At 48.5% G+C, this 115,343-nt stretch carries 87 protein-coding genes and 2 tRNA genes; 51 read left to right on the plus strand and 38 right to left on the minus strand.

What is annotated here, in order from left to right; genetic code table 11:
* The first annotated feature begins 259 nt into the window (after positions 1-259).
* The 4 genes from WC980_06350 to WC980_06365 all read left to right on the plus strand — a co-directional run bounded on the left by WC980_06350 (position 260) and on the right by WC980_06365 (position 7,130).
* Positions 260-1,357, plus strand: coding sequence for a hypothetical protein (locus WC980_06350; protein ID MFA5794669.1), 1,098 nt, complete (start codon positions 260-262; stop codon positions 1,355-1,357).
* A 665-nt stretch (positions 1,358-2,022) separates the two neighbouring features.
* Positions 2,023-3,918, plus strand: a complete 1,896-nt coding sequence (locus WC980_06355) for a GNAT family N-acetyltransferase (GenBank protein MFA5794670.1) — start codon at positions 2,023-2,025, stop codon at positions 3,916-3,918.
* A 47-nt stretch (positions 3,919-3,965) separates the two neighbouring features.
* On the plus strand, positions 3,966-6,080 hold the full coding sequence (locus WC980_06360; protein ID MFA5794671.1) for an acetate--CoA ligase family protein: 2,115 nt from the start codon (positions 3,966-3,968) through the stop codon (positions 6,078-6,080).
* A 15-nt stretch (positions 6,081-6,095) separates the two neighbouring features.
* A complete protein-coding gene (locus WC980_06365) occupies positions 6,096-7,130 on the plus strand; it encodes a DRTGG domain-containing protein (protein MFA5794672.1) in 1,035 nt (344 codons plus the stop codon).
* A 28-nt stretch (positions 7,131-7,158) separates the two neighbouring features.
* Here the strand turns inward: WC980_06365 and gyrA are convergent, their stop codons facing one another.
* Positions 7,159-9,714 carry a DNA gyrase subunit A gene (gene gyrA / locus WC980_06370; protein ID MFA5794673.1) on the minus strand — a complete coding sequence of 852 codons (2,556 nt, stop codon included), beginning with the start codon at positions 9,712-9,714 and terminating at the stop codon, positions 7,159-7,161.
* 392 nt (positions 9,715-10,106) lie between these two features.
* On the opposite strand from gyrA, the gene WC980_06375 reads away from it, so the two are divergent.
* Entirely contained in the window at positions 10,107-11,504 is a 1,398-nt protein-coding gene (locus WC980_06375; protein ID MFA5794674.1) for an MBL fold metallo-hydrolase, read from the plus strand.
* A gap of 20 nt (positions 11,505-11,524) precedes the next feature.
* On the opposite strand, the gene WC980_06380 is transcribed toward WC980_06375, so the two are convergent.
* Positions 11,525-12,229, minus strand: coding sequence for a gamma-glutamyl-gamma-aminobutyrate hydrolase family protein (locus tag WC980_06380; protein ID MFA5794675.1), 705 nt, complete (start codon positions 12,227-12,229; stop codon positions 11,525-11,527).
* 65 nt (positions 12,230-12,294) lie between these two features.
* Here WC980_06380 and WC980_06385 point away from each other — a divergent pair.
* Positions 12,295-12,368: transfer RNA gene (locus WC980_06385), tRNA-Gln, on the plus strand.
* A 1-nt stretch (position 12,369) separates the two neighbouring features.
* A tRNA-Glu gene (locus WC980_06390) sits at positions 12,370-12,445 on the plus strand.
* 1,445 nt (positions 12,446-13,890) lie between these two features.
* Here WC980_06390 and WC980_06395 read toward each other — a convergent pair.
* From WC980_06395 to WC980_06425, 7 genes are all read right to left on the minus strand, one after another.
* Positions 13,891-16,287: a DEAD/DEAH box helicase family protein gene (locus WC980_06395; GenBank protein ID MFA5794676.1), complete on the minus strand. Its 2,397-nt coding sequence runs from the start codon at positions 16,285-16,287 to the stop codon at positions 13,891-13,893.
* Between the two features lie 2 nt (positions 16,288-16,289).
* Positions 16,290-18,128, minus strand: a complete 1,839-nt coding sequence (locus tag WC980_06400) for a site-specific DNA-methyltransferase (protein ID MFA5794677.1) — start codon at positions 18,126-18,128, stop codon at positions 16,290-16,292.
* A 1-nt stretch (position 18,129) separates the two neighbouring features.
* A complete protein-coding gene (locus WC980_06405; protein MFA5794678.1) occupies positions 18,130-18,306 on the minus strand; it encodes a helix-turn-helix transcriptional regulator in 177 nt (58 codons plus the stop codon).
* A 31-nt stretch (positions 18,307-18,337) separates the two neighbouring features.
* Positions 18,338-19,426 carry a site-specific integrase gene (locus tag WC980_06410; GenBank protein MFA5794679.1) on the minus strand — a complete coding sequence of 363 codons (1,089 nt, stop codon included), beginning with the start codon at positions 19,424-19,426 and terminating at the stop codon, positions 18,338-18,340.
* A complete protein-coding gene (locus WC980_06415; protein MFA5794680.1) occupies positions 19,423-19,908 on the minus strand; it encodes a helix-turn-helix domain-containing protein in 486 nt (161 codons plus the stop codon). The genes WC980_06410 and WC980_06415 overlap by 4 nt, the downstream gene beginning before the upstream one ends.
* Positions 19,886-20,056, minus strand: coding sequence for a hypothetical protein (locus tag WC980_06420; protein ID MFA5794681.1), 171 nt, complete (start codon positions 20,054-20,056; stop codon positions 19,886-19,888). The genes WC980_06415 and WC980_06420 overlap by 23 nt, the downstream gene beginning before the upstream one ends.
* Before the next feature lie 112 nt (positions 20,057-20,168).
* Positions 20,169-21,338, minus strand: a complete 1,170-nt coding sequence (locus tag WC980_06425; GenBank protein MFA5794682.1) for a hypothetical protein — start codon at positions 21,336-21,338, stop codon at positions 20,169-20,171.
* An 884-nt stretch (positions 21,339-22,222) separates the two neighbouring features.
* Between WC980_06425 and WC980_06430 the strand changes: the two genes are divergently transcribed.
* From WC980_06430 to WC980_06440, 3 genes are read left to right on the plus strand one after another with little or no spacing between them, the layout of a single operon-like run.
* Positions 22,223-28,105: an RHS repeat-associated core domain-containing protein gene (locus WC980_06430; GenBank protein ID MFA5794683.1), complete on the plus strand. Its 5,883-nt coding sequence runs from the start codon at positions 22,223-22,225 to the stop codon at positions 28,103-28,105.
* A gap of 18 nt (positions 28,106-28,123) precedes the next feature.
* Complete coding sequence (locus WC980_06435) at positions 28,124-29,239, plus strand: transglutaminase family protein (protein ID MFA5794684.1); 1,116 nt, start codon at positions 28,124-28,126, stop codon at positions 29,237-29,239.
* Entirely contained in the window at positions 29,200-29,541 is a 342-nt protein-coding gene (locus WC980_06440) for a hypothetical protein (GenBank protein ID MFA5794685.1), read from the plus strand. The genes WC980_06435 and WC980_06440 overlap by 40 nt, the downstream gene beginning before the upstream one ends.
* Positions 29,542-29,675: 134 nt before the next feature.
* Here the strand turns inward: WC980_06440 and WC980_06445 are convergent, their stop codons facing one another.
* From WC980_06445 to WC980_06455, 3 genes are read right to left on the minus strand one after another with little or no spacing between them, the layout of a single operon-like run.
* On the minus strand, positions 29,676-30,848 hold the full coding sequence (locus WC980_06445) for a hypothetical protein (protein ID MFA5794686.1): 1,173 nt from the start codon (positions 30,846-30,848) through the stop codon (positions 29,676-29,678).
* The gene (locus WC980_06450) at positions 30,832-32,034 is read right to left on the minus strand and encodes a hypothetical protein (GenBank protein ID MFA5794687.1); all 1,203 of its coding nucleotides are present in this window, start codon (positions 32,032-32,034) and stop codon (positions 30,832-30,834) included. Before WC980_06450 ends, WC980_06445 begins: the two co-directional genes overlap by 17 nt.
* 1 nt (position 32,035) lies before the next feature.
* Positions 32,036-35,062 (minus strand): hypothetical protein, encoded by a 3,027-nt coding sequence (locus tag WC980_06455; GenBank protein MFA5794688.1) that lies wholly within the window; start codon positions 35,060-35,062, stop codon positions 32,036-32,038.
* Positions 35,063-35,226: 164 nt separating this feature from the next.
* Between WC980_06455 and folD the strand changes: the two genes are divergently transcribed.
* The 6 genes from folD to WC980_06485 all read left to right on the plus strand — a co-directional run bounded on the left by folD (position 35,227) and on the right by WC980_06485 (position 44,088).
* Entirely contained in the window at positions 35,227-36,099 is an 873-nt protein-coding gene (gene folD / locus WC980_06460; protein MFA5794689.1) for a bifunctional methylenetetrahydrofolate dehydrogenase/methenyltetrahydrofolate cyclohydrolase FolD, read from the plus strand.
* Positions 36,100-36,104: 5 nt separating this feature from the next.
* Positions 36,105-36,875, plus strand: coding sequence for an AAA family ATPase (locus WC980_06465; GenBank protein ID MFA5794690.1), 771 nt, complete (start codon positions 36,105-36,107; stop codon positions 36,873-36,875).
* Complete coding sequence (gene cooS, locus WC980_06470; protein ID MFA5794691.1) at positions 36,872-38,833, plus strand: anaerobic carbon-monoxide dehydrogenase catalytic subunit; 1,962 nt, start codon at positions 36,872-36,874, stop codon at positions 38,831-38,833. The genes WC980_06465 and cooS overlap by 4 nt, the downstream gene beginning before the upstream one ends.
* A gap of 14 nt (positions 38,834-38,847) precedes the next feature.
* Positions 38,848-41,055, plus strand: a complete 2,208-nt coding sequence (acsB, locus tag WC980_06475; protein MFA5794692.1) for an acetyl-CoA decarbonylase/synthase complex subunit alpha/beta — start codon at positions 38,848-38,850, stop codon at positions 41,053-41,055.
* 23 nt (positions 41,056-41,078) lie between these two features.
* Positions 41,079-42,635, plus strand: a complete 1,557-nt coding sequence (locus tag WC980_06480) for a hypothetical protein (protein MFA5794693.1) — start codon at positions 41,079-41,081, stop codon at positions 42,633-42,635.
* A gap of 124 nt (positions 42,636-42,759) precedes the next feature.
* Positions 42,760-44,088, plus strand: coding sequence for an MFS transporter (locus tag WC980_06485; GenBank protein ID MFA5794694.1), 1,329 nt, complete (start codon positions 42,760-42,762; stop codon positions 44,086-44,088).
* An 89-nt stretch (positions 44,089-44,177) separates the two neighbouring features.
* Here the strand turns inward: WC980_06485 and WC980_06490 are convergent, their stop codons facing one another.
* From WC980_06490 to WC980_06505, 4 genes are all read right to left on the minus strand, one after another.
* On the minus strand, positions 44,178-45,536 hold the full coding sequence (locus WC980_06490) for a TrpB-like pyridoxal phosphate-dependent enzyme (GenBank protein ID MFA5794695.1): 1,359 nt from the start codon (positions 45,534-45,536) through the stop codon (positions 44,178-44,180).
* 123 nt (positions 45,537-45,659) lie between these two features.
* Positions 45,660-45,782 (minus strand): hypothetical protein, encoded by a 123-nt coding sequence (locus WC980_06495; protein MFA5794696.1) that lies wholly within the window; start codon positions 45,780-45,782, stop codon positions 45,660-45,662.
* 56 nt (positions 45,783-45,838) lie between these two features.
* Positions 45,839-46,360: a helix-turn-helix domain-containing protein gene (locus WC980_06500; protein MFA5794697.1), complete on the minus strand. Its 522-nt coding sequence runs from the start codon at positions 46,358-46,360 to the stop codon at positions 45,839-45,841.
* A gap of 818 nt (positions 46,361-47,178) precedes the next feature.
* Entirely contained in the window at positions 47,179-47,376 is a 198-nt protein-coding gene (locus tag WC980_06505) for a DUF5668 domain-containing protein (protein ID MFA5794698.1), read from the minus strand.
* Between the two features lie 241 nt (positions 47,377-47,617).
* Here WC980_06505 and amrB point away from each other — a divergent pair, with 241 nt between their 5' ends.
* The 15 genes from amrB (at position 47,618) to ruvB (ending at position 67,491) form a co-directional block, all read left to right on the plus strand.
* Positions 47,618-49,042 (plus strand): AmmeMemoRadiSam system protein B, encoded by a 1,425-nt coding sequence (gene amrB / locus WC980_06510; GenBank protein MFA5794699.1) that lies wholly within the window; start codon positions 47,618-47,620, stop codon positions 49,040-49,042.
* Between the two features lie 38 nt (positions 49,043-49,080).
* Positions 49,081-50,376 (plus strand): HEAT repeat domain-containing protein, encoded by a 1,296-nt coding sequence (locus WC980_06515; protein MFA5794700.1) that lies wholly within the window; start codon positions 49,081-49,083, stop codon positions 50,374-50,376.
* A 35-nt stretch (positions 50,377-50,411) separates the two neighbouring features.
* On the plus strand, positions 50,412-51,536 hold the full coding sequence (amrS, locus tag WC980_06520) for an AmmeMemoRadiSam system radical SAM enzyme (GenBank protein MFA5794701.1): 1,125 nt from the start codon (positions 50,412-50,414) through the stop codon (positions 51,534-51,536).
* Positions 51,537-51,683: 147 nt separating this feature from the next.
* Positions 51,684-52,118 carry a 50S ribosomal protein L7/L12 gene (gene rplL, locus WC980_06525; GenBank protein ID MFA5794702.1) on the plus strand — a complete coding sequence of 145 codons (435 nt, stop codon included), beginning with the start codon at positions 51,684-51,686 and terminating at the stop codon, positions 52,116-52,118.
* Positions 52,119-52,200: 82 nt separating this feature from the next.
* On the plus strand, positions 52,201-56,028 hold the full coding sequence (gene rpoB / locus WC980_06530) for a DNA-directed RNA polymerase subunit beta (GenBank protein ID MFA5794703.1): 3,828 nt from the start codon (positions 52,201-52,203) through the stop codon (positions 56,026-56,028).
* A 7-nt stretch (positions 56,029-56,035) separates the two neighbouring features.
* Complete coding sequence (rpoC, locus tag WC980_06535; protein ID MFA5794704.1) at positions 56,036-60,121, plus strand: DNA-directed RNA polymerase subunit beta'; 4,086 nt, start codon at positions 56,036-56,038, stop codon at positions 60,119-60,121.
* Positions 60,108-60,479: a 30S ribosomal protein S12 gene (rpsL, locus tag WC980_06540; GenBank protein MFA5794705.1), complete on the plus strand. Its 372-nt coding sequence runs from the start codon at positions 60,108-60,110 to the stop codon at positions 60,477-60,479. Before rpoC ends, rpsL begins: the two co-directional genes overlap by 14 nt.
* Before the next feature lie 18 nt (positions 60,480-60,497).
* Positions 60,498-60,983 carry a 30S ribosomal protein S7 gene (rpsG, locus tag WC980_06545; GenBank protein ID MFA5794706.1) on the plus strand — a complete coding sequence of 162 codons (486 nt, stop codon included), beginning with the start codon at positions 60,498-60,500 and terminating at the stop codon, positions 60,981-60,983.
* A 138-nt stretch (positions 60,984-61,121) separates the two neighbouring features.
* Entirely contained in the window at positions 61,122-63,191 is a 2,070-nt protein-coding gene (fusA, locus tag WC980_06550) for an elongation factor G (GenBank protein ID MFA5794707.1), read from the plus strand.
* 257 nt (positions 63,192-63,448) lie between these two features.
* On the plus strand, positions 63,449-63,889 hold the full coding sequence (locus tag WC980_06555) for a flavodoxin family protein (protein ID MFA5794708.1): 441 nt from the start codon (positions 63,449-63,451) through the stop codon (positions 63,887-63,889).
* A complete protein-coding gene (locus WC980_06560; GenBank protein MFA5794709.1) occupies positions 63,890-64,177 on the plus strand; it encodes a hypothetical protein in 288 nt (95 codons plus the stop codon). It abuts the gene before it with no gap.
* 439 nt (positions 64,178-64,616) lie between these two features.
* Complete coding sequence (locus WC980_06565; protein MFA5794710.1) at positions 64,617-65,120, plus strand: lytic transglycosylase domain-containing protein; 504 nt, start codon at positions 64,617-64,619, stop codon at positions 65,118-65,120.
* Positions 65,121-65,191: 71 nt separating this feature from the next.
* Positions 65,192-65,860 carry a tRNA (guanosine(37)-N1)-methyltransferase TrmD gene (gene trmD, locus WC980_06570; GenBank protein MFA5794711.1) on the plus strand — a complete coding sequence of 223 codons (669 nt, stop codon included), beginning with the start codon at positions 65,192-65,194 and terminating at the stop codon, positions 65,858-65,860.
* A gap of 28 nt (positions 65,861-65,888) precedes the next feature.
* Positions 65,889-66,359, plus strand: a complete 471-nt coding sequence (gene rplS, locus WC980_06575) for a 50S ribosomal protein L19 (protein ID MFA5794712.1) — start codon at positions 65,889-65,891, stop codon at positions 66,357-66,359.
* 124 nt (positions 66,360-66,483) lie between these two features.
* On the plus strand, positions 66,484-67,491 hold the full coding sequence (gene ruvB, locus WC980_06580) for a Holliday junction branch migration DNA helicase RuvB (GenBank protein MFA5794713.1): 1,008 nt from the start codon (positions 66,484-66,486) through the stop codon (positions 67,489-67,491).
* A gap of 67 nt (positions 67,492-67,558) precedes the next feature.
* Here ruvB and WC980_06585 read toward each other — a convergent pair whose 3' ends face one another.
* Positions 67,559-67,840 (minus strand): septum formation initiator family protein, encoded by a 282-nt coding sequence (locus WC980_06585; GenBank protein ID MFA5794714.1) that lies wholly within the window; start codon positions 67,838-67,840, stop codon positions 67,559-67,561.
* Between the two features lie 87 nt (positions 67,841-67,927).
* Here WC980_06585 and WC980_06590 point away from each other — a divergent pair, with 87 nt between their 5' ends.
* Genes WC980_06590 through panC form a run of 4 tightly spaced genes read left to right on the plus strand, consistent with a single transcriptional unit; the run spans position 67,928 to position 70,721 of the window.
* On the plus strand, positions 67,928-68,587 hold the full coding sequence (locus WC980_06590; GenBank protein ID MFA5794715.1) for a phosphatidylserine decarboxylase family protein: 660 nt from the start codon (positions 67,928-67,930) through the stop codon (positions 68,585-68,587).
* A gap of 7 nt (positions 68,588-68,594) precedes the next feature.
* Positions 68,595-69,425 (plus strand): CDP-diacylglycerol--serine O-phosphatidyltransferase, encoded by an 831-nt coding sequence (gene pssA / locus WC980_06595; protein MFA5794716.1) that lies wholly within the window; start codon positions 68,595-68,597, stop codon positions 69,423-69,425.
* Positions 69,397-69,885, plus strand: a complete 489-nt coding sequence (gene folK / locus WC980_06600; GenBank protein MFA5794717.1) for a 2-amino-4-hydroxy-6-hydroxymethyldihydropteridine diphosphokinase — start codon at positions 69,397-69,399, stop codon at positions 69,883-69,885. The genes pssA and folK overlap by 29 nt, the downstream gene beginning before the upstream one ends.
* The gene (panC, locus tag WC980_06605; protein ID MFA5794718.1) at positions 69,876-70,721 is read left to right on the plus strand and encodes a pantoate--beta-alanine ligase; all 846 of its coding nucleotides are present in this window, start codon (positions 69,876-69,878) and stop codon (positions 70,719-70,721) included. Before folK ends, panC begins: the two co-directional genes overlap by 10 nt.
* On the opposite strand, the gene hpt is transcribed toward panC, so the two are convergent.
* Together hpt and WC980_06615 are read right to left on the minus strand one after the other, a co-directional pair.
* The gene (gene hpt, locus WC980_06610; GenBank protein ID MFA5794719.1) at positions 70,699-71,235 is read right to left on the minus strand and encodes a hypoxanthine phosphoribosyltransferase; all 537 of its coding nucleotides are present in this window, start codon (positions 71,233-71,235) and stop codon (positions 70,699-70,701) included. The two genes, panC and hpt, sit on opposite strands and share 23 nt — an antisense overlap.
* Before the next feature lie 7 nt (positions 71,236-71,242).
* Positions 71,243-72,085, minus strand: coding sequence for an RNA polymerase sigma factor RpoD/SigA (locus WC980_06615; GenBank protein MFA5794720.1), 843 nt, complete (start codon positions 72,083-72,085; stop codon positions 71,243-71,245).
* Between the two features lie 205 nt (positions 72,086-72,290).
* Here WC980_06615 and WC980_06620 point away from each other — a divergent pair, with 205 nt between their 5' ends.
* The 8 genes from WC980_06620 to WC980_06655 all read left to right on the plus strand — a co-directional run bounded on the left by WC980_06620 (position 72,291) and on the right by WC980_06655 (position 79,080).
* Positions 72,291-73,145 carry an NAD(+)/NADH kinase gene (locus WC980_06620; GenBank protein ID MFA5794721.1) on the plus strand — a complete coding sequence of 285 codons (855 nt, stop codon included), beginning with the start codon at positions 72,291-72,293 and terminating at the stop codon, positions 73,143-73,145.
* 34 nt (positions 73,146-73,179) lie between these two features.
* Positions 73,180-73,656 carry a nucleoside-diphosphate kinase gene (gene ndk / locus WC980_06625; GenBank protein ID MFA5794722.1) on the plus strand — a complete coding sequence of 159 codons (477 nt, stop codon included), beginning with the start codon at positions 73,180-73,182 and terminating at the stop codon, positions 73,654-73,656.
* Positions 73,657-73,717: 61 nt separating this feature from the next.
* Positions 73,718-74,182: a 6,7-dimethyl-8-ribityllumazine synthase gene (gene ribE, locus WC980_06630; GenBank protein ID MFA5794723.1), complete on the plus strand. Its 465-nt coding sequence runs from the start codon at positions 73,718-73,720 to the stop codon at positions 74,180-74,182.
* Between the two features lie 46 nt (positions 74,183-74,228).
* The gene (nusB, locus tag WC980_06635; protein MFA5794724.1) at positions 74,229-74,657 is read left to right on the plus strand and encodes a transcription antitermination factor NusB; all 429 of its coding nucleotides are present in this window, start codon (positions 74,229-74,231) and stop codon (positions 74,655-74,657) included.
* A 2-nt stretch (positions 74,658-74,659) separates the two neighbouring features.
* Positions 74,660-75,574, plus strand: a complete 915-nt coding sequence (ftsY, locus tag WC980_06640; protein ID MFA5794725.1) for a signal recognition particle-docking protein FtsY — start codon at positions 74,660-74,662, stop codon at positions 75,572-75,574.
* Positions 75,575-75,576: 2 nt separating this feature from the next.
* Complete coding sequence (locus tag WC980_06645; protein ID MFA5794726.1) at positions 75,577-76,125, plus strand: HAD family hydrolase; 549 nt, start codon at positions 75,577-75,579, stop codon at positions 76,123-76,125.
* On the plus strand, positions 76,118-77,641 hold the full coding sequence (gpmI, locus tag WC980_06650) for a 2,3-bisphosphoglycerate-independent phosphoglycerate mutase (GenBank protein MFA5794727.1): 1,524 nt from the start codon (positions 76,118-76,120) through the stop codon (positions 77,639-77,641). The genes WC980_06645 and gpmI overlap by 8 nt, the downstream gene beginning before the upstream one ends.
* A complete protein-coding gene (locus WC980_06655; GenBank protein MFA5794728.1) occupies positions 77,638-79,080 on the plus strand; it encodes a VCBS repeat-containing protein in 1,443 nt (480 codons plus the stop codon). Before gpmI ends, WC980_06655 begins: the two co-directional genes overlap by 4 nt.
* Positions 79,081-79,220: 140 nt before the next feature.
* Here the strand turns inward: WC980_06655 and purQ are convergent, their stop codons facing one another.
* The 4 genes from purQ to WC980_06675 form a co-directional block, all read right to left on the minus strand.
* The gene (purQ, locus tag WC980_06660; protein MFA5794729.1) at positions 79,221-80,021 is read right to left on the minus strand and encodes a phosphoribosylformylglycinamidine synthase I; all 801 of its coding nucleotides are present in this window, start codon (positions 80,019-80,021) and stop codon (positions 79,221-79,223) included.
* A gap of 385 nt (positions 80,022-80,406) precedes the next feature.
* On the minus strand, positions 80,407-80,823 hold the full coding sequence (locus WC980_06665; GenBank protein MFA5794730.1) for a peptide chain release factor-like protein: 417 nt from the start codon (positions 80,821-80,823) through the stop codon (positions 80,407-80,409).
* Positions 80,824-80,862: 39 nt separating this feature from the next.
* A complete protein-coding gene (locus WC980_06670; protein ID MFA5794731.1) occupies positions 80,863-81,456 on the minus strand; it encodes a HEAT repeat domain-containing protein in 594 nt (197 codons plus the stop codon).
* Between the two features lie 123 nt (positions 81,457-81,579).
* Positions 81,580-83,406, minus strand: a complete 1,827-nt coding sequence (locus tag WC980_06675; GenBank protein ID MFA5794732.1) for a TIGR03960 family B12-binding radical SAM protein — start codon at positions 83,404-83,406, stop codon at positions 81,580-81,582.
* Between the two features lie 226 nt (positions 83,407-83,632).
* On the opposite strand from WC980_06675, the gene WC980_06680 reads away from it, so the two are divergent.
* Positions 83,633-84,676, plus strand: a complete 1,044-nt coding sequence (locus WC980_06680) for a Fic family protein (GenBank protein ID MFA5794733.1) — start codon at positions 83,633-83,635, stop codon at positions 84,674-84,676.
* A 599-nt stretch (positions 84,677-85,275) separates the two neighbouring features.
* Here WC980_06680 and oadA read toward each other — a convergent pair.
* From oadA to rpsO, 8 genes are all read right to left on the minus strand, one after another.
* Positions 85,276-87,174, minus strand: a complete 1,899-nt coding sequence (gene oadA / locus WC980_06685) for a sodium-extruding oxaloacetate decarboxylase subunit alpha (GenBank protein ID MFA5794734.1) — start codon at positions 87,172-87,174, stop codon at positions 85,276-85,278.
* Positions 87,175-87,213: 39 nt separating this feature from the next.
* Entirely contained in the window at positions 87,214-87,435 is a 222-nt protein-coding gene (locus tag WC980_06690) for a hypothetical protein (GenBank protein ID MFA5794735.1), read from the minus strand.
* Positions 87,436-87,438: 3 nt separating this feature from the next.
* The gene (locus WC980_06695; protein ID MFA5794736.1) at positions 87,439-88,983 is read right to left on the minus strand and encodes an acyl-CoA carboxylase subunit beta; all 1,545 of its coding nucleotides are present in this window, start codon (positions 88,981-88,983) and stop codon (positions 87,439-87,441) included.
* A gap of 4 nt (positions 88,984-88,987) precedes the next feature.
* On the minus strand, positions 88,988-89,734 hold the full coding sequence (fabG, locus tag WC980_06700; GenBank protein MFA5794737.1) for a 3-oxoacyl-[acyl-carrier-protein] reductase: 747 nt from the start codon (positions 89,732-89,734) through the stop codon (positions 88,988-88,990).
* 10 nt (positions 89,735-89,744) lie between these two features.
* Positions 89,745-90,641, minus strand: a complete 897-nt coding sequence (gene fabD, locus WC980_06705; GenBank protein ID MFA5794738.1) for an ACP S-malonyltransferase — start codon at positions 90,639-90,641, stop codon at positions 89,745-89,747.
* A gap of 169 nt (positions 90,642-90,810) precedes the next feature.
* Positions 90,811-91,767, minus strand: a complete 957-nt coding sequence (locus WC980_06710; protein MFA5794739.1) for an HD domain-containing protein — start codon at positions 91,765-91,767, stop codon at positions 90,811-90,813.
* Between the two features lie 27 nt (positions 91,768-91,794).
* The gene (pnp, locus tag WC980_06715; protein ID MFA5794740.1) at positions 91,795-93,999 is read right to left on the minus strand and encodes a polyribonucleotide nucleotidyltransferase; all 2,205 of its coding nucleotides are present in this window, start codon (positions 93,997-93,999) and stop codon (positions 91,795-91,797) included.
* A 161-nt stretch (positions 94,000-94,160) separates the two neighbouring features.
* Positions 94,161-94,430, minus strand: coding sequence for a 30S ribosomal protein S15 (gene rpsO / locus WC980_06720; protein MFA5794741.1), 270 nt, complete (start codon positions 94,428-94,430; stop codon positions 94,161-94,163).
* A gap of 146 nt (positions 94,431-94,576) precedes the next feature.
* On the opposite strand from rpsO, the gene WC980_06725 reads away from it, so the two are divergent.
* From WC980_06725 to WC980_06755, 7 genes are read left to right on the plus strand one after another with little or no spacing between them, the layout of a single operon-like run.
* Positions 94,577-95,458 (plus strand): DUF58 domain-containing protein, encoded by an 882-nt coding sequence (locus WC980_06725; protein MFA5794742.1) that lies wholly within the window; start codon positions 94,577-94,579, stop codon positions 95,456-95,458.
* Between the two features lie 20 nt (positions 95,459-95,478).
* A complete protein-coding gene (locus WC980_06730; protein ID MFA5794743.1) occupies positions 95,479-97,146 on the plus strand; it encodes a BatA domain-containing protein in 1,668 nt (555 codons plus the stop codon).
* 5 nt (positions 97,147-97,151) lie between these two features.
* Positions 97,152-98,273, plus strand: coding sequence for a glycosyltransferase family 9 protein (locus tag WC980_06735; GenBank protein MFA5794744.1), 1,122 nt, complete (start codon positions 97,152-97,154; stop codon positions 98,271-98,273).
* On the plus strand, positions 98,251-99,402 hold the full coding sequence (locus WC980_06740; GenBank protein MFA5794745.1) for a glycosyltransferase family 4 protein: 1,152 nt from the start codon (positions 98,251-98,253) through the stop codon (positions 99,400-99,402). Before WC980_06735 ends, WC980_06740 begins: the two co-directional genes overlap by 23 nt.
* On the plus strand, positions 99,392-100,681 hold the full coding sequence (locus tag WC980_06745) for a GIY-YIG nuclease family protein (GenBank protein MFA5794746.1): 1,290 nt from the start codon (positions 99,392-99,394) through the stop codon (positions 100,679-100,681). The genes WC980_06740 and WC980_06745 overlap by 11 nt, the downstream gene beginning before the upstream one ends.
* Positions 100,678-101,250: a 16S rRNA (guanine(966)-N(2))-methyltransferase RsmD gene (gene rsmD / locus WC980_06750; protein ID MFA5794747.1), complete on the plus strand. Its 573-nt coding sequence runs from the start codon at positions 100,678-100,680 to the stop codon at positions 101,248-101,250. The genes WC980_06745 and rsmD overlap by 4 nt, the downstream gene beginning before the upstream one ends.
* The gene (locus tag WC980_06755) at positions 101,195-103,267 is read left to right on the plus strand and encodes a PQQ-binding-like beta-propeller repeat protein (GenBank protein MFA5794748.1); all 2,073 of its coding nucleotides are present in this window, start codon (positions 101,195-101,197) and stop codon (positions 103,265-103,267) included. Before rsmD ends, WC980_06755 begins: the two co-directional genes overlap by 56 nt.
* A gap of 14 nt (positions 103,268-103,281) precedes the next feature.
* On the opposite strand, the gene WC980_06760 is transcribed toward WC980_06755, so the two are convergent.
* From WC980_06760 to WC980_06790, 7 genes are all read right to left on the minus strand, one after another.
* Positions 103,282-104,406, minus strand: a complete 1,125-nt coding sequence (locus WC980_06760) for an N-acetyltransferase (GenBank protein MFA5794749.1) — start codon at positions 104,404-104,406, stop codon at positions 103,282-103,284.
* Between the two features lie 2 nt (positions 104,407-104,408).
* Positions 104,409-105,590 carry a pyridoxal phosphate-dependent aminotransferase family protein gene (locus WC980_06765; GenBank protein ID MFA5794750.1) on the minus strand — a complete coding sequence of 394 codons (1,182 nt, stop codon included), beginning with the start codon at positions 105,588-105,590 and terminating at the stop codon, positions 104,409-104,411.
* Between the two features lie 61 nt (positions 105,591-105,651).
* Positions 105,652-106,449, minus strand: coding sequence for a dihydroorotate dehydrogenase electron transfer subunit (locus WC980_06770; GenBank protein MFA5794751.1), 798 nt, complete (start codon positions 106,447-106,449; stop codon positions 105,652-105,654).
* 3 nt (positions 106,450-106,452) lie between these two features.
* Positions 106,453-107,385 (minus strand): HEAT repeat domain-containing protein, encoded by a 933-nt coding sequence (locus WC980_06775; protein ID MFA5794752.1) that lies wholly within the window; start codon positions 107,383-107,385, stop codon positions 106,453-106,455.
* A complete protein-coding gene (gene purM, locus WC980_06780; protein ID MFA5794753.1) occupies positions 107,386-108,447 on the minus strand; it encodes a phosphoribosylformylglycinamidine cyclo-ligase in 1,062 nt (353 codons plus the stop codon). It lies immediately after the preceding gene.
* A 556-nt stretch (positions 108,448-109,003) separates the two neighbouring features.
* Positions 109,004-112,831 carry a kelch repeat-containing protein gene (locus tag WC980_06785; GenBank protein ID MFA5794754.1) on the minus strand — a complete coding sequence of 1,276 codons (3,828 nt, stop codon included), beginning with the start codon at positions 112,829-112,831 and terminating at the stop codon, positions 109,004-109,006.
* A 40-nt stretch (positions 112,832-112,871) separates the two neighbouring features.
* Entirely contained in the window at positions 112,872-114,836 is a 1,965-nt protein-coding gene (locus tag WC980_06790) for an SBBP repeat-containing protein (GenBank protein ID MFA5794755.1), read from the minus strand.
* Positions 114,837-115,343 lie beyond the last annotated feature (507 nt).

The following is a 115,343-nucleotide window of genomic DNA, read 5'->3' on the forward strand; positions in this document are numbered from 1 at the left end:
TCCTTCCGTAAAAGATATTATCGGAGTCGAGTCGATTTTTCAAGGAGTTTTCTCCCCCCAAAACTCCTTGATATCTGCAACTTATTCCCCTTCATTCCTTTGTCTCAAATGCGCTGACGTTGAACAGGGATAGTGCTGATCTAGTAGGGTAAGGAAAACAGGGCGAGTGCACCGCCCTCGTTTTCCTGTTAAAATGTTACAGCGTTAAAATGTTTCTACGTTGTAATAGTATAACAATGAAACATTGAAACGAGGTTTTATGTCATTCAGACACAGATACGCAAATGGCGAGGTGACCTCGCCCCAGATCTCGGAGCAAGCAGTAACCGAGGAGAAGATTGCGGACAATGCAGTAACATCTCAGAAGATTAAGGATGAGACCATTACCGGAGCCGATATCGGGGCCGGGCAGGTCCAGACCGATGACATCGCCGACGGCGCCGTTACATTAGCTAAACTGGGCTCAAACGTTTCGCTGGTGCCGTTGCAGGACAATGCCGTGACTACGCCCAAGATTGCTGATAACGCAGTAGTCGCAGAAAAGATCGCAGGAGGCGCAGTAACCGCTGACAAGATTGATACCCACGCGGTTACATCCACCAAGCTTAACGAGGGAGCAGTTACCGCATCCAAGATTGGCATAGGCGAAGTCACGCCAACTAAACTGGCGGCAGTTGATTCCCCGGCAGACGGCGAAGTACCGACTTACAATCAGGCTCAGGCCAAGCTGGAATGGAAACCGATGGCGAGCGGAGTTACTCGTCCCCTGACCCCAGCAATCGCTACCGATGAAATCGGCGATGCGCAGGTTACCAATCCCAAGATAGTGGACCGGGCCGTGGATTGGGTCAAGATTGCGCTGAGCTCCATCAACCACGAACTGCTCTATAACGTCGCTCCGCCTACGGATGGCCAAATACTGTCTTTCGACGCAGCTACCGGCAAGTTTAATTGGATTGCCCCGCCAACAGGCGGTGCGGGCGGGATGCAGTTGACGCTTTTGTCCGGACAGCCTCTGGTGTTCTCCGAGAACTCGATGGCGGACATTAACCAACTGATAGACCTGTCAACTTTTATACCGGCTACTGCAACAGCGGTGCTGGTGGAGATGCAGTTCAATGCCATGTCCGTTCCGGCCAGTATGGAGCAGATACTGACCGTCCTCGGTCGAAGGGCCGGTATGGATTATGGTACTTCAACTATACACTTTATATGGCAAAACGTGGCCAACCTAAACCAGAATATTTACAAGGAGGCGACATTAGCCACGGATGAGACACGGATGATTAAAGTATTAGCTACGAAAGGAGGACAATTCTGTTCAATAAATATTTGGCTAAAAGGCTGGATAGAATAGCCACTGAGGCACAGAGTACACAGAGAATGCTTATCCCGCTTCCCTGCGTTCGGGGATAAGTGCCTCTAACTCACTTTCGTTCGAAGTGGCACTAAACAGTAACTTTAAGAGATTTGTATTAGACTATTTTAGTCTTTTACCAGTCTCGTCCAGTCCCTGTTTGATTGTTCTTTGTGCCCCCGCCTGAACGAGACAGCCGGGCAGGTTTGTGGTGAATGGTAGGTTCAAACTGTCCCTAATCCCACTCCGCACAGTTTACCCCGCCTTTGGGCGGGGCTTCGGGGATCTCCCGTCAGAATAGCCGGGATAAGAGCCAGTACGTCACTGCGTTCCTACTGGCACTAGCCCAGTGCAAATATTACTAAGCCTGTTTTTTGCACTGGATAAGAGCCAGTACGTCGTTACACTCCTACTGGCTCTAAATCTATTTAGTCGGATTTCTCTTGATTATTGCGAAATATCAGCATATTATAATATAGAGGGAATTTGCGAATCGGGTTGTACTCTGGCAGTTTGAGCGGTAGCGAATTATCCCTAGACCCTTAGGGGTCTTGGGACAAGAACCCTAACGGGCTGCCAGGTATACTGGGCTAATAACGACTAAAGTCTAACAGCCCAAGTATGTACGCAAAGCGCCATGGCGACGCAGTGCCTACGGTTTAGTTATGAGCAATAATTCTTATCTCGATGAACTGAAGTCGAAATACCCGGAGAAGTTCGCCTCCGAGGAAGCCATATTCAGCCATATTCACGCCGGCGACCATATCTTCGTGGGCACGGCCTGCGGCGAGCCGCAGTACCTGGTTCAGGCCATGATTAAATACGTCGAGTCCAACCCCAAGGCGTTCTTCGACGCCGAGGTGTTGCAGGTCTGGACTCTGGGCGTGGCGCCTTACGCCGACGAGAAGTTCAAGGATAATTTCCGGCATAATTCGTTCTTCATCGGCCGGAGCACCCGGGCGGCCGTGGCCGAGGGCGCGGCTGATTACACCCCGATTTTCCTGTCGGCCGTGCCGGACCTGTTCCGTCAGCGGCTCCAGCCCATTGACATCGCCCTTATCCAGACCTCTTTGCCGGACGAGCACGGTTTTATGAGCCTGGGCGTCAGCGTTGACATCGTCAAGTCGGCGGTCGAGGCGGCCGAGCTGGTGATTGTCCAGGCCAATAGCCAGATGCCCCGGGTGCATGGCGAGACGTTCATCAATATCCACGATGTGGATTTCATCATCCAACACGACGAACCGCTCCTGGAATTCGAAACCCAGGTGTCCAAGGACACGCCGTTTAAAATAGGCAAGTACGTGGCTAAGATAATCGAGGACGGCGACACCATCCAGGTCGGTTACGGCAGCATCCCCAACGCCATCCTGGCCAGCCTGAAGGACAAGAAGCACCTGGGGGTGCATACGGAGCTCATCAGCGACGGCATCGTCGAGCTGATGAAGTCCGGCGTGATTGATAACTCCAAGAAGTCGCTTAACCGGGGCAAGACGGTGGCGGCCTTCTGCATGGGCAAGAAGGCGACTTATGAATACCTCAACGACAACCCCAGCTTTGAGTTCCGGCCGGTGGATTACACCAACAACCCGCTGGTGATTTCACGGATAAGCAATATGGCGGCCATAAATAGCGGTTTGGAGATAGACCTGACCGGCGAGGCCACGGCCGAGTCCATCGGCAAGACCTTTTACAGCGGCATCGGCGGCCAGGCCGATTTCATGCGCGGGGCGATACTTTCGCCCGGCGGCAAGACCATCCTGACCATCGAGTCCACGGCCGATAACGGCAACGTCTCGCGCATCGTGCCATTCATAAAGGAAGGCGCCGGCGTGACCCTGAATCGGGGCGACGTCCATTACGTGGTCAGCGAATACGGCATCGCTTACCTGCACGGCAAGAACATCCGCGAGCGGGCCATGGAGTTAATCGCCATCGCACATCCCAAGTTTCGGCCCTGGCTGGTACAGGAAGCCAAGAAGCTTAATATGATTTACGCCGACCAAGCCTTTATACCGGGCAAGAAGGGCGAATACCCGGAACATCTGGAGACCTACCGGACTTCGGAGTCGGGCCTGACCCTGTTTTTCAGGCCGGTCCGGATAAGCGACGAGCCGCTTCTGAAGGATTTCTTTTATTCGATTTCGGACCAGAGCATGTACCGGCGGTTCATTTCCCGGCGCAAGGATATGCCCCACGAACGCCTGCAGGAATTCGTCATCATAGATTATACCAGGGAACTGGTCATCCTGGCCGTATTGCAGAAGGACGAGCAGGAACTGATAGTCGGCGTCGGCCAGTACGGCATAGACGAGAATACCCACACGGCCGAGGTGGCCTTTGTGGTCAGGGACGACCAGCAGAATAAGGGCATCGGGCACGAACTGCTGTCCTACCTGACCTTGCTGGCCAAGAAACAGGGCTTGCTGGGGTTCACGGCGCAGGTGGTCCAGGAAAACCAGCCGATGCTGCACTTGTTCGAGTCGATGGGATTTGACATCCAGCGCCGGAATGATTCGGGCGTCTACGAGATGCGAATGGCATTCAGGGATAGGCCCATTTAGTGATATTTTTTGATTGAAGCTATCCGCCCCCAGTGGGGCAAGGTTGGATGATGAAGAACAACAACGCCGATATAAAATACTTGTTCGAGCCGCGCTCCATCGCCGTCATCGGCGCGTCGCAGCAGCCGGGCAAAATCGGTTATAAGATAGTCGAGAATATCGTGGCCAGCGGATATAAGGGAAAGATATACCCGGTCAACCCCAAGGGCGGGCAGCTACTGGGCGTTGATTCGTATGAACGCATCGAGGATATCAAAGGCGACGTCGACGTGGCTACTATCGTCATCCCGGCCGAGATGGTTTTGGAATCTCTAAAAGGCTGCGCCGAGAAGAACGTCAAGTTCCTGTCCATCATCACCTCGGGCTTTTCCGAAATCGGCAACATCGAGCTGGAGAATAAGATAACGGCTTACGCCCTGGAGCACGATATGCGCCTGTTGGGGCCGAACATATTCGGTTTTTATTCGGCAGCCAGTTCGCTGAACGCCACCTTCGGGCCGAAGAACATCAAGCCGGGCAATGTGGCTATCATCACCCAGAGCGGCGCTTTGGGCGTGGCTATGATAGGCAAGACGGCGGTGGAGAACATCGGGCTGTCCTCGATTATCTCGGTCGGCAACAAGGCCGACCTGGACGAGACCGACCTGCTCGAGTACCTGACTGAGCACGACGGCACCAAGGTGATATTTATGTATATCGAAGGCGTCAAGAACGGGGCCAAGCTGGTCAAGGCGCTCAAGGCCACGGCTCGGGCCAAGCCGGTGGTGGTGGTCAAGTCCGGCCGGTCCAAGCGCGGCGCCATCGCGGCCGCGTCGCATACCGGCTCGCTGGCCGGCTCGGACGAGATATTCGATGACATCATGCGCCAGTGCAACGTGCTCCGGGCCGAGAGCATCAAGGAGGCGCTGGAATGGTGCAAGTTTTTCGCCAATACGGCCATACCGGCCGGTGAAAACACGGTAATAATCACCAACGGCGGCGGCATCGGCGTTATGGCCACCGACGCCTGCGAGAAGTACGGCGTCAAGCTCTATGATAATTACGAAACGTTAAAATCGACATTCTCCAAAGTGATGCCTTATTTCGGTTCGGCCAAGAACCCGGTTGACCTGACCGGCCAGGCCGGGCCGTCGCATTATAACACGGCCTTCGCGGCTTCGCTCAAGCATAAGGACATCGACGCGCTCATTTCGCTTTATTGCGAAACGGCCGTGTTCGACATCGATAATTTCTCGGGCATAATCGAGGCGACATACAAGAATTACCGGGCGGCGCAAAAGCCCATCGTTTTTTGCCTGCTGGGCGGCGAGAAGTCGGACGTGTGCATCCGGATGCTCCGCCAGCGGGACGTGCCGGTTTTCAGCGACCCGTACGAGGCGGTATCGTGCATGGGCGCGATGTATTCGTACTACCGCGCCTTAGCCGTCAAAACGGAGCCGGCGTCCAAATGCCGGATAGACAGTCCGGTCATAGACGGCATCATAAAGAAAGCCCGGGCTGACAACCGGAGCTTCCTGCTCTCCAACGAAGGCCAGGCGGTCATCAAGTCGGCGGATATCTCGGTGCCGCAGAGCCATATCGCGCATAGTATCCAGGAAGCCGTAAAGTTCAGCGAGCAGGTCGGGTATCCGGTGGTGATGAAGGTCGTTTCCAAGGATATCCTACACAAGAGCGACGTGGGCGGCGTGGCGCTGGACCTGGCCAACAAGAACGAGGTGATAGAGGCATATGAAGCCATTATCCATAACTGCCGGAGCCATAATCCGCACGCCTTAATTGAGGGCGTGTCGGTGGACGAGATGGTCAAGCCCGGGACGGAGCTGATTATCGGGGCCCGGCGCGACCCGTCGTTCGGACCCATCGTCATGTTCGGGCTGGGCGGCATATATGTCGAAGTGATGAAAGACGTGGCCTTCCGGGCTTGGCCGGCCGGACGCAGGGAGATAACGGATATGCTGAAAGAAATCAAGTCTTATCCGCTGCTGCTGGGTGTTCGGGGCGAAGCCCGCAAGGACATTGACAGCGTGGTCGACACCATCATCAAGGTCGGCGCCATAATAAGCGAATCCAAAGGCATCTCGGATATCGAAATAAATCCGTTGGTCGCCTATGAACAGGGAGTAAAAGCGGTTGACGTAAGGATACTGCTGACAAAGAATTAAACGGAGGTGAACAAAATGAATAAATTAGTGATTGCATCTATGGAAAAGAGCGCCGGCAAGACCAATTTCATCATCGGGCTGGCCCGGGCGCTGGGCACTAAAATCGGCTATATGAAACCGTTTGGGGAGCGGCTGGTCTACCAGAAAAAACGGCTCTGGGATTACGATTCGGCCCTGATTGCCGGGGTGATGGAGCTTAAGGAAAGCCCGGATGAAATGACCATAGGATTCGAGTATGCCAAGCTCAAGTATATGTACGATGACGAACGGCGCAGCAAGAAATTACTGGCAATGGTTGAGACCATGGGCAAGGGCAAAGATGTCCTGCTGGTTGAAGGCGGCAGCAACCTGAAATGCGGCGGCGGGGCCGGACTGGACCCCATATCAGTTGCCAAATACATTAACGGCAGGCTTTATATCATTATCAGCGGCAATGAGGATACTATCATCGATAACGCCACTTTTCTGAAAAATCATGTTAACCTCAAAGGCGTTGATTTCGGCGGCGTGATTATCAACAAGGTGAAGAATGTCGACGACTTTAACGAGAACTACCTGAGCAGCATTACCGAATTAGGATTGAAAGTGCTGGGCGTATTGCCTTACAAGCCGGAGCTGACGCACCTGACGGTGAATAACCTGAATTACCGGTTGTTTGCCAAGGTTCTTACCGGCGAAAACCTGTTGAACCGCACGGTGAAGCATATTTTCATCGGGGCCGGCTCGGCCGAGATGGCGCTGAAGAGCACGCTTTTCCAGAAGGAAGACAAGTTGATTATTACCAGCGGCGACCGTTCGGATATGATTATCGCGGCCATAGAAACTAACAGCGCCGGGATAATCCTGACAAACAATATCATGCCCCAGTCGAACATTATTTCCAAGGCGTCCGAGAAGAACACGCCTCTTTTGCTGGTCAGCCAGGACACCTACCAGGTTGCCAAACAGATAGAATCTATCGAGCCGTTGCTGGCCAAGGAAGATTCGGTCCGGATAGATATTCTGACCAAGCTGGTCAAGGAACACGTGGACATAAAGAAAGTAATTTAGAACCGGATTTGCTTCTAGAACGCCTGTTTTAACCTTTGGGGGTGGGGAGATTGGGCGTCTTTTCTTCGTCTTCGACTTCTTCGGGGCAGACGCGTGCCACGGAGACGACCTTGTCGCTGGGTTGCATGGAAATCAACCGCACGCCCTGTGTGTTGCGCCCGATACTTCTCAGCCCGCTGACCGGCATGCGCACGGCCATACCTTTTTGGGTCATCAGCATTATCTCGTCCTTGTCGGTGACCTCTTTTAGCCCGATGAGTTTGCCGTTGCGGTCCGAGGTCTTTATGTTGCGGATGCCCGAGCCGCCCCGGCGCTGGATGCGGTATTCGTCGAAGCTGGTGCGTTTGCCGTAGCCCTTTTCGCAGACGGACAGGAGTGATGCGTTCTTGTCCATTATGACCATATCGCGGACCAGGTCGCCTTTCTTGAGGCGGATGCCGGTGACGCCGTAAGTGGCCCGGCCCATCGGGCGGGCGTTTTCTTCCGGGAACCTGATGGACATACCGTCCTGGGTGCCCAGGATGATGTGGTCCTTGCCGGAAGTGGTTCGCACTCCAATAAGCCGGTCGTCGGCTTCCAGTTTTAGTGCGATGATGCCGCCCTTTTGCGGGTTGCCGTATTCGGACAGGGTGGTTTTCTTGACCAGCCCCTTGGCCGTGGCCATCAGCAGGAAGCCTTTGTCGAAGGTGCCCACCGGGATGGCTTCGGTAATCTTTTCCTTCTGGTTGAAGCGGATGAGGTTGATGAGCGCCCGGCCCTTGGCAGTGCGCGACATTTCAGGGATGTCGTAGACCTTGACCCAGTGTACCTTTCCGATGTCGGTGAAGAATAATATGTAATCGTGGGTCGAGGCGACGAAGAGGTGCTCGACGAAGTCGCCTTCCTTGGTTTCGGTGCCGATGACGCCCTTGCCGCCGCGCTGTTGTTTGCGGTAGCTGGTCAGCGGTACGCGCTTGATGTAGCCCTCGTGGGTGATGACCACGACGGTTTCTTCCTCGGTAATCAATTCTTCTATGGAAAAATCCTTGAGCGCCCGCTTCATTATTTCGGTCCGGCGTTTGTCGCCGTATTTTTCTTTCATCTCGTAGAGATCTTCTTTTATGATGTCCAGGACCAGGTTCTCGTCGGCCAGGATGGCCTTGAAGTCGCGTATTTTTTCCTTAAGCGCCTTGAGGTCGGTTTCGAGCTTCTCGCGTTCCAGCCCGGTCAGCCGTGATAATTGCATGCGCAGGATGGCGTCGGCCTGAATCTCGGACAGGGAATATTTCTTTATCAGCTTTCCCCGGGCTTCTTCGATGCTCTTGGATTTCTTTATCAGGTGGACGATGTCGTCGATGTTGTCGACGGCGATGACCAGGCCTTCGAGGATGTGCGCTTCGGCTTCGGCTTTGTCCAGCAGGAACTTGGTCCGGCGGCGGATGACCTCGATGCGGTGGTCCTTGTAGGCGACCAGCATCTGTTTTAGGTTTAGTGTTTCCGGCCGGCCGTTGACCAGCGAAATCATTACGATGCTGAAGTTGTCCTGGAGCGAGGTGTTCTCGAAGAGCTGGTTGACGACGATTTGGTCTTCCTCGCCGCGTTTGAGCTCGACCACGATGCGCATGCCGTCGCGGTCCGATTCGTCCCGGATGTCGGACACGCCCTGGATGCGGCCTTCTTTGACCAGCGTGGCGATGCGTTCGATAATCTTGGCTTTTTCCTGGTTATACGGGATTTCGGTGATGATGATGCTGTTCTTGCCCTGCTTGCCTTCCTCGGTGGTGACCTTGGATCGGACGGTAATGATGCCCCGGCCGGTCAGATAGGCGTCGCGGATGCCCTGGGCGCCGCAGATGATGCCGCCGGTGGGGAAGTCCGGGCCTTTTACTATTTCCATCAGTTCTTCTATGGTTGCGGTCGGCTTGTCGATGATTTTGATGATTCCGTCGGCCACTTCGATTATGTTGTGGGGCGGGATGCTGGTGGCCATACCGACGGCGATGCCGGATGCGCCGTTGCATAATAAATTGGGAAAGGCCGAGGGCAGGACCTTGGGTTCATCGCGCGTCTCGTCGTAGTTGGGCTGGAAGTCAACCGTGCCCATATCCAGGTCTTTCATGAGCAGCGAGGCGAAGTCGGACATGCGCGCCTCGGTATAACGCATGGCGGCCGGCGGGTCACCGTCTACGGAGCCGAAGTTGCCCTGGCCGTCCACTAATATGTAACGGCAGGAGAAATCCTGGGCCATCCGGACCAGCGTTGGGTAAACCACCTGCTCGCCGTGCGGGTGGTAGTTACCTGAAGTGTCGCCGCAGATCTTGGCGCATTTACGGAACTTAGAGCGCGGTCCGAGGTTGAGGTCGTTCATAGCTACCAGTATGCGCCGTTGCGAGGGTTTGAGACCGTCCCGGACGTCCGGTAGGGCGCGCGAGACGATTACGCTCATAGCGTAGTTGAGATACGAGTCCTTCATCTCGTTCTCGATGGCTAGTTCCTGGATATTGCCGTTTTGTTCAACGGAGATGGCTAATTGCCCTTTTTCGTTGGAACTGGGCTTCTCCGGCGCGGGCTGTTTTTGTTCCTTGGGGTCTTTATTCTCTTTCATCGCTCTAAAAATCCTGTTCTAATGTAAGCTGATTAAGCGGATAAAACGGATTTATATATCAATAATTCCTATAAAATAAACTTTGTCAGTATACCCCCAATAAAGAGGTTTGTCAAGAGATTAGAGACAGTTAGAACTTTTGACAAAAGGTGGCAAAAGGGCGTTACTGTCTCTTACCCAGTGCGAATATTACTAATATTGAGATTTACATTAGTCCTGTTAAGCTTCACTTACGTGATCTAAGGGACACTACGGCACTTTGTTTCTAGTGGTCCCTAAGAGATAAAAACCAGTCCTTAAAGGGAGGCAGTAGCTCTAATTCCCTTCGGTCAAACTGGTTCTAATTACTTTGACATACGATTAATAATTGTTATCAATATTACAATTACAAGATGAGTATAAAACTGAAATTTTGCGGCGGGGCCCGGACGGTGACCGGTTCGATGCATCTGGTTAAGACTCCTTCAAGCCAGGTCCTGATTGACGGTGGTCTGTTCCAGGGCCGGCGCGATGATTTCTATAAGATTAATTCGACCTTTTCGTTTTCGCTGGGAGAGGTGACGGCACTGGCGCTTTCGCACGCCCATATCGACCACAGCGGTAATATTCCCAACCTGGTCAAGCACGGGTTGAGCTGTCCTATCCACGCCACTTCGGCTACGGTTGACCTGTGTTCCTTGATGCTGCCGGACAGCGGCCATATCCAGGAGGAAGATATTAAGTTCGTTAATAAGATAAACAAGAGGAAGGGCCAGCCCCAGCGCGAGCCTCTTTATACATCGAACGACGCCATAGCCTGCTTGGGTAATTTTAAGAGCAATTACTACCGCCAGCCGTTCAAGATTACGCCGGATATCACGGCGACCTTTTTCGAGGCCGGGCACGTTTTGGGTGCCGGGCTGATTCTGCTGGAGATACAAAACGGCGCGGGCATTGTCCGCCTGCTTTACGCGGTGGATTTAGGCCGCAAGAACCTGCCGTTGCTGCGCGATCCGGACATCATTCAAAACATTGATTACCTAATTATCGAAAGTACCTACGGTAACCGGCCGCACGATCTGGTGGAAAGCGCCAAGCAGAAGCTGGTTGATGTGGTCACGCGTACAATCAATCGGGGCGGCAAGCTTATCATCCCGTCGTTTGCGTTCGAACGGACGCAGGAGGTGGTTTATTTCTTGTCCGAGCTGATTCGCCAGGGTAAACTGCCGATGATTCCGATTTTTGTGGACAGCCCGCTAGCCACGAATATCACCATGCTTTTCCAGAAACACATCGGCTACATGGACGCCGAGACCCAAAAGCTGATGGCCAAGCATCTGGACCCGTTCGGGCTGAATCATATCCGTTATATCCGCGATTCGGCCGAGTCTAAAGAGCTCAATTTTGATAAGAGACCAATGGTGATTATCTCTGCTTCGGGTATGTGCGAAGCTGGCCGGATACTGCATCACCTGAAGAACAATATCGAAAACCCGGCTAATACGATATTGGTGGTGGGTTATATGGCTCAGAACACTCTGGGAAAGAAGATTGTCGACCGCCAGCCGATAGTCAAGATTTTCGGCGAGGAGTATAAGCTCAACGCCGAGGTGGTTAAGATTAATTCGTTCAGCGCGCACGCGGACAAGGACGAGCTGTTTTGGTATATCCAGCAGTTGGGTAAATCAGTCAAGCGGATATTCGTGGTTCACGGTGATGAAGAACAGTCAGAACCCTTTACCCAGCGGCTGATTGATGCGGGTTACAAGGCATATCTGCCCCAGAAGAATGAGGAAGTGGTGTTGGGATAACGCAGAATGCTGATTTATAATTAGTTACACGCCGATATCAGCGCTTTAAACAATTTAAGGTGGTCCGGCTCTTTTATAGTCATTTCCGGGTGCCATTGCACGCCTAAACAGAACGGATGAATTTTCCGGGGAAGTTCCACGCCTTCTATTACCGTGTCCGCGGCCCGGGCGTTGATTATCAGCCCTGCGCCCGGTGTCTTGATTGCCTGGTGGTGCGAGGAATAGACCTTTATCATTTGTTTGCCAGTGATTTTATGGAGCAGGCCGGTATCGCAGACGTAGACCTGATGCCGGGCCCAGAGGTGTTTGACGGTTGTTTTGACCTGGTGCTCGATATCCTGAAAGAGCCGGCCCTTGAGGGCGACGTTGAGCAGTTGGGCGCCGTAGCAGATGGCCAGGAGTGGTATTTTATTCCTGAGGGCTGATTTCATCAGGGCCATATCGGAGTTGAATTTTTCATCTATAATGATTTTGGCGATGCCGTGTTTGTCTTTTATTTCCAGGGGGCGCTCGCCGTAAACAGACGGGTTGATATCGGCGCCGCCGGTAAAAACGATGCCGTTGAGTTTCTTTATGTATAAATCCGGGTCATTGCCGGCGATGGGCGGGATGATTACCGGCGCGCCGCCGGCTTGGAGTACCGCTTGGCAATAAGTCCGGGTTACCCGTACGTATTTATTGTTGTATGCGAACGAGGCGTTGATGCCGATTAATGGTTTAGTCATATCAGAATTTTCTTGATTTAATTCCAGCTATAGTTATAGTGCCTATCCGTTATACTGATAATTATTGCCGGGTCGTCTAACGGTAGGACGCAAGACTCTGAATCTTGTTGTTTAGGTTCGAATCCTAACCCGGCAACCATGCCCCCATCGTCTAGCGGCCTAGGATATGAGATTCTCAGTCTCAGGACCAGGGTTCGAATCCCTGTGGGGGTACCAACTTAGACGACCTCCTTTTTCAGCCATAAAATTAAATGGTTTTCTATATACAGGATAAAGAGTTACATCATTTAAGGTATAGTTCGAGGCTACAAACTTCAAAATCTTAGCCTTATCCTCATAGTTCGCCTTAACGTATAGAGAATACAAGCGATTCGCCAGTTCGAGGGTTTTACAGCCATCCTCATAGAAATTTTGGTTAATCGCTTTAACAGACTCCTTCTGCGCCCTAACCTCAAAAAGCTGGCCTTTATACTCCTGTTCTTTAGCCTTAAATACATCCTTGTCCATATCCCCATCAAGCTTTAAATCGAATAACCTGCTAAGGCGGGTAGTTATCCTTTCCTCTTGTGTTCTAAGCGCATTAAGGCGGGTTTCCTGCGATTCTACGGTGCTTCTACTGCGTTCCCTAAGCCCTTCCTTAAGCCAATCAACTATATCACTGCTCAAGGTAATCTTCTTTATTGGTTCTTCAAACATAGATGCTAACCTATCTTCAGGAATATAACCGATTCCGTTATGCCTGCCTTTAGAAAATGTGCAATGATAATAAGTATATCGGTTCTTCTTCCGCTCGCCCAAAATCTTGCAATCGCAAATACCGCAGGTAATAAGGTTATTGAACGAGAAATTTCTTTTTGAAATATGATTATGCGCCTTCCCGTTCAACACAGACTGCACCTTATCAAATACATCTTTGGAAATAAGCGCGGTATGACTGCCCTGATGCATAGACCCATCCCACGTAAACACCCCATAATAAATAGGATTCTTAAGTATATGCCACAGAGTGCCCTTGTTCAACCTGTTGCCTTGGGCCGTTCTTAATCCTTCCTCATAAAGAATATTTGCCAGCATCTTTACAGAATAACTGCCCGAAGCCATCAGAGAAAACGCCCTTTGAACATAAGGAGTATTCTTTTTATCCACATCAAGCAATCGTGTTACTGGATTATTATAATAACCAAAAGGAGCCCTCGAAGGATAAAACCCCTGCTCGGCTTTCTCCTGCATACCCATCTTAGATTTGCGGGAAATGTCATTAGACATCTTCTTCGCCACCGCCACCTCTATATCCAGCATAAACTCATCCTCAGAGCCGGAGTTCTTGTCTATCTTTTTATTGCTTCTTGAGAAATGTATAGTCTTGTCGTGATATTTTACCAAAGACCATATTTTGATTTTATCCATATCGTTACGGGTCATCCTATCCGTAACGTCAAAAATGATGTGTTTTACATCTTCATGCCTTTTAGCGTAATCCAGCATCTCGTTAAAAGCGTCTCGTTCATCTTTCCAGGCGGACTCTGAGACTTTCCAGCGTTTTATGATATTAAGACTATTCCGGCGTGCGTATTCATCGCCCAGTTTCTCTTGAGCGTCAAGGGAATAGCCTTCCCTTTCTTGCTCTTTGCTTGATACCCTAACGTATAATAAAGCGGAGTTCATTTTTTATCTTTAAATAAATCCTCAAATGGCTTCCAATTTTTATCTTGGCTTATTTTACCCTTTTGATACAAGTAATCTTCCGAGTCATTATAATACCAAACCCCATTTTCAAAAACTGCAATTCCTCCTATATGATTCTTACTTAATTCTTTTAGTTTGATAGCTAAATACTTTGCCTTATCTTTGGTTTCTTGCTCAGTAGCTGTTTGCCCCTTTTTAGTGTCAAAAATACCTATTTTACCACTCTTAAAACGGATAATCCAGTCAGGGTAGAATAAATCATCTTTGTTATCTATATTGTTGAAATATTTTATCGCAAAATAGTCTTTGCCCTGATTTCCATTTTTAAACCACCAGTCAATGTGTTTGCTCTTTTCATCAAAATAATTTATAAAGTTTATTTCGTTCTCCTTGCCTTTATAAGATTTTAGAACAAACAACTTATCTAATACATAAAGTTTCTGGGATACTTCTTCGTAATCATCAGTAAAATCATACCTTTCTTTAACTTCAAAAATAGGTGTCTCTTTTTCTTCTTGTCGTTTCTTCTTTTCTTTCAATATCTGCTGTGCAATTGGTTTAAAGTCAATTAAAGATTTAGTTATTTCTGGTCTGAATTTACTACTTGCCCCTTTTAGGATGTCTTTCACAAAAATACGGTAGTAGTAATTACTGTCATCATTTAAAGCTGATTTAAACCATATTCTAATAGCCGATTTTAATACACTCCAAGAACGGGCAATATTTGTATATTTTGCTTCCTCATCTGTTTGTTCTTTTAGAAGTTGATAGCAAAGATAGTTAAAGGTTTTCTCCACATCGTTGGTGGACATTTCTAATTCTACATCAATACCCTTTTTCCTAAAGTCAAAAGCTAATTGGTCAAAATCTTCAAACTTAGCATTGGCAATAATAAAGTTGGTTAATTTGTCATCTAAATCAACCCCTGCTTTTTCTAATTTCTTTCTTGCTCTTCCTAAAATATCATCTTTTGTAATACCAAAAGATTTATTCATAGAATTACTAAAACTTTCCTGAAATTTAAAAGACGCTGGGATATCGCCATAATCAATGCGAGATATATAAGCAGATTCCAATTTAATATTTTTTATATTTTCCCTTATATATGCGTGCTGAGTATAAGGCTTGTTATTACTTGACTGGTCTGGTATTTGCACCTGATTCCTGCGGTAATTCGTAAACAAATACCCGATTCTTAAATTAGGATTATTTTTATAATCTTCCTTTAAGTTTGGCTCCGGCATTCTTAAAATCCTGCCAACCGTTTGGGTGTAGAATTTATCTGATTTTATTTCTCTAAACATCACTAAAACGCAAGCGCGTGGGCAATCCCAGCCAGTTCCAGCCGCTTCTTTAAATAGCATAAAATCGACGTCATTATCGTTATCAGAAATGAAATCTAAATTTTCTTTTTTGCCATCAAACCATTTGGCAATCTGTGGTCTTTTTATACCTTGTTCGGTTAAATACTGGCAAACCACCTCTTCTTTTGTTTGATCACCGATGGTAATAAGCTCCTTATCATCGTTGGGTAACTGAATTAACATTAGTGGATTTATATTTTTACCTAAAACTTTCAGCTCTTTTTTAATTTGCTCTCGTTTTTTTATCCCTAACTGTAAAAGCCCCTTATCTAAATCCTTGCCCTTTAACTTCAGTAAGTCTTCTTCTGTCTGAACGATTATTTTTTCTTTAATTAATCCTTCCTTAACAACTCCTTGTCTATCTACTTGCACAAAACTTTCAAGAGTAGCCGCATTGACAACATCTTTATCTGATGGCGTAGCGGTAATATGAACAATGATTTTAGGGTCAATATAATCAATAATGTTTTGTGCTAATTCTGTTCCCTTATAAGCATGTGCCTCATCTACTACTAAAATAATTTCCCTTTTGTCTTCTTTTGTGCCATCAATAACATCCTCAAAATAACTTCCGCTTTCTTTGTGCATATCGTGCATATCGTCTTCGTCTGGCCTTCTTAAAACTCTGCTTTCCGCTGATTTTGAAACAATTTTTTGCCAATTCAGGAATAAAATGTCGTTCCCGTAAAGCTTACCTCTGTTTATGTCATTTACGGTTAGAAGATTATTCTCTAAGTTATTTTCAAAATATTCTTTAAATTTATCTTTACTCTGCATTGCCAAATCGTCGCTAAAAGTAATCCAAATAAAAGCCTTATCTTCGTTCCATTGTGGTAAATGGTTAAGCCCTCGAATAAAATGGGCGATTGTTAGGGTTTTGCCGCTTCCAGTAGGCGATTTAAAAACGAGAGGGAGTTGCCTTTCTGTTTTTTTACAAAGCCTCAAGAATGCTTCATTTAAGATGTCAATCGCTATTTTTTGAAATTTTAACGGATTATAAGTTGGCATATTTAAGTAAGGTTATATATTTGTTTATATATTTCTAAAATTGGTTGAGGTATCGTTTTTACAGCTATGTTTTTATTATTCTCAAACTCGCTAAATTCAAGTTCTTTCTCCCAACTAAAAACATATATCACAACCGGTTTTTTAAGTTCACTTACCTTTGTTACAAAGAAATCAAATTTATCAAGTTCCTCCCTAAAATATACTGCTGTATATCGCTCTTCGTTTTCGAATAATTGGTAGTATCCATTTTTTTCAACTTCTTCAAGTGTATTTTCGGCAATTGCAAGCATTGCACCAGCGTTATAAGCTAACTCTATTTTGTCTTTATCATTAGCACTAAGAATATTGTTTTTACCGACAAAATTTGTTTTGTAGTATTTTATTGAATTGCCCAAAGCCTTCTTGTTATTGTAACCATTAATAACATTCTTAATTCGAGGATAACATACGTCAGTCATTATTCTGTGCCTGTTGCCATTTATAACCTCATCATTGTTATTTACTAAAATAAACTGTCTTCGACCTTTATCTATTTCATTTAATTCCATAACAGCTTCACCAGTTGTTCCTGAACCAGCAAAAAAATCCAATATGATAGCATTCTTATTTTTGTTGGCGGCAATTATTCTTTTTAATAACTGAAGAGGTTTTTTACCGTTCTTAAAATCAATACCACCCTCAGCTTCTAATCCCGTAGTTTTAATATCTGTCCATAAATCACCAGGGTGAACATTAAGATAGTCATCAGCAAAAAGTATTTGAACACGAGGTTTTTTACTATTTTCAGGATAATCGGCTTTTACTATATATAATACTTTATCTCGTTTTGAAATAACTGAGAAGATAGTTTGTTTTACTGTTCTCCTTTTTTTGTCGGCTAATTGTTTTACGGAATCTCCTGCGGCAGTTCTACAAATACGCCAAGCATTTTGAAGACGCCAAAATTCAACTTCTTTCTTATTTTTTATTCCAATTTCATCTATTTTAGCTGATAGAGTTTTTAGTTCTATTTCTGCTAAAATTTTGTCAACCATCTTAATGTCAGCATCAATAATATTAACTTTAGTTGATATTTCAGCTATTATATCTCTTTTTTCTTTTGAAAAATTGTCTATAAAAATATTATATTCATTATCCCATTTCTCTTTGGCAATCGGTTCGAAAGATAAATTCTTAACTCCAAATGGCTTAGCAATCAGTAAATACTCTTTATATTTTGGAATGCTCCCAGCTTTTTTTATTGAAGCCATTTTTAGTCCAGAAGCTTCGCTCATTTTAACGACTATAGTTTTTACATTTTCTTGAAAAATCGAGTCAAGCAATAATTTAAGTTGAGCATATTCATTATCATCAATTGAAACTGACAAGAAACCATCTTTCGAAAGTAATGTTTTAGATAACTCAAGTCTTTTCCTAATAAAAGAAAGCCAATAGCTGTGTCTTAATGGATGGTCAATAGGCACTTCTGTGCCATCAGGGTATTTGTCTAAAATTCTTTTATCTTTATATTTAAAGCCATCAGAACCAGTATTATAAGGCGGGTCAATGTATATAACATCTATTTTTCCTTTATGCGTATAGTTCAGGCAAGTTAGGACGTGATAATTATCACCATCAATTAAAATATGGGTAGGTTTATCATCCTTACTTTTTATGGCTAATTTTGGCACTTCTTCTAAAATCGGAAGCTTATTTTCAATATCATCTTCAAAAGCCTCTGGCACGTCAAACCAAAATAAGCCATATATTTCTTTCGAAAATTTAGTCAGCTGTTTTTTTAGCCTTTCATTTTCTTTTTGGAGTTTTAATATTTGATTGTCTTTCGGGTCTGTGTGGGACATATTATTTTTTTTCTTTCATTAATTTCTCTATATGATAACTCTGTATTTTATTAGGTTTTGTTTTTACGTTTAACCAGCGGTTAACCGTAGCAAACGATACCCCCAGTTTTTTTGCCAATGCCTGTTGGGATATCTTGCGTTCTAAACGATATGTTTCTAGTCTTTCTATTAAATCCATATATAACAAATTATAACATTATATCCATAAGTCAAGCTTTTTGTTCATTTTTATTTAATAGGTTTTCAAGTCTGTTTAAAATATCATCTTTTTTGTTGTCTCTATTAAGAGGAATATTCCTTATTATCTCACCTTGTCTGTATTCATCAATCTGGCCATAACTATTAAATGTCGTTAAAACCTGCTCATGCCCTAAATTCTGGCTCCAAGCCTTAAATTCTTCTGGTGTCTTGCATATCTGCTCGCCTAATCTAACTAAAGTATTTCTAAAAGAGTGCGGGTTAAAATACTCGATTCCAGCATTTTTAAACGCTTCTTTGAAAATGTTTCTTATCTTATTAGCTGTTTTCCAATGGATGGGCTCAACTCCATCAGCCGTAAAAGCATTATTTTTGTCTAAAACTAATTTTGTTCGAGGGAACAAGGGAGCATCCTCGCCAAACAGCTTAGTTTTATAAAGGTAATCAACCCAATCAATCACTATTTTCTTAATATCATCTCCAACAGGAAAAAAATAGGTATAGATGGTCTTGCTATTCTTGGTGTTTACCTCTGCCGATAACTGCTCTACAAGTTCCTCACTGAGTTTAATATGCTTTAGTTTTAATGAAGCAATTGCGCTATCTCTCATGCCAGTTAATAGAGTAAAGGCGATTATAGTCCTGTTTCTACGGCCAATCTCTGTATCTAAAGGCATTAAACTAATGACCTTCCCGATTTGTTCAATCGTAGGCACTTTTGGGCGTTTTTTCGCCTGAGCAATCCGGCTCTCCTTCCCAGATAGGTTAAAATATTCAATCTCTCGGACATCAAGCCGTTTATATCCGTTTTGCAAGATTAACCACCTGAAAAAATCCTTCAGATTATTCAGCGTTGATAAAACCGTTGATTTACTGAGATTATTCCTTAATTTTGTTCTTGTTTGAATAAGGTCTTTTTTAAAGCCAACTGCTTTATGCTTATTAAATGTTTTAAAATCCTGATATTTAGTATAGAATTCGTATCTTGTTAACGCCTTTCTCATATTATCTATTGTGGCTGAACCCCTCTGATTTGCTTCCCTTTGCCACTCATAATAAAGCCGTTTAATGCGTTCATTATTAGAATTACACTTAATCATGTTAAATTGACCCCTTTCTTGTCAGTATTTACGATAGAAGAATTAAACCCTATTAAGTCTTGATTAAGTATCGTTTGTATTTCAAAGATTTTCCCGATTTCATCTAATTTATCGGTAGATGATACCCTGTTTAATTTCGTATTGCACTGGCAACATTTACCCATAATCAAAAGCCGTTTTTCATTCAAAAATCTTATATTAACGAAATTATTCAGGCTTTGACGAGGCTCCCTGCATTTACAGCAGTAAAGTTCATCTGGTTTGCATTGTTTTTTTCGTTTATGTTGGCGGTCTTTTATGAACTCTTTTAATATCTCACCTAATACGAGATATGGTTTTCGGTCATCTATACGAGGAAGCCCTTCATCATACCATAGCTGGACTGTTCTTTTATGGATATTAAAAAGCTCTGCTATTTCATTAGTAGAATAACTTAATGTTGTTTTAATTAGACTAGTGTTATAGTTTTTCTTCTTCGCCATATTTCTTTTCCAGTTCAGACAAAAGAGCGCATAGGCCGAGCATATTCTCGGCAATCTCTCTTGCGTCTTCCAAAGACAACGGAGCCGCGCTGTAAGGTTGCCAGACCTTAATGGTCTTCTCCAAAAACTCTTTTGAATATTCCGCCATAAATAAAAAAAGGGTATAAGCGCCTTTCTATCACGCTTATACCCTAGTAAAAGTGAAAATAAGCAAGTATCTTATTTTCGTAATGGGTTTTATACGGTATTATCCTGAAATTTTATTCTTCATCATATTTATTCTTGTCTCTTCTACGCAGACGTTGTATTTTATCATGCATTCTTCCTGTTTTAATTTGATTTTCTGGGCTGATGCCTACAATAAGATGTTTTTGAGAAACTTTATCTTGGTCAATGTACACCGCAACTTGAGGGCACAATTCCTTGCAATTTTTTTGCTCCGGGCAATGATTACACTCCTTGATTAAATCGCTCCTTGTCATTTTTGGCATAGACCTAGCTACATATTTTTTTCTGTAAATAAGCTCGTAAGCCCTGGCAAATTCCTTTTTAACAAGATTTTCAGATTGAACTGCCGGCTTGCTAGGATAAATAATTGTACCTATTTCCTTGAATGATTTCTTTTGGAATCTGAGGTCGTATACACGCAAATAATTATCATATTTTTTTATATGCATTCGACTTGCTTTAATAACATCATTTATAATCCCATATTTTTTTAGTCGCCGGTTTATTTTAGGATTATTTTTAATAAACCTCAAAACAATTTTCCTAAGCTCCTTCATCCCCTTTATTGCATCTTTAATTTCAGCCAAAATTATGTTACTTGATTGTGTTATATCAACGTTAATTGCAACCCAATTATTTTTTAGTGTAAAAGACCAGTAATGCTTAAAAAAATAATCTATATCTTTCCTTAACGCCGGATTATCATTTGTTTTTAGAGCCCTTTCAAACATAACTAATTTAAGTCTGAAAGACTCTAACACTTTTCTGGGAGTTTCCCCTTTGCTGCCAAAACCCATGCCAATTAAAGCGCTTCGTCCGTAAGTAGTTTCATCTACATAAGGAGCTAATTTTCCCATGATTTTCTCTCTGTCATCTGTATAATTTCTTTTTTGCTCTTCAATAAGCCTGTCAAATAATTTGGGTATATCTTCTCTATTAGATTTATTAAATACTGACCAGGGGAATTCGCCACCACATTCCTCTATTAATTTAGCCCATATCTCGCTGGCTTCATTATGATATTGTAACCATAGAGACGATTCTCCTGCCGATGTTAGAGGCCATATAGGTTTTTCTTTATCCAACTGGTCTATTTTGCTTTTGACGGAATCATGTTCTTCTAATAATAACTTAATTTTGTGATTTCTTAGTATAAATTCCTGTCGGTATTCATACGGCATTTTTGCAGTTGTTTTATTCATTCCATCCTCCTTACATCTTCTAAAAATGATTGGCTGCTAATCTAATGGGTTATACCTTATGCCTATTTTAAGGCAACAAAAGACCGGGTTTGACAAAACAATGAATAAAAACAGGCTATAGAAGAATGGTCAAAATTATATGGCAGACCCATTTCAGAAGAAGAATACCGGCAAATTTGCGCTAACCTTAATGGCTTTTCCTCGGTCTTGAAAGAATGGGAGGATAAGCAACTCAAGGCGGAAAAATCAAAAAGAAGTTGTGCTAAAGGCGGTATTTCTTAAAGCATCAATAATAGTATTTTCCTGTCTCAAATGCGCTGACGTTGAACAGTTTAAGTGATGTGGTGGAGTAAATAAAATCACCGGAAAACAATGTAATTTCTTGACAGGAATCCACCCAGTGCTATCTTTACTCCCAAATTAAAATATGCAGCTATCGATTAACAGCACTTATCATTACAACATAATATTTCAAGACAGCAGTTTCGTAGCTATGAGTAGTTTAAAATCTTAAAGAAAGGGGTATTATGATAAAGTCTAAAAATATTTATATATGGGTATCTAAGGCCTTTCTATTCCTGACGGTTGCATTTTCTTCGTTGGTTGGGACAAATCTATGGGCGGAGGAGGGAATCCGTTATGTGGAAGTAAGTGCCTCTTATTGGGGGCCAACCAGAATCACCAAAATAACGACATATTCTAATAGCGAAGGGGAAAGTTGGGATAAGTTGTTGGGTAGCGAGGTTAAGGATACCATACAGCATCAAGGCAGAACTACTGGATTGGATACAATGGTATGGGATTATATTACTGGTAATCATTACTGGGAGAGAATAACAACCAGTTGCGATGTTCTTGCAAATATTACCTCAACCGCAACCTATATGTTTTCTGTGCCTGGCTCTTATAGGTATGATTTCCGGGATTCATATTACGAGGTGCGGACATATAAATCACCTGAAGGGAAAGAGGCGTCTTGGGCACGTAATACAAACAAGCGGAATACCGCATTTACCTTTGAAGTGGGTTCCTTGGCGCAGGATGAAGAAGTGATCACTGCCACCATTAAAGGGACATCTTTTGCCATCTCGGCACAGAATAATTCAGCGATTTTTAACCTCCAGCAGTCTATAAACCCTGATAGTTTAACTTGGGTTCCTGTTTGGTGGCCGCCTTATTACGGTTTTGAACGAAAAGGAGACATATGGTTTACCCAAACAACTCCCAATCTTATTCTGACCATCGGCAAGAAAAAACTCGATAACACTCGTCCGGTAACTAATGCTGTTATCAGCCCTGAGCCGGTTAACGGCTTGAATGACGATGATGTAACCGTGACTCTGACCGCGACCGACCCTGAGCCGAATCCTTCCGGCGTGAAGGAGTTGCACTATAATATTAATAACACAGGCGATAACACAGTGCTCGGAGGTTCTGCGGCAATATCTATTAATAGCCCAGGGACATTCGTAATAACCTATTATGCGATAGATAATGCCGGTAATACGGAATCACCCAATACAAAAACTATTAATATCAGATATTATGATACGGTAATTATAGTTCTGGTTGATCAACCACCGATTAATAATCCTAATCCTGTTTGCGAACCTCTTTTTAGCCATAACGGCGAGATAAACTCAACCACTACCGACCTGACCATTCCGGGGCAGGGGATACCTTTTAGTTTTATCCGCACATATCGCAGTCAGATAATGTTTAAAGGCCCTCTGGGTTATGGCTGGGACTTCAACTATAATGAGCGTTTATTGGAAAATACGGTTGATAACAAGGTTCTTTATTTCAACGGTTCAAGCCGCCGAGATGAATTCACTATCCAGCCTGATGGTTCGTATACCGCGCCGACCGGATTTTATGTTGCATTGGAAAAACTGCCGGACAACTCATTTAAACTCTTAGAACGTGACGGCACGGTTAAACTCTTTAATCAGGCTGCTTTGACTGCTAACCTTTTTCAGCTGGCATCTATTACGGACAGGAACGGTAACCGGATTACCTGCGGCTATAACGCTCAGGACCAGCTTACCCAAATCACCGACACTTTGAATCGGTCTATTATTGTCCGCTGGGGAAATAAGAGCAGAATAAGCGAGATAGAGGATTTTATGGGCCGTAAGGTTATATATACCATAGATGATAATTCTGATTTGACAAGCGTAACCACGCCGTCATCGGCTGAATATCCTAACGGTAATACCGCCAACTATACCTACTCCAGCGGATTTGCTGATGCCGGACTGAATCATAACCTCTTAACCCTTGCCGACCATAAGAGCCAAACATACGTGGTTAATAACTATGGAGCAAACGACCGGGTAGAAGCGCAGGAATATGGCACGGACTCTTTCCAGATTAGTTACATTACCAATACTGATAATACGCTGGTAACCACCATTATTGACCGCAAGGGTAACAAAAAGGTTTATTATCATAATTCCTTAGGCAACGCAATCAGGGAAGACGTCTATACCCAGGCTCAGGGCATCATCACCACGCAGTGGGAATATAACACTCAGGGCGAGCGTACCAGAACTATTCTGCCCAAAGGCAACAGCATAGAATATGTATATGATGCGAATAATCCAATCCTTTTATCACAGGGTAATCTCTTGCAGGTTAAACGTGTTTCACTAACACCTGACAGCTTGCCGTTAACCACTGGTTTTACTTACGAACCCAGGCATAATCAGATTAAGAGCATTACCGACGCCTTGGGGCGGGTAACCACGTTCTATTTTGATTATGAAGAATTATCTCAGGGTGACCTGAACGGCGATGGTATCACCAATCAGGATAAGGGTAATATCGTTAAAATCGCCTATCCGGTTGTCACCAAAGGACTGGCCGCGGCTACTAACCCGCAGATAATAGAAGCCAAATTCTGGTATAACGCAAACGGGCAACTAACCCGCTCTATATCTCCAGAGGGTTATGTTAGTATAAATGAGTATTATACCAGCGGTTCGATGAAGGGTTATCTCTACCGCATCAGCCGTGAGGTAGGCGGCGGCAAGCCCGCAATTACCAGCGTTTTTGAATACGACCTGGTAGGCAACATCACCAATATTTACGACGGCAAGGGCAACAAGACCTCGTTTACGGTCAATGCCTTAAACCAGGTTACCCAGACTACTTCCCGGCTGGGATATTGTGTCAAGTTTTCCTACGATGCCAACGGAAATATCGAGCAGATGCAGGTCGAGAATAAAGACCAAAACAATAATTCCGACCCGGATCTGCCCTGGATTACCACGACCTACGGGTATGATATCCTGGACAACCTGATTTCCAAGACCGAGCAGGTATCAAGCGCCAAATCCATTATCACCCGGTATGGTTACGACCAAAACGGTAACCGCGATTTAATCACCCAGCCTGAAGGCAATCAGGTAAAGAATTATTACGACGAGCGTGATTTGCTGTCAGAGACCATCCGCGGCTACGGCACGTCAAAATGGACATCCGTCAAGCGGTTTTATGACTTAAACGGTAATTTGGAACGGGTTCAGGATGGCAAAGGACATAATATCACATACCTGATTGACGGGTTTGACAGGGTTTACGGCTATGTGGACGCATTAGGCAATCGGATGGAGCAGGGACTGGATGATGTCGGCAATGTGACGCGCGTCATACGCCGCGGCGTTGATGGCGTCATACTGAGCGAAGCGAAGTATTTATACGACGAGCTCAACCGCAATTATGAGATACAGGAATGGCTTGATACAACCGGCGGGTGGGTTACAACCCGTAATGAATTCGATAAGAATTCCCGCGTCGTGCGTGTGGTGGACGCCAATAATCACCAAACCCTGATGGCTTATGACGGTCTGGGACGGGTAAAATCCGGCACCGACCACCTGGGCAATAAGGTGGAATATAACTACGATGAAAACTCTAATGTAACCGAGGCCAAGGAAACCGAATTATCCCAAGTCCCAAATCCTGCATCTCAAGTCTATACCACGAGCAATGAATACGATGCCCTGGACAGGTTAATCAAGAATATAAATCCAATCGGCGTAATTCGCGGCTACTCGTTCGATTCCCGCAATAACCTGGTTTACAGCATGGACGGCGAGGGCAACACCGCGTCTAATGCGTATGACGGGATGAACCGCTTGATACAAGCGATACGAGATTTAAGACAAGGTGGCAAGGGGAGCGGAAGTATTACCAAGCAGGTAAAGACCAAATACCAATGGGACGACAACTCACGGCTCCTGGCGCTGGAGGATGATAACGGCAATATCACCTCGTATATGTATGATGTTCTCAATCGCAGGGAAGAAGAGACTCTGCCAGATGGCACGATCAAGAAATTCACCTATGACGCGGCGGATAATATAGAGCAAATCATAGACGCCAACGGCACTCAGATAGCCCAGACTTTTGATGATATAAACAGGTTAACCCGGAAGGATATAATTAAAGGAACAAATGTTATCGGCGGTTCTTACGAAGAATTCGGTTATGATGGCTTGTCCCGGATGACTTCGGCTAAGAACGATTATTCTTCGGTGGCGATGCAGTATGATTCATTAAACCGCCTTCTTGAAGAACAACAGCAAATCGGAAACTTATCCGCAAAATTAGTTAAATCCGCTTACGATCAAGTTGGTAACCGGACAGGATTGACCTATCCTTCAGGCAAGGCAATCAACTTCGTGCCGGACGAGCTGAACCGTATCAAGCAAATAGCCAGCGGCCAACAGACAATTGTGGCCTATAACTACAGTGGGCCTTTTAGAATCCAAGACCGGACTTACGGAAACGGCAGTAAACTAAACGTTGCGTATGATGCTAATCGTCGGGTAACCGAATATAACCACTCAAGCATAAAAGCCTGGATGCCCAGGGATAAGAAAGACCAAGGCAAGGGCAAAGGCAAGGGGCAAGAGAAAGAATATGCCGGAGTAGAGTTACGGCAGATAATAATAGGTTTTGGCTATGGTTATGACGGTGAAGATAATCGGCTGTATGAAAAGCGTCTGCACGAAGGCGGCAAAGGCGATGCCTATACTTATGACTCATTATACAGGTTGATTGTGGTGCAGTATGATATGACTAACCCCACACAGCCACCGGCATCTAACAACTCGCCGTTAACCACTCAATCATGGAATTTGGATGGCGTGGGTAATTGGAATAACTTAATAGCTGACAACCAAACCACTACCTATGCTATTAACAATCTGAATCAATACATGCAGATAGATAATCAATCTTTAACCTACGACCACAACGGCAACCTGACCTCAAAGCGCGAGCCGCTGATGAAGCACCTTAAAGAACGGTTTGGGTTCTGTAAATTCCCCAAGGCTCAGGATTGGGAAGACGAACGATGTGATAGCGATGATGAAGATGACGACGAATGCAACAAAGCTGACGACCTCAAAGACGAGCTTGATAACTGCGGCATAAACGAGCACAAATCCCGGCAGGCGGAAATGGAATATCAGTATGCCTATGACTATGCCAACCGCCTGATTAAGGCAAGCAAGAGTTTTATTGTTGAGGGTAAAGTCGTATTTACCCGCGAGGTTGTCTCTTATACCTATGATGCTTTAGGCAGGCGGATAGCTAAATCCAAGAATCAATCAATCACTAACTACTATTATTATGACGGTGTCAGGGTAATAGAAGAATATAATGCGGATAATGAGTTAAAACAGAGTTATATCTACGGCAACGGCATAGACGAAGTCCTGATGATGCAGAAAGGCCGGAAGCAATACTACTATCACGAGAACGCTTTAGGCTCAATCACGCATATCAGCAACAATAAAGGCGAGGTGGTAGAATCGTATAAATATACCGCTTATGGCAAGGCAACCATCTATGACGGCAAAGGCAAGGAACGGAAGAAGAGCCGGGTTAAGAACAACATCCTGTTTACGGGCCGGGAATATGATATGGAAACTGGTCTTTACTACTATCGGGCCAGATATTACTCGGCGGAGATGGGGCGGTTCCTGCAAAGAGACCCGATTGGGTATTCTGACGGCATGAACCTTTACGAGTATGTTAGAAGTAACCCTGCTAATTTTATAGACCCGTTGGGATTGGAAGCGAAGGGGAACGGGATGGGCGGGTTAAATGATTGGCAGATGAAGGAATTGTCTAAACCTGATACTCTGGCAAGAGGCGAACATCCTTGGACGGGAATACCTCCGCCGCCTAAACTGCGCGGCTGGAGTGATTTAGGCGAACATTTTATAGAGGTTAATGGGCCAAAACCAACAGAGGTTCAGCAAACACCATTGGCAGTAAAACTTTTTGTGTATGAATTAGCTTATTTATATTATAATGGTGACCAGTTCATAAGTGACTACTTTAATGTTTTAAGGACACCGCTCGGCAAAATGGGTACAGATATTTCTAATGTGGCTAAGATGGGGCAAGATCCTTTTAAAAGTTTTGAGAAAAAGGGACGGAAGGCTACTACAGAAACTGCCATTTCAGTATTAATTGATTCAGTTAATGGGGAACTATTTGATTATAGAGATCTTTCACCCCTTGAGGTAGGTTTGTTATTTGGTAAAGCCACCAAGGAACTTAAGAAACTTGATCACATGATTAAATCGAATGATCCTGAAGATAAACAGGCTTTAATTAAGACGCTAGTATCATTTGCTAATTTTAAAATAGACAATGTTTCTTTTGGGTTAGGTATAATTACAAATGATGACCCTAAACGACCAGATGATTTTATACCAATAGTCCAAATAGGAATTAAATTCTAAAATAGTACACAAGACGATATGGTGATTAGAAAACAGGCTAAAATTATAATTTTCATCTTGGCCGGACTGCTGTCCGTGTCATCCTGCCAACAAGCTGTTTATAAAGTCAATGAATCCAAGCAACTAGAAAAAGTTGATATGGGGGCGGTGGTTGACGAGATTATAAACACGCCAGAAAACCAAATAAACATCTTGAAATATTCCTTATTGCTGAGCAAAGCCGTTGAGCCAGGGTTGAATATCGAACTGCAGAAACAGCGATTTGATAATATGGCCGAAACAATCAGTCCCAAATTAAAAGGCATAACAGATCCCAAGGAAATTATTAACGTGTTGAATAATTATATTTTTAAAGACCTTAAATTTAGGATGCCAAAAGTAAAATCGCTGGAGGAGCTGGAGTTTAAACATAAGTTTTATCCCATAGTATTAGATACCAAGGAGGGCGATTGTGGCGGTGTTGGTATGATATATCTTTGTCTGGCTGAACGGCTTAACCTGCCGATTTACGGAGTCCGACTGCCGAGGCATTTTTTTCTGAGATATGATGATGGTAAAACAAGGATAAATATAGAGACCACAAGCAATGGGAAAAATATGACCGACCAGGAATATATAACGCTTCTTGAACCGGTGCTTAATAAGGCAAACAAAGATGGCGCTGAATTCGGTTTTATGAGGAATATGACCAAGAAACAAGTATTGGCAAGTTTTTTATTTAGTGGTATTGCGATAAAAGATTATAATCCTGATAAGGAATTAGTGACATGGGAGATTATGTGTGTCGATTATGCAATTAAAATAGACTCTGATGAGTGGTCGTATTATTCTTTCAAGGGATCCGTATTAATTCCCCTGGATCCGGCGCTAAAAGACCAATATAGAAAGGCGCTAAAAGAACTTTTAAAAGCGTATGATTTGTATCATTACGATTTAAGTGTTATTGTGAAAATAGCTATAGGATATTTTCGTTTAGGTGATTTTGTAAATAGTAAGAATAAATGTGATGAGTTATTGAGTTTATATAATTGGAAGGATGTTGAAAAAAGGTATGATACGGAAATGGTGACTATGTTGATTAAGATGAGGGATGAATGTCAGAAAAAGATGGAAGATATGCCTGTTCCCAAGTAATTCTGTTGCGAAGCTGTTTGTATCTGCGGCAGATAATGATAAATATCGTTTATTCTAATATAGTGATCAAGCAACTATTAGAGAATTGGGTCAGTAGCAGAGGGGAATCTGCCGATGAATTAGTGGCACTTCATATGGAGGAAAAATTCAAAGTTCATGAGGTATTAGTGACGGACGTTAAAGATCAAAATGATTTTCTTCTTATTAAGATATCGTCTATGCAATGGGGTTTCCCCAAAGAGTTTATTTTAACAAGAGGTGGAACGCTTGCGTGGAAAGGGGATCCGAAAACAACAACTTGAACAAGTGCATTTGAGACCATTAAGCAACGAACGAAGGTAATTCCTGAAGCATCAGAGAGGCTTCAGGGCTTAAACACCAGTTGCTAAGGTCATCCAATAAGGGGTACCAACTCAATTCTTGGTTTATCTCCTTACTATTTCTTTTCAGCTTCTTTTTCGTGGTTATGCTCGCCATTTTCCTGGCTGTGGTCGTGGAGCAGGCATTCTAAAACCTCGACTGAATCCAGTATCACGCCTTTGAGGTAATCAGTCCGTTCGGTCGGCTTGTACTTGGCCCAGATAGCCAGGTTTGCGGCCAGCAAAGAAATGGTGTTGTAATAAGAAGGCGGTAATTCCTCGCCCAGAGCCAGGAGCGCTTTGCTGACCGGAGCCGGTATAGAGACGGCATTTTTGTCGTCCAGGAACGACCTGATATTCTTGGTGGTTTGGGCCACCAGCTCTTTATTAAAAGGTTTAATCCAGCCCAGAGCGCTCAGGTCTTCTTCCATCCCGACCCGGAAAGAATCAATCTTTTCTTTTAAGATGTCAATTCGCCGCTCGGCCGGGGGCATGAGCAGGGCATCAACCAGGACCCGGGCCAGGGATTTGATCGAATCGGCCAGCCCGGTGGTCGTGTTCTTGTAAGTGGAAATAACGCCGAAGACCCTGAATTCATCATAGACGCCGCAGGTTTTGGAGACCTCGTTGGTTATAGCCGTTATCCGGGCCAGCCACTGTTGGGCTATTTTTTGGTCCGCTTCCGATGTGGCCGATACCGGTTTGGCGATATTATCCAGGAAGAATGTTTTGACATCCTTGAAAAGCGGTTCGATACGGAATGCCTGCTGGCGGATTTCAGCCAGTACTTTTTCCCTGTAATCATTGGCCTCCTGGAATCCGCCCAGGTTAAGGACATGCTCGGTAACCGTTTCCGGGTTATCGCTGGTTACGGTAATGTAATAACTTCCGGGCGGCGGGGTGTTGTTGTAGGGGCCGAAATCAATGACGTATTTGGATTCTTTGATGCGGCATCTTTTGGTGTCCAGTATCCGGGAGCGGTTTTTGATGGAAATATTGTTGGCCGGGTCATCATCTTTGAGCGGGAAGGCGTAATAGAGGTTGATTTTAAGCACTGCCTGGGCCGGCAGGCCTCCGGCTGCGCCGTCAACGATAATGAAATATTTCACCTGGTTTTGTGCCAGGGTCCGGGATTGCACGGCGGCATTGATGGTTATGCCCTCCTGGCCGTAGACCGCGCCGGCCGAGACGATAACCGCCAGTAAACACAACCATGCGCCTAATTGATAGGTCTTAACGTAATTCATCATACAATACCTCCAGTTTATTCTTAAGACTGATAATATAATTTTGCATTTCAGGATCGGCATCGGACTTTTCGGTAAATTGGCCGATTTGCGTCATCAATTCCAATGTTTCTTGGAGTCTAATAAAAGGCGTTTCGGATTTATTGTATTGTTCCAGCTCGTCGTTGAGCTGTTTGAAATACTCGGATGCCCGGGCGCGGAGTTTTTCATGATGGGTAAATAATTGTTCGTCCTGGTTCGTGCCGGACCAGATAAAATGTTCCAGCCAGGTGGTTATATCCTTGAGGAATTTTGCCGAAAGTTCTTTGGTTATCACCCGGGAAAAATTAGTCTTTTCATTCTCGGTATTGCGGTACCAGGCGTTTGTATCAGTAATTGAATAGTGCGAGATGGACTGTATTAAATCTCCGGGCTTATCATTGAGCGGGCCGATAAACCGTTGGTGGTATCTGATATATTGTTCCTTGATAGTGTTGACATACTGCTGGAGTTTTTCCTGCGATGCAGGGAATACCAAATGGCTGCGGTTGTAGTCGTTGACCACGGGCAGCAACACCAAAAGTTTCTTGTGCCAGTCCTTTTCCCATGCTTCCCAGCGCTTGATCAAGCCGGCCATGGCCTCTTCTCGACTTTTATAAATGCCCAGCGGGGTTTTGATGAGCTGTTCTATCTTGGGTTTATTCTGTTTGGCCTGCTCCATCGTGCTGATAAGCTGGTTAAGTTCTTCGTCCAATACCAGGGCATCGGAGAAAGAAGCCCAAATGAAGTGCGCCGTATCCAGCCGTCGCCTGGATAAATCTGGCGAGAGGATGTCAAAATAGTAATACTCTTTGACGTGCTTCGGTTCTGAGGCCGTCAGTTCTATCTCGAACCCGTCCCAGGATTTGAGATAGCCGGACGGAATCTCGACTGCCCAGAAGTTGTCTTCATAAACCGAAGTATAGATGATTTCAAGTAGTTTAATCTGATCGGCCCGGTCTGTGGTTAATTTCCCTTTGATAAGGCATTTAATCGCGGTGCCGACGGACAGATTTGTTTTTCCCGTGATGGTAATCGTTCCAGTCGGACTTAAAGTGTCGTCCTGGATGTAGGGCGATAGGATTGATTGCGGCTGGTCCGCTTGGGCGTAACCGACCCAGCCTGAAAGTATTATCAATGCTAATGTGATTATTATCCTGTTTATCATCATATTACGGTATTATATACTGTTCCAGCACCGTTGGTGATGGTTTGAAGACCATTATGTTGATATCGTCAAAGAACGGAGTTTCGGTCAGAGGGGTATTGAATTCCTCGTTATTGCCGCGGAACCTTACTTTGTAGCGAAGCGACTGTTCGCCGGTCTCGAATTCCGCGCCTTGCGGGTTATTCATTACCTCCGATATCGGTTCCTGGTCGTCGTTTAGGAACTGTACTTCCACGCCGCGCTTGGACTTATCCCAATTTTCCGGATAGTAAACTGTCCAGTTGGTCATAATCCGTTGCTTCTTGGGTGTGTCTTTACGCTTTGTCTTTGGCAGGATATCTATTCCGCCCGAGATGAACGAGCCGGTGCCTCTATAGTAACGTCCGTTTTTATATTCGTCTATAATATATGTTTTGGCATCCTTAACATTGTCGTTAATTTGTATAGTAACCTCATCAATGGTGAAATCCCCCGATGAATTCCAAAATGCTGCATCCGGTTTCTCGCCGAACCTGATAACGTTATCAGCCGCTAGGGCCATGGGCTGGATAATCTCGGGCGGGAACAGGGCCGGTTGGTTGTAGGCGTAATGCGACAGGTCGCGTCCGTTGATGCAGAAAGTATAAACGTCTTCCTTCCCGAAATTACGGAGTATCTCGCCTGAGCCTTTGCAGTCCCGGCACGGGCCCATGACTTTATTATTGAGTTCCCCGGACTGGTACCATTCTATCCGGCCGGTGCCTTGGCACCGCCGGCAGCTGGTAACTTCGCGTCTTTGCTTGCCTGGATGGGTATCCCAGGCAATGCCGACATGCATCCAACTGTGGAAGGGATCCTTAGCCGGAAAATCATCTTCGGTCACGGCGTCAACCATCGGATGCGCCAGGATATATTCATCCGGCTGGTTGCCTAGCGATTCGTCTATTTCCCAGAACCAGATAAATTGGCCTGCCGGCTTGACATCCACCCGTCCGGCCCATTGCGGTATAACTCTGGCATTTAACGGAAAGGCGAACAACTCAAATACGTTCTGACAGACCTGATAATTATATTCCGTGTTAGGCTCCGGCTTGTTGGGGCGGGTCAGACTGAAAATCACCCGCGGTTTGGTTGACTCGATGCGGTAATTGGGCTTGAGCCAGAACGAGACCGTGCCGCGGAACCGTTTGGCGCCGTAAATCTTTTCGTGCGCCGGGCCATCCACAAAATTATCCTGGGCCTCATATGTCGGGCAGTTATTAGATTCAGAATAGATGCCGTCCGGGTAAATACTGCCGGCGGTAAAAAGGCTGCCGTCGTCCGGTCGGCCGGAATAAGTAATAACTTCGGGGTTGCCCTTGGCATAATTAGCCTTGAGTCCGCGGAAATGGTGTTGGAAAGTTACTTTTTCCCGGCCGTCATTTGTTGATTCCATATTATTCAACCCGATGAAACCGTCGCAGTCGGAAGGTGTTTTAACCGAGGGCGGTTCAGGGTAAGTTATGAGCGTTTTATTTTCGTAAGTGCCGGGGTGTTCGTTCTTGGCTTTGGCAATCGCGCCTCTGGCAAAGTCATTCTGGTTGGTTTCGTGGTAAACCCTGAATATTTCAACCACGCTTCTTAGGAGGTATTCAGACTCCAGTATCTGGGTATCAGCCACGTTGAATTTATCGGATTTGCGTTCCTTGTTAGTCGGTTTGAAAACCATTCCCAGAGATTCTATCTCGAAACATCCGCCCGGCGCAAAACAGAACTCGGTCGTGTAAGAAACAAGATCAGATTTATCTATCTCGCGGTATATCGTCCGGTCGGGGTTAAACTTATTAAACAATGTGTTGGGGTTGGCGTTGGCTTTTATCAGGTCTGCCTTTGTCCGGGCCAGTCCTGATAATTCCGGCGTATCTACCCGTCCGAAGACGCCGTCGCCGGTCAGCCCGTCGCAAAATTTGTTGAAATCGGCCCATTCCAGGAATGGTTTCTTGGCGCGTTCCCGGATGATACGGTCCGTTATCAGCTCTATTGATTTACGGTCTTCGGGCCATTTGAGCGCCGTTTGAGACAGAACGCCGATGGCGGTTTTGGTAAAAGCTTCGGCCGGTTTATCAACTCCGCCGTCAATCAATCCGGTTTTGCCTCTGAAGTTTTGCTGCAAATATGTGCTTTCCAGGTTGGCCAGCACGGCCATTAATACGATTTTGGGCGCTGAGTTAATGTTAATCGGCGCGCGGGGTTCAAGCTTGGTCGGGCCGGGATTAAGCTCTGACCAGGCGAATATTTCCTGCCCTGGTTTCAGCTGCGCCGACCGGGCTGGATATGAATTGGGCTTGATAACCTTGCTGTCAACCCGGGCGTAAAGTGTCACATAATCTTTTATCTTGTTGTACGTATCGATTGGCAGGAACTGTTGGAGTTCCTCCTTGGTAGTGAACCATTTATTCTGCTTGGCCCGGGCCTGGTAGACGGCTGTTCCCAGCTTGACTTTTTTTCCGCCTTCCGTCTTGATTGAATCGATGCCCAGGATATCGCCCAGATTATTGAGCAGCTGTTTTGTGCCGTTATCGACCGCGTTGATGTTTATCTGGCTGTTGCAGTCAACCACCTTAAGCGAATATACATCATTGCCGCCGGTATACGTGGGCGTTGATTCCGCGGAATATCCGACGTATTTACCGCTGCTTTTATAAATAAGTTTTTCCGAAGTGAATGACGGCCGGAGTGCGTCCTTGAGCGGGCATTCGATCGTATCCTGGTATCCGCTGTTATTTTGGTCTTCTTTCTTGTCCAAACGTCCGTTGGCATCAAGGTCTTCCCCGTAAAACTGCCAGGTGCGCTCATTTTCCAGGAATAAATCCCGCACGTCGATTGACTGGAGTTTTTCCCGGGCAAAGACCATTCCGTTCTGGGCCAGCGCCCGGGCACGTAGCTGGTCAAGATATCTTTTGGAAAGTTCTGATTCCATCCGGCTGATGGCGGATACGGTTGTGCCGACAAGTATGAGAAGCACTGCTATGGCGGCGATGGTGGCCACTTCTGTATTGCCTTTGTTTTGCATGCGTTTTAACTACCATTTTTGTTCGGTCCTGACAACTAAATTTATATGTCTAATTTGCGGCCAAGCGGTTTAGGGTTTATTAATTTTCGGACCGGTATTCTTTGACTGCCGATGATAATTTGGTTAATTAATTTATTTGGCACTTTTCATGAGAGGAGATTATTATGGCTCAGATCATATCCGGTTCGGAACTGTCCAAAAAGATTCAGTCGGAGCTAAAAGACGAGATTGCAGGTTTAAAACCCAAAGGCATTAATCCCTGCTTGGCTACCATCCTGGTCGGTGAAGACGAGGCTTCCAAGGTTTATGTCGGCCAGAAGATAAAAATCTGCGAGAAACTGGGTATTACCTCGCTCCACCATAAACTCAACACGAATGTTGGCGAAGCTGAACTGCTTACCTTAATCAAGAAACTCAATACCGACCCTAAAGTTCATGGCATCCTCTGCCAGCTGCCATTGCCCGGGCATATCAACTCCGATAAAATCCTGCTGGCTATCTCGCCTGACAAGGACGTGGACGGGTTCCACCTGATGAATATGGGCAAACTTTTGTCCAAGAAGAGTATGCGCGAGATCGAGGCGGAAAATATGTATTTGCCCTGCACGCCGCACGGCATCATTCAGCTTCTCAAGCGGAATAATATTCCGATAGCCGGTTCCGAGGCAATAGTGGTTGGTCGGAGCAATATCGTCGGTAAGCCGGTATCACTGCTTTTGATGGCCGAAAATGCTACCGTGACCATCTGCCATTCAGGGACACGCGACATCGGTCAGGTCACCCGCCGGGCCGACATCCTGGTAGCGGCTATCGGCAAACCGAAATTCATTACCGCCGATATGGTCAAGGACGGCGTGGTCGTCATTGATGTCGGCGTCAATCGCCTGCCTGAAGGCCTCTGCGGTGACGTTGACTTTGAGCAGGTCAAGGAAAAAGTCAAGGCCATCACGCCCGTGCCGGGTGGTGTCGGCCCGATGACCATTGCCATGCTTATGGTCAATACTGTCAAAGCGGCTAAAAGATTATCAACTAAATAATACCTATGAAAATAGCCATTACCGGTAAGGGCGGTGTTGGTAAGACAACACTGTCGGCATTGATTGCCAGGGCCTGGATGGATAAAGGCTTTAAGGTTTTGGCTATTGACGTTGATCCAGTCGCCTCGCTGGCCGGCGCGTTGGGATTTCCCAACCCGGATAAAATAATGTCCTTAAGCCAGATGGTTGAACTTATAGAGGAACGCACTGGTGCTAAGCCGGGCAAGTCCGGACAGATATTCAAGCTTAACCCCACGGTCAGCGATCTGCCCGACAAAATCGCCACTGTGCATAACGGTGTTAAGCTTATCGTCATGGGCGGTGTGGCCAGCGGCGGTAGCGGCTGTGTCTGTCCTGAAAACACCCTGATCCGGAGCCTGCTCCAGCACATTATTCTCAACCGCGATGAACGCGTGGTGGTGGATATGGAGGCCGGCATCGAACATCTTGGCCGGAGCACCGCCGATTCGGTCGACTGCCTGATAACCGTAGTCGAACCGTCGGGCCGGAGTATCCGGGCCGCACATCAGATAAAATCGCTGGCCAAAGATATCGGTATCAAGAATATCAGGGTCGTCGGCAATAAAATACAATCGCCGGATGACGAAAAGTTTATCCTCAATAATCTTGATTCTTTGGGAATAATTGGTATGATACCTGTTTCTGTTTCCATAAAGGAGATGGATACCAAAGGTTACAGGGATATGACTGACCACAAAGTTATCAGCGCTATAGATTTGATATTGACGGCGCTGGAGCGAAAGGATAATGCATGAGTTCGGGCAATAAATCTGATAACCGGACCGCCTGTGAGGCCACTGCCGAGATGCTTGACTGCTCCGGCAATATGGACACGGCCTTTCAGCGGGCCGAAAAGGTTAAACCCTGCCCGATCGGGGCCAGTGGCGCCTGCTGCAAGCATTGCTATATGGGCCCGTGCCGGTTTCCGCCAAAGGCGGATCCGCCTTCGGCGGACAACTCCATAGTCAAGAGAGGCGTTTGCGGTGCGGACATCAATACCGTAGCCGCTCGCAACTTTGCCCGGGCCGTAGCCGCCGGTTCGGCCGCTCATTCGGACCACGGCCGCCAAGTTACCCAGACATTTATTGCCGCCTCACGGAAAGAGGTACCCGGCTACGAGATAAAAGACGAGGCCAAGCTCCGCGCACTGGCTAATGACTTCGGTATCAAGACCGACTCGCGCGCCAAAGACGACATCGCCCAAGAACTCGGCGTAAAATGCCTGGCTGAATTCAGTAAGCAGGACGGGGAGCAGACCCTGCTCAAACGAGCGCCCCAAAAACGTCAGCAACTCTGGAAAGAGCTGGGCGTGGCGCCCCGCGGTATAGACCGGGAAATAGTAGAGATGCTTCACCGTACCGCCATAGGCGTGGATATGGAATACAAGAATATCATGCTCCAGGCTTCGCGCTGCGCATTGGCTGACGGCTGGGGCGGTTCGATGATATCAACCGAACTGCAGGACATAATGTTCGGCACGCCCGTGCCGGTCCGGACCGAGGTCAACCTGGGCGTGCTTAAGAAAGATGAAGTCAATATCATCGTCCACGGCCACGAGCCGTTACTGGCCGAAATGATAGTCCGGGCCAGCCACGACCCGGAAATGATTGCTCTGGCCAAGCAAAAAGGAGCCAAAGGCATCAATCTGGTCGGCATGTGCTGTTCCGGCAACGAAATACTCCTGCGCCACGGCATTCCCATGGGCGGTAACTTCCTCCAGCAGGAAATCGCCATCCTCACCGGCGCGGTTGAGGCCATGATTGTCGACATCCAGTGCGTTATGCAGTCTCTGCCGTCGCTGGCCAAGTGTTTTCACACCAAGATAATATCAACCTCGCCCAAGGCCAAGATGCCCGGCGCGGAGCATATAGAATTCCACGAGCACGACGCACTTAATACCGCCAAACGTATCGTTCGTCTGGGCGTGGAAAATTATCCTAAGAGGCCAAAGAACGTTCACATCCCCGACAAAAAGGTTGACGTGGTGGCCGGCTTCTCTCACGAAACCATTAATTATATGCTGGGCGGTTCGTTCCGGGCGTCGTATCGCCCGCTTAACGACAATATCATTAACGGCCGCATCCGCGGCGTGGTTGGTGTGGTCGGATGCAATAATCCCCGGACCACTCACGATAAGTCTCATCTTGATTTAGTTAAGGAACTCATCGGCAATGACATTCTGGTGGTTGAGACCGGCTGTGCGGCTATTGCTTGCGCTAAGGAAGGGCTACTCATGCCCGAAGCCGCTAAGTTTGCCGGCAAGGGCTTGGCCGAGGTCTGCGCCGCGGTCGGTATGCCGCCGGTGCTTCATTGCGGCGCCTGTGTTGATAACAGCCGGATATTGGTCGCCTGCGCCGAGATGGTTCGCGAAGGCGGTCTGGGCACTGATATCTCTGATTTGCCGGTGGCCGGATGCGCCCCAGAATGGATGAGCGAAAAGGCTTTGGCAATCGGTCAGTATTTCGTGGCCTCGGGTATGCTGGTCGGGTTCGGCGTCACCTGGCCGACCACGGCCAGCCCGGAACTGAGCAAGCACCTCTTCGAAGAATACGACCGCATCTACAAAGGCAGATGGGCATTCGAGCCCGACGCCGGCAAGATGGCGGCATTGATTATAGACCATATTAACAAGAAACGCCAGGCGCTCGGCATCCAGAGCAAGAAAGAGCGGGTTCTTTTTGATATGGAAGCCCGGCGAGGGTTAGAGGTATAGCTATTACATAATATATGTCCAAACTGATAGCCACGCGCGCCATCAGGGGCGCTCATAAATTAGTAGCCCGGGCGGAAAAAGAACTGAACGTTGCCTTGTCCAAATTCGGGCCGGACCGCAAGGTCGAGCTTCCCAATACCGGTTATTACCTGCCCATCTCGCACGGAATCCTCGGCTTGAATATCGCCAAATTGGGTGATATGCCTGAACTGCTTCTCAAGGCCAAAGCATTGCTTCATCCGATACCGGCCGAAAAGTCCTGGGTGCCTTATCTGGGGCATACGCTCGACTGCGGCATGGCCGCCTTATTCGCCGACGAAATCATAGAAGCCCTTAAATATTTGGAAGACCCGGTGCCTTACGCCGTCTTTGAGAACTGTCCTGAAGAAGGCGATTTCTGGTTGGGCGCGGCTGACGACGTCATCATGCGTAAGCGCGGGGTCGAGTTTGTGGACGGCACTGCGCCCGGATTCGCGGCCATTGTCGGCGCCTGTCCGACTACGGAAATAGCCGTCAAAATCGCCCGCGAACTGCAGGAGAAAAACCTATACGTCTTTATGTCCGCCGCCACCGATGGTAAGAGTATGGCCGACCAGCTCCGCCAGGCCGGTATCCAGATGGGCTGGGAAACACGTCTGGTGCCGTTCGGCGGCGACGTTACCGCCACCGTTCACGCCCTAGGATTTGCCACACGGGCGGCGCTGTCTTTCGGCGGCGTCCGGCCGGGTGACTATACCCGCATTCTTAAATATAACAAGAACCGCATTTTCGCATTTGTCCTAGCCTTCGGCGATGTCGATGACGAAAAGCACGCCCAGGCCGCCGGTGCTATTAACTTCGGATTCCCGACCATTTCCGAACAGGATATCGGACAGATACTGCCTTCGGGCGTGTGCACCTACGAGCACGTCGTTTCGCCGGTCAAACCGGACCAGATGGTCCAGAAGGCCGTTGAGGTGCGCGGGCTGAAGATACATGTGGCCAAGATACCAATTCCGGTGTCTTACGGCCCGGCATTCGAAGGCGAACGCATCCGTGGCGAGGATACCCACGTCGAGATGGGCGGTAACCGTACTCCGGCATTCGAGTTCGTGATGATGAAGGATATCAACCAGGTGACCGACAACAAAATAGAGGTCATCGGCCCGGAAATCGACGATGTGCCCGAAGGTTCGGCATTGCCCATAGGGATTGTGGTCGAGGTGGCCGGGCGCCAGATGCAGGAGGACTTCGAGCCGGTCATCGAGCGCCGGGTGCACAACTTCATCAACGAGGCCCAGGGCATCTTCCATATGGGCCAGCGTGATATCAACTGGATCCGCATAAGCAAGGAAGCCAAGGCCAAGGGCTTCAAAATCGCACACTTGGGCACCATCCTGCACGCCCAGTTCCATAACGAATTCGGCACCATCATCGATAAAATCCAGGTCAAGATATACACCACCGAGCCGGAGGTGCTGAAATGGCGTGCCACGGCCCGGGTCGCTTACAAGAAACGCGATGAGCGTATCGGCTCGATGACCGACGAAAGTGTCGACACGTTCTATTCCTGCACGCTGTGCCAGAGCTTTGCGCCGACCCACGTTTGCGTCGTATCTCCAGAACGGACCGGGCTGTGCGGTTCGTATAACTGGTTCACCTGCAAGGCGGCTTACCAGATTAACGCCCGCGGCGCCAACCAGCCGGTGCTCAAGGGCGACCTAATTGACGCCCGGCTCGGTCAGTGGAAGGGCGTCAACGACTTCGTCTACGAAAGCTCGCGCAAAAACCTCAAGGGTTTCAGCGCTTACAGCATCATGCAGGAGCCGATGACCTCGTGCGGTTGTTTCGAATGCATCGCCGTGGTCCTGCCGGCCGCTAATGGGGTTATGATTGTCAACCGCGAGTTCCCGGGCATGACCCCGTCGGGCATGAAGTTCTCCACGCTGGCCGGCACGGTCGGCGGTGGACAGCAGGTGCCCGGATTCATCGGACTCAGTAAACGCTACATCGTCAGTAGAAAGTTTTTGGTGGCCGAGGACGGGCCGAAGCGGATAGTCTGGATGCCCAGGATGCTAAAGGACGAAATCCGGCCGCTGTTCGACCCCCGGGCCAAAGAGGAAGGCGCGCCCGACCTGCTCGACAAGATAGCCGACGAAACCATTGCCAATACCGAGGAAGAAATCATCGCCCATTTACAGAAAGTAAACCATCCGGCGTTAACTTTGCCGGCTTTATTATAATATAAAAAGAAAGAGAGGAACCTATGAAGAAATTGCACTGGGTATTAACCGGGCTTGTAACCACCGGGTTGATGTTGTCCTATATCGGCTGCGCCAATGCCGGCAATAAGGCCGCCAAGGCTGCGCCGCCGCCTAAAATGATGGCCCAGACCGAGCAGGCTAAAATGCCGCCACCGGACGCGGATAAGGAAACCGAAGAACTGGCCGACCGGCTTATGACCGAAGGTGTCAACAACATCGTTTCCGGCGATTACCCCAAGGCTCTCAAGTTATTTATGGATATTTTGGGAGTCATAAAGAATGACCACCCCATGATTCCGACTACCTATTATAACATCGCCTGTACCTATGCTTTGATGAATGAAAAGGCTCCGACCATGGAATACTTGGCCAAGGCTATCAAGAGCGGTTACGACAATCGTCAGGCCATTGACGCCGATCCGGACCTGGCCGCCTATCGTGGTACGCCCGAATACAAGGAGGTAATGGCGTTGATACCGGCCATCGTGGAAATCACACCCACGCCAGAGGACGAAATGGCTCAGAAAGAGGCATTGAATCTGATAGCCACCATACGCGGTATCAAGTACAAAGAAGAGCCTAAATACAAGATTATGGCGCCGGATCAATTCCAGCGCGCCTACGGCGGCGGCCGCGATTCCGACACCATCCTGGGTTTCTACCGCTGGGACGACAAGACGTTATACCTCAAACAGGGGCTTGACCCGGTCAAGTTCAAAGGCACTCGCATTCACGAGACATTCCACGCCTTGCAAGACCAGCTTTTCGGCACCGGCGACCGTGAAAAGACCAAAAAAACCATTGACCAGCGCTACGCCTTCACCGCTCTGATAGAGGGTGATGCGACGCTGACATTCATCGAATGCATGCCCGAAAGCATGGCCAAAATGATGATTAAATCAGCCGCGCCGTGGCGAATGATGGGCCCGGCCAACTATGATGGGTCCAAACAGGGCGAAGCCGCTATGCGCATGGGCGCTTTTGGCTATTCCACCGCCGCCCGATTCGTCAAGGCCATAAAGGACGCTCAGGGCTGGGAAGGCGTCAACGCCATGTACGCCAATCCGCCGGCTTCGACCGAACAGGTCCTGCACGCCGACAAATATATGGCCCAGAACGACCCGCCCGTAAAGGTTACCGTAGCCGACCTGAGCTCGACGCTCGGTGCGGATTGGAAGAACTCGGAAACTGACACCCAGGGTGAGTTCGTCATGGGACTGCAGTTAATGACCACGCCCAAATCCGGACCGCTGGCCGAAGAAGCCGCGGCCGGCTGGGGCGGCGACACCTATGTTGGATATTTTAACGCCTCGTCAAGGCAGATGTTCGTGATCCATAAGAGCGTTTGGGACAGCGCCAAGGACGCCGACGAATATTTCGAAAGCCTGTCTTACCATATCGAACGCGAATACGCGCCGGAAAAAGGCGATAATTTCGTCCGGTATAACACCCCGGAAAATACCGTTGACTACATCGCCAAGAAAGGCAACCAGGTTCTGGCTATCACCAACATACCCAAGGAGTTGTTTGACAAGGTTCTGGCAGTGTTGGGTTTATAGACTATAGACCACAGACCATGGAATAAGGGGCGGCTGATTACAGCCGCCCCTTTAGCATAAACTGTGTTTGATTCAGAGTGCTCAGTGTTTTCAGCGGTTTAATAAGGTTTCTAAAAATAAACCTATGCCCAAAAACAACATTAGGCGGTTGATAGACTTCTTCGGCATCAACGCCAGCATCACCGCCATGGTGATTATGGTCGTTTTCATCGGGCTGGGCGAAAAGATGGCCGAACGCTTCCTGCCTATTTACATCCTCGCGCTGGGCGGTTCAACCATCGTTGTCGGTTTCCTCAACGCCATGGACAACCTGCTCAGCGCGCTTTACTCACTGCCCGGCGGCTGGATAAGCGACCGGCTCGGACATAAAAAAGCGTTGATTATATTCACCCTCATCGCTATGTTCGGCTACGCCATCGTCATTGCTTCCCCCAGTTGGCAGGCGGTGTTAATCGGCTCGATATTCTTTATATCCTGGACGGCCGTTTCACTGCCGGCCGTAATGAGCCTGGTATCGCAGGCCGTTCCCAAAGACAAACGGGCTATGGGCGTCACGGTCCATTCCTTTGTGCGCCGCATCCCGATGGCGCTCGGGCCCATCCTGGGCGGACTGCTCATAGGCAACTATGGCATGGTCAAAGGCGTCCGCATCGCCTTCGGCGCCGCCTTAGGCCTTGCCATGATATCCATCATCGTCCAGTGGTTTTTTATAGATCGGCCGCCTGTGAAGTTGTCCGCCAAAGGCGGATGCGACTCAGGAGCACGGCCGACTATACCTGGCAGTAATTCGTTACACTCAAACTGCCAGAATATGGAAAGTGATGAACCCCAAAAGGCTGAAGTAAAATCAGTCAAGCCTGCCGGCGGGTTGTTCAAGAACTTCAACCCGGCGCTGCGTAACCTGCTGGTCTCCGACATTCTCATCCGTTTTGCCGAACAAATTCCCTACGCCTTTGTGGTCGTCTGGGTGGTAAACAACATCGGCTTGAGCGCATTCCATTTCGGCATCCTCACTACCGTGGAAATGGCCACTGCCATGCTGGTTTACATCCCCGTGGCCTACCTGGCCGACCGGACATCCAAGAAACCGTTTGTCATTATCACCTTCGGATTCTTCACGGTATTTCCGCTGGTGCTTTTGTTCTCCCGGACATTCCCGGTATTAATAATTGCTTTTATCGTCCGCGGTCTGAAAGAATTCGGCGAGCCGACCCGGAAAGCGCTGATAATGGACCTGGCGCCCGAGGATGCCAAGGCCATCACCTTCGGCACATATTATCTGTTCCGCGACGTGATAGTGGCTATGGCCGCTTTGAGCAGCGCCTTTTTATGGAATATCTCGCCCCAGACCAACTTCTTGGTCGCCTCCGCCTGCGGGCTGGTCGGCACCGTCTGGTTCGCGCTGCTCGGTAAAGACCTGAAAGCTCAAGCGCCGGGGGTAGGGGATAAATAGTTCCTAAGGCATATAAATAAAAAGGGGCGCCCCTTGCGGAGCGCCCCAGTTATGTACCTATGTGCTTTTGATTCTTGTCTTTCTGCTTTTTACTTCTTGACCAGTGCCTCTATTTCGCGCAGGTTGCGCTTTATCTCGGCCTCCGGACATTCGTAATCCTCCAGCTTGCCTTCCAGGAACTGGTCGTAAGCGGCCAGGTCGAAATATCCGTGTCCGCTGAAATTGAAGACGATGCATTTGGCTTGTTTGGTTTGCTTGCACCTAAGCGCCTCGTCGATGGCGGCCCGGATGGCGTGGGCCGTTTCCGGCGCCGGCACCATTCCTTCGGTTCGGATGAACGTCATGGCCGCCTCGAACACCGGTTTCTGGCGATAGGCCACGGCTTCGACCACGCCTTTGTTGACCAGCAGGCACAGGGTCGGCGCGTCGCCGTGATATCTCAGTCCACCGGCATGGATGCTGGCCGGCACGAACTTATGCCCGACCGTGTACATCTTTAGCAGCGGCGTCAGCTCGCCGGTATCGCCGAAATCATATGCGTAAGCGCCCTTGGTCAACGACGGGCAGGCCAGCGGTTCCACGGCCAGGAGCTTGACCTGGCTCTTGCCGGACAGCTTATCGGCCACGAACGGGAAGGCCAGTCCGGAAAAGTTGCTCCCGCCGCCCACGCAGCCGATGATGGTATCGGGTGTCTCGCCGGCCAGTTTCAACTGCTTCTTGGCCTCCAGCCCGATGATGCTCTGGTGGAGCATTACGTGGTTAAGCACGCTGCCCAGCGAATACTTGGTATCCGGGTGGCTGGCCGCGTCCTCGACCGCCTCGGAAATGGCGATGCCCAGGCTGCCCGGAGAATCGGGCGACTGCGCCAGTATCTTGCGGCCGGCGTTGGTCAGCTTGCTGGGCGAGGCGTGCACCTCGGCCCCGTTCAGATGCATCAGCGACTTGCGGTAAGGCTTCTGCTGGTAACTGACCTTGACCATATAGACCGTGCACTTCAGCCCGAACCGGTTGCAGGCGAAAGACAAAGCCGAGCCCCACTGGCCGGCTCCGGTTTCGGTAGTCAGCCGGGTAACCCCCTCGGCCTTGTTGTAATAGGCCTGTGCCACGGCCGTGTTGGGTTTGTGGCTGCCGGTGGGCGAAACGCTCTCGTTCTTGTAATATATCCGGGCTGGCGTGCCCAGATAGCGCTCCAGGTTATAAGCCCGCACCAGCGGCGTCGGCCTCCACATCCGGTAAACCTCTAACACCTCATCGGGAATATCGATGAATCTCTCGGTAGACACCTCTTGCTTAATCAGCCCCATGGGGAATATCGGCGCCAGGTCGGCCGGGCCGATGGGCTGACCCGTGCCCGGGTTCAGTGGCGGCGGCAGCGGCTCAGGCAAATCGGCCAGTATGTTGTAATACTGGGTCGGCATTTCCTGCTCCGATAACATTATCCTGTTCATTGGATTTTACTCCTTAGCTTGTAGTTTATTTAGTTAACAATCCAGGCAATGGCATCAGGCGATGCTCAAAAGCTTGGGGTTACGAAAAATAGGCGGAATATGTAAGTAATGATTTTGGTCCGGTTAGGCGGACCACCAATTGACTGACAGGGAATTGACGCGGGCAGATGACAGAGCGGTGGCATCGGCGAAGCTGTGCAGCTTTGGCCGGGATATCCTGTTTGATTGGAACTTGTAATCTGTCATAATGGGGTGCCATTATGCATAAACCGGAAATAATGTCAATTATTTTATATAAAATATTATACCTGCGGATTGGGTATCAGGTAGTTAGCCCATTTTTGCTGTTCGGCTTCGGGTATCCGGTAGAATTCTTTCGGATTGACCATTAGCGCGTCCGTGCCGGATTTTAGTTTGACCTGCCAGAAGTATAATTCTATAAACAGCCGTGTTTCAGCGTCTTCCAATGATTTGTATTTTTTATTCTTGTCTGCGGCCCATTGTACTGATTTGAAGGCGTGCAGGGTTTTCTGTTCTTGTTTTAATCCTAACCGGCCACGTGAGCCGTCCTGTTGGACATAGTATCTGGCATCTTGGTGATACTGGTTCAAGACCTCGGGCCGGAAATAGAGTTTGCTGAGGGCGATATCGCCTGACCAGCTGGAGCGGCTTTTGATATACAACTCCAGGGCGTCTTGGTCAAGCCGCCACTGGTGGCCTATCTTAGAGGCCGGTAGTTGACCTCTCTGAATCAGCCGGCGTACGGTGAATATCGAAATACCTAGCCGTTCAGCCGCCTCTTTTATACTCATTAATTTAGCCATATCTGAACGACCTAAACACCATTATTAAGAGGTAAAGTCAAGTATAAATTAGCAATAGCGAGTAGTAGTGAGCAAGTATAACCAGCACCCCCGGAGGTAGTAGCCCACCCCCTCTGTCTTATCCTATCACGGCTTGGCAGAACATAGAGGGTGGTTTGTGATTGCTATACACACCTCTTCGGCCTCACCCTATCACGGTCTGGTATTATATAGACCGCCTCTTGAGAATTGTATACACACCTTTCCTGCCTTACTATATCACGGCTTGGTATTATATAGACCGCCTCTCTGGAGTTGTATACACACCTCTCCGGACTTACCATATCGCGGCCTGTGGATATATAGCCGGTATTCTGGGTCTTCTCAACACACACCTCTGGCCTCACTCTATCGCGGTTTGTGGATACATAGCCGGTATCCTTGGTATTCTCAACACATACCCCTGGCCTCACCTGCTCACGGCTTGTGATTATATAGACCGCCTATCGGGAATTCTCAACACACACTCCTGGCCTTACCCTATCACGGCCTGGCAGGGCATAGCCCACCCTTGCCGGATTACCTATACCCAATCAGGATTTTCCAAGGTGCAATTGTGTCTGCTCGCCGGAGTTGGATGGTGTTCTGGCTAAATGGTGTTTTAGATTTACAAGGACGGTGAAATCCCGGGGACACTGAGCGCCAGAGCCGCATTCGGCCTCCCGTCGGTGATTAGGGCGCTCCCGCCTGTGGCGGGACAGGCATGGGCGCGGAGTTTACCCCGCATCAGAGGGGGCGTCACATACTTAATTCGCTCTTGCTTTGACTTTGGTTCTGGCTTATTTCTTGTCGGAGTCTTTGTGTCCGCCGAAGAAGACGTCCAGAAGCTTCAACAGCCCCCAGGCAATCAGGATTATGGGCCAGTTCTTGGCCAGGTCGAAGCTGACCGAAATCATCCCGTAATTGGACATCAGGATTACTCCGCCTACCACGATGAACAACAACGCCCAGAGAAATTTCTTCAAGGTCTTGCGCATATAAAACTCCTTTCTTTTAATAGTCTATTAGTTGGCCGGTCCGCTACAACTTTCCTTTCACTCAAGTTTTCTATATTATTGGGTGTATCGTAGCCAATTTCCGGACGCTGTCAATGATTTTGTTGACTACATCGAATCCCCAAGCTATAAGTATGCTGATTAAGCTGGAATTTAAATGATGCGTTACTTATTCATTATCGGGCTGATAGTTGCTTCTATATGTAAGTGCGGGGGTGAGGATATGCCGAAATCGCAGGATACGGGGACCAGGCCGCCGGCTTTGGCCGGTTCGTGGTATAAGGGGTCGGCTGATGAGCTCCGGAAGGATATCCGCCAATATCTGGATAAGGCCGATGTCAAACCTTTGGCTGATGTGAGCGCATTGATTGTTCCGCACGCCGGGCACCAGTATTCGGGTCCGGGCGCGGCTTACGCTTACAAGGCCGCCGGCAGCAATATCTATAAGCGGATTATTTTGATGGGGCCGAATCACCAGCCTTACCGGTTCAAGGGCATTGCCGTTACCGGGATGTCCGCTTACCGGACGCCGTTGGGCCTGGTAGAGATAGATACCGTTGCCTGCAAGAAACTCCTCGACAAGGGCGGGATATTCTCCAACCAACCCGAGGCCGAGATGCCGGAGCATTCGCTGGAGATACAACTGCCGTTCATCCAAATGGTGTTCCCGGGTTGCAAGCTGGTGCCGCTGATAGTTGACTCCCTGGGCGATAAGGATTCCCGGACGGCGGCTGAAGCGCTTAAGGAGATTATCGACGGCCAGACCCTGTTGATTGCCAGCTCGGACTTTACCCATTTTGGCGAGAGTTTCGGTTATGTTCCGTTTAAAGATAATGTAAAGGATAATCTCAAGAAGCTGGACGGCGGGGCGATTGAGCAAATACTGAAGCTGTCTCCGGACGGTTTCATTAAATACCTGGGGGCAACCGGCGCGACCATCTGCGGACATAACCCGATTACATTATTATTGCACCTGCTACCAGCAGGTTCCAAGGCGGAATTGCTTAAGTATTACACATCGGGCGACCTGACCGGCGATTATAACCATACCGTGAGCTACGCGGCCATTGCTTTCAGCCGGGCCGGCGCGGCGGAGGAGTCTTACCTCCTGGGTGATGCCGAGCAGAAGTTCCTGCTGAAACTGGCCCGCCAGACCCTGCAGACATATCTTAAATCAGGCAAACAGCCGGAGGTGGATGATTCCAAGCTGACGCCGCGGCTGAAGCAGAAGTTCGGGGTGTTCGTCAGCCTGCACCAGAACAAGCAGTTACGCGGATGCATCGGCAACTTTGAGCCGGTGGTGCTTTACAAAGCGGTGATGAAGCAGGTGGCCGACTCGGCCACGGGCGACCCGCGGTTCGAGCCGATGACGGCGGTTGAGGAGCCGCGGACGCAGATAGAGATATCGGTGATGTCGCCGATGAAGCGGATTGATTCCTACAAAGAGATTATCGTCGGCACGCACGGGGTCTATATCAAAAAGGGCATGCACGGAGCGACGTTTCTGCCTCAGGTGGCGCCGGAACAGGGCTGGGATCGCGACACCATGCTCCAGTATCTTTGCCAGAAGGCCGGTTTGGAAGCCGACGCTTATAAAGATAAAGGGATGGAGTTCCTGGTCTACACCGCGCAGGTGTTTGGGGAGTAGGCCGAATATTATTGGTTAATGGAATGATAAGCGAAAGTATGAAACACGTTATTATTACGGCATTGATTATTATATGTATGGTTTTGGGGTGCAAGTCACGCCCTAAAACATCACCGCAGGTCAAGGCCGAGGCAACACAGGAAGACATCAATACCCGGATTGAAAACTTTATCAGCCAGCTGGGTGATGTGGACGAGACGGTTCGTGAAAAGGCCCGGCGCGAATTGGAGCACATCGGCGAACCGGCCTATGGCCAGCTCCGGACCGCGGTGATACAGTCGGATAACCCCGAGATTAAACGTCCGGGCATGAGCATTCTTAAGGTGATATTGAGCAAGAAGCTGGGGCTTTCCGGACGGATACTAAAGAAGATGCCGGATATCTATGATAATCTGATAATGGCTGATTACGCCGGCAAGTATGCGATTCTTCAGAAGGTGGTTGCTTTTGGTAATGAGGCTGAGGGTGGGACCCAGACCAGGGTGGCCAACCAGGATGTGGCATCGCTGATACGCGAGGTGGTATTAGACGAGGGCGAGAGGCTGACTTACGAGCAGAAGCATTTTATCATCTGCTTGAGCGTGGGCCGGGATACTTCCGCGTCAGAATCGGATATGATTATCATCCTCTGGGACCGAACTATCCCGCAGGCCGCGCCTTACATTAAGGAGTTTCTGAATGACCCGGATACCAGGATTAGGTTGGAATCGGCTAGGGCTCTGATCGAGCTGGGCTCAAAGGACGGCGTTCCTGTTTTGCTGGAACTGCTCCGGCATAATAACTTTGACATCCGGGAATCGGCCGCAGATGTTATTGTCAAATCTAATGTCCGGGAAGCCGTGCCTGAGGTTATCAGCCTGCTTAAGAATAAGGACAACGGCATTCGCCGGACAGCCGTCACCATTCTGACCAAGATTAACGCCCGCGAATCGGCTCCGGAGATGGCCAAGCTTTTGAACGACGGCGACAACTACATCCGCCGGATGGCGGTAGCGGCGCTGGTGGAATTGAACGCCAGGTATTACGTGCCGGACCTGACGGCTTTGCTTAAGGATGAGGATTCGGCCATACGAATGATGGTGCTGTCGGCGCTGGGCCGGTTTGACGACCGCAGTATCATACCCGAAGTAACCAAACTGCTCAAAGATATAAACAGTTCGGTGGCCGGCTGGGCGGCCATTGTGCTGGTCGAGCTGGGCGCCAAGGACAGGTTGGCGCCGAAATCGGTCAATGACATCAGGGAAGTTCTGAATCAGAACGATATCAACTCGCGGATGCGGGCGGCGGCGGCGCTTAAGGCGTTGGGCCAGCCGGGGGAAGAGAAAAAGCGTTAGGGCCGGACCGGTCCGCACGGGTTTCGAGAACGGGCATGAAATATACACGTCGTGCAATAATAAAAACCGCATTAGGCGCCTGCGCCGCGACTGCTCTGGGCCGTTACGCGCCGGGACAGCCTGCCGTGTCGGATGCCGCTATATCACCGGTTAAGGCGGCGTTTTATGACAGGCTTAAGGATAATGCAGTGGAATGCCTGGTCTGTCCCAGGAAATGCCGTGTTCCGCCGGGCGGGCGGGGCGTTTGCGGCAATAAGGAGAATCGGGAGGGAAAGTTTTACAGCCTGGTTCATTCCTATCCTTGCACTGTGACGCTATCAGACCCGATAGAGAAGAAACCGTTTTTTCACTTCTTGCCCGGCGCCAAGACACTGTCGCTTTCCACGTCCGGATGCAATCTGTCCTGCAAATTCTGCCAGAACTGGGAGATATCGCAGGCCAAACCGGAGGATGTCCGGTCGGTTTACGTGCCGCCCGATAAAATAATTGGGATGGCCCGGGAGAACAAGCTGCTGGTGGTGGCCTTTACTTACGCCGAACCGACCGTTTATTATGAGTATATGTATGACATCGCCGGGTTATGCCGCAAGAATGATATCAAGCCGGTGATGGTCTCCAATGGTTACATCAAAGAGGAGCCGTTGAAGAAGCTGTGCACGCAGTTGTCGGCCGTAAAGATAGACCTGAAGTCATTCAGCGACGAGTTCTATAAGAAATATTGCGGCGGAACGCTTCAGCCCGTGTTGGATACATTGTTAACACTTAAGAAGACCGGTATCTGGTACGAGATAGTGGTCTTGTTGATACCGAACCTGAATGATTCGGCCGAGGAGATTAGGCGGATGTGCGAATGGATAAAGGCCGAGCTGGGACCTGACGTGCCGGTGCATTTTTTCCGTTTCCATCCGGCATACCAGTTGACCAATATCATCCGGACGCCGGTAAAGACGTTGGAGTCCGCTTACGATATCGGGCGCAAAGCCGGACTTAATTATGTTTATGTCGGTAACGTCTCGCCCCATCCGGCCGAATCGACTTATTGCCCTAAATGCGGTAAGGTACTGGTCGAGCGCGGCGGTTATACCGTGAAGCAGAACGTTATCCGGGACGGTAAATGCCTCGATTGCCAGAATCCGGTCAGCGGAGTTTGGTCCGCGTAAGCAAAATGCATGCCTAAATAAAGTTGATATAAAATATTATTTTTCTTGACAAGGACTTTATTTTACTGCATAATGCGTCGTTCTGTTTTAACAGTCTTTGCCTATTAATATAGGTGAGGGAAAAGCATTGCTTAAAGGAGATAATATATGGCAAGTGTTAATGAAATAGTTGAAAGCATAAAGGGGTTGAAGGAAGAAGAGCGCAGCCAATTACTTTTAGACACTATCGGGAATTCAAGTGTTCTGTGGCTTAAGGATTTTGTCAAGGCCTTTGAGGAGAAATTCGGCGTCAGCGCTGCCGCACCGGTAATGATGGGTGGCGGAGCGATGGGCGGAGCCGCCGGACCGGCCGCTGCCGAAAAGGAAGAAAAAACCACTTTTGACGTTATTCTTAAGGAAGCGGGCGCTAATAAGATCCAGGCCATTAAAGTTGTCCGGTCGGTAACTAACCTGGGTTTGAAAGAAGCCAAAGATTTAGTTGACAAGGCTCCGCAGCCGATTAAGACCGGTGTTCCCAAGGACGAGGCGGAAAAGATTGCCAAGGAAATCGAAGCCTCCGGCGCTAAGGTCGAAATTAAATAGCCTATTTTCCCCAGACAGGGTAATAAACTATAAATTGCCAGTATTAATTCCGGGGTTTCGTGCCGACACTTGCTGTTAACTGATGGAAACCAGAATATATAAAAAATACCCGCATAGCCTCTACCTTCCTGAGATGGTCAACATCCAGGTGGAGGCGTATAAGAAATTCCTTCAGGAAGACGTTTCTCCGACCAAGCGCAAGAATATAGGCTTGGAAGCCATTTTCCGCGAGACTTTCCCCGTTAAATCATACGACAACACCATAACGCTGGATTATCTTTGGTACGAAGTGGGTTTACCCCGCTATACGCCCGACGAATGCAAAGCCCTGAAAATCACCTACGGCGCGCCGCTCAAGGCCCGGCTTAGGCTGAATAAGCCCGAATCAGTTGAGGAATACGTTTACCTGGGCGACGTTCCCATGATGATTGGCGGCGGCGAATTCATCATTAACGGTGTGGAGCGTATCGTGGTTTCCCAGTTGCATCGGTCGCCCGGCGTTGATTTTAAGCTGGAAAAAGTCGGAGACCGGATATCCTACGTGGCGACTATCATCCCTGAACGGGGCAGCTGGATAGAAATAACTATTGCCAAGAAGAACTCTTTCGCCATCAAGGTGGATCAGGGCGGTAAGATACCGGCCACAACGTTTTTGAGGGCGATGGATGAATCATTCTCGACCGACACTCAGATTATCAAGGCGTTCTATGAGACGGAAATATTCCCGATTGATAAGAATACTTCCATCCAGAACCTGACGACTAAATACGCGGTGGTTAATGTGGTTGACCCGGAGACTAACAAAGTAATCATTGAGGCCGGCCATAAAATAACCGAAGAATCGGCTAAGGCGTTAATCGAATCTGAAATGACCAAGGAAATAGAGGTCATAAAATTCGCCGTCGAAACTGCCGGCAATGAACCTTACGAATTATTGATGCTTAATACCCTGAATGATGACACGACCAGGTCGCATCAGGAAGCGCTTTTGAAGATATATGCCAGGCTCCGTCCAGGTATGCCGGCGCAGGAGGACAAGGCCAAGACCGTGTTCTACGAGCGGTTTTTGGATAAAACCAGATATCAACTCGGCCGGGTCGGTCGTTTTAGGATAAACCGCAAATTTAACCTGAGTGTGCCGGAAACGGAACAGACACTGCTCAAGGACGACATTGTCGAGGTTCTGCGGTATCTCATCAAGTTGCGCAAAGGTGAAGGCATTATTGATGATATTGACCATCTGGGCAGTCGCCGGGTCAGGCCGATTGATGAGCTTTTGAGTGATGAGATGCGCAAGGGTTTCTACAAGCTGCAAAAATCTGTTCGAGACAGACTTAATAGTTTCAGCGCGCCTACATTCCGGAATGAGCAACAGGGGCGTAAGACAGAACCGGAATCGGAAGCCAGCAAGGCCGCTGCTGCCAAACAGCAGGATAAAAGAATAAATTATCGGGAAGAAGCCACTCCCAGGACTCTTATTAATTCCAAGACCATTTCGGCAGTGGTCAATCACTTCTTTGAGCGGGGCGAGTTGTCTCAGGTGGCTGACCAGACCAATCCGCTATCGCAGTTAACCCACGAACGTCGGCTGAGCGCGCTGGGTCCGGGCGGCTTGAACCGCAAAAGGGCCGGATTTGAAGTGCGCGACGTGCATCCGTCACACTACGGGCGCATCTGCCCGGTGGAAACGCCCGAAGGCGCCAATATCGGCTTGATAACTTCGTTGGCCTCGTATTCGCAGGTGGATAAATACGGATTTTTGACCACGCCTTTCCGTGTCGTTAAGAACGGCATAGTAACCGATGAAATAGTCCAGCTTAGGGCTGATGAAGAGGCTAATGTCATTATTGCTTCGGCTGATTTGCCTGTTAAGGGTAACAAAATACTCGAGGGTAAAATAATCGCCCGCCATAACGGCGAATTCAAAATGGTCACCCCGACAGAGATTAATTACCAGGATGTCTCGCCGTTCCAGGTGGTCGGTATTTCAGCCGGATTGGTGCCGTTCCTTGAACACGATGACGCTAACCGGGCTTTGATGGGCGCTAATATGGAACGTCAGGGTGTGCCTCTTCTTAAAACCGAGGCTCCGTTGGTCGTTACCGGGCTGGAAAAGGTCGTGGCCGAGAATTCGGCTATGGTTATCAAAGCTAAAAGGGCCGGCGTTGTCAGCCGTGTTGATGCCAACCAGATTATAATCGGATACGAGACGGAAAGCGGCGATGAGGAATTCGATACTTATAACCTTACAAAATATGAAGGTTTGAACGAGAAAACCTGCATGAATCAAAAGCCTATCGTAAAAATAGGCGACAAGATTAAAGCCAGCCAGATTATCGCGGACGGGCCGGGCACGTTCAACGGCGAATTGTCACTGGGAAAGAATATCCTGATTGCATTTATGCCCTGGGAAGGATATAATTTTGAAGATGCCATTATTGTCAGTGAAAAACTGCTTAAAGAAGATTCGTTTACATCTATCCATATCGAGGACTTTGAGGTGGAAATCCGGGAAACCAAGTTCGGTAAGGAAGAATTTACCCGTGATATTCCCAATGTTTCTGAAAGGGTATTACGCAACCTGGATGAAAGTGGCATTATCCGCGTCGGAACACGGGTAAAACCGGGAGACATTTTGGTCGGCAAAATAGCCCCTAAGAGCAAGAGTGAGCTTACTCCGGAAGAGAAACTCCTGCACGCTATATTCGGCAAGGCGGGCGAGGATGTCAAAAATGTATCGCTTGACGTCCCGGCCGGCGTTGATGGTATCATTATCGAAACCCAGCATTTCGCCCGGCGCGCTAATTTGTCCGAAAAACAGAAGGAAGAGCTTACCAAAACCACCAAGAAGGTGGAACGCGATATTAATACGCAGATTCAGACTATTATCGAAGCCGGTATAAAACCGTTGGAGAAGATAGTCGGCAAGCGTTTGGTTCCCCGTCCAATTGCCTATGGCCCGCGCGGAACCATCAAGAGCCTTAATGAACTCAAGGAGAAACTGTCCGAAGCGGATAAGCTGGAGTTTTCCTCGCGGTCAGATAAGGAATTAGTTTTGTCCAAGATTAAGATTCTTCTTGAGAAATGCGAGAAGCTTGAGAATGAAAAAGACGTCCGGGTCAATCGTATTATTCGCGGTGATGATTTGAGGACCGGAGTTTTGGAAATGGTCCGGGTCAAGATTGCCACCAAGAGGAATTTATCAGTAGGCGACAAGATTGCCGGACGCCATGGTAATAAGGGCGTTATCGCCAGGATACTTCCCGAAGAGGATATGCCTCACCTGGAAGACGGCACGCCTATAGAAATAATCCTTAATCCGCTGGGTGTTCCGTCCAGAATGAATGTGGGTCAGATATTTGAAACGCATCTGGGTTGGGCCGCGAACAAGCTTGGGTTCCGGGCCATATCGCCCATATTCGACGGCGCTACCGAGCAGGAAATAACCGAAGCGCTTAAGGAAGCCAATTTACCGGCTGATGGCAAAGTGACGCTTTATGACGGACGTACCGGCGATGCGTTTAAGGAAAAAATAACCGTTGGTTATGCATATATAATGAAACTGCACCACTTGGTGGATGATAAGATACACGCTCGCGCCACCGGGCCGTATTCGTTGATTACACAGCAGCCCCTGGGCGGCAAGGCCCGCTACGGCGGTCAAAGGCTCGGCGAAATGGAAGTCTGGGCGCTTGAAGCGTACGGCGCAGCCAATGTCCTTCAGGAAATGCTTACGGTCAAGAGCGATGATGTCGATGGACGCGCCCGTATTTATGAAGCAATCATTAAAGGTGAAAATACCCTGGTACCGACTACTCCGGTATCGTTTGAAGTTTTACTTAACGAGATCAAAGGCCTTGGTCTCAGCCTTAAATTAGAAAAAGATAAGGAAAAGCCCGTAGCTAAATAGCTGATTTATGGAACAATTATTCGACCAGATAAACGAGTGTAACGCTATAAGTATAAAGTTAGCTTCGCCTGAAGAAATTAAAAGATGGTCTTACGGTGAGGTCAAGAAACCGGAAACCATTAACTACCGTACCTATCGCCCCGAAAGAGACGGTCTTTTTTGCGAACGTATTTTCGGGCCGGAAAAGGATTTTGAATGCTTCTGCGGTAAATATAAAGGCATTAAATATAAGGGGAATACCTGTGATCGTTGCGGCGTGGAAATAACCGTTTCCCGCGTCCGCAGGAAAAGAATGGGCCATATCCAGCTGGCCGCGCCGGTTGTTCATATATGGTTTTTTAAGATTGTGCCGTCGGTCATCGGCAACCTTCTTAGTATAAAAACTTCAGCCCTGGAAAGAATCATATATTACCAGGATTTCGTGGTTACCGAGGTTAAGAATAAAAAGTGCCCGCTCAAAGTCGGGCAGCTGCTTTCCGATGAACAGGTCGCCGAATATAACGAACGTTATCCGAATGAATTTTCATACGATATCGGCGGCCGGGCTATCAAAACATTGTTGGCCAACCTTAAACTTGAAGACGTTTCTAAGGAACTCAAGTTAAAATCAGAAAAGCTCAGCCCGGTTTCTCAGAAAGCCAAGGAGATTCTTAAGCGCCACCGGCTGGTCAAGGACTTTTTAGAGTCCGAAAACAAGCCCGAGTGGATGGTTATGGATGTTATTCCGGTAATCCCGCCGGATTTAAGGCCGCTGGTTCTTCTGGACAGCGGTAATTTCGCCACCTCTGATTTGAATGACCTTTACAGGCGTTTGGTAAACTGCAATAATCGTCTTAAGAAACTTATCGAACTTAACGCGCCTGAAGTTATTATTCGCAATGAGAAGCGTATGCTCCAGCAGGCCGTGGACGTGCTGTTTGACAACGAACGTTGCCGGCGCCATGTTCTGGACAGCGCCGGGCGGCCGCTCAAGTCGCTTTCGGATATGATCAAAGGTAAGCAGGGCAGATTCAGGCAGAACCTGCTCGGCAAGCGCGTGGATTACTCGGCCCGTTCGGTTATCGTGGTCGGGCCTGATCTGAAACTGCACCAGTGCGGTCTGCCCAAGCGAATCGCTCTGGAAATATACCAGCCGTTTGTTATTAAGCGGCTTAAAGAACTTGGCAAGGCTGATACCATCAAGAGCGCCAAGAAGATGATTGAAAGCAGGACCGAGGATGTCTGGGATGTACTGGTTGAGGTTATCAAGGACCACCCGGTACTGTTAAACAGGGCGCCGACTCTGCATAGAATGGGCATCCAGGCGTTTGAGCCTATCCTGATAGAAGGCAACGCCATTACCGTGCATCCTTTCGTCTGTCCGCCGTTTAACGCAGACTTCGACGGTGACCAGATGGCTGTTCACCTGCCGCTTTCCTGGGAGGCCCAGCTGGAAACCAAGTTGCTGATGATGTCCAGCCAGAACATATTCTCGCCGGCGCACGGCAACCCGGTCATCGGCCCGACTCAGGATGTGGTTATGGGCATACATTATCTTACTTTGGATTATTATGAGGATAAGCCGGCCGACCAGCAATCTGGCAAGAAGACGGCATACCCGACATACGCTACCATCGAAGAAGCCACGCTGTCTTATAGCCAGAATAAAATCAAATTGCATACGCCGGTCATGGTTAAGATAGAGGATAAGAAAGTAATGGCCAAAGGCGGACCGGAAAAGGGCATTTTTGGAAGGTACAAAACGACGTTGGGTCGGATGATATTTAATGACCTGATGCCCGCCGTAATGCCTTATTATAATTATGAACTTGACAAGAAACTTCTCAACCAGGTGATTTATGACTGCCACAACAAGGTTGAGAAAGAGATTTTTATTAAAATACTTGATAACATCAAGGATCTTGGATTCAGTTCGGTAACCACCAGCGGATTATCCATTTCCAAGGACGATTTACGTGTTCCTGAGGAAAAGGATGCTATCATCAAGTTAGCTGAAGACGCGGTTAGCCGGATTGAAAATAACTATCGCAAGGGTATTGTTACTTCGGGTGAGCGTTATAACCAGGTTATCGATATCTGGACTCACGCCCGTGAAAAGGTCGCTGATGCCATGATTAACGTTTTGAAGAACGACTATCGTGACGGCAAGCGTTATCTTAACCCGATTTATCACATGATGCATTCTGGGGCGCGCGGCAGTATCGACCAGGTCCGCCAGCTTTCCGGTATGAGGGGCTTGATGGCTAAGCCGTCAGGCGAGATTATCGAGACGCCCATCAAAGCCAATCTGCGCGAAGGCTTGAACATACTGGAGTATTTCAGTTCCACGCACGGCGCGCGAAAAGGCTTGGCTGATACGGCTCTGAAAACCGCTAATGCCGGGTACCTTACCAGAAAGCTTGTCGACGTCGCCCAGAATATGATTATTAATATTCAGGATTGCGGCACGCTTAACGGCATTACCAAGAGCGTGATATACAAGGGTGAAAAAGTTGAAACTCCTCTGGCCCAGTCTATTTTCGGCCGGGCCGCCCGCGACAATATTGTTGATATCGTTACTGACGAGGTCATTGTCAAGGAAAACGATTTGATTACTAAGGAAATCGCCAAAAAGATAGAAGAACTGGGCTACCAAAAAATACGAGTCCGTTCGCCGCTGACCTGCGAGGCGTCCGAAGGGCTCTGTGCCCGTTGCTACGGGATGGACCTTTCGACCGGAAAGCTGGTTGAAGAAGGTATGGCTGTCGGCGTGATTGCCGCGCAGTCTATCGGCGAGCCCGGCACGCAGCTGACAATGAGAACGTTCCACATCGGCGGAACCGCGTCCAGGGCCATAGAAGAATCGCAGATATTGACCAAGAATGCGGGCGCTATCCGTTATCAGAATCTTAAGACCGCAACGGATGACAAAGGTAAGCATATTGTGGTTAACCGCAACGGTGAAATAGCCATAATGGACAGTAAGGATCGCGAAATAGAGCGCTACCTGATACCGCCCGGCGCGACCCTGATGGTAGCGGATGGCGCGCAGGTTAAACAGCACACCGTCATGGCCGAGTGGGATCCGCACAATGTGCCTATTCTCGCGGAAAAGGCCGGTATCGCCCGTTTTGAGGATATTGTAAAGAATATTACCATGCGTGAAGAGCTTGATCCGCGCAGTGGTATTAAGAGACGCGTTATAATAGAGCACAAAGGCGACCGCCATCCCCAGATTATTATTGAAGACGAAAACAAGAACGTCATGGCCGTATATACTATCCCGGAAAAAGCTCACATCGAAATAGATGAAGGCGAAAAGGTCCAATCCGGTATGCTTCTGGCCAAGACCCCCCGTGAATTAGGCGGAACTCAGGATATCACCGGCGGCCTGCCCCGCGTTACGGAACTCCTGGAAGCGCGCCGGCCCAAGGATCCGGCCGTTATCGCGGAAATTGACGGTGTTGTGGAATTCGGGGAAAAGAAAGCCGGCAAGCGCACCATCATCATATACAACAAAGACAGCGACATGCGGTCTGATGAGCACGTTATCCCTCCCGGTAAATACCTAAGGGTTCACAGGGGTGATTCGACCAAAGCTGGGGACCCGCTCACCAACGGTCCGCTCGTTCTTCAGGATATTTTACGGATTAACGGCATCGAAGCCCTGCAGGAATACTTGCTCAAGGAAATCCAGGGTGTTTACCGCGCCCAGAGCGTTACCGTTAACGACAAGCATATAGAGATTATCATTTCCCAGATGTTGCGCCGGGTCAGGATATATTCACCGGGCGACACCAGTTTCCTGCCCGGGACTATCATTGATAAATTCAGGTTCCAGGCGGAAAATGAAAAGGTGGTAAAGAAGAGCCACAAACCGGCTACGGCAAAGCCAACGCTTATAGGTATCACCAAGGCCAGTTTGCAGTCGGACAGCTTTATTGCGGCGGCGTCATTCCAGGAAACGACCCGGGTGTTGGCCGAAGCGGCTATCGCCGGGCGTTTTGACCCGTTGAAAGGATTGAAAGAAAACGTTATTCTTGGCCGCATCATACCGTGCGGCACAGGTTTCCCGAAGTATCGCAAGGAGGATAAAACAGATGCCGACAATTAATCAATTAGTAAAATCAGGCCGCAGACAGCCCAAATACAAATCCAAATCTCCGGTTCTTGATAAATGCCCGCTCAAGCGCGGCGTTTGCCTGATAGTCAAAACAATGACTCCTAAGAAACCCAACTCGGCCCTGAGAAAAGTTGCCAGGGTTAGGCTTTCAAATAACAAGGAAGTCACGGTTTATATCCCGGGTGAAGGGCACAATCTTCAGGAGCACTCGATTGTTATGGTTCGGGGCGGACGCGTCAGGGATTTGCCCGGCGTGCGCTACCACGTGGTCAGGGGCAAGCTTGACTGCGGCGGCGTGGAAAACCGCAAGAAGAGCCGCTCTCGTTACGGAACTAAAAAATCTAAGTAAAGCGAGGAATAATTAATTATGCCTAAAAAGTTCAAATCATTCGAACATCTGCTCAAACCGGACCCAAGATTTAATAATAAGGCCATTGGTCGTTTCATTAATTGTATTATGCAGGAGGGCAAGAAGAGCACCGCCCAGCGTAATTTCTACGGCGCGTTGGATATCATCCAGAAGAAAATAACCGATATCCCGCCGGTTGAAGTGTTTAATAAGGCCATCGATAACGTCAAACCTGCCATGGAAGTGCGCTCCAAGCGCATCGGCGGCGCCACCTATCAGGTGCCGGTACCGGTGCCGTCAAAACGCCAAATGTCGTTGGCCGTGCGCTGGATTATCACATCCGTCCGCAAGAAAAAAGGCAAGCCTTTCAGCGTCAAGCTGGCCGATGAGATTATGGCCGCCTATAAGAACGAAGGCGAAGCTATCGGCACCAAGATAAATGTTCACAAGATGGCCGAAGCTAACAGGGCCTTTGCCCATTTCGCCTGGTCGATAAAGAGATAGCATTTTATCTCTCAAGGCGGCTTTTAGCGTTTTGTAGAATCATCAGCTCGATCGGTTTAATCCGCTTACTTAAATTACAGGCCTAAATATTGCTTCTTAATTTGACAGGCGCGGATTTCTTTGATAATCTGCCGCTCTATGAATCTTAACCTGCTCAGAAATATCGGTATCATCGCCCATATAGACGCCGGCAAAACCACGCTTACCGAGCGCATACTCTATTACACCGGTAAGGAATACAAGATAGGCCAAGTGGACGACGGCACCGCTACCATGGATTGGATGGAAGAAGAACGCCAGCGCGGCATCACCATCACCTCAGCCACCACCACCTGTTACTGGACTCCGATCCTGTTCAAGGCGCCGGACATAGGCCAATATCGCATTAACATCATTGATACGCCCGGGCACGTGGATTTTACCGCCGAGGTCGAGCGTTCCCTGCGCGTCCTGGATGGCGCTATCGGCGTCTTCTGCGGCGTCGGTGGAGTCGAAGCCCAGTCCGAAACTGTCTGGCATCAGGCTAACCGCTACCACGTCCCGCGCATAGCTTTTGTCAATAAGCTCGACCGGGTCGGCTCGGACTTCTTCTCCGTGGTCAAACAAATGAAGTCAAAGCTTCATACCATTCCCTGCCCGGTCCAGATTCCTATCGGCAAGGAAAGCTGTTTCGCCGGCGTGATAGACCTGGTTCAAATGAAAGCCATTGTTTTTACCGGCGACAGCCGGCCTGAAAACGATGATTATGTCGTCGAAGAGATTCCGGCCGACTGCCTGGAGCAGGCAAAAGCGGCCCGGGAAAATATGATAATGCTTCTGGCCGACAAGGTCGAATCGTTAGTTGACGCCTACCTCAAGGGAGAACATCTTGGGCCGGAACAGATTATGCCGGCCTTAAGGCAGGCCACCCTAACCGGCAAAATAACGCCGGTCTATTGCGGTTCGGCTATCAGCAATATCGGCATACAACCGCTTCTTGATGCCATCTGCTACCTGCTTCCTTCACCGCCCGACGTTAAAATAGCGCATGGGTTTGACCCGGCTTCGCACAAGCCTTTTGAACGCCAGCTGGTTCCTTCCGAACCTGTTTCGGCGCTGGTCTTTAAGTCTATGACCGACCAGTATGGTGAGCTTAACTACCTGAGGATATATTCCGGCAAGCTGGCCGAAGGCCTGGCCCTGTTCAACCCGCGCAACGGAAAAAAGGAGCGGATTAACAAGATGTTCCTGATGCACTCCAACCAGCGCCAGCAGATAAAAGAAGCCGAAGCCGGCGAAATCGTGGCCGTCATCGGGCTTAAGCACACCGCTACCGGCGACACCCTCTGCGATAAGGACAAGCCCATCATCTATGAGAAAATATCATTCCCCCAGACCGTGGTTTCGATGGCCATAGAACCCAAATCATCCGGCGACCGCGACAAGCTGGTGGAGGCAATTAACAAGCTGGCCCACGACGACCCGACCCTGCAGGTCAAGTCCGACGAGGAAACCGGACAGTTGATTGTCTCCGGCATGGGTGAACTGCATCTGGAAATCATCAAGAACCGGATAACCCGCGATTTTAATATCCCGGCCAGCGTCGGCGAACCGCGCGTGGCCTATAAGGAAACCATCACCCAGCCGGCCGAAGGCCAGGCCGAATTTAACCGCCAGGTGGGCGAAAAACAGCATTACGCCAAGGTCGTCATCCGGATTGAACCGGATTCGGCCAACCTCCAGCCGACCATCATCTGCCAGCCCATACCCAACAAGGTCCCGGTCCAGTATATCCGCGCCGTTGAAGACGGCCTGGCCGGCAGTGTTATGTCCGGCGAAGTGGCCGGTTATCCGCTGATATACCTAAAGATTACCCTGATTGACGGCGCGTTCAATTCGGCCGCCTCGTCAGACGTCGCCTTCCAGGCCGCCGGGGCGATGGCCATGAAAGACGCTTTGTCCAAAACCAAAGGCGTGGTGCTCGAGCCGATAATGAAGTTCGACGTCGTCGTGCCCGAAGAATATATGGGTGAGATTATTCACGACCTCAATAAGCGCCGGGCCACCATCGAAGAAGTCGATTCGACCACCACCACTAAGATAATCAAGGGTAAGATACCCATCGCCCAGACCTTTGGTTATGCTACTACCTTGCGTTCATTGACCAGCGGGCGCGGCTCGCACTCGCTCGAGCCGGCTGAATACCACCCGGTCGAGTCGGATAGATAAGAGGAATAAACGGTACGCAGATTTTCGTACGTGGGCTGTTGGAGCAAAGCGACTTACAGCCCAGTATACCTGGCAGTAATTCTGGCGCCAAAGGCGCCATCAAACTGCCAGCGTACAGATAACTGCGGATTTTATAAAGAGTTAGGATTAAAATGCTTCTTTCTCCGAAGGATGCCCTCTAAAAAATAATATAAAAACTCTTATAATCTGCGTAGGCGAAGCCTCTGCGTTTATCTGCGTACTAACAGGAGTTTGATATGAAGATAGTCATCATAAACGGCAGTCCCAAAGGCGCCCGCGGCAACACCTATTTTATGGCTGAGGCCTTCTCCGAAGGCGTCCGCGATGCCGGCGCCGAGGCGGAGATTATTAACCTGGCCGGTAAAAACATCCGCAACTGCCTGGGCTGTTACGACTGCTGGATAAAAACACCAGGCGTTTGTTCTATAAAAGACGATATGGCCGAACTGCTGGAAAAGATGAAGACCGCCGACGTCCTCGGCTACGCCACGCCCCTTTACGTCGATAATGTCACCGGCCTGATGAAGAACTTTATGGACCGGACCATACCCGTGCTCGACCCGCATTTTAACAAGGACTCCGGCGGCGAGTGTATCCATCCCGGCGTCTGGGGCAAGGAACCGCCTAAGATACTGGTCATCTCCAACAGCGGGTTTCCGGAGATAGGGCATTTTTAGGTGCTTAAGCTCCTGTTCCGGCGCATCGCACGGAATATGGGTTCCGAGGTGGCGGCCGAGATATACCGTCCCGGCGGGGCCATCCTGACCAGCCATCCGCTGATACTCAAACCGTTGATATGGAAATATAAAAGCCAGCTAAAGAAAGCCGGGCGCGAATTCGCCCAGACCGGCCGGATTTCAGCCGAGACCGCGCTGGAGCTGGAAAAGCCCATAATATCCGACGAGATGTACATCAAAGGCGCTAACCAAAGCTTCGATAAGGCTATATCACGGCGACGGTCTTAGTGGCAGTTTGAGCCAAAGGTTGATTCCTGCCTGTTTAAGGTATGATAATGTAGTAAATATAAGCATTCCTTAGAGTTCTTTTCTCAAAATACCCCTCCATTATACGACAGGGTAGTATCTGTTATATGGCAGGGTAGTATCCAGTATATGACAGGGGGTGGGGGGACTACCCCTGTGGATAACTTTTTAAGCTAAATTACCGCGGAACCATTATAAAACCTGCGTTTCACGGCATTTTTCTTGTATTTCTGTTCTAGTTTATCTATAGGATAAGTGGAAAGAGTGTTATCGAAATATACGGGATAAGACTCGACCCCGATAGAATAGTCCATAAAAAAAGGTTGTTGAACTTGGGATTAAGCGGTTGTTCCTCAAGGTATTTTATTCTTTAAAATACCCCTTGACAAATTTGGGATGCTATGTTACCATATTAATATATATGAAATACGCGTTATTGATGTTGTTTTTGGTGATGGTGATTTTTCTGGCTGTTCAGCCGTTGCCGGCCGGTTCGCAAACGGATGTCGGTGTTAATGCCGGGCCGGTGCGGGTGGAATGCGTTGAGGCCGTGACCCCTTGTATTGACATAGACCGGCTTACCGAGGCGATTATCGAGGTCGAAAGCGATGGCCGGTCCAGTTGCCGGGGTTCTAAGGGTGAACGCGGCCTGATGCAGATTCGGCGGGCTACCTGGAAATGGGTCTGCCGCCGTTTGCTTAAGGTTAAATGGGACTTTAACAAGGACGGTTTTGACTCCGCCAAGAATCGGGCAGTGGGCCGGGCTTACCTGCTTTATCTGTCCGAACAACTCAAATCACAGGACGCTGTTATCTGCGCCTATAACTGTGGCATTACCAACTACCTCAATAACCGCGTGCCTCAGCAAACCTATGAATACCTCCGGCGGGTTAAGGCTATCCAGAGGACTATCATAGTCGAGTAAGCCCCCATTTCTTTTGATAAGAATCTTGACATCAGGGCTTTGATAATTATGATACCTTGTTCCCTGAATGTATGCTTATTGACGTAGTTACTATCTTTCCGGAGATGTTTGAGAGGGTTATCGGAACGAGTATTATCGGGCGGGCGCAGGAAAAGGGTCTGGTTAAGATTAACCTGCATAACCTGCGCGATTTTACGTTGGATAAGCATAAAAAGGTTGATGATAAGCCGTTCGGCGGCGGGCCGGGGATGGTTCTGATGGTCGAACCTATCGCCCGGGCCATGGCTTATTTGAAGAAATCACAAGGCCGCGCCCGGAAGGCTAAAGCGCATAACATATTGCTTTCGCCGCGGGGGCGGCGGTTTAATCAGGAGGTGGCTCGGGAGCTGGCCAATAAGGGCCGGCTGGTAATGCTCTGCGGTCATTACGAAGGATTTGACCAGCGGGTTAATGAGATTGCCGATTTTGACGAAATCTCGGTAGGCGATTTTGTGACCAGCGGCGGCGAGACGCCGGCTATGGTTCTCATCGACGCGGTGGTCCGGCTGGTTCCAGGCGTGCTGGGCAATGCCCGGTCGCTTAAAGAGGAATCTTTCGCGGATGGCCAGACGCTGGAGTATCCTCAATATACCCGGCCCAGGGTTTATAAGAAATTAAAGGTGCCTGCGGTGCTTACCTCGGGTGACCATAAAGAAATAGCGAAGTGGAGGAAAACACATAGCCGGACAAAAAAGCTATAATTTATAATTAAATTATTTGGAGGTATTTATGAGTTTCAGTATCGAACAGTTACAGCAGGAAAATGTTAAAAAGGGACGGGGCAAGAATTTTCAGGTGGGCGACACAGTTGATGTTCACGTAAAGATTAAAGAAGGCGACCGGGAAAGAATCCAGATATTCACGGGCGTGGTTATCGGCCGCAAGGGCAGTGGTATCGGCGAGACATTCACGGTCCGCCGTCTGGTCCAGGGCGAGGGAGTGGAACGGGTATTTCCGATGCACGCGCCGGTGGTGGCCAGTATTGTGGTTAAGCGTAAGGGCAAGGTCCGCCGGGCGAAACTGCATTACCTGCGTGACCGGGTGGGTAAATCGGCCCGGGTTAGGGAACTCCTGGGCATTATCCCGGGTGCTGAGGAATTAGAGGCTGCTGCCCCGACGGATGAGGCAAAGGTTGAGCCGGCCGTGGCAGAGGCTAAGCCGGAGCCCAAGGCTGAACCTAAAACAGAGAAAAAGGCTTAGCTTAAATAAGTTTAATATTAACTACGAAGGCGCACATTCTTGGAGTTTACCTTGAGGCATAAGCCGAAGGGTGTTTTTCGTGGTAAAATAAAGGCACAATTAGTTCGGGCTTCAAGCTAACACCATGACTCGTATCGTTTCCCGGTTAAAGAGCGAGGAAGACGTAACGCTGGACAATACATTACGGCCTTCCACCTTCGGGGAATTCATCGGCCAGCCTAAGATAGTCAGTAACCTTAAAATCTACATTGAAGCCGCCAAGAAGCGGAGCGAAGCACTGGACCATATCCTTTTTTCCGGCCTGCCCGGACTGGGCAAAACTACTCTGGCTTACCTGGTGGCCCGTTCGTTGGGAACTAATATCAAATCCGTGGCCGGACCGGCGCTGGAAAAACCGGCTGATTTGGCCGGGTTGTTGACCAACCTGAAGAAAGCCGATGTGCTTTTCATAGACGAAATACACCGGATACCGACCATTGTAGAGGAATACCTCTATTCGGCAATTGAGGATTTTGTGCTCAATATTATGATAGACCAGGGCCCGCACGCCCGTTCGGTCCAGATAAACCTGGCGCCGTTTACTCTCATCGGCGCGACTACGCGCGAGGGTTTATTGAGCGAGCCGATGCGCAGCCGGTTCGGGATATTTGAGAAACTCGGGCCGTACCCGGATGAGGAATTGGTTGAGATAATAAAACGGTCGTCCAAGATTTTGGGCGTTAAGGGCGATGACGATTCGTTCAAGCTGATAGCCCAGCGCAGCCGGGGTACGCCCCGGATTGCCAACCGGATACTCAAGCGCATACGCGACCTGGCCCAGATTAAATCTGATAACGTTATTTCACGCCGGATTGCCGACGAAGGTTTGGGTATGCTCGGGATTGACGAATGCGGGCTGGATGACACGGACCGGAAGATACTCAAAACGCTGATATTACATAACGGCGGACCGATCGGGTTGAAAACCATTGCCGTTTCGATAGGCGAGGAAGAGGGCACTGTGGAAGATGTTTATGAACCATACCTGATAAAGTGCGGTTTCCTGGAAAAGACGCCCAAGGGGCGCAAGGCCACTGCTTTGGCATATAAACACCTCAAAGAAACACCTCCGGCACAGGACAACCTGTTTTAAGCCATAGATTAGAAATTAAAGTTGCTAGTTTTTGTTTATCGGCGTGAATTCCTGTTCAAGGTGCGTTCTAATTCTGCCTTTTGATGACCATTTCGCCGGGCAGTGCCATTTTTAAATCGTTGCGCATCAGACTTTCTGTGTAGGTAGGGTCTTGTTTGAGGGCCGCCATCTCCTGTTGGAGGTTTTGGTTATTCTGTGATAGCGCCGAGCATTCGTTTTGGAGCTGGGCTGAGTAATTCCTGAGTTTGCAGTTCTTGAGGTAAGCCGTGAATGTGGTGGTTATTAGGAATATGATGATGGCGCTTAATACGAAGCCCCAGAAGTATAAGGACAATTTGCTGTCTCTCATAATAATGCTTGACAATTATCCGTCACTAAATAAACTTATTCAGAGGTGAAAGTTAATATCGGTATAAAGATTAAAATACTTTAATATATGAAAATTCCGCTGGCGTCTTACGGCAAGACCGAGATACTACTGAGCACGGTGATACTGCTGGCGGCGGCGTATTTCTCTTACCTGATTCACCCGGGGCTGGTTATCATTCCGGCGTTGTTACTGGGGTTTGTGTTTTACTTTTTCCGCAATCCGGAGCGCGTTATTACTCCGGGTGATGATTTAATTCTGTCGCCTGCCGACGGAACGATTATCGAGATAAAATATTTTCCGGAGGACCAGTTCGTCAAGACCGAAACAGTCAAAGTAACGATATTTCTGTCGGTATTCAATGTGCATATCAATCGGTCGCCATACGAAGGCAAGGTGGCCTGGATTGATTATCATAAGGGAGAATTCTTGGTGGCTTCAAAACCGGATGCCTCGACCCGAAACGAGTGCAATAACGTCGGGTTAGTTGTCGGGAGCGGAACAAGCGGATTTAAGATACTGGTCCGGCAGATTGCCGGTATCATTGCCCAGCGCATAGTTTGCGGCTGCAAGGTTAACGATGTTTTGGCTAAAGGCCAGGTGTTCGGGATGATTAAGTTCGGTTCGCGTACGGAAATATGTATACCTAAAGATAAGGTCAAGAGCGTGGAAATAAAGCTGGGCGACAAGGTAAAGGCCGGCCAGACTATAATCGCCCGAATCAGATAGGCATTTTATGAAATTAAAGAGGATTAAAGGAGTGGCTATATTGCCCACCCTGCTGACGCTGGGCAACCTACTTTGCGGATTTTTCAGCGTTGTTTCCTCGGCGAAGGAACAGTATAATATCGCGGCGATACTTATTTTTGGGGCTATGGTTTTTGACGCACTGGACGGACGGGTAGCCCGGTTGACCAAGACCGCATCTAACTTCGGTGTTCAGATGGATTCTTTGTCCGACTTGGTATCATTCGGCCTGGCGCCGGCCTTTATGGTTTATTCGCTGATAGCTACCAGCCATATAGAAGCAAACAAATTAGAAATATTTTATAAGTTTATTGTCGTTATCGCGGCTTTTTACCTAGTTTGCGCGGCGCTGAGGCTGGCCCGGTTTAATATCGAAACCGGCTTGACGAAAGAGAGCCACGAGCATTTTGTGGGGCTTCCTTCGCCCGGTGCGGGTGGGTTCCTGGCCAGCACGGTTTTACTTTACGACCATTTGGTTGTTAATCTTAAGTATATTAAAGCCGAGACAATTCTGCTTGTTTTGCCGTTTGTAGTGCTTCTGCTGGGTGTGTTGATGGTCAGCCGGTTCCGCTATACCCATTTGGGCAATAGTTTCGCCAAGATACATCCTTTTATCAAGCTTCTGGAAGTGCTGGTTATAATATTGTTTATTGCTATCAAGACTGAAACGACCTTGTTCGTGGTGTTTTCGTTGTTTGTTTTGAGCGGACCGGCTATTTACATCAAGCAGCGCATATCCAAGAAAACAGTGCCGGCGGATATTAAATTGCCGGGACGGGCAGTTGCTTCGGATGAGTCAAGTGACGACCAGATATTCTAACGTGATAGCATATATCGGATTGGGTAGCAATTTGGGCGATAAGAAAAACAACCTGAAACAAGCTGTTTGCAAGGTTGATGGCACCGATGGCATAAGGGTTGTGGATATATCCGGGTTTTGCCGAACCGCACCGGAAGGATACGCCAATCAACCTTGCTTCTTAAACGCTGTCGCTGGCATAGAAACAAGTCTGCCTCCGGTTCGACTGCTGGCCGCGCTGAAATTGATAGAAAAGGGCATGGGCCGGACAAAACAGGTTCGGCGTTGGGGACCGCGGGTGATTGATCTGGATATACTGCTATACGGAGATGCCATAATAAAAACCGCGAGCCTGACTGTTCCGCATCCTTTGATGCATAAGCGCGGATTTGTGCTGAAGCCGTTGAGCCAGATTGCTCCTGACCTGGAGCACCCGGTTTACCGCAAGCCGGTTAGGAAATTATTAGAATTATGCAGATAATAAGAAATATAAGCGCGCTGAAGAAAGTTATCCGCCGCGCGAAAGCCAAAGGCGAAACTGTTGGTTTTGTGCCGACGATGGGGGCTTTGCACGAAGGGCATCTTTCATTAATGAGGCAGTCAAGGAAGGATAACGACTTGATGGTTGTAAGCATCTTTGTAAATCCGATGCAGTTTGGTCCCAAGGAAGACTACAAAAAATACCCCCGGACATTGGCCGAAGATGTCAGAAGAATGAAGACGGTCGGTGTTGATATCGTATTCGTGCCGGACGTTGGCCAGATATATCCTGAAGGGTTCCAATCCTGCGTAAATATAGGTGACCTTGCTGATACGCTTTGCGGACGTTCGCGGCCGGGTCATTTTAAAGGCGTCTTAACCGTGGTGAATAAGCTGTTTAATATCGTCGAGCCGGATGTCGCCTATTTCGGACAGAAGGATTACCAGCAAGCGTTGATAATTGGACAGATGGTCCATGATCTGGATATGAACCTGAGAATTAAGGTCATGCCCATAGTCCGTGAAAAGGATGGTTTGGCTATGAGCTCGCGCAATGCCTACCTTTCTCCGAACGAGCGCAGCCGGGCAGCCGGTTTGAACCGGGCTCTTAATGAAGCCAAGCGGCTTATCAGAGGAGGCGAAACATCCGCCGCCCGGATTACTGGCGCTATGAAGCGGATTATCAACTGGTATGGAAAATCAAAGATTGATTATATTGCCGTTGTTGAACCGGAGACCTTGTCTGATATTAAAACCATAAAAACAAGGCAAAAGGTGCTTGTAGCTTTAGCGGTATTTATCGGCCGGACACGGCTTATTGACAATATTCTTGTTTAAGATAGTGGATATCAGGCAGGAAGCGATAACTTTCGTTAAAATCCATGCCGTAACCCACCACAAATCTATCGGGTATTTTAAAACCGCAATAATCTATCCGGACGCTAACTTTGCGTCGGTTGGTTTTGTCCAGCAGGGTGCAGACTCTGATGCTGCGCGGTTTTTTATTGAGAAGCGTTTGCCGGATATGGTTGATGGTCAGCCCGGTGTCAATGATATCCTCAATAATCAGGACATCCTTGCCTTTAATAGACTGGGTGATATTCAGCAGTGCCTTGATTTTACCGGAGGAGACGACGTTTGGACCGTAAGACGATATTTTGATGAAATCCATCTGGACGGGAATATCCAGGTAGCGGACGAGGTCGCTCATGAATATAAAAGCTCCGTTTAAAACCCCGATTAGCAGAAGATTCTTTCGGCGGTAGTCGGCGGAGATTCGGTGCGCCAGGATTTTAACCTTCTTTTGTATTTTTGAGGCTGATATGAAATTATGTAGGTGATATTGTTTCATAAGCCGACTAATTGGTGGCCTTAAGATGCTTTAAATAGTCGTGTATTTTCTTTAAGGCTTGCTGGATAATTAGTCTGACCCCCTCCTTGCTCAACTTGGTGATTTTGCCGATTTGTCTCAACGTTCGGGGTGCTTTTCTAAGCCGCGTTTCAGTCGGTAAATCCAGTCCATAACGAAGGCGGAGTATCAACGCTTCCCGTTGGCTTATTTGGCTGAGGAGTTTATTAATTAATTCTATGTCCGACTTATCAAAAACCTGTATTTCGACCGACTTATTCTTTTCATCGGGCAGGATATCATATGCGCCGCTCAAGAGTTCTATGCTGAATATCCGACCTGTGACAAATCCGTTGCGGAGAACGTGCTTGACTATTTTTATCTTTTCAGGCGGTATGTCCAGCTTCTGAGTGATTTCCTGCGGCGATGGCTGATGTCCGATTTTCTGGCAGAGTTCTTCAGAAATTGATTTCCATTTAGCCAGCAACTCAACCATATAGTAGGGCAGCCGGATAGATTTGCCGTCTTTGATAATGGCCTGTTTGATGGCGTACTCAATCCACCAGGACGCGTAGGTACTGAAGCGGACGTTCCGGCGAGGATTGAACTTATTCACAGCTTTAAGCAGGCCGATGTTGCCTTCTTCGATAAGATCCTCCAGCGGCAGGCCCCGCCCGGTAAATACTTTAGCGATGTGGACGACCAGCTTAAGATTGCTTCTGATCATCTTTTCCCGGGCTTTTTTGTTGCCTTTGCGGCAGAGTGCGGCGCACTTTTTCTCCTCGTCCTTTGAAAGTAATTCGACCTTGCTTAATTCGCGCAGATAAATTGTTAAGGGGCTTTCTTGTCTCATAGTAAGTAATATACACACCGCTTTATGCCTGTCAAAATAAATAGGAATGCCTAATTCGTCGGCCGGAGAGCCATATTGGCGGTTTGCGGGACGCTCTTTCAGCAGGTTAAAATTAGTTTGACAGGACATCTTTAATATGCAAAAATAATTATCTCGTAGGGGACGTAACTTGTCGTAAGTCAGATGCAGGGTTAAAGGAGTGCTTATGAAAAAGAGGATTATCCTTATCGGGGACCAGAAAAAGCCCCGAATTTCTGCTATTATAAATGATATTGAGCCATGGCTTTCCGGATTGGCCAAGATTGTGGCGATTGATCAGACCAACCGGTTAGACTTGTCAAAAACAAAGGCTGATCTGGCCATCGTATTGGGCGGCGACGGTTCTATCCTTTCCGTGGCCCGCCGGCTTAATAAAAACCAGATACCCGTGGTTGGGGTTAACCTAGGTAAATTTGGGTTTCTGACCGAGTACCCGTTGGACGAGTTAAAAACAGCTTTGAAGGATGTACTCTCTAAGCCGTTCCAAGTTTCATCAAGGATGATGCTTCAGTGCGAGATTTACCGGGGGAGCAAGAAGCTCGGGCCATTCCTTGCTCTTAACGATGTTGTCATCAGCCGCGGTAGTATTTCCAGGATGATTTATCTGAAGCTTAAGGTTAACAATCAAGATTTGACGGTTTTCCGGGGCGACGGTATGATTATTTCCACTCCGGTCGGTTCGACGGCCCATTCCCTTTCAGCTGGCGGTCCTTTGGTTTATCCCGAGATGCAGGCGTTTGTCTTGACACCGATATGCCCGCATACGTTGAGCATGAGACCGATTATTGCCCCAGCTAATCATCCGATAGAAATAGAGATGATTGACGAAAAAGGTGAAGAGGTGATTTTGACTCTGGATGGCCAGGTATTCATGTATCTTCATTCGGGAGACCGGATTGTCATCAATAAGGCCAAACAGTCATTCTATCTTGTCAAAAGGCAGGGGCGTAATTTTTACCGGACTATCGGCGAAAAACTTAAATGGGGCGGACAGCCTCACTCGGATAGATTCTGTGAGTAAATAACGAGATATCAGGTTTGTAAAGGAGTTAATTATGGAAAGAACTTTAGTATTAATCAAGCCGGATGGCGTGCAACGGCAACTTATCGGGCGTATTATAAACAGGTTTGAGGAAAAAGGGCTTAAAGTAGTTGGTTTTAAGATGCTCAAGGTCAGCCAGACGCAGGCCGAGAATCTTTATTCGGTTCACAAGAAAAAACCGTTTTATCCCGGTCTGATGAAATTTATTCTGTCCGGTCCGATCGTGGCCATGTCGATAGAAGGCATTGGCGCCGTAAACATTTGCCGGAAATTACTCGGCGCGACTTTTGGCCCTGATGCCGAGGCCGGCACCATCCGCGGTGATTTCGGAGCCAGCGTTAGTTTTAACCTGGTTCATGCATCAGACTCCAAAGAATCGGTTCAGCGCGAGCTGCCGATATTCTTCAAAGAGACCGAAATAGTTTCTTACGCTCTGGATAATCATAAGTGGGTTTATCATCCGACCGAAGAAAAGGAAATCGAAGATTAATATGTTGATTCTGGTTCAGCCGGAATAAAGTAATGACCGGCTAATAAAAAAGGAGGTTCGTATGGGTAAGATATACCAAGGCGATTTAAGCGCTTCCAAAAAGAGGTTCGGCATCATTGTCAGCCGATTCAACGAACTGATTACCAAAAAGCTTCTGGAGGGCGCTGAAGATAAGCTTTTGAGGCATGGCGTTAAGAAGGATGATATTGACGTGGCATGGGTTCCGGGCTCGTTTGAGATTCCCCTGATTGCCCAAAAGATGGCTAAGACCAAGAAGTATGACGCCTTGATATGCCTCGGCGCGATTATCAGGGGCGACACGCCGCATTTTGACTACATCGCCGCGGAATCGGCCAAGGGCATCGCCCAGGTGGCGTTTGAAAGCGGACTGCCCATAGAGTTCGGCATTATTACCGCGGAGAATGTGGAGCAGGCCATGGAACGGGCCGGCATCAAGCGCGGGAATAAGGGCGCCCAGGCGGCCGAAGCGGCCATCGAAATGGTCAACCTGGTTGACCAGTTATAATCTTAACCGCATAGCATAGCCCCCGGCGGGCAGGGATTTTTCTACCATGCGCCAAAGAACATACGCCCGGGAAACCGCTCTTCGGATGCTTTATCAGAACGAGTTGAACCAAGGCCGATTCAAATATAAGTCTTCTGTCCTGCCTGAACCGGATGAGGATGATAGGGATGAAGAATCGTCAGAATCCGGTATTTATGCCAGCCTGATATTCGAAGGATACCAGAAGAACAAGGATTACCTAGATAAAACAATCTCGGATGCCTTGGAAAACTGGGAATTCGACAGGTTGGGCGTTATCGACCGCTCCATTCTGCGTTTAGCCGCCTACGAACTTGTCCATTGTCCGGATGTGCCGCCCGCGGTGGTCATAAATGAAGCCGTGGACCTGGCCAAGAAATACGGTGATAAGACCACTCCTGCCTTTGTCAACGGCGTGCTGGACCGGATAAAGGAAAAACATCAGGCTAAAGATTAATCATGTTTAATGCTGTTTTATCTAAGCTGAAAGAAGGCCTGGTCAAGACCAGGAATATTTTAGGGACCGATATCAAGGACCTTCTTCTCGGGCGCAAGATAGACGAGGAAACGCTTAACCGCCTGGAGGAAATCCTGATTGCGGCCGATATCGGCGTCGAAACGGTAAACAGCATCATCGAACATCTCAAGCAATCTTATAAGGACGGACGGCTGTCCGATTCCGGCCAGGTCATAGATTATCTTAAATCGGAACTCAAGTCCGCGCTTTCCCAGGATAAAGTTGTCCTCAATGCGCCGGCTTCAGGGCCGACCGTTATCCTGGTGGTCGGCGTTAACGGCACCGGGAAAACCACCTCGATAGCCAAACTGGCTAACAGGTTCGCCAAGGACGGCAAAAAGGTCCTGCTGGCGGCCGGTGACACGTTCCGGGCCGCGGCCATCGAACAGCTGACAGTCTGGAGCGAACGCCTGGGCATAGACATTATAAAGCAGCAGGACGGCTCTGACCCGGGCGCGGTGGCCTTCGATGCGGCTGAAGCGGCCATAGCCCGGAAGATTGATGTCCTTATCGTCGATACCGCCGGCCGGCTTCATACCAAAACCAATCTGATGAATGAGCTGGGCAAGATAAAGAACGTCCTTAACCGCAAAATACCCGGCGCGCCCCACGAGACACTGCTGGTGCTGGATGCGACCACCGGGCAGAACGGCATCATCCAGGCTAAGGTATTTAACGAGGCCACACCTCTGACCGGGATATTTCTGGCCAAACTCGATGGCACGGCCAAGGGCGGCATCATTGTAGCCATAAAAAAGCAGCTTAACCTGCCGGTAAAATTCATCGGCATCGGCGAGAATATTGATGATATCGAGATGTTCGAGACCGATAAATTCGTATCGGCCATATTTGATTAAATATGAATAAAGCCGTGTTCCTGGACCGCGACCGGACCTTGATTAAGCCCATGAGGCCAAGACTGATTAATACTAAATTCGGCCGGGTGCTTAACGACTGCGTCGTGTGCCCGTCAGAGATAAAATTCTATCCCGGGGTGATTGGCGGATTGAAACAGCTGCAATCAAAGGGCTACAAGCTTATCATCGTCACTAACCAGTCAGTGGTGGCCCGGGGCGTTATCACCGAAGCCCAGCTTGCACGGATACACCGGAGATTAATCAGCTTGCTGCAGGCGCAAGGCGTAAAGATAGCCGGCGTTTATCATTGCCCGCATCACCCTGAAGGGGTGGTCAAGAAGTATCGCCTGAAGTGCAAGTGCCGCAAGCCGGAACCGGGCCTTATCCGCCGTGCGGCCGGGCGGCATAACATAGACCTCAAGAAGTCATTTATGGTCGGCGACTCGTCAAAGGATATGCTGGCCGGCAAGAAAGCCGGACTGCGGACCGTCAAGGTCAGCCTGGCCTTGGGATTCGGGCGGGCGGTGAATAAGATAATAAAATATGGTTAAACCGTTAGTATTAATAATCATGGACGGCTGGGGCATCAACCCCAAGACCGAAGGCAACGCCATCAAGCTGGCCAAAAGCCCCAATCTCAAAAAGATGTGCCAGGAGTATCCTTGCACCCAGTTGTCGGCCTCGGGCCTGGACGTGGGGCTGCCGGCCGGCCTGATGGGCAATTCCGAGGTGGGGCATCTCAACATCGGCGCCGGACGCATCGTCTGGCAGGAAATCACCCGCATCGATAAAGCCGTCCAGGACGGCTCGTTCTATAAAATTCCGGAGTTCGTCAGCGCCATCGAGCATGTCAAGTCCAACAAATCGGCATTGCACCTGATGGGCCTGGTCTCGGACGGCGGGGTGCACAGCACCGACACGCATTACTTCGCCCTGTTAGAGCTGGCCCGGCGCAATGGCTTGTCTCGCGACCAGGTCATGTTCCACGCAGCCATGGACGGGCGCGATACGCCGCCCAACAGCGGCGTCGGTTATATCGAGCGGCTCCAGAAAGAAATGGATATAATTAATATGGGCCGGATAGCTACCATTTCCGGCCGCTATTACCTGATGGACCGGGACAAGCGCTGGGAACGGCTCCAGCTGGCTTACGACGCCCTGACCGCCGGCGCCGGACTCAAGGCATCCGAACCGGTTCAGGCCGTCAAGGACGCCTATGCCCGGGGCGAGACCGACGAGTTCATCAAGCCGATAGTTCTGGACAACACCAAGCGCATCGGCGACAACGACGCCGTCATATTCTTCAACTTCCGGGCCGACCGGGCTAGGGAGATAACCCGGGCGCTGACCGACCCGGGATTCTCGGACTTCCCGCGCCGGGTATTCCCGCGCATTCATTACACCATGATGACCGTCTATGACGAAAAGCTTAACCTGCCGGTGGCCTTCAAACCGCTGGCGCTCAAGAATATCCTGTCCGAGGTCCTGTCCGGCAAGGGGTTAAAGCAACTGCGCATCGCCGAGACCGAGAAATACGCCCACGTCACATATTTCTTCAACGGCGGACAGGAAAAGGCCTATCCGGGCGAAGACCGCGCCCTGATACCGTCGTCCAAGGTGGCCACCTACGATATGAAGCCGGAAATGAGCGCGCCGGAAGTGACCAGCCAGGTGCTCAAGGCCGTGGCCGAAAATAAGTACGATGTCATCATAATGAACTACGCCAACTGCGATATGGTCGGGCATACCGGCGTATTGCCGGCCGCCATAAAGGCCGTCGAGGTTGTTGACGACTGCGTTGGCCAGGTGGTCAATGCCGTCCTGGCCAAGGGCGGCGCGGCGCTGGTTACGGCCGACCACGGCAATGCCGACGAGATGCTGGATTACAAGAACGGCGGTCCGCACACATACCATACCACCAATCTGGTGCCGTTCACCCTGGTGGGCGAAGGGTTCAAAGGCAAGAAGCTCCGGGCCGGCGGAAAGTTATGCGACATCGCGCCGACCATGCTCAAGATACTGGGTATAGACAAACCGAGCGATATGGAAGGCCAGAGCCTGATATGAAGATGAAGATATTTTACGCGGCCTTGCTGGTCATCAGCGCGTCGATGCTCTTTGCCGACGGCTTTGCCTTTCAGCCCGGACAGATAGATGTTAACGGTCCGGTTGACAACATCATAGTCCAGGACATCAATAATGACAGCCGGCCTGAGTTGATTATCCAGAACAAGCGCCAGCTGTTGGTTTACAAGCCGTCAGAGGCTGCCGGATACGCCCTGGCCAACACGGTCATCCTGCCGGATAATATTTTTATCTACGACATATCCGGCGCGATATTCGGGGTCACGCCCGAAGGCCTGGTCAAGTCCGGGTTCGGCGACTTGGGCAAGTTCACTCCGGAGCTGTCCGCGCCGACCATATTCCGGGGCAAGCCCAATGACAAGCCCATTTACCGGAAATTCATCTATCCAGAGCTGGGCGCGTTCATCCCCTGCGAGAACCGGTTCTCTCTGGCTCGTCTAATCGACAACCAGTACAAAATCGCGGCCAACATCCCTTACCTGATGCGGACCAGCGTCAATTACAACGAGCAATCCGTATTCGAGCCGGTAACGACCCGGACATCCTTGCCCAGGCTGATAATCGCCGACATCAACGGTGATGGCAACAACGACGTGCTGGCCCTGACAACGTCGGATATAAGGTGCTTCATCAACGACGGTCGGTGGGTGAGCAGTTCGGTGCTCCAGGCCAAGGCGGCCGACTCCAACGAAATAAACATCATCGCGCCGGTCATCGAGGACATAAACAACGACAAGAAGGCCGACATCGTCACGGCCGACAGCAGCGAGGGCGTCATCACCGTCTACCTGGCGCCGGAATTCGGGAAGCCGGCCCAGATAATCCGCACCGGCAACTGGATAGTCTCCGACAGCCTGATAGACCTTAATAACGACGGGTTGCGTGACCTGGTGCTGGTCCAGATGAAGAAGCTGGGCGTGCTGGGCGGGCTGCAGGCGTTCCTGGCGCACAGCGTCGACTGGGAAATGGTTGTCTACCTGGCCCGGCCGGGAAGCGGGTTCCCCAAGAGCCCGGACTATGTCCGGGAGTTCAACGTGCCGTTCACGCTCAATATCTCCGGCAGCGGCAATATCTCCGGCAGCAAGGCCATAAACTATACTTTCCAGACGCCGTACCTCTGGTCGTTCTCCGGTGATTTTAACAAGGACGGCCTGAAAGACCTGCTCATTTCCACCGCCGACGGCAAGCTCCAGATATATCCCGGCGTGGCCGGCCGGGTGTTCGAGCGGGAGCCGGCCCAGGAAATCCTGCTGGCCTCGATAAAAGATGGGTTCAAGCTGACGGGCATGCCCCAGGGCGAGCCCATCGTCAACGACCTCAATAACGACGGCGTCAGCGACATCATTGTCCAGCTCACCAATCCGGCTACCAACGCCACCCGCCTGGAAATATTCATACCGGGAAACTGGTTGAAGAAGTAAGCAGAGTGGGAATAAGCACTAAGATCTAATACCTAAATACTAAACAATCTCAAAATCCCAATACCCAAACTATGTAAAGCCTGCATTTTAGTATTTATATATTGTGATTTGTTTAGGTTTTAGGAATTAGGGTTTTATTATCAGCGGCTCTTGATATAATTAACGGCATTGAGGAACATCAGCATGCCGTCGGTCGGTTCCTGTATCTTCTCGCGGGTCCAGCGTGGGTGGTTGGTGAAATCCTGGAAGCGTTCCGGATGAGGCATCAGCCCGAGCACCCGGCCGGTGGTGTCGCAGATGCCGGCGATGCTGTCCGTGGCGCCGTTGGGATTGACCGGATAGCGCATGGTCGGCTTGCCCTCGATATCGGTATAGCGGAAGACTATTTGGTCGTTGTCCTTCAGCTGTTTGAGTATGGCCTTATCGCGCGCGATGAACTTGCCCTCGCCGTGCGCCACCGGCAGGTAATAGAGCGGCCGGGTCAGCCCTTTGGTAAAGACGCACTTCTTGGAATAGCCCTTAAGGTAGACCCAGCGGTCTTCGTACTTGGCCGAATCGTTATTGGCCAGGGTCACTTCCTGGACGTAGGTGTTCTTGTCCAGGGTCGGGTCCAGCCGGGGCAGCAGGCCGGTCTTGACCAGGGCCTGGAACCCGTTGCAGATGCCGATGATGAGCTTACCGTCATCCACGAACTTGAGCAGTTCTTCGAGCAGGTGTTGTTTTATCTGGTTTGCCAGGACGGTGCCGGCGCCCAGGTCGTCGCCGTAAGAAAAACCGCCGGGGATGGCGAAGATGTCGTATTTATGGACCATCTTCTTGTCCTTGAGCCAGCGGTTGATATGGATCTGCTCGGTCTGCGCTCCGGCCTTGCGGAAGGCAAAGGCCAGCTCGTTGTCGCAATTAGTCCCGGCGGTCCTGAGAATGAAAACGTTACAATCCATATAGCCTTAAGTAAGCGGATTCAGCTGATTAAGCTGTTTATTATTTAGGACATTTAATGATTATTCCTACTTAGGTCAAGGAAAATACTATTCACCATGAAGACCTTTATAACAGGGACTGGAAGAGACTGGTAAGTGACTGATTTATATTATGCTAAGTCTGATACTTGGGCTGTTAGAACGTAGTGAGTTATTAGCCCAGTATACTCGGCAGCCCGTTAGGGTTCTTGCCCCTATAAGCGGGATAGCCTGTGGGCTTGTCCCAAGACCTCTGAGGGTCTAGGGATAAGTCGTTCCTTCAACTGCCGAAGTATAAAAGTCTCTTTAATTCCCTGTTAAATAATTTATAGTTGGTCTCTGTGTTCTTTGTGTCTCTGTGGTAAGATCAGTCCATATCCCGGATATCCGAGCGGAGCTGTTTTTTTTCCGAGTGCTTATGCTTGGCATCGAGCATCTTCTGCTTGGCCCGTTTGGAGCGCTTGCGCTTCTGGCGCCGGAGCTTGGCGATGCGCTGCTGTTCGGCCGAGAGCCGGCCCAGCTTCAGGGTCTCTATCTTGTCGGCCAGAATCTGCCTGGCCCGGTAGCGGTTGAGCACCTGGGAGCGCTCGGCCTGGCACTTGACCTCGATACCGCTGGGCAGGTGCTTGAGGTAAACGCAGGTGGAGGTCTTGTTGACGTTCTGCCCGCCCGGGCCGGACGACCTGATAAAACTTTCCTCGATATCCTGCTCCCGGATGCCCAGCCGGGCCATCTTATCCCGGAGCTGTTTTATCTTCTGTTCGCTGACGCCGAAATCTGTCATAATAGTTTAGTAAGCGGATTAAACGGATTTAGCTGAGTATTATTTAGTTTCCTCGGGCACCTCAACCCCGAGCTCTTTCAGCGCCGCCCGGGCACGGGATTCGTCACTATGGTTAGATTTTAAAAATAGTTTTATGTCTTCTACTACTTTGGCTGGCACTTTGTCCTTAGCGCCTAACTCCACCAAAAGCAATGCCGCAAAGCCACGTGTCTCTTCGGCATCATAATTTAAGAGTTTGACTAATTCAGGTATAACCTCTTTGTCACCAAAATCACCTAATACTATAATAGTTAATCTACGAACCTCTGGGTCATCATCTTGGAATAGCTTTTTAATCTGCGGCATAGCATCTTTCGTGTCAAATGTTCCCAATATAGAAACAGCTGCATAGCGAATTCTTGGATTGTTATGTTGTAATAATTTTATAATTTCAGGAATTAATTCTTTGGCGCCCATATCCGCAAGCTGTTGGGTAGCATCGTATCGTTCCTCTTGGTTTTGTCCAGTGATTTTGTCCAGCGCTTCTTTTATCTGTTGCTGGCGGGCTTCATCTACGGGCGGTTTGGGTTCAGGGCTGGTGCAGCCCGACACTATAGACAGCCCGAGTAATAATGCTATTACCAACTGCTTCATAATAGTTTGAAACCGCGGATTATGCTGACCCTACGGACCCTGACGGGTCCTCAGGGCAAGGACCCGGAACGGGTTGTGCGGAGGGTTAATCGGCTATATCTGCCAAATCTGCGGTTAATAATCTTATTTCTTCGTCGTCTCCTGTATCTTGGCCAGGCATTCGTGCCAGTCCTCGAGCATCTGCTCTTTGGTGAATCCGGATTCTATATGCGCCCAAGGCAGGGTCTCGGTCTCGGTCCGCTCACGCAGGGCGTAGAAATCAGCCGCTGGTAGGTGAGCATCCCCGAACGGGGGCTGGCCGTTGACCGGCGTCAGTTTGTCCAGCACCGCCTGCCAGCGGCTGAAACTGAACGCCTCTTCCCAGGCGTCGAACTTGCACCCGGCCTGCCAGGCGTCCATCAGCAGTCCGCCTAATCTCCGGTCGCCCCGGGAAAAGACGCCTTCCAGATAACTGCGCTCGGGCTTGTGGAACTTGAGGTTGATATTGCGCATCCGGGACAGGCCGTAGCGGATGAGCTCCTGCTTGCGCCTTATCTCGGCTACCGGTATCATCCGGCTCCACTGGAATGGCGTATGCGGCTTGGGCACGAAAGGCGATATGGTGATATTGACGGCGCCGTAACGGCCGGTGGCCTCCTTGCCCAGGAACGAGGCCTGCCGGGCCATATTGACGATGGCCTGGATGTCGTCGTCCGTCTCGCCGGGCAGTCCGATCATAAAATAGAGTTTAATCTGGCGCCAGCCCTGCTGGTAAGCCGATTTGATGGCCTGGTAGAGGTCCTCGTCGTCGACGTTCTTGTTGATGACGGCCCGGAGCGAATCCTGCCCGACCTCGGGCGCGATGGTGAACCCGCTCTTCCGCACGGCGTTGATGACCTCGGGCAGGCGCTTGAGGTTCTCGCTGATGTGCAGAGAGGGCAGAGAGACGCTGACCTTGCGGCTCTTGAACCGGGCGTTGAGCCGGAATATCAGTTCGTCCAGGTTGGGGTAATCGCCGCTGGAAAGCGACAGCAAGGATATCTCGTCATAGCCGGTGTTCTGGTAAGTGGCCTCGGCCAGCTTCAGGGCCGAGTCCAGCGAACGCACCCGGAGCGGCGATTTGAGCACGCTGGAAACGCAGAACCGGCAGGAATGCGGACAGCCGCGCATTATCTCGATGTTGATGCGGTCGTGGATGGCCTCGCCGAATGGGATGACCGGCTTTTCCGGCACCGGCGCCTGGTCCAGGTCGGCCACAATCGCCTTGGGGATGCCGGCCGGGACGTCCGGGTATCTGGGCTTGAATTCCTTGATTGTCCCATCAATGTTATAGGTCACTTCGTATAAAGACGGTGCATAGAGGCAGGTGATTGACGAGGCCAGCCTGCGAATCAGCTCGGCACGTTTGAGTTTCTGGGCCTTCAATGCCTTGAACGCGTTCACGAACTCGGTAATCTTGTCCTCGCCGTCGCCGATGACGAAAATGTCTATGAAATCAGCCATGGGCTCGGGGTTGAACACGGACGGTCCGCCGGCGATAATCAAAGGGTGGTCCTCGGTGCGCTCGGCCGATTTGAGCGGGATGCCGGCCAGGTCGAGCATATTAAGGACGTTGGTATAAGACAGCTCGTGCTGGAGCGAAAAGCCGATAATGTCGAAATCCCCGGCCGGGGAATGGGTTTCCAGCGAGAAGAGCGGTATCTTCTCCCGGCGCATGACCGTTTCCATATCAATCCAGGGCGCGAAGATGCGCTCGGCGTAGGTGTCCGGCCTCAGGTTGAGGATATGGTAAAGCACCTGCAGACCCCAGTGCGACATTCCGATGGCGTAGGTATCCGGGAAAGCCAGGCCGAAGCGGATGTCCACTTTGTCCGGGTCCTTGACGGCGCTGTTCTGCTCCCCGCCGATGTACTGGGAAGTCTTATGCGCCTGAAGCAGTACCGGTTCCAGCTTGTTCCAGACAGAATTCATAGATAACCTTGCCACAGAGGCACAGAGCGCGCGGAGCCGAAGAAATATTATTTTCTCTGAGACCTCAGTGTCTCCGTGGCTAAATAGCATAATAGCTCAAGGCAATAAATCAAGACATTTGAGCAATCACTCACGCCTCTCGCAAAGCGGAGGGGTAACCCGGCATTTCTTGACCGTAAACAGAGTTAAGGTATACTAAACCAGATATGGCAGGAGTGGTAATAATATGAAATCATTTATTGATAATTTTCTTGAACGGCAGACAGCGCCTCTTGATGTTGCCGGGACATTAAGAACGTTGGGCGAATATCGAGGCAAACAGGAACTTTTTGCCAGGCAGACGCCCCAGATTTTAAAGGCTCTTAGACACATAGCCATAATTCAAAGCGTGGAATCTTCCAACCGAATAGAGGGCGTGGTGGTGGATAATGCCCGCCTCGAACCGCTGGTGGACAAGAAGACAACGCCCAAAACCAGGCCCGAGGCAGAGGTAGTGGGTTATCGTGATGTGCTGGCTAAAATATATACTTCTTACAAACGATTTGATATTTCGCCGGAAACAATCCTGAAACTTCATAAGGATATGTTTCATCATACCAATCTGCCCGCGGGCCAGTGGAAGAGGCGGGATAATGCTATTGAGGAGAGGTTGCCCGATGGCCGTTGGATAACCCGGTTCGCGCCGGTGTCCGCGCACCAAACCGAATATTACATTAAAGAACTTTGTGTGCATTTCAATCGTGAATGGAATAATGGGAAAATAGACAAACTACTCTTAATATTTAGTTTTGCGCTGGATTTCCTCTGTATTCATCCGTTTGCCGACGGTAATGGCAGAGTTTCTCGGCTACTGACCGTTTTAATGCTTCATCAGACGGATTATGATGTGGGTCGTTATATCAGTATTGAGCGTTTAATAGAGGCCAGCAAAGAGACCTATTACGAGGTTTTACAAGAATGTTCTCAGAACTGGCATCAAGGCAAACATAGAATTCTGCCTTGGTGGCGGTATAGTTTAGGTATACTCATCGCCGCCTATAAGGAATTTGAGAATAGGGCCGGAGCCACTCGTGCCAAAAGAGGGGCTAAGACTGAGTGGGTAACGGATGCGGTAAAGAATTTGCCCAGGGAATTTAGTATCAGTGAAGTAACGCGAGCTTGCCCGGGTGTCAGCCGTCCGATGATACGGGTAATTCTGGAGAATTTGCGCCGGCAAGGCCGGCTAAAGACTCTGGGAAGAGGTAGAAACGCCCTCTGGCAGAGAATGTGATAATAACACATTAAATGTGATAATAAATGTGATAATAACTAATGGGTAATTGGGGACAGTCCCGCATTCCGAAAATACAGTAAATAAGCCTTTCCTAGGGCATCATTTTCCTAAAATCTATCCTAATTCCTCATTTAATTCGTTCCTTGCCTAACATCTTTCCAGGGTAGCTGGCTAAGTTCGGGGGACTCCTTACCGAATTAATAATTGTGTCCCCGGAATTACTTCAGTATGATGTCATATAAGAGCTGTATGATATCATATTAAGGCAATATGACATGGGAAAACGCATCGGTGGATACCTTACCGAATTAATAATTGAGTATGGTGTCCCCGGAATTACCCGGAATTACTCCGGAATTACTCGGAATTACTTCCGTTTTTTCGACATAGAGTGGGGTTAAGTCAAGATGTACGGGAGGTTAAGTCAAAAGGTACAGGGGGTTAAGTCAAGATGTATGGGGAGTTAAGTCAAAAGGCATAGGGGGTTAAGTCAATAGGGGTGGGGGGGCTCCCCCTGTGGATAACTTTTTGGGTTGAATCACCTGAAAACTGCATAAAACCTTGATTTTGTGTTGTTTTTTAGGTTTTAAATTGTTTTAAGCCGGGTTTATATTCATCGCCGAGATGTTGCTCTCGACGTTGTCGCCGGCCTTGATGGCAATGGAGTTTATGGTCCCGTCGCAGGGCGCGTCTATCTCGTTTTGCATCTTCATGGCTTCGAGGATGAAGAGCATCTGGTTGCGCTTGACCTTTTCGCCGGGCTTGACCTTGACCGATACTATCTTGCCGGGCATGGGCACCTTGACCTCTATCAGCGTGCCTGATAATGACGTTGTCGCCGGAGCGGCCGGTTTAACCTCGACTTTAGGCGTGGGTGCCGGGGCAGTCACGACAGCCGGAGCGGTTACTATTACCGGCTGAATCGTCTTCTTCTGTCTCTGGACGTTGACCTTATATTCGGAGCCGTTGAGCTTGACCAATAAAGGCAGTGTCTCTTCGCTGGGGCCTTCCAGGGCGGTGACGGTGGCCTGATGCTTCTGGTCATTCAGTTCCAGGCTGATATGCCCGGGCTGGGTGCCTTTGCGGACGTTCATCTCGCCGGCCAGCGCGCTGGACTTGACGCTGGTGACTATCGGCTCGGTCGGGCCGGTGATGCCTTTGGCCTGCCGGTCCCAGAACTCGGCCGTTACCTGCGGGAAGATGGCGTAGGCCAGGACGTCTTCGTCCGCGACGGTTTCGGTCTTCTTGAGCGCCTTGACCTCGGTTACGGTCTTGTCCCAGGCCGGAGCCATTCCGTCGGCCGGGCGGCCCTGGATGGGCTGCTCGTCGCCGATAATCTTCTTCTTGATGTCGTCGTCAATCGGGCCGGGCGAGCGGCCGTAGAGCCCTTTGACGTAGTTTTTCACTTCCTTGGAAATCATTTTGTAGCGTTCGCCCATGACCACGTTGAAGACGGCCTGGGTGCCGACTATCTGGCTGGTTGGGGTGACCAGCGGCGGGTAGCCGAGCTCTTTGCGGACCAGGGCAGTTTCAACCAGCACCTGGGCGTATTTGCCCATAGCGTTCTGTGCCTTGAGCTGGGATATCAGGTTGGATATCATCCCGCCCGGTATCTGGTGCACCAGGATGCGCGGGTCGATTCTTTCGGAGATGGGGTCCAGGATGTCCTTGTATTTTTCCTTGACCGTCTGGAAGTACTCGGCGATTTCGGCCAGCAGCTCGACGTTGAGGTTGGTGTCGTAGGGCGTGCCCTTGAAGGCGCCGACGATGCTTTCGGTGGGCGGCTGCGATGCGCCCCAGGCGAAGGGCGACATGGCTGTATCCAGGATGTCCACGCCGGCCTCGGCCGCGGTTAGATAGGTTATCGGGGCCATGCCGCTGGAGCAGTGCGTGTGCAGGTGCACCGGCAGTTTGACCTCTTTCTTCAGGGCGTTAATCAGGTCGTAGGCGGCGATGGGCGAGATGATGCCGCTCATATCCTTAATGCAGATGATGTCCGAACCGGCTTCCTTGAGCTCGATGGCGAACTTGATGTATTTCTCGATGGTATGGACCGGGCTGACCGTGTATGATATCGAGCCTTCGACCAGGCCGCCGACCTTTTTGGCGGTCTGGATGGCCAGTGCGATGTTGCGGATGTCGTTGACGGCGTCGAAGATGCGGAAGATGTCGATGCCGTTATCGCGGGCCTTCTGGATGAATTTGACGACGATGTCGTCCGGGAAATGCTGGTAGGCGACCAGGTTCTGGCCGCGCAGGAGCATCTGGAGTTTGGTGTTCTTGACCCGCTTGCGTATTTCGCGCAGGCGCTGCCAGGGGTCTTCGTTGAGGTAGCGCAGGCAGACGTCGAAGGTGGCGCCGCCCCACATCTCCAGAGAGAAAAAGCCGACCTGGTCGAGCTTCTCGACGATGGGCAGCATATCGGCCGTGGACATCCGGGTGGCGATTAACGACTGGTGGCCGTCGCGCAGGACCGTTTCTGTTATCTTTACCATAATTTTTTTAGTAAGCGGATTTAGCGGATTAAACCGATTTTATCTCCAATGCAAACTTTCCCGATGGCCTTTATCCTTGCCGGTAGTCGGGAATAATGACCATTTCCAGGCCGAATGGCGCCGGGATTCGGACTCGAACGTTATGGGCGCGATGTTATATACCGGCGTTTCCGGTTCGCTCAGGCGGTAGTCTTCCAGCCCCATCCGTTCCAGATAGGCGTCCACCGCCGCGGTGATGATGGCCATTTCTTCTTTTTTCATATATTAAAGCGGGATATTCCCGTGCTTCTTGGGCGGACGGGCTTCGCGCTTGTTCAGTAATGTTTCCAGGGCCGATATCAGCTTGGGCCGGGTTTCCTGCGCCTCGATGACCTCGTCGATGTAGCCCCGTTCGGCCGCGATGTAGGGGTTCTCGAACTTGGCCTCGTATTCGGCCACCAGTTTCTTGCGGGTGGCGTCCGGGTCCTTGGACTGGGCGATTTCGTTCTTAAATATGATATTGACCGCGCCTTCGGGCCCCATCACGGCGATTTCGGCCGTCGGCCAGGCGAAGTTCATATCGGCCCGGACGTGCTTGGAGCACATAACGTCATAGGCGCCGCCGTAGGCCTTGCGGGTGATGACGGTCAGCTTGGGCACGGTGGCTTCGCAATAGGCGTAAAGCAGTTTGGCGCCGTTGCGGATGATGCCGCCGAACTCCTGGGTGGTGCCGGGCAGGAAGCCGGGCACGTCGACGAAGGTGACCAGCGGGATATTGAAAGCGTCGCAGAAGCGGACGAACCGTCCGGCCTTGATGGAGGCGTTGATGTCCAGGCATCCGGCCAGGAACTGGGGCTGGTTGCCGACCACGCCGACGGCGTGCCCGTTGAGCCGGGCGAAGCCGACGACGATGTTCCGGGCCCAGTCGGAGTGGACCTCGAAGAAGTCCTCTTCGTCCATGACCAGTTTGATGACCTGGCGCATATCGTAGGGCTTGTCGGCGTCATCGGGTATAATCTTAGCCAGGCCTTTCTCGGTCCGGTCCGGCTTGTCTTTGGGTTTCATGTAAGGCGGCTCTTCCATATTGTTGGCCGGCAGGTAGCTGAGCAGTTTCTTGAGTGTGGCCACGGCGTCCTTTTCGTCATTAGCCGCGAAGTGGGCCACGCCGGAAAGGGTATTATGGGTGGTAGCCCCGCCCAGTTTCTCGAACGAGACCTCTTCGTTGGTAACGGACTTGATGACCTCAGGTCCGGTGATGAACATATGGCTGGTGTTCTTGACCATGATGATGAAATCGGTCAGTGCCGGGGAGTAGACCGCGCCGCCGGCGCACGGGCCCATGATGACGGACAGCTGGGGCACCACGCCCGAGGCCAGGGTGTTGCGGAAGAATATCTCGGCATAGCCGCCCAGGGAAACGACGCCTTCCTGGATGCGGGCGCCGCCGGAGTCGTTCAGGCCGATGACCGGAGCGCCGACCTTGGTAGCCAGGTCCATGACCTTACAGATCTTATTGGCGTAGGCCTCGCCCAGGGCGCCGCCGAAGACGGTGAAGTCTTGGCTGAAGACGTAGACCAGCCGGCCGTTGACGGTGCCGTAGCCGGTGACCACGCCGTCGCCCAGCGGGCGCTTGTTCTCCAGGCCGAAGTGGTCGCACTGGTGGAGCACGAACATATCCAGTTCGTGGAATGAGTTTTTGTCGAGTAGGAGCTCGATGCGCTCGCGGGCGGTGAGCTTTTTCATCTCGTGCTGTTTCTTGATGCGTTCCTTGCCGCCGCCCAGCAGGGCGTTCTGGCGCATTTCGCGTAACTGCTTAATTTTATCTACCATAATTTTACATCACCATCCCGCCGTCCACCACCAGCACCTGGCCGGTGATGTAGCTGGAAGCGTCCGATACCAGGAACAGCACCGCGTCGGCTACGTCCTTGGTGGTGCCTAGCCGCTGGAGCGGGATGCGTTCCATCATTTTGTTCTTGACCTCGTCGTTCAGGACCTCGGTCATAGCCGTCTGGATGAATCCCGGAGCCACGGCATTGACGTTGATATTGCGCGGGGCGAACTCCTTGGCCGCCGATTTGGTCAGGGCAATAACCCCGCCCTTGGAAGCGGCGTAGTTAGCCTGGCCGACATTGCCTCCAATGCCGATAATCGAGGCGATATTGACAATCCGGCCCGAACGAGCCTTCATCATATAACGGGACACGGCTTTAGTAAAGTTAAATGTGCCTTTGAGGTTGATGGCGATGACCCGGTCCCATTCGTCTTCCTTCATGCGCATAATCAGGTTGTCGCGGGTGATGCCGGCGTTATTGACCAGGATATCTATCCGGCCCAGGGCCTTGTTGGCCTCGTCGGCCACCCGGTCGGCGTCAGCGGCGCTGGTGACATCGGCCTTGATGGGCAGGGCTTTTACGCCCTTGGCCTGGATATCCGCAGCGGTTTGGTTGAGGGTGGCTTCATCGACGTCGACCAGGACCAGGTTGGCGCCTTGGACGGCCAGGGCCAGGGCGATTTCGCGCCCGATGCCGCGGCCGCCGCCGGTGACGATAGCTGTTTTATCCTTTAATTCATAACTCATAATTTATAACTCACAGTTTGGTGCATTGCACCGTTGGGTCTATCCTTTGCATCATACCGGTCAGGGTATTGCCCGGACCGATTTCGTAGAATGTCTTGAATCCGTCCTGGATGAGCTTGCGCATCGAGGCCTCCCAGAGCACTGACGAGACCACCTGGCGGGCCAGGTTGGACTTGGCCTGGCCGGGGTCGGTAACGTAATCCGCCGTGACGTTGGAGACGATGGGCGCCGTGGGCGGTTTGATATTGATTTTCTGGAGCTCGATTTTGAGTTTATCCTCGGCGCTTTTCATCAGCGGCGAGTGGAAGGCGCCGGCCACTTTGAGCGGGATGACTTTCTTGGCGCCGGCCTCTTTGAGCTTGGCCGAGGCCTCTTCGATGGCCTTATTATCGCCGGAGATGACCACCTGTCCCGGGGTATTGAGGTTGGCCACGCCGATGACGCCGTTGACCTTGGCGATGACCTCTTTGATTTTATCGGGCGTAATGCCCATGACCGCGGCCATGCCGCTGGGGTTCTGGTTGCAGGCCTCCTGCATAAAGGTGCCGCGCCGTTCCACGATGCGTACGGCATCGTCAAAGGACAGGGCGTTACCGGCGGCCAGGGCGGTGTATTCGCCCAGGCTCAGGCCGGCCAGGGCGTCAAACTTGGGCAGTTTGGATTGCTCTTTGAGCACTTCCAGTGCGGCCAGGCTCATAACCAGGATGGCTGGCTGGCAGATATTGGTCTTGTTGAGCTCGTCCTCGGGGCCGTCAAAGCACAGTTTGGCCAGGTCAAACCCCATTATTTGGTTAGCCCGGTCGAATACCTTGCGGGCAGTCGGGTTATTCTGGGCCAGTTCCTTGCCCATGCCGACAAACTGGGCTCCCTGCCCCGGGAACAATAACGCTGTTTTGTTATCTGTCATAGTATTTAACGGATTTTCCGCCGGAGGCGAATCAGCCTCAGACTGAAACGGATTAAGCTGAAACACATCCGTCGGATGTCGCACAATCAGCTTACATGGTATCTAAAGGATATACTAAGTGGCGACAAAGGTCAAGATTTTGATGATTATGGCCAGGCCGGCGCGGATGCTACTTGGGGCTATTCTTTTTGTAGAATTTCCGTTCCTGTGAGCGGGAGCGTTCGGTCCAGTTGGAGCTGGGGTCGGCCTTTTCGGCCAGGGCCTGGTATTCGCCCAGGCGGGCGTCGAGGTTGTCTATGTAGTGTAGCATCAGGGCTTCGGGCGTCATAGGCAGAACCGGCGCGCCGAATTCGCGCTGGCCGTGATGGCTGCTGATAAGGTGTTTCAATAGGGTCAGGCGCTCGGCCGGGAAGTCTTTTATGCTCTTTGCCCGCTCTTCGACCATGGATACGCCGATGACGGTATGGCCGAGCAGGTAGCCTTCGTCGGTCATCTTGGGCGCCAGCTGGATTTCGTATTCGCGGATTTTCCCGATATCGTGCAGGAATGTACCGGTCAGGAGCAGGTCGGTATCGATGATTTTGTGGTAGCAGGGGCTTATCTGGAGCGCCAGCTGGAGCAGGTTGACGGTGTGTTCCAGCAGTCCGCCCACATAGTTATGGTGGAACTCTATGGCGGCCGGGGATATCCTTAGCTGCTCGACGAATTTCTTGTCATCCATAAATGACTTTATCAACCCGGCGAAATAGGGGTCTTTGACGCCGGCCAGGATGTTCCTGAGCTCTTCCATCAGGAGCTCGATATCCTTGCCGGTATGGGCCAGGTAGTTGGACCGGTCGGTGTCTGCCGGGACGTCGGCATCCAGGTTGGATATTTTGAGTTGGAGTTCGTTCTGGTAGGGTTCGACCAGCGCCTGGCAGTTTATCAGGTCTCCGGTCTTGCAGCGGCGGTTGAATTCGTCGGCCTTGTCCCAGACCATGCCTTTGATGCGACCGCTTTTATCGGTCAGTTCCAGGACCAGGAATGGCGCGCCGGCCCGGGTCTTGCGAAGTTGTTTATCGGATACCAGGTAGATATCCCGGACGCTGTCGCCTTCCTTGAGAGCGTTGATGAATTTATGCGGCATAAAATCCGGTAAAATGACAGATTTTAATTACCTTCTAAATCCGCCGCCGCCTGAGCGCGGGCGGAACCCGCCGCCGGACGGTGATTGGGGCGCTTCTGACTGTTCGCTGCCCGGTTCGGGCGGCGGAAGCAGTTCCTTACGGCTGAGTTTTATGCGGCCGGTGTCGTCTATGCTGATGAGCTTAACCTGGATTTTGTCGCCCATCTTGAGGACGTCACTGACCGACTTGACGAATCCGTGCGAGAGTTCGGATATATGGACCATACCGTCGCGGCCGGGGATTATTTCTACGAAAGCGCCGAAATCCTTGATGCCGGTGACGGTGCCGTCGTAAATTTTGCCGATTTCCGGTTCGGCCGTCATATTGGCGATGATGGTGCGGGCGGCTTCGGCCATAACCAGGTTATCGGCGTAAATCAGGATGGTGCCGTCCTGTTCGATTTCCACCTTGGCCTTGGTATCGGCTTCGAGCTTCTTGATATGTTTTCCAGCCGGTCCGATGACCATGCCGATTTTTTCAGGGTCAATCTTGATCTTAAGGACTCTGGGAGCGGATTCCGCGATATCGGCCCTGGGCTGGGCGATTATTTCCTGCATCCGGCCCAGTATATGCATACGGCCTTCCTTGGCTTGGGCCAGCGCCCGGGTCATTATGTCGGGAGTCAGGCCGTGTATCTTGATATCCATCTGGACCGCGGTGATGCCGTCCTTGGTGCCGGCCACTTTGAAGTCCATATCGCCGTGTTTGTCCTCGTTGCCGAGGATGTCCGAAAGGATGGCGATTTTATCCGATTCGCTGATAAGGCCCATGGCGATGCCGGAAACTGGTTTTTTCAGGGGCACGCCGGCGTCCATAAGACAGAGCGAACTACCGCAGACGGTGGCCATTGAGGATGAGCCGTTGGATTGCAGGATGTCCGAAACGATGCGGATAATGTATGGGAATTCGGTGAATTCAGGCAGCATCGGCTCTATGGCGTGTTCGGCCAGGTTGCCGTGCCCGATTTCCCGGCGGCCCGGGCCGCTTAGGCGCTTGACTTCGCCGGTCGAGAACGGCGGGAAGTTATAATGGAGCATAAACCGCTTCTCGTATTCTTCTTCCAGGCCTTCGATAGTCTGGGCGTCGTCGGCGGTTCCGAGAGTGACGTTGACCAATGCCTGGGTTTCACCGCGGGTAAACAGCGATGAACCATGGGTTCGGGGCAGGAATCCGACCATGCCGGATATCGGGCGGATATCCTTCAGCCCGCGGCCGTCCATGCGTTTGCCGTCCAGGGCCAAGCTTCGGACTATTTCGTGCTCCATCTGCTTGAAGACGGTGCTTATCTGGCTGGACAACTTGTCTTTTTCATCTTCGGCTACGTCTTTGAGGTAGCGTTCTTTGACTGATTCCTTGAGTTTCTTTATGGCGTCGCGGCGTTCCTGCTTGGCCTTTATCAGGATGCTCTTTTCCAGGTCGGAATACGATTCTTTACGGATGGATTTGGCCAGCTTCTCCAGTGATTCGTCAGGTTTTTCCTCTGCTATCTTTCTGGGCTTGATGTTCATCTGTTTAAGGATTTCATTCTGGCCGGCCACCAATTTCTTGATATATTCGTGTCCGAAGAGTATGGCTTCGATAAGTGTTTCTTCGGGTATTTCCTTGGCAAAGCCTTCGACCATCATGACCGAGTCAGCCGAGCCGGAGATGACCAGTTCCATACTTCCGGTTTTGATTTCATCGTATGAGGGGTTGAGTACGAATTGTTTGTTGACATAGCCGACACGGACAGCGCCGATAGGGCCTTTGAATCCGACGTTGGCGAGGCACAGGGCCATAGAGGCGCCGTTCATAGCCAGGATATCGGGGTCGTTATTCTTATCAGCCGAGAGGACCATGGTCATAATAAGGATTTCCTGCTTGAATCCTTTGGGGAATAGCGGCCTGACTGGACGGTCAATCATGCGCATGGTCAGGATTTCCTTGGTTGAGGGTCGGCCTTCGCGCTTGAAGAACCCGCCCGGAATCTTTCCGGCGGCTGATGTTTTTTCCCGGTAATCCACGGTCAGGGGGAGCATATCGTCGTCGCCGAAACCGTTTGATTCGCGGGGTTCGCCGATGACTACCGTGGCCAGGACGACCGAATCACCGTAAGTTATTAATGCTGAGCCGTTAGCCAACTGGGCTAAATGGCCGGTCTCGATAATGAATTTTTTGTCGCCCAGCTCCGTTGTTACTTTAAATGGTTGCATACTAAATCCTTGTTTCCTTTCTTTGATTGGTAAGCTGATTCCAGCACGAGGCTGATGGCCGTCTGTCGGACGGACAGTCGCCTATGGAGGAAAGCTGAATATTATGGTTTAATTTAATAAACGAGGTTTGATAATATCCAAGCCTACTCAAATCATCCACATTATTTTCTGATACCAAGCTGTTTAATCAGCTTCTGATACCTGACCGGATCTTGCTTGGACAGGTATTTGAGGAGTGCCGAACGCTTGCCGATAATCACGAGGAGCCCGCGGCGAGAGTTATTATCCTTGGGGTGGCGTTTGAAATGCTCGGTCAGTTCATTTATCCACTCCGTCCAGATAGCTACCTGGACTTCTGGCGAGCCGGTGTCGTTCTTGTGCACCTGGTACTTCTTTACAACATCTTGTTTCTTTTCTATCGTTAATGGCATAAGGTGCAATTAAACGAATATTTAAAATAATGTCAAGGAAATAATGAGAAATCTGCCAAAAACCAGGAATAGCGCCAGACCCGGATTATGAGTCACTTAAATTGACAATTTTAGGTTCGAATACTATAAATTGATAAACAGGGATTATGAAAGAAGAAATATTTGACAATGATTTCTTAAAGCGGTTGGAGGCCATCAAGCAGATGCTTAAAAAAGTTCTGATGGCTGGCACGGCCGGCGAGCGGGTATCTCGTCAGAAGGGCGGACGGGTGGAGTTTCTGGACCATCGGGGCTATTCGGCCGGAGACGAAACAAGGTATATCGACTGGAACCTGTTCGGGCGGACGGAGAAGTTGTATGTAAAGGAGTTTGCCAGCGAGCAGTCGAGGCCGGTGTATGTTCTGGTAGACAATTCTGAGTCAATGCGTGACAAGTCAGTTTATGCCAAGCAACTGGCAGTGGTAATGGGATATGCTGGACTGGTTCTGGGTGGCGACGTGAAATTTGGGTTGTTCCCCGGGTCAGACGGACGGATAATTTTATCGACGGTATTCAGGGCTGATAAAGATTTGTCAAAACTGCTGGGGTTTGTCGGGAAACAGCCGGCAGCCGGCCGGACAGATATTGGTTCGGCTTTAAGCCAGATGGACAAATCCCTGGTCAGGAAGGGGTTATTGATATTAGTTTCTGACCTGCTGGAGGATGATTCCAGATCTGCGCATGACGCGCTTATCAGGTTCATTAAACGCGGGTTTCAGGTTAATGTGATGCATGTGATATCTGAGCCGGAGGCGAATCCGGCGTTTGGCGGCCGGGCGGTTCTGCACGACGCCGAGACTGGCGAGTCGCGGCTGATAAAAATGGATAAGTCGGTCAAGGACGCTTACCAGAAACGGTTAGCCGGATATTCGGATGAGTGGAAGAGTTTTTCTCATCAGCATGATATACAATATTTTTACGTTAGGACCTCGACTCCGCTGGAAGATATAGTTGTGAACTTCCTTAAGGCGGGCGGGCTGTTAAGATGATTATTAATAGTGATTGAAATATGATATTTCAGAATCCGCTATGGTTATTGGGTTTGCTGGTTACGCCGCTGGTGGTCTGGCTAGTCTGGATGTATAAGCGGCCGATACATCTTTTGGTGAGCAGTGTCATACTCTGGCGTAAACTGCCTGACGCCGAGACTTCGTCCAGAACGCGCTGGCAGTGGGTTCTTTCGATGGTATGCTATGTATTGGTTGTTGTTTTACTGGTGCTGGCCCTGGCGCAGCCGGGTATTTATTTGAATCAAGAAACGCCCAGGCATGTTATTGTTCTGATTGATAATTCGGTTAGCATGAGCAGCTTTGTATCCGATACCGACAAGTCGAGATTGAGCATTGTCCAGGAGAAGATTGAAGATGTTCTGTCCAGATTAAACCAGAGCGATACGGTTTCTGTAGTTCATTTGCAGGGTGCGCTTAATGGTTTAAACAAGCAATCAGCTGTTGAATACTTAAAGGATATAAAATTTGCTAAGATAGGCGGTAATTTTGATGAATTGATAAAACAGATTAATTCATCCATTATCGCGGAAAGCAAGAAGAAGCTTTTGTCTTTGATAATTTGCTCTGATAAAATGCCGCCGGAGGAAGTACTTGGTCTATTATCTTTTAAACCATTATTTATCTTGGTGGGAGGACCATCGAATAATAAGGCAATTATTAAAGCCAACGACTCACCGACTCCCAATAAGCCGGGCTTTGTTGATATATTTGCTATGGTTAGGAATTATTCCGGATTAAGCGCCTATTTTCCGGCGGAACTATATGATAATGATGGCAAAATAATAAGCAGCATTAATGTAAATATACCGGCCGGGGGTGAATATCCGATAGTATTTTCGGATATTCCGGACAAACAGAAAGAATATACGATAAGGATTAATATTAGAGATGAGTTGATGGCTGATAATGAGGTTCGAGTGTGGGTTGGGGAAAAAGGATTGAAGATATGCTTAATCGGGGCTAAGAATGAAGCAGTATTAAAGGCATTGGTGGCGGCGAATGGAGCAGGCCAGGTTAATTACATCAGTTATGACCAATTTGTTCTGATCTCAGCTTTGGATATGGATAAGTATGATTTGTGTATATTTAATGATATAATGCCCGGGGTGTTGCCCGCACGAAGCGTGATTATAAACCCTCCTGACGGTAAGAACTTCGGGAGAGAATTGCAGTTATTATATGATGTATCCGGGTTAATCACGCCAACTAACCTTGCGATAACAGATCAGACCGCCCCGATATTTACTTGTGTTAATTTAGATAATATCCATGTTAAAAGCGCGAAGCGCTTGATGATAAATGACCGTGATCATTTTAAGCCTTTGGTGAAAAGCATGGATGATGTTATAGTGGGCGAATTTTCTAAAGATGGAAAGTATTGCCTGATAATCGGGTTTGATGTAGAATGGAATAAAGATAGTAATTGGGCGTTAATGACTTCTTTTCCGATATTCTGGGCTAATATAGTAAATAAAATAAAAAGTGAAGGGTTGGATATAGGGGCAGTTTATGGAGAAGATGAATCTAATAACAGCGGTAATTCGAGAAATGATTTAGAGCAGGTTTTTTTTGGCAGTCAAGAGAAGGAACTGGTTCAAAAAGAACTGGGTTGGTACCTGATGATGATGACGTGCGTGGTGATTGTAACAGCTTGGATATTAGAATGAGCAGTATGTTAGCACCTAAAAAAATAAAGTCTATCTTGGTATTAAGATTAGGTGGTATAGGCGACGTGGTTATGGCCACGCCGGTCTTTAGAGCATTAAAGGCTCATTTTTCTAATGCTCGCATCACTCTGTTATCCGAAGAGCCGGGGGCTGAGGTGGTTCGGGGAGCGCCTTATGTGGACGAGCTTCTGCCTTTCCGTGAGTTGTATACTTACCGCAGGAAAAGCCTGATGGCTTTACCGATGAATATCAAGTCTTTTATAGAAGAACTTCGATTAGCTAAAACGTTGCTTCAGCGGCGATATGATATATTTGTAGATTTGCATATGCTTTATGGTTTTAAGAATGCGATTCGGCCGATGATGATTGGCTGTTTTAGCCGGGCTCCGATTAGAGTCGGGTTGGATACGGATAGGCACTCATTATTGATGAATATACGCGTTCCAGACAGCGCATTTAGGATGAGGCATCTTGTAGATCGGTCATTAGATGTTATTGGGGCGCTGGGCGTCGATACTAGTAACCGCCAGACTGAAGTCTGGATAACTGAAGCAGATCGTAAGTTCGCGCGGGAATTACTCGATAAGAACATTGATTTAAATGACAAGTTATTAATCGGAATTCATGCTGGCGCAAACCCTTGGGCTTTAGTCAGACAGAGTTGGCCGCTGGAACGATTCGCCGCTGTCGCGGATATTTTGTCAGAGAAGTATGGCGCTAAAATTGTTTTTACGGGAGGGCGTTCGGAGATATCACTTATTGAGCAGGCAACATTATTAATGAAAAAGAAGCCGTTTATTGCAGCTGGGCTGACTACGCTTAAACAGGCGGCCGCATTAATGGAGCGATGCCATCTTTTTATAAGTAATGATACTGGTCCTATGCATATGGCTGTAGCCATGAAAACGCCGACCATTGGAATCTTTGGTCCGGGTAACTGGCCGGCCTTAGGTACGTATGCGCCGGAAACTAATTTTATAATGGTCCGCAAAGATATAGATTGCTGGCCTTGCCACAACTTGAAATGCGCTACCCGCGCCTGCATGGAACGGATAGCTGTAGATGATGTCGTTAGTGCGGCAGGTAAACAAATTTCTAAATTATATGCTAACAAATTCGGGAAATAGACGTAGGAAAATTGTTTATGTCATTACCCGTTTGATAAGAGGTGGGGCGCAGAAGGTTTGTTTTGATATTATAGCATCACTTAAAGATAAATATGACATTACGCTTATTAGCGGAACTGAAACCGGAGTTGAGGGGTCACTCTGGGTAGAGTTTAAGTCTATATCTAACATTAATATAAGGCAGTTAGCCCAATTAGTTCGTGGTATTGCTCCTTTCAAAGATACGATAGCATTAATCAGATTATACTGGTTTTTCCGCAGCTATAATCCGGACGTTGTGCATTGTCATACCTCTAAGGCTGGGTTTTTAGGATGTTTGGCGGCAAAACTTACCGGAGTCCCCAATATTATTTGGTCGCCACATGGACATATATTTTCTGCTGATGCTCAAATCCCTCAGGTAACCGGACTATCAATGAGTATTTTTTACTGGTTTTGGAAATTAACCTGTTGGTGTAGCAATACAGTTATTGCTCTTACTGAGTCTGACAAGAAGGACCAAGTTATGTTGGGTTTAGCACCGGACAAGAAATTCCGAGTTGTTTATAATGGTTTAGATGCTCTGGTCAATGGGGCGGATAAGATACCAGAAATAAAAGGCCAGCCAATTCTTGGTGTAATAGGACGGCTTAGTCCGGAAAAAGGGCAGGAATATCTTTTGAAGGCCATAAGTATTCTTAAACCCCAATACCCTCAAATTAATTTATTAGTGGTTGGTGATGGTGGTCAGAGAAAATATCTGCACTCAGTTTCAGAGCAATTACAGATAACATCATTGGTAACATTTACCGGACTTGTCGAAAATATTCATCCTTTCGTGAGTAAAATGGATATAGTGGTTTTGCCATCACTTTATGAGTCATTTGGGCTGGTTTTGCTAGAGGCGATGGCGATGAAGAAGCCGGTGATTGCTTCAAATGTAAATGGCATTCCAGAGATAGTCGAAAACGGTAAAAGCGGGATACTGGTTGCTCCGCGAGATGCGCAAGCATTGGCTGTGGCAATACAAAAGCTGATAGATAATCCCGTTTTAGCTAATACGATGGGGCAGAATGGCTTTGATAGATTTATTAAGTTGTTTACCAGGGAGCAGATGATTGTTAAAATAAAAACTATTTATGGCCATTAAGCGGCTAAAGAAGTCAATAAATAATTTCCCAGAAAATCCTGGTATTTATATAATGAGGGATAGGAGAAATGATATTATTTATGTGGGTAAAGCAAAAAGCCTCAAGCATCGCGTGGCAAACTACTTCAGTAAAGCACTGGACAATAAAACTTTTGCTTTGATGAGCCGGGTGAAGAATATCGAATACAAGATTGCTGGTTCGGAAATTGAAGCTTTGCTTTTAGAGGCACGGTTAGTGCGGGATGAGCAGCCGAAATATAATGTACGTTTACGGGATGACAAGTCATTTCCGGGTATTGCCATAAGCAAAGAAAAATTTCCTCGCGTATTTATTGTGCGAGAGTATGGCATAGAAAAGAACAAGAATATAGAGTATTTTGGGCCATTTGTGAACATTAAAAATCTTCGGGTTGTTCTAAAAGTGCTTCAGCGTGTATTTAGGTTTCGAGTTTGTCGGCAAATGGATAATAAAAAAGGTTGTTTATTGCACCATATTGATTTATGTGCCGCACCATGTCTGAAGAGAATTAGTTCATCAGACTACCAATCTAGTATCAGTTTATTAAAGCAGTTTTTAAATGGTAGTTTGGATAATTATAAATCAGGTTTATTAAATAAGCTAAAGAATGACAAGTCGCGGGGGAGGCCAGAATTAATTACTAGATGTCGGCATCAGACGGATATTTTAAAAAGAATAGCGCAAAATAGTTTGCCTGGAGAACAAATGCTTAATTCTGATAAATTATCAGGAATTAAGGCTATTCAATGTGCACTAAAAATGGATCAATTGCCAAGATTTATGGCCGCTATCGATATTTCTGATATCAAAGGCACTGCGGCTGTTGGTGCAATAGTTACATTTTATGATGGGCTGCCTTACAAGGATGGGTACCGGCGTTACCGCATTAAGACCGCAATAGAAGGGCAGGCGGATGATTATTATAGAATAAAAGAAGTTATTACTCGTTACATCCAGCGACAGCTTAATGAAAAAAATAGTTTTCCGGATATTATTTTAATAGATGGTGGTAAGGGGCACCTAAATACTGTAATAGAAGTGCTCTACAACATTAAGGACAGGACAAAGCTTCCGATTTTTATAGCTTTAGCGAAGAAGAACGAAAAATTATATACATTTGAAAATGGTAAAATTAAAGAGATTAGTATTTCCGAAAAAGGTATGAAAATATTCCAGTATCTACGCGATGAAGCGCACCGTTTTGCTCAGGCATATCATCATTTGCTTCGACGTAAAGCGTTAATAAAGGGGTCTCTATGAAAATATTAGGTGGTTCAGCCAAAGGAATGAATTTATTTTCTCTTGATGACAACAGTGTGCGTCCGGCCTTAGCCCGAATGCGTAACTCTCTTTTTAATATAATGGCTCCAATCATTCCTGGAACGGTTTGTTTAGACCTTTTTGCAGGTACGGGTGCGTTGGGGTTGGAGGCTTTAAGTCGCGGTGCTGATTTCTGCATATTTTCAGAGAATAACCGAAGATGTTTTGACGTACTGAGTAGAAATATAGCTAAACTTAAGGTTAATGATAAATCTCAAGTGCTTTTTATTAATGCTTTTAGTATTAGTGAACATCTTGCATCAAATAGATTGATAGATGTTATTTTTGTTGACCCCCCGTATAAATACTATAATGATAATTTAATACGGCCAAGGCTAATAGAACTTTTAGACTCTTTGGTAGAAAAAGGTCTGGTTAATCCGGATGGGAGGGTGATTGTAGAGCATTCCCAAAAGCAATTCAGTGATGCAGAATTTAAAATGCTGGTTTTATATGATATTAGAGAATACGGTCAAACCAAGCTATCTTTTTTCCATCCCAAAGCATAAACTTACGATATTTTTCAGCTCTATAATTGTTGCAATGTTTCTATTTGCTGCAGATTTAATAGGCGCAAGCAGCAATAATTATATTTATTTTGAGACCGATGAGGTTGTTAGCTATCTAAAAACAGCATCTGAATATGAGGCGAAAATGCAATGGCGTGAAGCTATTGAGCGTTATGAATTTTTAATTAAAAAATACCCGGAAGCACTTTGTTATATAAATGTTAATTGCTATGCCGGTATTAAACAATATTATATTCGGCGACTGCAATCCTATCCGATAGAAGGCCGGCAAATTTATAGAGATATGTTTGACGAAATTAGGCGAGTTGAATTCAAAAATGCCATCAATCAGTTCCGGGAATCAGGTGATATCAGGTCTGTTACTGAAATGATAAATGCGAATCCGCTGGGAGATGGTTTAATAGATGCTTCTATTCTAGCGGGAGACTATTTTGCTGAGTCCAACCAATATGATAAATCGATAAGGTATTATCGCATGGCCATTGAAAATTCCCACTGGCGTAACTTGAGTGCAGATAAAGCTGAAACTCGTCTTAAGCAAGGCTTTAGTTTGGAAAATATTATTGTGCCAGAGAAGATAACTGATCGGCTAAAGCTTGGGAGCAACAATGCCAATAATTTTGAGCCTCCGGATATACCTTTAGTTGCAAACCCTATGCTGGAATTATCCTGGTATTGCCCATTTGAAAGTATTAAGACGTTATTTTTAGCTAATAAAGAGAAAACCGGTAATCATGCAGATAACTCTATGAATACTGCTGAGCCGTCAAAGTTTTCTTTATGTTCCCCCTTGATGACAGATGGGAAAGCGTATATTAATGCTGGAATGTTTATTGCATCGGTGGAACTAGAGAGTGGTAAAATAGCCTCATTTTTTGCGCCAAGTTTAGCAGGAGGGCAAGCTAATTTTGGAAACATAAAAAATAATACAAGGATGATAATCAACGATTCGGGGAAAAGGCTTTATGCAACAATTTTTACTAAATCTAGGGAAGGGTTGTTGCTTGCTTTAAAAATACCAGAGCTTAAGGAGCTTTGGAGATCAAAGCTTAGTTTTAATGAAAGTGGAGTATCTGCCCCTTTATTTTATGGGGGAAATGTGTACTTGTGCGGATTTTTTAAAAATAATAATGAATGGCAGTTTTGCATGTTATGTTATGAAGCAGATACTGGGCATCTTATGTATAAAAAAAACATATATTCGCTTAATCGTGTCAGCAAAGGCATTCAAGGCAATTTGGTGGATGCATCCTGGATTGCCGAAAATAAAGGTTTTATTTACTTGCTTACCCCATCCGTTTTATCTGTTATAAATGCGGAAGATGGAGAAATAATGTGGGTGAATGATTACAACACAGCAGAAATTATTCAGTTATCAGAAGATTATTATGGGTTTGCTAAACAGATTACTGAGATCATGCGTAATCCTCCCATTATAAGAAGTGATATTGCAGTGGTGCAGTCAATATATTCTGGAAAGGTGTTTGGATTTGATATAGTCTCTGGTCGAATAAAATGGCAACAGGTGATTAATATTAACCGTACAACTGGGACTATGAAATATCAAAATCAAGATCGGCGAACACATGAATATGTGCCACGGACCGAAATTGTATCTATAATAGGTTGCGCAGGTGATACGGTTTTAATTCAAGGTGGCGATTTAATTGCCATAAATATAGAAAATGGAAAGATTGTTTGGAAGATATCAATGGAATCAATCTGTAACTGCTCGCTCAGCCAGAAAGTTTCAACTAATAATGATACAAAAATTAGCCCGGGATTTATAACCAATAGCCATGTATATTTCCCGGTAGAGCAGAGTATTATAATTCAAGATATTCCGCCAGGTAAATCTGAACCAATTGGTATGAAATTACCGGTAGGGCTAAACCAACCGGATTATTCTAACCGGGTAATACTTTGCCGTATTTCTGAAGGAATACTAGTTATATCAAACAAAGGTATTTGGCTTTATCGGATAAAACAGGGTTAATTGTCAGCCTGGTATTAAAGCGCCTTATCATAAAGTCGATATTTTTTGTAAAGCCGGGCGCCTAATGATTCAATCGTGCGATTCATCAAAACATTGTTTTCCAAGATCCACGATAACTCAGCTGCTTTGTACCCACGAGCCATCCCATTTTTTATAGTTTCCAAGTAAAATAGCACATCTATCCCGCGTTTTTGGTATTCAGGGATAATACCCATGGTAATTACCCGGACATTGTTAAATTTTTTAATATAAATATGCCAAAGCAGTTTAAATATGCCAAAAGGAAACAAACGTCCATTAATATGCTTGAGGGCCATATTAAAATTCGGTAATGCTAATGAAAAACCAGCCGGTTTACTTTGAACCTCAGCTATCAGTAAAAGAGACGGATCCACGATTTTTTTCATATCCTTTGCCATATATTCGAATTCTTCATCCGTCATGGGAACAAACCCCCAGTTATTGCTCCAGGCTTTATTATAAACCTCCTGGATGATTTTGATCTCTGTATCAAGGTGTTTCATATTAGCCCGGCGGACGGTAATCCTGAGATGAGACTTGACACGTTCTGCTACCCTAATCATTTTGTTGGGTATGACTAAAGTGTCATCGACATACCAGGCAAAAAGGTCTTTCGATTTTATTAATCCAGTATCGTCGAAAAGCCGCATATAATAACTCGGGTTATAAGTCATCATAAACATTGGTGGAGAGTCAAAGCCCTCTACGAGCAATCCGCAGGTTTCATTAGTAGAAAAATTCATCGGCCCTCGCATTATTTTCATACCCTTATTTTTAAGATATCCTGCAGCCGCAGTAAAGAGTTCTTGTGCTACAGCTTTATCGTTGATGCACTCAAACAAACCAAAGAATCCTGCTTGGTCATTATATAGTTTATTATGAGCTTCGTTAATAATAGCTGCAATACGGCCCAAGGGTTTCATTTCGTCAGAATACGCAACAAATAGCTGGACCTGGCCATGCCGATGGAATGGATGTATGTTAGGGGTGAGCAATTTTTTATCTTCGCTGATCAGGTTTGGGACCCAGTTTAGATTATCCTTATAGAGCCGGGCAGTCCAGGGTAAATATATAAAATCATGCCAAGGGTGGCAAGGAAGTTGTTTAACCGAGATCATATTTAAATTATACCCAGCTTCTTACCAGTTTTTACACATATTTCCATAACTTTATCTAATTCATTGTCTGTGTGGGTAGCCATATAGCTGGTTCGGATAAGAGATCCATCAGGTGGTACAGCCGGGCTGATAACAGGGTTTGCAAAAACCCCGTTATTGAAAAGTTGTTTCCAGAATTCAAAAGTAAGCATATCCTTGCCCAGAATTAACGGTATAATAGGAGTTTGAGTATGACCAATATTAAAACCCGAGGCCTTATAATTATGCTGCATCTTACGGGTAATCTGCCAAAGACGTTCGCGTCGATTAGGTTCTTTTATTAAGATGTCGAGGGCTGTCAATACGGTGGCTACAGCGGAAGGTGGCATACTAGCTGAAAATATTAATGCTCTTGAGAGGTGCTTAATATAACTAATGACTGGTTCTTCGCCGACAATAAATCCGCCTAGTGATGCAAATGATTTGCTGAACGTGCCCATAATCAAATCAACATCGCTTTCGATATTTAAATATTCGGCTGTTCCACGGCCGTTCTTGCCCAGAACGCCAATTCCATGAGCGTCGTCAACCATCAATCGAAAACCGTATTTTTTCTTTAGTTTTACAATGTCTGTTAAGTTTGCAATATCACCTTCCATGCTGAATACGCCGTCCACTATTACCAGTGCTGATTTTGGATTAGCTAGATCTTTAAGAATACGTTCCAAATCTTCAATGTCATTGTGCTTGTATTTTATTGTTCGGCCAAAGGATAGCCGGCATCCGTCTACGATGCTGGCGTGATCGGCACGGTCAATAATGACTGTATCATCTTTACCCACCAATGTAGATATTACACCTTGATTAGTTTGAAATCCTGTAGAGAAAACCAGGCAAACTGGTTTGTTCATAAACTGGGCAAGTTTAGATTCCAGTTCTTCATGAATATCGAGCGTCCCGTTTAGAAATCTTGAACCAGTACAGCCCGAACCGTATTTTTCTATAGCCTTTATAGCCGCTTCTTTAATTCGATTATCTTGGGTTAAGCCCAGGTAATTATTGGAGCCAATCATAATCATCTTTTTTCCGTCGATAATTACTTCTACATCGGCTCCGGATTGAATAGCTTTAAAATAAGGGTAATAGCCCTTTTCCTTAGCTTCTTTAGCTCTAGTATAATTGAAACATTTATTAAAGATATCCATAGACGATATTTTAAATATCAGAATAAGAAGAGAGGGTCAAGAAAAAAAGAGGGCTAAATTACTAACGTCTGTAAAGTTTGTCTGCTTTAAAAACGGGACCTTCATTACAAACAGTGGCCCAATCCCAGGAACCTGGTTTTTTAACAACTTTGCAAACGCATCCCCGGCATAGACCTATTCCGCAACCCATTCGGGATTCCATAGAGACTTGTGCCGGAATATTGTACTTCGTGACGATATTACAAATTGCATTTATCATTGGTATTGGCCCGCAGGAGTATATAACCGGTTTCCCATGTTGGCTATTAATGGTTTTATTAAGTAAATCAGTGACCATCCCTTTGATCCCGACTGAACCGTCTTCAGTAGCGACGTGGATATTTGTGGATAGCCGCTTGAAATCAGTTAAGCAATAAAGTTGATTTTTAGTCCGTGCCCCGAGCAGAACAGTTATATTATAGCATTTACTATGGACTAAGTATTTTAACAATAAGTGCAATCCGGCAATGCCGATACCTCCCCCGGCTAGGATAGCATGTCTTGTATTAGGAGTTAGCTTAAACCCTTTTCCTAAAGGTCCAAAAAGAGTTAGTTTTTTGCCTGGTTTCAATTGACGCATTAATTTTGTACCCTGACCAACTACTTGATATATAATTTCTATTTTTTTATTTTGCAAAACGTCATATATACTAAACGGACGGCGTAGAAGTAACTCATTATTAATTTTTAAATGGATGAATTGTCCTGGTTCGATTGTATTAAAGGCCTTGATATATAATTTTGAGTCTAATGATAGCATCATTCGGCCAGCGTTAGGCGAGATGGATTTATTATGTATAATTTGGGCGATAAAATTCATTATTTAGGGGAATTGGAAGTTCGCGCTTTCTTTAAGCCACCAATTATTCCATTTATCTATTGGTTCCTGTTGCTCTTTAATTGTTAAGTAATGCTTATATCCAAATGTCTCTCCTGCATTAAGTTTGGAGAGCAGGCTTATAGCCAGCGCTTGGTGTGATGATTCATTACTCTTTAAAGCGTCTATCATTATAGGAATGCCTCTTTTATCTTTAAGTTTTATCAAAGCTTCTCCAATGGCAAAAGAAAAGGTATTATCTGGGTCAGTAATCATTTCGGCCAGAATAGGCAGGGCTGAAGGATCCTGAAGATTTCCCAGGACGTGGGCTGCGGATATTCTGATATCTTTTTCCTTGAGAGCGACGGAGATAATTGGGATGACCTCGTAAGCTGTCATTTGGCTTAAGGATTCTTCAATTCGCGTTCGGTAGAGAAGGTTTGGTGTTCGTAAAGTTTCAACCAGGGCAGCTACTGCGGATTTCCCAAAAAGTCTAAGTTTGGCGCTGATTTCCGGAATATTAGCCGTCTCAGATTCTAAGGATTTAACTAGCTTGTTTAGCTGCTCAGGCATTGATGAGTCATTTTTAGGGCGTTCATTGTGCATTATTTCTTCACGCAATATTTTTAATTCAAAACGGATGTACTCAAGCGCTTTTTTATCCTCATCGCTGGAGTTAGAAATGTCTTGGAGTTGCCTTGTGATTAATTGATTTTTTTTCTCTATTTCCGCTATGCGACGATTCATTTCACCCGAAGTACATTTAGTTGCAAATAAAACAAGGATTAGTATACAGAATAAAGTAATAACTGTGCGGCTAACGTTTCTCATAGTAAAAATTATTTCAAGTACATTTATTTTTTTAATTGCCTCTGTTTGGGACAGAGAGCTAAGATAACCAGACCGGTGATAAAGAATTTTAATACTTTCATCAGCCACCTATTTAATAACTACTTCGCGAGACCCTTTTTTCGCTTTACCGATAAGATAAGGTGTTTCTCCCGCTTTTTTAAGTCTGCGCATCATTGCTCCAGTATAGTAGGAGTCGGCGATAATTACCATGCCGATTCCCATATTGAAAACCCGGAACATTTCTTTAGATGTGATATTGCCATGTTTCCGAATAAAGTCAAATATTGGTTGAGGCTTCCATGACGACGAATCTATTTCGATGTTAATATTCGGGGGGATGACGCGGGGGATATTTTCTATCATGCCTCCTCCGGTAATGTTGGCAATACTTTTTATGGCGCGTTTTGAGTGGTAAGCAGTCAGTATTCCTTTAATTGTCCTGGCGTATATCCTAGTTGGCTTTATCAATTCTTCGCCGAGAGTCGTTTTTAATTCGGGATAATATTCTCCCAGCTTGAGTTTGGCTTTATCTATTAAAACTTTTCTGACTAGCGAGTATCCGTTACTGTGTAGTCCGCTTGAAGCAAGTCCGATTACTATATCTCCTGGACGGACATTGTCCCCGCGTATGATGCGGTTTTTATCGACAATCCCGACAGCAAATCCGGCCATTTCATATTCACCAGCTTTGTAGAATCCGGGCATTTCAGCGGTTTCGCCGCCCAGTAACGCGCATCCGGACTGTTCACAGCCGTGGACTATGCCCTTAACAATGTCAAGTAAGGATTTTTCGTTAACTTTGCCTATGGCAATATAATCTAGGAAGAATAACGGCTCCGCGCCCTGAACAATCAGATCATTAATGCTCATGGCTACAAGATCGATACCGATAGTATCGTGTTTGTTCATCATGAAAGCGATCTTGAGCTTTGTCCCGACACCATCGGTGCAGCTGACCAGTACCGGGCACTTATAATTTTTAGCAAATAGCTTATCTTTAGACGTGAGTGAAAATAGCCCTCCGAATCCCCAAGGCAGGTCGATTACCCGGGGGTCGTAAGTACGTCGCATCATTGCCAAGATTCTATCTATTACCCCGTCTTTTGTAGTGGTGTCAACACCGGCATCCTTATAAGTCAATTCTTTCATTTTTCATCCTTTGCCATTTATTAGATAAATCAGAGCATTTACTAAAAAGTCTTTTTGCTTTCGTCGGATTATTAAGAGTACCAAGAATTGTGGATAGGTAAAATAGAGTATCAGTATCATCCGGGTCAATGCGTAACAGTTTTTTTGTCTTTACCAGGGCGTTTTTCATGTCGTTATTTATGTAAGATATAATACTGCTTTTAAGGAGGAGTTTCTTTTTCTTCAGGAATCTATTCCGTTCTCGCAGAAAAACTATCCATATAATATCGTATAAATTATATAGATAGATAGCGGTTAAGGTCAGTAACAAAGTGTTCTTTAGGTTGGTTGATATCCCGGAAAGGCAGGGGAGTATAACAAAAGCTAGGTCTAAAATAATAATGCACGAAAAAAATATGATAATCCCGCGCTTATAGCGGCTAAGCAAGACCTGGCCTAAGCCTGGTGCAAAAACAGAGAGAATAAAAGCAAGCAGTTTCACCTGGTAACAAGAATTAAATGGCAGGCTATTATAAACCCGCTTAACACCCGATGTGATTAAATAAAGGGGCTTATTTTAATCCATCGGTACATATCTTACGCCGGTATTGGTATATCCGCCCAAAATTGCGCCGCCCCAGAGGATTATCTGATTACTGGGCGGTCCTACCCAGACAGCCGAATGATAAGCCCTCTCGGTCGTGGTAGTGATATCAAATGATTTCCATGTGTCGGTTATGGGGTCATATCGGCCGCCGTCTTTCATATAAACTGTGCCATTCCAGCCGCCGAAGACAACCATTTCCGTGCCGGTCCATACAGCCGTGTGGAAAGCTCTGGCTGTAATGGTAGCCGGAGTGGTAATGGTTACCCAAGTGTTTGCCGTAGTTGAATATACGCTGCCGGTGTTAAGTGGCACGTTTATAGCCGATTCGCCGCCCCAGACCATCATGCCATATCCGGGCGCCCAAACTGCTGTATGTCCTGATCTGGAAACCGGGGCGCTGGCAGTTGTTATAGCGGTCCAACTGTCACCTGCCGGGTTAGAATTATATCTGGCGCCTGTTTGTAACCGGACCACGTTGCCGCTATCTTCATTAAAACCGCCCCAGATAAGCATTTCCGTGCCAGTCCAAACGGCTGTGTGCTGCGATCTGACTGATGGCGCGCCGGTAGTTGTGCTTGATAGCCATGAACCGCCCGATCCCGGATTGTAACGTGCTCCAGTATTAAGATAATTAGTCCCGTCTGCGCCGCCCCAAATAATCATTTGTTCATAAACATCATCCCAGACGGCGATATGGCCGGCCCTGATGCTTGGGGTATTGCCCAGGCTACTGTTTATTGATGACCAGGTGTTTGTTCTTGGGTTATAGATTGCTCCGGTATTTAACCAAGCGGTTCCGCTATAACCACCCCAGGATATCATTGTTTCACTTACGGTGGTATTAGTTACTACCGCAGGAATCCAAATAGATGTATGTTGTGTTCTGGCCGCAGGTGAATTAGACAGGGATACCGAGCCCCATTTGTTTGAAGTCGGATTATACCGGGCTCCGGACTTCAAGGTGGAAGTGAATCCTATATCGCCGCCCCACATAATCATTTCCGTGCCGGTCCAGACCGCAGTGTGACGCTCTCTGGCTGCGATTCCAAGGCTTGAAGGAGACGCAATCGGCGTCCATGTATTAGTGGTTGGATTGAACCTGCCGCCGTCACTATAGAAAGTAGTATCGCGGAATCCGCCCCATGCCAGCATTTCCGTGCCGGACCAGACCGCAGTGTGTTCTTCGCGGCCCTGAGGAGCATTTAAACTGGACATCGGAGTCCATATATCAGAAAAGGTATCATACATGCCGCCGCTATTCAGATACGTGGATGCATCGCGTCCGCCCCAAACCAGCATTTTGCCTACAGTCGATGCTATTACCGCGGTATGTCCTGAGCGGGGGGCCGGCGAGCCGGCCGTATTTATCGTTGTCCATCCGTTAATCGGCGAATAAACCGAGGTATAGTAGTAACCTCTGGATGGGTCATACGTGTAAGAATAATTCACAATGTCAGCCCATGCGCCATAATAGGTATATGCCGGTCGGCCCGGATAAAACTTTGCGCCGCTGTTAAGATATGTGCCGCCGTATTGCCCACCCCATATCACCATTTCTGCTCCGGTCCACACCGCCGTATGTTTATATCTTGCGGTCGGACAGGGTGAGTCCGTGGTTATTCTTTTCCAATTATTGATATCATCTGAATAACGGGCTCCATCGCTCAAGAACCAGGCGCCGTTATAACCGCCCCAGACATACATTTCCCAGCCGTCATTCCGTCCCGGCGATGATGGTGCAGTTCCGGTTATCGAAGGAGCGAAAATATCTGCGCCACCGTCATCGTAACCCCAGATTGCCGTATGCTTTAGTCTGCCGCTTAATGCTGAACTGGTGTTATTGGTGTCAAAAGCATAAGGACTTCTTTGCGACCAGCTGTCAGTGATGCTTACAGGATTAGTTGTCCAGTCTACGGAATAGGTATATTTAAATCCATCGTTGAAATACTCAACACCCTGCCAACCGCCGCCCCAAACAAACATGGCATTTTTGGAAGAAACCCAGATAGCCGTATGGTCGGTTCTGGATAAAGGCGCGCCGGTAGTCGTAATAGCGACCCAGGTATTAAGGTCGATATTAAGTATGCCGCCGCTGCCGTGCGTTGTGGTGCCGTTCCATCCGCCCCAGATAAGCATATTGCCGCGGGCTGAGTCCCAGACCGCTGTATGGTATGCTCTGGATACCGGCGCATTGGTCATGGCTACATCCACCCACTCGTTATTTGAAGGATTATATTTCCATCCGGAGTTGTAGTATTCATCATTGGCACCTCGGCCGCCCCAGATAACCATTTCCGTACCGGTCCATATAGCCGTATGGCCTGCCCGGCCCGGGAATAACTGTTCGATAGTAGTCGGCGTATCTTCAGCCCACGGCCTTATGGTAAACGACCACGGCGCGCCGGTTGCTGTTACCTGCCCGTTTGAGTTCACGGCGATAACGCGCCAATAATAAGTTGTTCCGGCCCACAAAATGCCAGGCGTAATCGGCCTGGTGCTGGTATCAATGACATTTGACGGGATCGCGTTGTCTGAAAATTCCGGAGATAAGAAATTGCTGTTATTGTCTATCTGCAATGTATAAGTAGCAGTCCCCGTAGAGTAAGACCATTGAAATACCTGAGACTGAATTACATTTCTCGCTGTGTTAGTCGGAGTAATCATGGTGAAAGGCTCAGGCGCTTCGCCGGGTTGGAAAGTCGTGAACGCACTATAAGAGGAACTGACCGCACCGGGTATTTCAATGTAACCGAGTACGCCATCTCGGCTGGGCAGGTAAGGCCTGGAAGTATTATTGGAAAATACTCGCCAATAATATTTCTGCCGGACTTCCAAAACAAAACTATCCGAAGGCGATGTTGCATAAGTATATGTAGTACAGGTGGCCGGATAAACGGCCGGTGAAATGGTTCGGGTAACCGGGCTGGTAAAAGTATCGGTTATGGATATTTCCATGGTATGGTATTGGGCATCGCTTGACATTCCCCAGTAAAAAGTGGGCGTTAAGGTGTATTGAACGCTGTTATAAGTAGGGGTTATCAGCGAGAATTCTCCCGGAAGCGGTCCCATGGTATAGAACGACCAAGGTGCGTTTGTGGCCGGGGTTTGCCCCATTTCATTGACTGCAACGACTCTCCAATAGTACGTTTTATAGACTTCTAATGTGCTTGCCGGAATCGTACAAGATGTTGTTGAGGCGCCGGATGATGTTATACTGGTCGTATAAATAAGCGGCGTGCTTGTAAAAGCGCTGTTATTATCCACCTGCAGGGTAAACGTTTTTCCCGTTTCGGGATTAGACCAACTTAAAATGGGGGTGAGTCCGTATACGATGTCTCCGTTATTCGGGCTGATTAAATCGAATGCCTCGGGTGCGGTTAAAATATCAGCTGTGGTGAAACTAAAAGGCGCATTAGAGGCGGTAATTCTTTCCGATGTGTGTAGGTCAACCGCCAGGATGCGCCACCAATATGTGGTGTTCCTCAATAATCTTCCTATCGGCAGCGTAAAAGACGTGGTGTCAGGCGGAATGCCGTCGTTCACATAAACCGGGGTGTCAAAATTGCTTTCATTATCTATTTGCAAAATATAGTTCTGTTCGCTGTCAAGGTCGGTCCATGTAAATACCGGCGTTTTGTAGGAAACGTTCACGGCGCCGCTAGTCGGCGATAGCATGGAAAATCTGCTGGAGTCGGTATTTATTTTGGTGCGGTTTGAAACGCACGAGCCCTTGGCCGCGATGAACAAAGAACTCAGGAATAGTAATGCGCAGATAGATAGTACGATACGTCTTTGCATAATTGCTCCTTCTCTACGATATAAATAATATCCAAGAAAACTATTTTCTTGTTCTTAACAGCAATGTATCGTCCTGCCCGGCGCCGGTTTCCACTCCGGCCGGCGTTCCGTCTATTGCCCCGGTAACAGGTCCGGCCAATACGGCTCCCGGAGCGCTGGTTGTTCCGCCTACCTGATTATCTGATAAAGTCCGGGCATATGAAAAATTAGAGCCGGCGGACCCCGAAATATTCGTCCATGCCCCTTCGGTTGTTTTATTCCTGGTGCTGCCGCAGGTGAAAACACTAAACTGGTCTGACTTAATGAAAAATCCGCTGTCATCGAGCGTTCCTTCCCAGACCTGTTGGCTTTGTATGTCGCCTAAAGAGTTATAGGCGACCAGGAACAGGGATTTTGAGGTGTAAAAGCTGTCGGTTGTTCCACAAATATAAATATTGCCGCTGGATGAATCCACGGCTATGCCGTAAGGATTATCATCCCTGTAGCCGCCCCATCGTCTTACCCACTGAATACCTCCGGCGCTGTTATACCTGTAGAGCACAACATCCATAGAGCCGGCGCCGGACGAATCAGTTTCTCCGGCTATATAAACGTCTCCGGTAGCCGAAACGGCAATGGCCCGTCCACGCTCATTGTTATTGTCTATCCACATGCGGCGCCACCTGATATTGGCGTTTGGGTCCATGCTGATAATGGCCACGTCAGCCGTGCTGACGGAATTGGTTTCGCCGGTGATGTATATGTTGCCGGAGCCGTCAGCCGCTATGGCATTAGCCGTTTCCGCGGTCGGCGTGCCCCAGGTCCTGGTCCAGGTCAGTGAACCTTCCTCGGTGTATTTCAAGATAAGCATATCTGTTTCGCCGGCCCCGTAACTGCGTGTTTCCCCGACGATATAAATACCGCCCGTTGTCCGGACCATCGAATTGGCGTTTTCGGAATTATTGCCGTCCCATAATCTTGACCATTGCAAAGTCCCGAAAGGATTATATTTGGTTAAAAAAACCGCGCCTTCTCTCGAAGAGAAATTATACGTCCGGCCGCTGATATAGATATTCTTGTCATTGTCCAGAACAATGCCGGTGGCTTCATCATCCGCGGTCTGGCCCCAGGTCTTTTGCAAAGTAATCTTGCCGCCGCTGTCATATTTCATCAGCAGGGCATCCCGGCTGCCGGCCCCGTAACTGCTGGAATAACCGCACAGGTAGATGCTGGCGTCTGAGCCGAGCGTCATCTTGTTGAACGCTTCGTTGGAACTGCCGCCCCAGGTCTTGACCAGGTCGGTAACGGACAGCGTTGTTACCTGGATGATGTTTGAATAAGCCGAATCGCCCAAACCGGTGTTGTAGGAAAGAACCTTGTAATAGTAAGACGTCGTCGGTGCCAGGCCGGCATCGGTATAAGTCGCGGTTATGGCCGTGGGCGATGTTCGGTATAAGGGGTCGTCCGAAAGGATGGCCTTAAGCAATTGGAAATTAACGCCGTCCGTGGCGCGATACACTTTAAACCCGGTTTCGTTATTGGAATTATCCTGCCAGACCAGGTCTATCTGGGTGTATGATTTAGCCGTGCCGGTCAGCAGTGAGGGCAGTATCGGAGCCGTATTGCTGGTTGATATCGGGCCGGCATACAGGGAATTTCCCGAAAGGTTGTATGAACACAGCCGGTAGTAATATATATCGGCAACGGTAATGGTTTCATCGGAGAAAACGGTCTCGTTTTCCGCGGCCAGGCCGATTTGAGAATAGCTGATACCGGCGTCGTCGCTTCTTTCCACCCTGAATCCGCTTTCATTGAAAGAGTTATCGGTCCAGGTCAGGTCAATCCTGGTCGAGGCCAGGGGTGTGGCGCCCAGATTGGATGGGGCCAGCAAATCGCCGCTGCCGCCGGATTTATCCTCTACTTTTACGTCTTCCCAGATGACGCAACCCGGGAATTTAAGGCCTAAACCCAGGCTTATGATGACCAGTAAGACTAATAGAGAATACCTAAGATTTGTTTTTCTCATATAAGAGATTCTCCTTAATAATTGATATTATCAACCGCTGAAATATTATCAGCCGCCCAAATTTTGTCAACTATTTTGCGATATAAAAGCTGTTTTATGCAGCCAGTTTTACGTCATTACTAATAACAACCAGGATATCGTCTTTAGCCGGTACAAAACACTGTCCAGTCCGTCCCGGCAACCCCTCAAAACCGGTGTATTTATAAGCAAAAATCGTGCCAATCACGAATCAATAAGCCGCCGCAAAATGCCGTCCTAAGCCCAAAATAAAGGGGTTTCAGCCCTAAATCATCAAGTCCTGTCGGCCTCTGGCCATTGGGTGTTACTTATATGTAAATATAGGTTATTTACGTTACAATAGTGTAACGGACAACTCGCCCGGATTATTGTATATTTAAGCGTTTCCGGTCTATTTGGTTTCACCGGTTGCGCCGATATCCGGGTGGTTTCCCCGGCCATTTATCCTTCTGGTTTTAGGTACGGCTTATCTCGTCCGCTAAATAATAC

This window comes from Candidatus Brocadiia bacterium (assembly GCA_041658285.1).
Classification (GTDB): Bacteria; Planctomycetota; MHYJ01; order JACQXL01; family JACQXL01; genus JBBAAP01.

What these genes read in the sequence shown, in the direction of transcription:
- WC980_06350 (MFA5794669.1), top strand. Translation starts at nt 260, where the DNA reads ATGTCATTCAGACACAGATACGCAAATGGCGAGGTGACCTCGCCCCAG.
- WC980_06355 (MFA5794670.1), top strand. Translation starts at nt 2,023, where the DNA reads ATGAGCAATAATTCTTATCTCGATGAACTGAAGTCGAAATACCCGGAG.
- WC980_06360 (MFA5794671.1), top strand. Translation starts at nt 3,966, where the DNA reads ATGATGAAGAACAACAACGCCGATATAAAATACTTGTTCGAGCCGCGC.
- WC980_06365 (MFA5794672.1), top strand. Translation starts at nt 6,096, where the DNA reads ATGAATAAATTAGTGATTGCATCTATGGAAAAGAGCGCCGGCAAGACC.
- gyrA (MFA5794673.1), bottom strand. Translation starts at nt 9,714, where the DNA reads ATGAAAGAGAATAAAGACCCCAAGGAACAAAAACAGCCCGCGCCGGAG.
- WC980_06375 (MFA5794674.1), top strand. Translation starts at nt 10,107, where the DNA reads ATGAGTATAAAACTGAAATTTTGCGGCGGGGCCCGGACGGTGACCGGT.
- WC980_06380 (MFA5794675.1), bottom strand. Translation starts at nt 12,229, where the DNA reads ATGACTAAACCATTAATCGGCATCAACGCCTCGTTCGCATACAACAAT.
- WC980_06395 (MFA5794676.1), bottom strand. Translation starts at nt 16,287, where the DNA reads ATGCCAACTTATAATCCGTTAAAATTTCAAAAAATAGCGATTGACATC.
- WC980_06400 (MFA5794677.1), bottom strand. Translation starts at nt 18,128, where the DNA reads ATGTCCCACACAGACCCGAAAGACAATCAAATATTAAAACTCCAAAAA.
- WC980_06405 (MFA5794678.1), bottom strand. Translation starts at nt 18,306, where the DNA reads ATGGATTTAATAGAAAGACTAGAAACATATCGTTTAGAACGCAAGATA.
- WC980_06410 (MFA5794679.1), bottom strand. Translation starts at nt 19,426, where the DNA reads ATGATTAAGTGTAATTCTAATAATGAACGCATTAAACGGCTTTATTAT.
- WC980_06415 (MFA5794680.1), bottom strand. Translation starts at nt 19,908, where the DNA reads ATGGCGAAGAAGAAAAACTATAACACTAGTCTAATTAAAACAACATTA.
- WC980_06420 (MFA5794681.1), bottom strand. Translation starts at nt 20,056, where the DNA reads ATGGCGGAATATTCAAAAGAGTTTTTGGAGAAGACCATTAAGGTCTGG.
- WC980_06425 (MFA5794682.1), bottom strand. Translation starts at nt 21,338, where the DNA reads ATGAATAAAACAACTGCAAAAATGCCGTATGAATACCGACAGGAATTT.
- WC980_06430 (MFA5794683.1), top strand. Translation starts at nt 22,223, where the DNA reads ATGTTTTCTGTGCCTGGCTCTTATAGGTATGATTTCCGGGATTCATAT.
- WC980_06435 (MFA5794684.1), top strand. Translation starts at nt 28,124, where the DNA reads ATGGTGATTAGAAAACAGGCTAAAATTATAATTTTCATCTTGGCCGGA.
- WC980_06440 (MFA5794685.1), top strand. Translation starts at nt 29,200, where the DNA reads ATGTCAGAAAAAGATGGAAGATATGCCTGTTCCCAAGTAATTCTGTTG.
- WC980_06445 (MFA5794686.1), bottom strand. Translation starts at nt 30,848, where the DNA reads ATGATGAATTACGTTAAGACCTATCAATTAGGCGCATGGTTGTGTTTA.
- WC980_06450 (MFA5794687.1), bottom strand. Translation starts at nt 32,034, where the DNA reads ATGATGATAAACAGGATAATAATCACATTAGCATTGATAATACTTTCA.
- WC980_06455 (MFA5794688.1), bottom strand. Translation starts at nt 35,062, where the DNA reads ATGCAAAACAAAGGCAATACAGAAGTGGCCACCATCGCCGCCATAGCA.
- folD (MFA5794689.1), top strand. Translation starts at nt 35,227, where the DNA reads ATGGCTCAGATCATATCCGGTTCGGAACTGTCCAAAAAGATTCAGTCG.
- WC980_06465 (MFA5794690.1), top strand. Translation starts at nt 36,105, where the DNA reads ATGAAAATAGCCATTACCGGTAAGGGCGGTGTTGGTAAGACAACACTG.
- cooS (MFA5794691.1), top strand. Translation starts at nt 36,872, where the DNA reads ATGAGTTCGGGCAATAAATCTGATAACCGGACCGCCTGTGAGGCCACT.
- acsB (MFA5794692.1), top strand. Translation starts at nt 38,848, where the DNA reads ATGTCCAAACTGATAGCCACGCGCGCCATCAGGGGCGCTCATAAATTA.
- WC980_06480 (MFA5794693.1), top strand. Translation starts at nt 41,079, where the DNA reads ATGAAGAAATTGCACTGGGTATTAACCGGGCTTGTAACCACCGGGTTG.
- WC980_06485 (MFA5794694.1), top strand. Translation starts at nt 42,760, where the DNA reads ATGCCCAAAAACAACATTAGGCGGTTGATAGACTTCTTCGGCATCAAC.
- WC980_06490 (MFA5794695.1), bottom strand. Translation starts at nt 45,536, where the DNA reads ATGAACAGGATAATGTTATCGGAGCAGGAAATGCCGACCCAGTATTAC.
- WC980_06495 (MFA5794696.1), bottom strand. Translation starts at nt 45,782, where the DNA reads ATGACAGATTACAAGTTCCAATCAAACAGGATATCCCGGCCAAAGCTG.
- WC980_06500 (MFA5794697.1), bottom strand. Translation starts at nt 46,360, where the DNA reads ATGGCTAAATTAATGAGTATAAAAGAGGCGGCTGAACGGCTAGGTATT.
- WC980_06505 (MFA5794698.1), bottom strand. Translation starts at nt 47,376, where the DNA reads ATGCGCAAGACCTTGAAGAAATTTCTCTGGGCGTTGTTGTTCATCGTG.
- amrB (MFA5794699.1), top strand. Translation starts at nt 47,618, where the DNA reads ATGCCGAAATCGCAGGATACGGGGACCAGGCCGCCGGCTTTGGCCGGT.
- WC980_06515 (MFA5794700.1), top strand. Translation starts at nt 49,081, where the DNA reads ATGAAACACGTTATTATTACGGCATTGATTATTATATGTATGGTTTTG.
- amrS (MFA5794701.1), top strand. Translation starts at nt 50,412, where the DNA reads ATGAAATATACACGTCGTGCAATAATAAAAACCGCATTAGGCGCCTGC.
- rplL (MFA5794702.1), top strand. Translation starts at nt 51,684, where the DNA reads ATGGCAAGTGTTAATGAAATAGTTGAAAGCATAAAGGGGTTGAAGGAA.
- rpoB (MFA5794703.1), top strand. Translation starts at nt 52,201, where the DNA reads ATGGAAACCAGAATATATAAAAAATACCCGCATAGCCTCTACCTTCCT.
- rpoC (MFA5794704.1), top strand. Translation starts at nt 56,036, where the DNA reads ATGGAACAATTATTCGACCAGATAAACGAGTGTAACGCTATAAGTATA.
- rpsL (MFA5794705.1), top strand. Translation starts at nt 60,108, where the DNA reads ATGCCGACAATTAATCAATTAGTAAAATCAGGCCGCAGACAGCCCAAA.
- rpsG (MFA5794706.1), top strand. Translation starts at nt 60,498, where the DNA reads ATGCCTAAAAAGTTCAAATCATTCGAACATCTGCTCAAACCGGACCCA.
- fusA (MFA5794707.1), top strand. Translation starts at nt 61,122, where the DNA reads ATGAATCTTAACCTGCTCAGAAATATCGGTATCATCGCCCATATAGAC.
- WC980_06555 (MFA5794708.1), top strand. Translation starts at nt 63,449, where the DNA reads ATGAAGATAGTCATCATAAACGGCAGTCCCAAAGGCGCCCGCGGCAAC.
- WC980_06565 (MFA5794710.1), top strand. Translation starts at nt 64,617, where the DNA reads ATGAAATACGCGTTATTGATGTTGTTTTTGGTGATGGTGATTTTTCTG.
- trmD (MFA5794711.1), top strand. Translation starts at nt 65,192, where the DNA reads ATGCTTATTGACGTAGTTACTATCTTTCCGGAGATGTTTGAGAGGGTT.
- rplS (MFA5794712.1), top strand. Translation starts at nt 65,889, where the DNA reads ATGAGTTTCAGTATCGAACAGTTACAGCAGGAAAATGTTAAAAAGGGA.
- ruvB (MFA5794713.1), top strand. Translation starts at nt 66,484, where the DNA reads ATGACTCGTATCGTTTCCCGGTTAAAGAGCGAGGAAGACGTAACGCTG.
- WC980_06585 (MFA5794714.1), bottom strand. Translation starts at nt 67,840, where the DNA reads ATGAGAGACAGCAAATTGTCCTTATACTTCTGGGGCTTCGTATTAAGC.
- WC980_06590 (MFA5794715.1), top strand. Translation starts at nt 67,928, where the DNA reads ATGAAAATTCCGCTGGCGTCTTACGGCAAGACCGAGATACTACTGAGC.
- pssA (MFA5794716.1), top strand. Translation starts at nt 68,595, where the DNA reads ATGAAATTAAAGAGGATTAAAGGAGTGGCTATATTGCCCACCCTGCTG.
- folK (MFA5794717.1), top strand. Translation starts at nt 69,397, where the DNA reads ATGAGTCAAGTGACGACCAGATATTCTAACGTGATAGCATATATCGGA.
- panC (MFA5794718.1), top strand. Translation starts at nt 69,876, where the DNA reads ATGCAGATAATAAGAAATATAAGCGCGCTGAAGAAAGTTATCCGCCGC.
- hpt (MFA5794719.1), bottom strand. Translation starts at nt 71,235, where the DNA reads ATGAAACAATATCACCTACATAATTTCATATCAGCCTCAAAAATACAA.
- WC980_06615 (MFA5794720.1), bottom strand. Translation starts at nt 72,085, where the DNA reads ATGAGACAAGAAAGCCCCTTAACAATTTATCTGCGCGAATTAAGCAAG.
- WC980_06620 (MFA5794721.1), top strand. Translation starts at nt 72,291, where the DNA reads ATGAAAAAGAGGATTATCCTTATCGGGGACCAGAAAAAGCCCCGAATT.
- ndk (MFA5794722.1), top strand. Translation starts at nt 73,180, where the DNA reads ATGGAAAGAACTTTAGTATTAATCAAGCCGGATGGCGTGCAACGGCAA.
- ribE (MFA5794723.1), top strand. Translation starts at nt 73,718, where the DNA reads ATGGGTAAGATATACCAAGGCGATTTAAGCGCTTCCAAAAAGAGGTTC.
- nusB (MFA5794724.1), top strand. Translation starts at nt 74,229, where the DNA reads ATGCGCCAAAGAACATACGCCCGGGAAACCGCTCTTCGGATGCTTTAT.
- ftsY (MFA5794725.1), top strand. Translation starts at nt 74,660, where the DNA reads ATGTTTAATGCTGTTTTATCTAAGCTGAAAGAAGGCCTGGTCAAGACC.
- WC980_06645 (MFA5794726.1), top strand. Translation starts at nt 75,577, where the DNA reads ATGAATAAAGCCGTGTTCCTGGACCGCGACCGGACCTTGATTAAGCCC.
- gpmI (MFA5794727.1), top strand. Translation starts at nt 76,118, where the DNA reads ATGGTTAAACCGTTAGTATTAATAATCATGGACGGCTGGGGCATCAAC.
- WC980_06655 (MFA5794728.1), top strand. Translation starts at nt 77,638, where the DNA reads ATGAAGATGAAGATATTTTACGCGGCCTTGCTGGTCATCAGCGCGTCG.
- purQ (MFA5794729.1), bottom strand. Translation starts at nt 80,021, where the DNA reads ATGGATTGTAACGTTTTCATTCTCAGGACCGCCGGGACTAATTGCGAC.
- WC980_06665 (MFA5794730.1), bottom strand. Translation starts at nt 80,823, where the DNA reads ATGACAGATTTCGGCGTCAGCGAACAGAAGATAAAACAGCTCCGGGAT.
- WC980_06670 (MFA5794731.1), bottom strand. Translation starts at nt 81,456, where the DNA reads ATGAAGCAGTTGGTAATAGCATTATTACTCGGGCTGTCTATAGTGTCG.
- WC980_06675 (MFA5794732.1), bottom strand. Translation starts at nt 83,406, where the DNA reads ATGAATTCTGTCTGGAACAAGCTGGAACCGGTACTGCTTCAGGCGCAT.
- WC980_06680 (MFA5794733.1), top strand. Translation starts at nt 83,633, where the DNA reads ATGAAATCATTTATTGATAATTTTCTTGAACGGCAGACAGCGCCTCTT.
- oadA (MFA5794734.1), bottom strand. Translation starts at nt 87,174, where the DNA reads ATGGTAAAGATAACAGAAACGGTCCTGCGCGACGGCCACCAGTCGTTA.
- WC980_06690 (MFA5794735.1), bottom strand. Translation starts at nt 87,435, where the DNA reads ATGAAAAAAGAAGAAATGGCCATCATCACCGCGGCGGTGGACGCCTAT.
- WC980_06695 (MFA5794736.1), bottom strand. Translation starts at nt 88,983, where the DNA reads ATGGTAGATAAAATTAAGCAGTTACGCGAAATGCGCCAGAACGCCCTG.
- fabG (MFA5794737.1), bottom strand. Translation starts at nt 89,734, where the DNA reads ATGAGTTATGAATTAAAGGATAAAACAGCTATCGTCACCGGCGGCGGC.
- fabD (MFA5794738.1), bottom strand. Translation starts at nt 90,641, where the DNA reads ATGACAGATAACAAAACAGCGTTATTGTTCCCGGGGCAGGGAGCCCAG.
- WC980_06710 (MFA5794739.1), bottom strand. Translation starts at nt 91,767, where the DNA reads ATGCCGCATAAATTCATCAACGCTCTCAAGGAAGGCGACAGCGTCCGG.
- pnp (MFA5794740.1), bottom strand. Translation starts at nt 93,999, where the DNA reads ATGCAACCATTTAAAGTAACAACGGAGCTGGGCGACAAAAAATTCATT.
- rpsO (MFA5794741.1), bottom strand. Translation starts at nt 94,430, where the DNA reads ATGCCATTAACGATAGAAAAGAAACAAGATGTTGTAAAGAAGTACCAG.
- WC980_06725 (MFA5794742.1), top strand. Translation starts at nt 94,577, where the DNA reads ATGAAAGAAGAAATATTTGACAATGATTTCTTAAAGCGGTTGGAGGCC.
- WC980_06730 (MFA5794743.1), top strand. Translation starts at nt 95,479, where the DNA reads ATGATATTTCAGAATCCGCTATGGTTATTGGGTTTGCTGGTTACGCCG.
- WC980_06735 (MFA5794744.1), top strand. Translation starts at nt 97,152, where the DNA reads ATGTTAGCACCTAAAAAAATAAAGTCTATCTTGGTATTAAGATTAGGT.
- WC980_06740 (MFA5794745.1), top strand. Translation starts at nt 98,251, where the DNA reads ATGCTAACAAATTCGGGAAATAGACGTAGGAAAATTGTTTATGTCATT.
- WC980_06745 (MFA5794746.1), top strand. Translation starts at nt 99,392, where the DNA reads ATGGCCATTAAGCGGCTAAAGAAGTCAATAAATAATTTCCCAGAAAAT.
- rsmD (MFA5794747.1), top strand. Translation starts at nt 100,678, where the DNA reads ATGAAAATATTAGGTGGTTCAGCCAAAGGAATGAATTTATTTTCTCTT.
- WC980_06755 (MFA5794748.1), top strand. Translation starts at nt 101,195, where the DNA reads ATGATATTAGAGAATACGGTCAAACCAAGCTATCTTTTTTCCATCCCA.
- WC980_06760 (MFA5794749.1), bottom strand. Translation starts at nt 104,406, where the DNA reads ATGATCTCGGTTAAACAACTTCCTTGCCACCCTTGGCATGATTTTATA.
- WC980_06765 (MFA5794750.1), bottom strand. Translation starts at nt 105,590, where the DNA reads ATGGATATCTTTAATAAATGTTTCAATTATACTAGAGCTAAAGAAGCT.
- WC980_06770 (MFA5794751.1), bottom strand. Translation starts at nt 106,449, where the DNA reads ATGAATTTTATCGCCCAAATTATACATAATAAATCCATCTCGCCTAAC.
- purM (MFA5794753.1), bottom strand. Translation starts at nt 108,447, where the DNA reads ATGAAAGAATTGACTTATAAGGATGCCGGTGTTGACACCACTACAAAA.
- WC980_06785 (MFA5794754.1), bottom strand. Translation starts at nt 112,831, where the DNA reads ATGCAAAGACGTATCGTACTATCTATCTGCGCATTACTATTCCTGAGT.
- WC980_06790 (MFA5794755.1), bottom strand. Translation starts at nt 114,836, where the DNA reads ATGAGAAAAACAAATCTTAGGTATTCTCTATTAGTCTTACTGGTCATC.